At 60.2% G+C, this 114,317-nt stretch carries 106 protein-coding genes and 2 pseudogenes (1 of these 108 cut by a window edge); 42 read left to right on the top strand and 66 right to left on the bottom strand.

What is annotated here, in order from left to right; all coding sequences use genetic code 11:
- The 5 genes from CRX69_RS21070 to CRX69_RS21090 all read right to left on the bottom strand — a co-directional run.
- Positions 1–173, bottom strand: a 173-nt coding sequence (locus CRX69_RS21070; RefSeq protein ID WP_157952146.1) for a transposase, incomplete at its 3' end; no start/stop codon positions are given.
- Between the two features lie 158 nt (positions 174–331).
- A complete protein-coding gene (locus tag CRX69_RS21075; protein ID WP_107322777.1) occupies positions 332–1,687 on the bottom strand; it encodes an MBL fold metallo-hydrolase RNA specificity domain-containing protein in 1,356 nt (451 codons plus the stop codon).
- Between the two features lie 101 nt (positions 1,688–1,788).
- Positions 1,789–2,679: a universal stress protein gene (locus CRX69_RS21080; RefSeq protein WP_047225679.1), complete on the bottom strand. Its 891-nt coding sequence runs from the start codon at positions 2,677–2,679 to the stop codon at positions 1,789–1,791.
- Positions 2,680–2,740: 61 nt separating this feature from the next.
- On the bottom strand, positions 2,741–5,113 hold the full coding sequence (locus CRX69_RS21085) for a phosphoketolase family protein (protein WP_107322778.1): 2,373 nt from the start codon (positions 5,111–5,113) through the stop codon (positions 2,741–2,743).
- A gap of 136 nt (positions 5,114–5,249) precedes the next feature.
- Positions 5,250–6,143 (bottom strand): universal stress protein, encoded by an 894-nt coding sequence (locus CRX69_RS21090; protein ID WP_076384336.1) that lies wholly within the window; start codon positions 6,141–6,143, stop codon positions 5,250–5,252.
- 306 nt (positions 6,144–6,449) lie between these two features.
- On the opposite strand from CRX69_RS21090, the gene CRX69_RS21100 reads away from it, so the two are divergent.
- Complete coding sequence (locus tag CRX69_RS21100; protein WP_047225870.1) at positions 6,450–7,013, top strand: GNAT family N-acetyltransferase; 564 nt, start codon at positions 6,450–6,452, stop codon at positions 7,011–7,013.
- 55 nt (positions 7,014–7,068) lie between these two features.
- Here CRX69_RS21100 and CRX69_RS21105 read toward each other — a convergent pair whose 3' ends face one another.
- Positions 7,069–7,980 carry a universal stress protein gene (locus CRX69_RS21105; protein ID WP_047225675.1) on the bottom strand — a complete coding sequence of 304 codons (912 nt, stop codon included), beginning with the start codon at positions 7,978–7,980 and terminating at the stop codon, positions 7,069–7,071.
- Positions 7,981–8,086: 106 nt separating this feature from the next.
- The gene (locus CRX69_RS21110) at positions 8,087–9,331 is read right to left on the bottom strand and encodes an MgtC/SapB family protein (RefSeq protein WP_107322779.1); all 1,245 of its coding nucleotides are present in this window, start codon (positions 9,329–9,331) and stop codon (positions 8,087–8,089) included.
- 236 nt (positions 9,332–9,567) lie between these two features.
- Between CRX69_RS21110 and CRX69_RS21115 the strand changes: the two genes are divergently transcribed.
- The 5 genes and pseudogenes from CRX69_RS21115 to CRX69_RS21135 all read left to right on the top strand — a co-directional run bounded on the left by CRX69_RS21115 (position 9,568) and on the right by CRX69_RS21135 (position 15,440).
- Positions 9,568–10,491: a universal stress protein gene (locus CRX69_RS21115; protein ID WP_076384330.1), complete on the top strand. Its 924-nt coding sequence runs from the start codon at positions 9,568–9,570 to the stop codon at positions 10,489–10,491.
- A 45-nt stretch (positions 10,492–10,536) separates the two neighbouring features.
- On the top strand, positions 10,537–13,314 hold the full coding sequence (locus tag CRX69_RS21120) for a cation-transporting P-type ATPase (RefSeq protein ID WP_107322780.1): 2,778 nt from the start codon (positions 10,537–10,539) through the stop codon (positions 13,312–13,314).
- A gap of 60 nt (positions 13,315–13,374) precedes the next feature.
- Positions 13,375–13,809 carry a universal stress protein gene (locus tag CRX69_RS21125; RefSeq protein ID WP_076384326.1) on the top strand — a complete coding sequence of 145 codons (435 nt, stop codon included), beginning with the start codon at positions 13,375–13,377 and terminating at the stop codon, positions 13,807–13,809.
- A gap of 68 nt (positions 13,810–13,877) precedes the next feature.
- On the top strand, positions 13,878–14,513 hold the full coding sequence (locus tag CRX69_RS21130; protein WP_107322781.1) for a c-type cytochrome: 636 nt from the start codon (positions 13,878–13,880) through the stop codon (positions 14,511–14,513).
- A 10-nt stretch (positions 14,514–14,523) separates the two neighbouring features.
- A pseudogene (locus CRX69_RS21135) lies at positions 14,524–15,440 on the top strand (c-type cytochrome).
- A 61-nt stretch (positions 15,441–15,501) separates the two neighbouring features.
- On the opposite strand, the gene CRX69_RS21140 reads toward CRX69_RS21135, so the two are convergent.
- From CRX69_RS21140 to CRX69_RS21165, 6 genes are all read right to left on the bottom strand, one after another.
- The gene (locus tag CRX69_RS21140) at positions 15,502–15,789 is read right to left on the bottom strand and encodes a cyd operon YbgE family protein (protein ID WP_107322782.1); all 288 of its coding nucleotides are present in this window, start codon (positions 15,787–15,789) and stop codon (positions 15,502–15,504) included.
- On the bottom strand, positions 15,786–15,908 hold the full coding sequence (cydX, locus tag CRX69_RS21145; protein ID WP_047225667.1) for a cytochrome bd-I oxidase subunit CydX: 123 nt from the start codon (positions 15,906–15,908) through the stop codon (positions 15,786–15,788). The genes CRX69_RS21140 and cydX overlap by 4 nt, the downstream gene beginning before the upstream one ends.
- A 22-nt stretch (positions 15,909–15,930) precedes the next feature.
- Complete coding sequence (gene cydB / locus CRX69_RS21150) at positions 15,931–17,067, bottom strand: cytochrome d ubiquinol oxidase subunit II (protein ID WP_107322783.1); 1,137 nt, start codon at positions 17,065–17,067, stop codon at positions 15,931–15,933.
- Positions 17,060–18,631 (bottom strand): cytochrome ubiquinol oxidase subunit I, encoded by a 1,572-nt coding sequence (locus CRX69_RS21155; RefSeq protein WP_107322784.1) that lies wholly within the window; start codon positions 18,629–18,631, stop codon positions 17,060–17,062. The genes cydB and CRX69_RS21155 overlap by 8 nt, the downstream gene beginning before the upstream one ends.
- Positions 18,628–18,828, bottom strand: coding sequence for a cytochrome oxidase putative small subunit CydP (gene cydP, locus CRX69_RS21160; RefSeq protein WP_052915280.1), 201 nt, complete (start codon positions 18,826–18,828; stop codon positions 18,628–18,630). The genes CRX69_RS21155 and cydP overlap by 4 nt, the downstream gene beginning before the upstream one ends.
- 144 nt (positions 18,829–18,972) lie before the next feature.
- Positions 18,973–20,298: a sigma-54 interaction domain-containing protein gene (locus CRX69_RS21165; RefSeq protein WP_047225664.1), complete on the bottom strand. Its 1,326-nt coding sequence runs from the start codon at positions 20,296–20,298 to the stop codon at positions 18,973–18,975.
- A gap of 226 nt (positions 20,299–20,524) precedes the next feature.
- Between CRX69_RS21165 and CRX69_RS21170 the strand changes: the two genes are divergently transcribed.
- The 7 genes from CRX69_RS21170 to CRX69_RS21200 all read left to right on the top strand — a co-directional run bounded on the left by CRX69_RS21170 (position 20,525) and on the right by CRX69_RS21200 (position 26,249).
- On the top strand, positions 20,525–21,403 hold the full coding sequence (locus tag CRX69_RS21170) for an MBL fold metallo-hydrolase (protein WP_047225663.1): 879 nt from the start codon (positions 20,525–20,527) through the stop codon (positions 21,401–21,403).
- A gap of 41 nt (positions 21,404–21,444) precedes the next feature.
- Entirely contained in the window at positions 21,445–23,115 is a 1,671-nt protein-coding gene (locus tag CRX69_RS21175; RefSeq protein WP_107322785.1) for a bifunctional protein tyrosine phosphatase family protein/NAD(P)/FAD-dependent oxidoreductase, read from the top strand.
- 28 nt (positions 23,116–23,143) lie between these two features.
- Positions 23,144–23,947, top strand: a complete 804-nt coding sequence (locus CRX69_RS21180; RefSeq protein ID WP_107322786.1) for a sulfite exporter TauE/SafE family protein — start codon at positions 23,144–23,146, stop codon at positions 23,945–23,947.
- Between the two features lie 43 nt (positions 23,948–23,990).
- Positions 23,991–24,425 carry a YeeE/YedE family protein gene (locus CRX69_RS21185; protein ID WP_107322787.1) on the top strand — a complete coding sequence of 145 codons (435 nt, stop codon included), beginning with the start codon at positions 23,991–23,993 and terminating at the stop codon, positions 24,423–24,425.
- Positions 24,426–24,427: 2 nt separating this feature from the next.
- The gene (locus tag CRX69_RS21190; RefSeq protein ID WP_107322788.1) at positions 24,428–24,847 is read left to right on the top strand and encodes a DUF6691 family protein; all 420 of its coding nucleotides are present in this window, start codon (positions 24,428–24,430) and stop codon (positions 24,845–24,847) included.
- Between the two features lie 13 nt (positions 24,848–24,860).
- The gene (locus CRX69_RS21195; protein WP_047225658.1) at positions 24,861–25,049 is read left to right on the top strand and encodes a YgaP family membrane protein; all 189 of its coding nucleotides are present in this window, start codon (positions 24,861–24,863) and stop codon (positions 25,047–25,049) included.
- Between the two features lie 84 nt (positions 25,050–25,133).
- Positions 25,134–26,249, top strand: a complete 1,116-nt coding sequence (locus CRX69_RS21200) for an ArsO family NAD(P)H-dependent flavin-containing monooxygenase (RefSeq protein WP_107322789.1) — start codon at positions 25,134–25,136, stop codon at positions 26,247–26,249.
- Here CRX69_RS21200 and CRX69_RS21205 read toward each other — a convergent pair.
- The 12 genes from CRX69_RS21205 to CRX69_RS21260 all read right to left on the bottom strand — a co-directional run bounded on the left by CRX69_RS21205 (position 26,246) and on the right by CRX69_RS21260 (position 36,497).
- The gene (locus CRX69_RS21205; protein WP_047225656.1) at positions 26,246–27,613 is read right to left on the bottom strand and encodes a sensor histidine kinase; all 1,368 of its coding nucleotides are present in this window, start codon (positions 27,611–27,613) and stop codon (positions 26,246–26,248) included. The genes CRX69_RS21200 and CRX69_RS21205 overlap by 4 nt on opposite strands.
- Positions 27,610–28,272 (bottom strand): response regulator, encoded by a 663-nt coding sequence (locus tag CRX69_RS21210; RefSeq protein ID WP_047225655.1) that lies wholly within the window; start codon positions 28,270–28,272, stop codon positions 27,610–27,612. Before CRX69_RS21210 ends, CRX69_RS21205 begins: the two co-directional genes overlap by 4 nt.
- An 11-nt stretch (positions 28,273–28,283) precedes the next feature.
- Positions 28,284–28,928, bottom strand: coding sequence for a tetratricopeptide repeat protein (locus CRX69_RS21215; protein ID WP_076384310.1), 645 nt, complete (start codon positions 28,926–28,928; stop codon positions 28,284–28,286).
- The gene (locus CRX69_RS21220) at positions 28,925–29,734 is read right to left on the bottom strand and encodes an SDR family oxidoreductase (RefSeq protein WP_047225653.1); all 810 of its coding nucleotides are present in this window, start codon (positions 29,732–29,734) and stop codon (positions 28,925–28,927) included. Before CRX69_RS21220 ends, CRX69_RS21215 begins: the two co-directional genes overlap by 4 nt.
- Complete coding sequence (locus CRX69_RS21225) at positions 29,721–30,395, bottom strand: iron-containing redox enzyme family protein (RefSeq protein ID WP_107322790.1); 675 nt, start codon at positions 30,393–30,395, stop codon at positions 29,721–29,723. Before CRX69_RS21225 ends, CRX69_RS21220 begins: the two co-directional genes overlap by 14 nt.
- Entirely contained in the window at positions 30,392–31,873 is a 1,482-nt protein-coding gene (locus tag CRX69_RS21230; RefSeq protein ID WP_107322791.1) for an AMP-binding protein, read from the bottom strand. The genes CRX69_RS21225 and CRX69_RS21230 overlap by 4 nt, the downstream gene beginning before the upstream one ends.
- A complete protein-coding gene (locus CRX69_RS21235; protein ID WP_047225650.1) occupies positions 31,863–32,540 on the bottom strand; it encodes a thermostable hemolysin in 678 nt (225 codons plus the stop codon). Before CRX69_RS21235 ends, CRX69_RS21230 begins: the two co-directional genes overlap by 11 nt.
- Before the next feature lie 69 nt (positions 32,541–32,609).
- The gene (gene arsJ / locus CRX69_RS21240) at positions 32,610–33,839 is read right to left on the bottom strand and encodes an organoarsenical effux MFS transporter ArsJ (RefSeq protein WP_107322792.1); all 1,230 of its coding nucleotides are present in this window, start codon (positions 33,837–33,839) and stop codon (positions 32,610–32,612) included.
- Positions 33,840–33,848: 9 nt separating this feature from the next.
- Positions 33,849–34,853, bottom strand: a complete 1,005-nt coding sequence (locus CRX69_RS21245) for an ArsJ-associated glyceraldehyde-3-phosphate dehydrogenase (RefSeq protein ID WP_076384302.1) — start codon at positions 34,851–34,853, stop codon at positions 33,849–33,851.
- A 68-nt stretch (positions 34,854–34,921) separates the two neighbouring features.
- Complete coding sequence (gene arsH / locus CRX69_RS21250; protein ID WP_047225647.1) at positions 34,922–35,638, bottom strand: arsenical resistance protein ArsH; 717 nt, start codon at positions 35,636–35,638, stop codon at positions 34,922–34,924.
- 65 nt (positions 35,639–35,703) lie between these two features.
- Positions 35,704–36,075: a metalloregulator ArsR/SmtB family transcription factor gene (locus CRX69_RS21255; protein ID WP_107322793.1), complete on the bottom strand. Its 372-nt coding sequence runs from the start codon at positions 36,073–36,075 to the stop codon at positions 35,704–35,706.
- An 8-nt stretch (positions 36,076–36,083) separates the two neighbouring features.
- The gene (locus CRX69_RS21260) at positions 36,084–36,497 is read right to left on the bottom strand and encodes an arsenate reductase ArsC (protein WP_047225645.1); all 414 of its coding nucleotides are present in this window, start codon (positions 36,495–36,497) and stop codon (positions 36,084–36,086) included.
- 234 nt (positions 36,498–36,731) lie between these two features.
- On the opposite strand from CRX69_RS21260, the gene arsB reads away from it, so the two are divergent.
- Positions 36,732–37,817, top strand: a complete 1,086-nt coding sequence (gene arsB / locus CRX69_RS21265) for an ACR3 family arsenite efflux transporter (RefSeq protein WP_107322794.1) — start codon at positions 36,732–36,734, stop codon at positions 37,815–37,817.
- Positions 37,818–37,911: 94 nt separating this feature from the next.
- Here arsB and nhaA read toward each other — a convergent pair whose 3' ends face one another.
- A complete protein-coding gene (gene nhaA, locus CRX69_RS21270) occupies positions 37,912–39,105 on the bottom strand; it encodes a Na+/H+ antiporter NhaA (protein ID WP_047225643.1) in 1,194 nt (397 codons plus the stop codon).
- 266 nt (positions 39,106–39,371) lie between these two features.
- Here nhaA and CRX69_RS21275 point away from each other — a divergent pair, with 266 nt between their 5' ends.
- On the top strand, positions 39,372–41,087 hold the full coding sequence (locus tag CRX69_RS21275; RefSeq protein ID WP_107323295.1) for an amidase: 1,716 nt from the start codon (positions 39,372–39,374) through the stop codon (positions 41,085–41,087).
- 33 nt (positions 41,088–41,120) lie between these two features.
- On the opposite strand, the gene CRX69_RS21280 is transcribed toward CRX69_RS21275, so the two are convergent.
- On the bottom strand, positions 41,121–41,975 hold the full coding sequence (locus tag CRX69_RS21280; RefSeq protein WP_107322795.1) for a LysR family transcriptional regulator: 855 nt from the start codon (positions 41,973–41,975) through the stop codon (positions 41,121–41,123).
- A 74-nt stretch (positions 41,976–42,049) separates the two neighbouring features.
- On the opposite strand from CRX69_RS21280, the gene CRX69_RS21285 reads away from it, so the two are divergent.
- Positions 42,050–42,997 carry a DMT family transporter gene (locus CRX69_RS21285; protein ID WP_107322796.1) on the top strand — a complete coding sequence of 316 codons (948 nt, stop codon included), beginning with the start codon at positions 42,050–42,052 and terminating at the stop codon, positions 42,995–42,997.
- Between the two features lie 6 nt (positions 42,998–43,003).
- On the opposite strand, the gene CRX69_RS21290 is transcribed toward CRX69_RS21285, so the two are convergent.
- Positions 43,004–43,540 (bottom strand): DUF488 domain-containing protein, encoded by a 537-nt coding sequence (locus CRX69_RS21290; protein WP_107322797.1) that lies wholly within the window; start codon positions 43,538–43,540, stop codon positions 43,004–43,006.
- A 92-nt stretch (positions 43,541–43,632) separates the two neighbouring features.
- Positions 43,633–44,541, bottom strand: a complete 909-nt coding sequence (locus CRX69_RS21295; protein WP_107322798.1) for a LysR substrate-binding domain-containing protein — start codon at positions 44,539–44,541, stop codon at positions 43,633–43,635.
- Positions 44,542–44,632: 91 nt separating this feature from the next.
- Between CRX69_RS21295 and CRX69_RS21300 the strand changes: the two genes are divergently transcribed.
- Positions 44,633–45,625: a DMT family transporter gene (locus CRX69_RS21300; protein WP_047225638.1), complete on the top strand. Its 993-nt coding sequence runs from the start codon at positions 44,633–44,635 to the stop codon at positions 45,623–45,625.
- A 67-nt stretch (positions 45,626–45,692) separates the two neighbouring features.
- Positions 45,693–46,088, top strand: coding sequence for a VOC family protein (locus CRX69_RS21305; protein ID WP_076384292.1), 396 nt, complete (start codon positions 45,693–45,695; stop codon positions 46,086–46,088).
- Here the strand turns inward: CRX69_RS21305 and CRX69_RS21310 are convergent.
- Positions 46,085–47,029 carry a LysR family transcriptional regulator gene (locus CRX69_RS21310; protein WP_107322799.1) on the bottom strand — a complete coding sequence of 315 codons (945 nt, stop codon included), beginning with the start codon at positions 47,027–47,029 and terminating at the stop codon, positions 46,085–46,087. The two genes, CRX69_RS21305 and CRX69_RS21310, sit on opposite strands and share 4 nt — an antisense overlap.
- Before the next feature lie 145 nt (positions 47,030–47,174).
- Here CRX69_RS21310 and CRX69_RS21315 point away from each other — a divergent pair, with 145 nt between their 5' ends.
- Complete coding sequence (locus tag CRX69_RS21315; protein ID WP_107322800.1) at positions 47,175–48,377, top strand: MFS transporter; 1,203 nt, start codon at positions 47,175–47,177, stop codon at positions 48,375–48,377.
- A 71-nt stretch (positions 48,378–48,448) separates the two neighbouring features.
- On the opposite strand, the gene CRX69_RS21320 is transcribed toward CRX69_RS21315, so the two are convergent.
- Together CRX69_RS21320 and CRX69_RS21325 are read right to left on the bottom strand one after the other, a co-directional pair.
- A complete protein-coding gene (locus CRX69_RS21320; protein WP_047225635.1) occupies positions 48,449–49,228 on the bottom strand; it encodes an EAL domain-containing protein in 780 nt (259 codons plus the stop codon).
- A 136-nt stretch (positions 49,229–49,364) separates the two neighbouring features.
- Positions 49,365–50,687, bottom strand: a complete 1,323-nt coding sequence (locus CRX69_RS21325; RefSeq protein WP_047225867.1) for an APC family permease — start codon at positions 50,685–50,687, stop codon at positions 49,365–49,367.
- 254 nt (positions 50,688–50,941) lie between these two features.
- Between CRX69_RS21325 and napE the strand changes: the two genes are divergently transcribed.
- The 5 genes from napE to CRX69_RS21350 are packed head-to-tail and all read left to right on the top strand — an operon-like array spanning position 50,942 to position 55,010.
- Positions 50,942–51,109: a periplasmic nitrate reductase, NapE protein gene (napE, locus tag CRX69_RS21330; RefSeq protein ID WP_047225634.1), complete on the top strand. Its 168-nt coding sequence runs from the start codon at positions 50,942–50,944 to the stop codon at positions 51,107–51,109.
- A gap of 36 nt (positions 51,110–51,145) precedes the next feature.
- Positions 51,146–51,406, top strand: coding sequence for a chaperone NapD (locus CRX69_RS21335; protein ID WP_047225633.1), 261 nt, complete (start codon positions 51,146–51,148; stop codon positions 51,404–51,406).
- On the top strand, positions 51,403–53,907 hold the full coding sequence (gene napA / locus CRX69_RS21340) for a nitrate reductase catalytic subunit NapA (protein ID WP_076384280.1): 2,505 nt from the start codon (positions 51,403–51,405) through the stop codon (positions 53,905–53,907). The genes CRX69_RS21335 and napA overlap by 4 nt, the downstream gene beginning before the upstream one ends.
- 11 nt (positions 53,908–53,918) lie before the next feature.
- On the top strand, positions 53,919–54,404 hold the full coding sequence (locus CRX69_RS21345) for a nitrate reductase cytochrome c-type subunit (protein WP_047225631.1): 486 nt from the start codon (positions 53,919–53,921) through the stop codon (positions 54,402–54,404).
- 9 nt (positions 54,405–54,413) lie between these two features.
- Positions 54,414–55,010, top strand: coding sequence for a cytochrome c3 family protein (locus CRX69_RS21350; RefSeq protein ID WP_013692861.1), 597 nt, complete (start codon positions 54,414–54,416; stop codon positions 55,008–55,010).
- A 24-nt stretch (positions 55,011–55,034) separates the two neighbouring features.
- On the opposite strand, the gene CRX69_RS28305 is transcribed toward CRX69_RS21350, so the two are convergent.
- From CRX69_RS28305 to CRX69_RS21380, 7 genes and pseudogenes are all read right to left on the bottom strand, one after another.
- Positions 55,035–55,529 carry a methyl-accepting chemotaxis protein gene (locus CRX69_RS28305; protein WP_370695198.1) on the bottom strand — a complete coding sequence of 165 codons (495 nt, stop codon included), beginning with the start codon at positions 55,527–55,529 and terminating at the stop codon, positions 55,035–55,037.
- Between the two features lie 93 nt (positions 55,530–55,622).
- A pseudogene (locus CRX69_RS28310) lies at positions 55,623–56,390 on the bottom strand (PAS domain-containing protein); the annotation flags it as partial.
- A 218-nt stretch (positions 56,391–56,608) separates the two neighbouring features.
- Positions 56,609–58,966, bottom strand: coding sequence for an efflux RND transporter permease subunit (locus CRX69_RS21360; RefSeq protein WP_240539610.1), 2,358 nt, complete (start codon positions 58,964–58,966; stop codon positions 56,609–56,611).
- A gap of 120 nt (positions 58,967–59,086) precedes the next feature.
- Positions 59,087–60,166, bottom strand: coding sequence for a WD40/YVTN/BNR-like repeat-containing protein (locus CRX69_RS21365; RefSeq protein WP_076384274.1), 1,080 nt, complete (start codon positions 60,164–60,166; stop codon positions 59,087–59,089).
- A gap of 86 nt (positions 60,167–60,252) precedes the next feature.
- Positions 60,253–61,614 carry a DUF1329 domain-containing protein gene (locus tag CRX69_RS21370; RefSeq protein ID WP_107322802.1) on the bottom strand — a complete coding sequence of 454 codons (1,362 nt, stop codon included), beginning with the start codon at positions 61,612–61,614 and terminating at the stop codon, positions 60,253–60,255.
- Positions 61,615–61,632: 18 nt separating this feature from the next.
- On the bottom strand, positions 61,633–63,279 hold the full coding sequence (locus tag CRX69_RS21375; protein WP_076384270.1) for a DUF1302 domain-containing protein: 1,647 nt from the start codon (positions 63,277–63,279) through the stop codon (positions 61,633–61,635).
- A 94-nt stretch (positions 63,280–63,373) separates the two neighbouring features.
- On the bottom strand, positions 63,374–64,141 hold the full coding sequence (locus CRX69_RS21380; protein ID WP_107322803.1) for a coniferyl-alcohol dehydrogenase: 768 nt from the start codon (positions 64,139–64,141) through the stop codon (positions 63,374–63,376).
- A 277-nt stretch (positions 64,142–64,418) separates the two neighbouring features.
- Between CRX69_RS21380 and CRX69_RS21385 the strand changes: the two genes are divergently transcribed.
- Complete coding sequence (locus CRX69_RS21385) at positions 64,419–66,248, top strand: sigma-54-dependent Fis family transcriptional regulator (protein ID WP_047225625.1); 1,830 nt, start codon at positions 64,419–64,421, stop codon at positions 66,246–66,248.
- A gap of 7 nt (positions 66,249–66,255) precedes the next feature.
- Here CRX69_RS21385 and CRX69_RS21390 read toward each other — a convergent pair whose 3' ends face one another.
- From CRX69_RS21390 to CRX69_RS21405, 4 genes are all read right to left on the bottom strand, one after another.
- On the bottom strand, positions 66,256–66,930 hold the full coding sequence (locus tag CRX69_RS21390; protein WP_047225624.1) for a TetR/AcrR family transcriptional regulator: 675 nt from the start codon (positions 66,928–66,930) through the stop codon (positions 66,256–66,258).
- A 63-nt stretch (positions 66,931–66,993) separates the two neighbouring features.
- On the bottom strand, positions 66,994–67,899 hold the full coding sequence (locus CRX69_RS21395; protein ID WP_107322804.1) for an alpha/beta hydrolase: 906 nt from the start codon (positions 67,897–67,899) through the stop codon (positions 66,994–66,996).
- Positions 67,900–67,917: 18 nt separating this feature from the next.
- On the bottom strand, positions 67,918–69,360 hold the full coding sequence (locus CRX69_RS21400) for a coniferyl aldehyde dehydrogenase (RefSeq protein ID WP_107322805.1): 1,443 nt from the start codon (positions 69,358–69,360) through the stop codon (positions 67,918–67,920).
- Positions 69,361–69,648: 288 nt separating this feature from the next.
- Positions 69,649–69,891: a hypothetical protein gene (locus CRX69_RS21405; RefSeq protein WP_107322806.1), complete on the bottom strand. Its 243-nt coding sequence runs from the start codon at positions 69,889–69,891 to the stop codon at positions 69,649–69,651.
- 115 nt (positions 69,892–70,006) lie between these two features.
- On the opposite strand from CRX69_RS21405, the gene CRX69_RS21410 reads away from it, so the two are divergent.
- The 3 genes from CRX69_RS21410 to CRX69_RS21420 all read left to right on the top strand — a co-directional run bounded on the left by CRX69_RS21410 (position 70,007) and on the right by CRX69_RS21420 (position 73,297).
- The gene (locus CRX69_RS21410) at positions 70,007–71,017 is read left to right on the top strand and encodes a response regulator (protein WP_107323296.1); all 1,011 of its coding nucleotides are present in this window, start codon (positions 70,007–70,009) and stop codon (positions 71,015–71,017) included.
- Between the two features lie 3 nt (positions 71,018–71,020).
- A complete protein-coding gene (locus tag CRX69_RS21415) occupies positions 71,021–71,974 on the top strand; it encodes a sensor domain-containing diguanylate cyclase (protein ID WP_107322807.1) in 954 nt (317 codons plus the stop codon).
- 99 nt (positions 71,975–72,073) lie between these two features.
- Positions 72,074–73,297 (top strand): zinc-dependent alcohol dehydrogenase, encoded by a 1,224-nt coding sequence (locus CRX69_RS21420; protein ID WP_107322808.1) that lies wholly within the window; start codon positions 72,074–72,076, stop codon positions 73,295–73,297.
- Between the two features lie 85 nt (positions 73,298–73,382).
- Here CRX69_RS21420 and otnI read toward each other — a convergent pair whose 3' ends face one another.
- From otnI to CRX69_RS21445, 5 genes are read right to left on the bottom strand one after another with little or no spacing between them, the layout of a single operon-like run.
- Positions 73,383–74,159 carry a 2-oxo-tetronate isomerase gene (gene otnI, locus CRX69_RS21425; protein WP_107322809.1) on the bottom strand — a complete coding sequence of 259 codons (777 nt, stop codon included), beginning with the start codon at positions 74,157–74,159 and terminating at the stop codon, positions 73,383–73,385.
- A 5-nt stretch (positions 74,160–74,164) separates the two neighbouring features.
- Positions 74,165–74,803 (bottom strand): 3-oxo-tetronate 4-phosphate decarboxylase, encoded by a 639-nt coding sequence (gene otnC, locus CRX69_RS21430; RefSeq protein ID WP_047225618.1) that lies wholly within the window; start codon positions 74,801–74,803, stop codon positions 74,165–74,167.
- Positions 74,800–76,071 (bottom strand): 3-oxo-tetronate kinase, encoded by a 1,272-nt coding sequence (gene otnK / locus CRX69_RS21435; RefSeq protein ID WP_107322810.1) that lies wholly within the window; start codon positions 76,069–76,071, stop codon positions 74,800–74,802. Before otnK ends, otnC begins: the two co-directional genes overlap by 4 nt.
- 2 nt (positions 76,072–76,073) lie before the next feature.
- Positions 76,074–76,982, bottom strand: a complete 909-nt coding sequence (gene ltnD / locus CRX69_RS21440; RefSeq protein WP_107322811.1) for an L-threonate dehydrogenase — start codon at positions 76,980–76,982, stop codon at positions 76,074–76,076.
- Positions 76,983–77,003: 21 nt separating this feature from the next.
- A complete protein-coding gene (locus CRX69_RS21445; RefSeq protein WP_230682588.1) occupies positions 77,004–77,720 on the bottom strand; it encodes a FadR/GntR family transcriptional regulator in 717 nt (238 codons plus the stop codon).
- A 191-nt stretch (positions 77,721–77,911) separates the two neighbouring features.
- Here CRX69_RS21445 and denD point away from each other — a divergent pair, with 191 nt between their 5' ends.
- Positions 77,912–78,868 (top strand): D-erythronate dehydrogenase, encoded by a 957-nt coding sequence (gene denD / locus CRX69_RS21450; RefSeq protein ID WP_107322812.1) that lies wholly within the window; start codon positions 77,912–77,914, stop codon positions 78,866–78,868.
- A gap of 59 nt (positions 78,869–78,927) precedes the next feature.
- Positions 78,928–80,334 (top strand): GntP family permease, encoded by a 1,407-nt coding sequence (locus CRX69_RS21455; protein ID WP_076384241.1) that lies wholly within the window; start codon positions 78,928–78,930, stop codon positions 80,332–80,334.
- Between the two features lie 68 nt (positions 80,335–80,402).
- Here CRX69_RS21455 and treA read toward each other — a convergent pair whose 3' ends face one another.
- Entirely contained in the window at positions 80,403–82,034 is a 1,632-nt protein-coding gene (gene treA, locus CRX69_RS21460) for an alpha,alpha-trehalase TreA (protein WP_107323297.1), read from the bottom strand.
- A 262-nt stretch (positions 82,035–82,296) separates the two neighbouring features.
- Between treA and CRX69_RS21465 the strand changes: the two genes are divergently transcribed.
- The 6 genes from CRX69_RS21465 (at position 82,297) to leuD (ending at position 88,402) form a co-directional block, all read left to right on the top strand.
- Complete coding sequence (locus CRX69_RS21465) at positions 82,297–83,067, top strand: substrate-binding periplasmic protein (protein WP_107322813.1); 771 nt, start codon at positions 82,297–82,299, stop codon at positions 83,065–83,067.
- Between the two features lies 1 nt (position 83,068).
- The gene (locus CRX69_RS21470) at positions 83,069–84,412 is read left to right on the top strand and encodes a diguanylate cyclase (protein WP_047225613.1); all 1,344 of its coding nucleotides are present in this window, start codon (positions 83,069–83,071) and stop codon (positions 84,410–84,412) included.
- Between the two features lie 25 nt (positions 84,413–84,437).
- On the top strand, positions 84,438–85,172 hold the full coding sequence (locus CRX69_RS21475) for a substrate-binding periplasmic protein (RefSeq protein WP_107322814.1): 735 nt from the start codon (positions 84,438–84,440) through the stop codon (positions 85,170–85,172).
- 129 nt (positions 85,173–85,301) lie between these two features.
- Complete coding sequence (yghU, locus tag CRX69_RS21480; RefSeq protein WP_107322815.1) at positions 85,302–86,141, top strand: glutathione-dependent disulfide-bond oxidoreductase; 840 nt, start codon at positions 85,302–85,304, stop codon at positions 86,139–86,141.
- Between the two features lie 229 nt (positions 86,142–86,370).
- Positions 86,371–87,792, top strand: a complete 1,422-nt coding sequence (leuC, locus tag CRX69_RS21485; protein WP_076384237.1) for a 3-isopropylmalate dehydratase large subunit — start codon at positions 86,371–86,373, stop codon at positions 87,790–87,792.
- A gap of 1 nt (position 87,793) precedes the next feature.
- Positions 87,794–88,402, top strand: coding sequence for a 3-isopropylmalate dehydratase small subunit (gene leuD, locus CRX69_RS21490; protein ID WP_076384235.1), 609 nt, complete (start codon positions 87,794–87,796; stop codon positions 88,400–88,402).
- A 58-nt stretch (positions 88,403–88,460) separates the two neighbouring features.
- Here leuD and CRX69_RS21495 read toward each other — a convergent pair whose 3' ends face one another.
- The 3 genes from CRX69_RS21495 to CRX69_RS21505 form a co-directional block, all read right to left on the bottom strand.
- Entirely contained in the window at positions 88,461–89,402 is a 942-nt protein-coding gene (locus CRX69_RS21495) for a LysR substrate-binding domain-containing protein (RefSeq protein WP_047225608.1), read from the bottom strand.
- A gap of 194 nt (positions 89,403–89,596) precedes the next feature.
- The gene (locus tag CRX69_RS21500; protein WP_047225607.1) at positions 89,597–90,604 is read right to left on the bottom strand and encodes a TRAP transporter substrate-binding protein; all 1,008 of its coding nucleotides are present in this window, start codon (positions 90,602–90,604) and stop codon (positions 89,597–89,599) included.
- A 119-nt stretch (positions 90,605–90,723) separates the two neighbouring features.
- Positions 90,724–91,644 (bottom strand): LysR family transcriptional regulator, encoded by a 921-nt coding sequence (locus tag CRX69_RS21505; RefSeq protein ID WP_047225606.1) that lies wholly within the window; start codon positions 91,642–91,644, stop codon positions 90,724–90,726.
- Positions 91,645–91,826: 182 nt separating this feature from the next.
- Here CRX69_RS21505 and CRX69_RS21510 point away from each other — a divergent pair, with 182 nt between their 5' ends.
- From CRX69_RS21510 to CRX69_RS21525, 4 genes are all read left to right on the top strand, one after another.
- Entirely contained in the window at positions 91,827–93,029 is a 1,203-nt protein-coding gene (locus tag CRX69_RS21510) for a CaiB/BaiF CoA transferase family protein (protein ID WP_076384233.1), read from the top strand.
- A gap of 58 nt (positions 93,030–93,087) precedes the next feature.
- Positions 93,088–94,002, top strand: a complete 915-nt coding sequence (locus CRX69_RS21515; RefSeq protein ID WP_076384231.1) for a hydroxymethylglutaryl-CoA lyase — start codon at positions 93,088–93,090, stop codon at positions 94,000–94,002.
- Positions 94,003–94,288: 286 nt separating this feature from the next.
- Positions 94,289–94,744: a (2Fe-2S)-binding protein gene (locus CRX69_RS21520; RefSeq protein WP_047225603.1), complete on the top strand. Its 456-nt coding sequence runs from the start codon at positions 94,289–94,291 to the stop codon at positions 94,742–94,744.
- A gap of 42 nt (positions 94,745–94,786) precedes the next feature.
- Positions 94,787–96,922: a xanthine dehydrogenase family protein molybdopterin-binding subunit gene (locus CRX69_RS21525; protein ID WP_107322816.1), complete on the top strand. Its 2,136-nt coding sequence runs from the start codon at positions 94,787–94,789 to the stop codon at positions 96,920–96,922.
- Positions 96,923–96,933: 11 nt separating this feature from the next.
- On the opposite strand, the gene CRX69_RS21530 is transcribed toward CRX69_RS21525, so the two are convergent.
- Positions 96,934–97,842: a LysR family transcriptional regulator gene (locus CRX69_RS21530; RefSeq protein WP_107322817.1), complete on the bottom strand. Its 909-nt coding sequence runs from the start codon at positions 97,840–97,842 to the stop codon at positions 96,934–96,936.
- A 231-nt stretch (positions 97,843–98,073) separates the two neighbouring features.
- Here CRX69_RS21530 and CRX69_RS21535 point away from each other — a divergent pair, with 231 nt between their 5' ends.
- Positions 98,074–98,568, top strand: a complete 495-nt coding sequence (locus CRX69_RS21535; protein WP_047225600.1) for a DoxX family protein — start codon at positions 98,074–98,076, stop codon at positions 98,566–98,568.
- 81 nt (positions 98,569–98,649) lie between these two features.
- On the opposite strand, the gene CRX69_RS21540 is transcribed toward CRX69_RS21535, so the two are convergent.
- The 7 genes from CRX69_RS21540 to CRX69_RS21570 form a co-directional block, all read right to left on the bottom strand.
- Positions 98,650–99,867, bottom strand: a complete 1,218-nt coding sequence (locus CRX69_RS21540) for an alpha/beta fold hydrolase (protein ID WP_240539563.1) — start codon at positions 99,865–99,867, stop codon at positions 98,650–98,652.
- Between the two features lie 156 nt (positions 99,868–100,023).
- The gene (locus tag CRX69_RS21545) at positions 100,024–101,028 is read right to left on the bottom strand and encodes an alpha/beta hydrolase fold domain-containing protein (protein ID WP_047225599.1); all 1,005 of its coding nucleotides are present in this window, start codon (positions 101,026–101,028) and stop codon (positions 100,024–100,026) included.
- 84 nt (positions 101,029–101,112) lie between these two features.
- Entirely contained in the window at positions 101,113–101,430 is a 318-nt protein-coding gene (locus CRX69_RS21550; protein ID WP_047225598.1) for a DUF4387 family protein, read from the bottom strand.
- A 1-nt stretch (position 101,431) separates the two neighbouring features.
- Positions 101,432–102,799 (bottom strand): acyclic terpene utilization AtuA family protein, encoded by a 1,368-nt coding sequence (locus CRX69_RS21555; protein ID WP_047225597.1) that lies wholly within the window; start codon positions 102,797–102,799, stop codon positions 101,432–101,434.
- Positions 102,796–103,824 carry a phosphoglycerate dehydrogenase gene (locus tag CRX69_RS21560; protein ID WP_047225596.1) on the bottom strand — a complete coding sequence of 343 codons (1,029 nt, stop codon included), beginning with the start codon at positions 103,822–103,824 and terminating at the stop codon, positions 102,796–102,798. Before CRX69_RS21560 ends, CRX69_RS21555 begins: the two co-directional genes overlap by 4 nt.
- A gap of 53 nt (positions 103,825–103,877) precedes the next feature.
- A complete protein-coding gene (locus CRX69_RS21565) occupies positions 103,878–105,275 on the bottom strand; it encodes an OprD family outer membrane porin (RefSeq protein ID WP_240539564.1) in 1,398 nt (465 codons plus the stop codon).
- Between the two features lie 90 nt (positions 105,276–105,365).
- Positions 105,366–106,655: a CitMHS family transporter gene (locus CRX69_RS21570; protein WP_076384219.1), complete on the bottom strand. Its 1,290-nt coding sequence runs from the start codon at positions 106,653–106,655 to the stop codon at positions 105,366–105,368.
- Between the two features lie 336 nt (positions 106,656–106,991).
- Here CRX69_RS21570 and CRX69_RS21575 point away from each other — a divergent pair, with 336 nt between their 5' ends.
- Positions 106,992–108,191: a citrate synthase gene (locus tag CRX69_RS21575; protein ID WP_076384217.1), complete on the top strand. Its 1,200-nt coding sequence runs from the start codon at positions 106,992–106,994 to the stop codon at positions 108,189–108,191.
- Here the strand turns inward: CRX69_RS21575 and CRX69_RS21580 are convergent.
- The 6 genes from CRX69_RS21580 to CRX69_RS21605 form a co-directional block, all read right to left on the bottom strand.
- Positions 108,188–109,564, bottom strand: a complete 1,377-nt coding sequence (locus CRX69_RS21580) for an MmgE/PrpD family protein (RefSeq protein ID WP_172833793.1) — start codon at positions 109,562–109,564, stop codon at positions 108,188–108,190. The genes CRX69_RS21575 and CRX69_RS21580 overlap by 4 nt on opposite strands.
- Before the next feature lie 83 nt (positions 109,565–109,647).
- Complete coding sequence (locus CRX69_RS21585; RefSeq protein ID WP_047225592.1) at positions 109,648–109,956, bottom strand: DUF4387 domain-containing protein; 309 nt, start codon at positions 109,954–109,956, stop codon at positions 109,648–109,650.
- On the bottom strand, positions 109,956–111,368 hold the full coding sequence (locus CRX69_RS21590) for an acyclic terpene utilization AtuA family protein (RefSeq protein WP_107322819.1): 1,413 nt from the start codon (positions 111,366–111,368) through the stop codon (positions 109,956–109,958). Before CRX69_RS21590 ends, CRX69_RS21585 begins: the two co-directional genes overlap by 1 nt.
- Before the next feature lie 322 nt (positions 111,369–111,690).
- Positions 111,691–113,016 carry an NTP/NDP exchange transporter gene (locus tag CRX69_RS21595; protein WP_107322820.1) on the bottom strand — a complete coding sequence of 442 codons (1,326 nt, stop codon included), beginning with the start codon at positions 113,014–113,016 and terminating at the stop codon, positions 111,691–111,693.
- A 69-nt stretch (positions 113,017–113,085) separates the two neighbouring features.
- Positions 113,086–114,141, bottom strand: coding sequence for an oxidoreductase (locus tag CRX69_RS21600; protein WP_047225589.1), 1,056 nt, complete (start codon positions 114,139–114,141; stop codon positions 113,086–113,088).
- Between the two features lie 44 nt (positions 114,142–114,185).
- On the bottom strand, positions 114,186–114,317 hold the 3' portion of the coding sequence (locus tag CRX69_RS21605; RefSeq protein WP_083714399.1) for a DUF2790 domain-containing protein. 129 nt of this gene lie beyond the right edge of the window; 132 of the gene's 261 nt are visible here — the last part of the coding sequence; its start codon lies beyond the right edge, outside the window — the gene reads right to left on this strand; the stop codon is at positions 114,186–114,188.

The raw sequence follows: 114,317 nt of genomic DNA on the forward strand, positions 1-114,317 counted from the left end.
TTAGCCCCCTCGGGGGTCGAACCCAAGCGCTCTTTGCGAACCTGGTCGACCCAACGGCGCAAGGCGGTAGGGCCAATATCCAGGCTGGCACAGACTTCGGGAACGGACTGGCCCTCGTCCAGCACCATGCTGGCAGCCTTGAGCTTGAACTCACTGGAATAAGATTTGCGCATATCCAAACACCTCAGATTTGGGCGCCATCATAGCGCCCGATTGAAGTGTCCAAAATCATTAGGCCAGTTCAGGCTCGCTCCCACAGGGGCCGGCGGTGAACACAAATACCGCGTACCTCAGGACCTTTGTGGGAGCGAGCCTGCTCGCGAAGGAGGCCTCAGAACTCCACGCTGTCGCGATACTCCGGCACCGATACTGACCAGCCCAACTCATCGCGAATGCGATGGCGCAGGACATCGGACGCGTTGGGTTCGCCATGCACGACATAGGTATGCCGGGGCGGTGTCTTGAAGCCGCGCAACCATTGCATGATTTCATCGGCATCGGCATGGGCGGACAATGTTTGCATCGGCACCACTTCGGCGTTGATTGGCACGTCCTTGCCATGGATGCGCACCGCAGGCTCACCCGCCACGATCCTTGCGCCACGCGTCCCCCCGGCCTGGAACCCTGGCATCAGCAAGGTATTGATCGGGTTGGGCGCCAGGCTCTTGAGGTGAAACAACACCCGCCCTCCGGTAGCCATACCACTGGCGGCGATGATCACCGCCGGGGTGCGTTGCAGGTCCAGGTTCATGGAATCCCTGGCCGAGCGCACCGGGTGCGCGATGTGGCACATGCCCTCACACTCCTCCCTGGACAAACGATGCTCATCGCCAAAGCGTTGATACAAGCGGGTTACATCAATGGCCATGGGGCTGTTCAGGTAGATGGGGATGTCCGGGATCGCCATCCGCTGTTTCAGGCGATACAGGTGATACATCAGCAGTTGTGCCCGACCGACCGTGAACGAGGGCACCAAGGTGATGCCGCCGCGCAATGCGGTGCGGGTGATGACTTCAGCCAGTTGATCTTCGGGCGATTGGCTTGGGTGCCTCCGGTCGCCGTAGGTGGACTCAACCAATAGGTAATCCGCCTGCTCGATGGTTTGCGGGGCAAACATCACCGGGTCCTCGGGGCGCCCCAGGTCGCCGGAGCACACCAACGTAACGCCAGCGGCCTGCACCTGCACCGTGGCTGCGCCCAGGATGTGTCCCGCACGGCGCAGCACAATCCCCACCCCACGGGCGATATCCACCGGATGATCGAACGCTATCGGGCGTAACAGTTTCAGTGCCCGCTCGGCATGCTCCCGGGTGTACAACGGCATGGCAGGATCATGCTTGGAAAACCCCTTGCGGTTGGCGTATTCGGCCTCTTCCTCCTGCAAGCGGGCGCTGTCGAGCAAGAGGATCTTGACCAGTTCACAGGTGGCCGACGTGGCATAGACCGGACCGCGATAACCGTTTCGCACCAGCACTGGCAGGTAACCGCTGTGGTCCAGGTGTGCGTGAGTCAGCACGATCGCGTCCAGGTCACGCATTGGCAGTTCGAAGGGGTCCCAGTTGTGCAAGCGCAATTGTTTGTAGCCCTGAAACAGCCCGCAGTCGATCAGGATGCGTTGATCGTCATGCTCCAGCAGGTACTTGCTGCCGGTGACTGTGCCGGCCGCCCCTAGAAACGTCATGCGCATGAGCGTGCTCCTGAACAATCGATTGGCGTTCCATTGGTCGCACTATTCGCCCAGCGGGCCATTGATTTTCATCAAGGACACAGCCATGAGCACCGGTTTCTTCACACAGCCAGTACGCTGCACGACACCTGATACAAAATATGCTCCGTGGTGCTACCCAACAGCCCGTGCGAACCACCCTTCTGCGAGCGCCCCATGACCACGACATCGACCTCATGCTCCAGGGCAAACTCACTCAAGGCTGAAACCGGATGGCCCAGCACGAAGTGCCTGCGCTCGGCCGGCACGCCGAACAGGTTGGCCAGCTCCAGGAATGTTTTTTCCAGGCTCCTGCGCAGTTCATTGCTGAGCTGTTTAAGCGTCAGGCCACCTCCGCCGACATCGCCGAGATAGACCGACGAAACCTCATAGGCGTGAACCAGATGCAACTCGGCGTCGCACTGCAAGGCCAAGCCGATTGCCTCGCGAATGATCCGGTCGTTGAGCCCACTGTTTTGCGCAAAGTCGCTGGAAGGGTCCACCGCAGCAACCACTTTGCGCGGCAAGGCGTGGCCGGTGGCGCCCACCAGGTACATGGGAACCGGGCACTGGCGCAACAGACGCCAGTCCAGCGGAGTAAGGAAGGCCCGTTTGAGCAGGGGCTCGTGTTGCACCTGCTTGATCAGCAGATCAGGCTGGATTTGCGTAACGTGCTGCAGAATCTGCTCGTCCATGCCGTCGACCCAATCCACCTGCGTGGTGACCCTCAGGCCTCGGCGCCGCATCTTGTCGGCCTCCTCCTCCAGCCAGTGACGGTGGTCCTGCAGGTAATTCTGACGCGCTTCATCACGGGGCTCCTGCTCCAACAGCTTGAGAATGTCCAGTGACGGCACCAACGCAGAAACATGCAAGTGCGCCCCGCTGGCCGCCGTCAGGGCCGCTGCGTGATGAAGGGCCGGAGAGTGTCGCTGTGCCGGGTTGAGGATCAGCAGTAAGCGCTGGTACTGGCTCATGATGGATCTCCAAAAAGTCAGGGCGAACGGCGCGATGTCGAAGTCGTGACAGGGCGTACAGTCAACCCGGCGCCGGCGTCCAGCGCCAGTTCAGGACCTCGGGCATGTCCTGCCCATGTTCGATCAGGTAAAGCTGGTGCTTCTCCATGGTGGCCCAGTAGCGGTCCCGGGCGCCCTCCACCAACGGTTGCAAGCGCGGTACCCGCTGGATGACATCGAAGGCCAGTTGGTAGCGATCCAAGTGATTGATGACCGCCATGTCGAACGGGGTGGTTGTGGCCCCCTCCTCCATGAAACCGCGCACATGGAAATTGTCATGGTTATGGCGCTTGTAGACCAGACGATGGATCAATGAAGGATAGCCGTGGAACGCGAAAATCACCGGTTTGTCCACGGTGAACAACTCATCGAACCCGGCATCCGGCAGACCATGGCAATGCTGTTGCGGCGGTTGCAGGGCCATCAAGTCCACCACGTTCACCACCCGCACGCGCAGATCCGGCACGTATTGGCGCAACAGTGTCACGGCGGCCAGGGTTTCCAGGGTTGGCACATCACCGGCGCAGGCCATCACCACATCCGGGTCGTCATCGTTCTGGCAGGCGAAGGCCCAGCGACCGATGCCAATGGAGCAGTGCCTGATGGCCGAATCGATATCCAGCCATTGCCACTCTGGTTGCTTGCCGGCCACGATCACGTTGATGTAATCGCGGCTCTTGAGACAGTGATCGGCCACCGACAACAGGCAATTGGCGTCCGGCGGCAAGTAGATACGCACCACATCGGCACTTTTGTTCGCCACATGATCGATAAATCCCGGATCCTGATGGGAGAAACCATTGTGGTCCTGGCGCCAGACGTGGGATGTGAGCAGGTAGTTGAGCGAAGCGATCGACGCGCGCCAGGGAATCTGCGCAGCGGTCTTGAGCCACTTGGCGTGCTGGTTGAACATCGAATCGACGATATGGATGAACGCCTCATAGCAGGAGAACAGGCCATGGCGGCCCGTCAGTAAATAGCCCTCAAGCCAGCCTTCACACACCTGCTCGCTGAGAATTTCCATCACCCGGCCTTCGCAGGCCAGGTTGGTATCCCCCGCTTCAAGTGCCGCCATCCAGGTCTTGCCACTGACCTCGTACACCGCATCAAGGCGATTGGAGGCGGTTTCGTCGGGGCCGAACAGGCGAAAATTGCCAGCCTTGAGGTTGTACTTCATCACGTCCCGGACAAAACCACCCAACACCCGGGTGGACTCCGCCTGCACACTGCCGGGCGCGGAGAACGGCACGGCGTAATCGGTAAACCGAGGCAGCTCAAGTGACTGGAGGAGCAAGCCGCCATTGGCGTGGGGATTGGCGCCCAGACGCCGATGCCCTGTGGGCGCCAGCGCCGCAATCTCCGGCAGCAACGCACCACTGGCGTCGAACAGTTCCTGTGGCCGGTAACTCTCGAGCCATTGTTGCAGTTGCGTCAGATGCATGGGCTGCTCGAAATGACTCAGTGGCACCTGATGGGCGCGCCAGGTGCCCTCGACCTGCTGACCGTCGACGAATCTCGGACCGGTCCAGCCCTTGGGCGTGCGCAGCACCAACATCGGCCACAGTGGCCGCTCCAGTTCATGTGCCGACGAGTCTGCACGGGCCGTACGCTGGATTTCGCGGATCTTGAGCAGCATGGCGTCCAGGACCATCGCCAGTTGCTGGTGAACGCTGTGGGGGTCGTCGCCTTCGACAAAATAAGGATCGTAGCCATACCCGTACATCAGGGCTGACAGCTCGTCTTCACTGATACGCGAAAGCAGCGTGGGGTTGGCGATCTTGAAGCCGTTGAGGTGAAGGATGGGCAGAACCGCACCGTCACGCCGGGGGTTGAGGAACTTGTTGGAATGCCAGCTCGCCGCCAGCGTACCGGTTTCGGCTTCACCATCGCCGATAACGCAGGTCACGATCAGGTCAGGGTTGTCGAACGCCGCACCGTAGGCGTGGGCCAGGCAATACCCCAGTTCCCCGCCTTCATGAATGGACCCTGGGATCTGCGCCGAGACATGACTGGACAACCCGTAGGGCCAGGAAAACTGCCGGAACAGGCGCAGCATCCCGTTCTCGTTCTGTTCCACCGAGGGATAACACTGGGTGAAGCTGCCCTCCAGATAGCTCTGGGCGACGATGGCCGGGCCGCCGTGTCCGGGGCCGGTGACCAGGATCATGTTCAGGTCGTGGGTCTTGATCAGGTGATTGAGGTGAACGTAAATCAGGTTCAATCCCGGCGTGGTGCCCCAGTGACCCAACAGGCGCGGCTTGACGTGGCCCAGTAGCAGCGGTTTGCGCAACAATGGGTTGTCTTTGAGGTAAATCTGCCCCACAGCCAGATAATTGGAAGCACGCCAATAGGCGTCAATGCCTTCCAGTTGGTCGGGGCTAAGAAAATCACTCATCACATTCTCCCAAAGAGGCTGGATTACCCGCGAACTGCCCTGGTCGCTTGAACCGATATCGAACGGTCTGCCACGACTGATTCTGGAGCGCTTGAACAAACCCGACTTGATTTACATCAGAGTCAACGCGCCCTGCTCATACCCTGACTGCCAACAAGCTGCCCGACACCGAATACAGGGCCCGTTCCGTCGTGCTACCGATCAGACGGTCCAGCCCAGCGCGTTGCTCGGTGCCCATCACCACCACATCAGCCTCGAACTCATCGAGGAACTCATGGATCACCGGCACCGGCAGGCCAATGACGAAATGACGGCGCTCGGGTGGAATGCTCCACCGCTCGGCCAAATTGATGAACGCCGCATGCAGCGACTCTCGCAAGGCCTCGGCAAAATCTTCATCCCAGGCCCCAGCCACCAACGAAGCCTCCCCGTTGAAGGCCGGAGACAGATCGCAGGCGTGCAGCAGATGCAGCGGGGCATTGCATTGCAGGGCCATTGCCCCGGCGGCCTCGATAATGCGCTGGTTCAAGGCGTTGGCCTGCGGATTGGCGGGGTCCACCGCCGCCACGACCCGGCGCGGCAAGCTGTGGGTGGCGCGATTGACCAGATGCACCGGCACCGGGCAATCGCGCAGCAGATGACAGTCCAGGGGCGTCACGAAAACACGTTTGAGCAGCGGCTCGAGGGTCACATCCTTGATCAGCAAATCGGGCTGAAACTGCTCGACGTAGCGCAGGATGTCCAGTAATGGATGAGTGGTCCAGACCACATGGGTCGTCACATCCAGTCCTTGCTCCTTGAGCAGCGCCGCCTCCTCCACCATCCAGCGACGGTAGTGGTGCATATAGCGCTGAGCTGTCGCTTCATCGTTCTTTTCGCCCCACAAATGCGTGTGAGGCGGTGGTTGAACGAATGCGCACAGGTGCAAGGCCGCGCCACTGACCCTGGCCAGGGCACAGGCGCGACGCAGCGCGGCAGACGGATGCAGGTCGGCTTCAACGATCAATAGCAAACGTTGGTACTGTCCCATTACACACCTCCACTGGTCTGTTGGCCATCAGGTCCCCAGCGGTCCCTCTCTGGCATGTGCAACAGCCTGCGCTTGTCACCCCGGGGCGGCTTGATCTTTATCAACTGCATGCACATACCTGTGGGAGCAAAGCTTGCCCCCCACAGGTTTGGCTCCCACTGAAATTGCTCCCCGGCATTGATCATCGACGAGCGGATTCGCGAGCACTGATCCAGATCAGAATCGATCTGCCACGCCGGCGTAGAACAGTAGCGAATGCACGGCCTTTGCCGCGCCGAAGGTTCACACCCGATGGAGGAACGCATCATGCTCAACGTCAAAGACCACAATGAACGCGCCGCTGCCCTGTATGCCAGCATCAGCGGCAAGCACTGGATCCAGGCCCTCAGAGATGGCCGGCACGTTTTGATCAGGCCACTGAAGGAAGAAGATCGCCAGCGTGAGTATGACTTCATCAAGCGTCTGTCACCGGAGTCCCGGCACATGCGTTTCCTGGCGCAAATCAATGAGCCCGGCGCGGCCATGCTCGACCAGTTGATGGATGTCGACTGCAAGACGCGCATGGCTTACATCGCCCTGGTCCACGACAACGGCCAACTGATCGAAATCGGTGTCAGCCGCTATTGCGCTACCAGTGAACACGAATGCGAGTGCGCCGTGACCGTGGCCGATCAATGGCAGCATCTGGGGCTGGGGACGTTGTTGATGGAGCATTTGATAGAGGCGGCCCGCAAGAACGGCTATCGCCAGCTGTATTCCATCGACGCCGCCGATAACGCCCCTATGCGGGATCTGGCTCATAGCCTTGGGTTTGATACCCGCACCGACCCCGATGATGCCCGGCAGGTCATCCACCGGCTCTATCTTTAACCACAGTGCATTGCGCGGGACCCGGGGCCAGGCCCCGCGCAAGGTCACCCTGCCGTCACTCGCCCGGCTTGATTGCCCATATACTGCAAGGTGCCCGTTGCAGCACCTGCTCGGCAGTACTGCCCAAGTGCTTGTCCAGACCTCGATGCTGTGTCGTGCCCATGACAATGACGTCGCACTGATGATCGGTGGCGAACGTGCAGATGCTGCTCAGCGGCGCACCTTCGATGAAGTGACGCTGCTGCGGTGGCACGCCGTGACGCTCTGCCAGGGATTCAAACACTTCGTGCTGCGCCTGCCCCAATGCTTCATAGAGCCCGGTGGCGAGCGGGAGCGCACCCACGCCCATGTCGGCGGCGTACACCGCCGTCCAGTCGAAGGCGTGCAACAACTCAACCTGGGCGTTGCATTGATCGGCCAGTTTCACGGCGGCATCGACGATCCGGTCGTTGAACACCAGGTCCTGCTCCTCGCTGCGCAGCACATCGACGATCGCCAGGACCTGCCGGGGCCGCGGATGACGCGCGTCGGTGACCAGGTGCACCGGCACCGGACAGTCGCGCAGCAGGCGCCAGTCCATGGGTGTGAAGAAAATCCGCTTCATCGCCGGTTCGGGCTCGGCGTCCTTGATGATCAGCGCCAGGGGCATCTCTTTGACGTACTGCTGCAAGGCCTGATAAGCGTCTTTGCCCCAGACCACCTCGCTCGTCGCCTCCACTCCATGGCGGCGCGCCAGCTCAGCCTGTTGCCACAACCAGTGCCGGTGCGTTTCCAGATACCCGTCACGGGCCTTCTTGACTTGTTCTGGCGCAAAAAGACCGGCCACCGAGAGCACCTCCAGATAATCGATGGCGACGATGTGCAGGGGCAGATCCAGCGCCAGGGCCAGTTCGGTGGCGCGGTCGAACGCAGGCGAACGGGTCATGGCATCGGGTGCCAATAACAACAAACGTTGGGTCTGGGACATGGAACACCTCGGCACGTGGCGGCAGCCACCTAAAGGATTGAGGGTTCCAGAATGAACGTATGCCACGGGCAGGACTTGATCTTCATCAAACTGCCACCACACAGGCTCACAGATTCGGGAGCAGAACGCCGGCCCACATTCCCAGCGTCACCACCACCTGGCCGGGGATGAAATACCCGGCGAAACGCCGTCCACCACTGAGCCAAGCCACCACGCATTTACTCAGGGAGTTGCTGCTCATCGCCATCAAGACCGGTATGGCGATACCATCCAGGGGTAACAATCCGGCCTTCGCCAGGGAAGCAACGGAGGCAATCGAAGCATGAGCATCAACCAGCCCGCTGAAAACCGCCGTTACGGTTACCCCGGTCTGGCCGAACTCGGCAAGCATCGCCGACGACAGGAGCGTGATACCGGCCATCGCCAGGACTACCGTCAAGGCCAGTTTGAGGTTGAAGGCCCCGCCGCGCTTGATCGGTTCATCCGCCCGAGCCCTGGGTCGGGGAAACATCAGCATTCCGGCGTAGATCAATGTTGTCAGCAGGCCACAGAGTAGCGGGCCCCACATCCAAAGCAACAGGGCCGGTTCTACGGCACCGAGGATCAGCCCTATTTGTGCCACTGTCGCCAAATTGGACAACACGGCAGCGGCGCTCAGCACCTTGAGATTGGCCGGTTCTTTCGCGGCGATGTTACCCATGGTGGCGACGGTCAGCGTGGCCGAGGCGAACCCCGAGGCAACCGCGCTGAGGGCGTAACCGTAGTGAGTGCCGAGGGTCCGCACCGCAACATGCCCCAGCGCACCCACAGCCATCAACATGACCGTCAACATACAGATGGTGCGCAGGTTGATCGCATCGTAAGGCCCGAGGAAGCGATCCGGCACCAGAGGCAACACCACCAGCGCGGCGATCAACAGCACCAGCCCGTCACGCATTTCCGCGGCGGTCAATTGGTTACGGGCAAAATGGTGCAGCGCCTGGCGGCTGGCGAGCAGACCGGCCATCACCACGCCGATCGCGATCGCCAGGGCCGGGGCGGTCATGCAGAGCGCTCCCAACGCCAGCGCCGCGAATAACGCCACTTCGCTGGTGATACCGGGGTCCTGGTCGAGGTTTCGCCAATACGCCGCCGTGACCAGTGCCCCCAGCGCAAGCGCCACGAACCCGAGCAGCAAGACTCCGCCAGCCTGGACCGTGACATAACCCAGCAACGAGGTAATGGCAAAGGTACGCAGGCCGGCGAAGTCGCGCCGGGCGCCCTCGCCCTTGCGTCGCTCGCGTTCAAGCCCGATCAACAAGCCGATTCCGAGCGCAGCGGCGGCATTGGCAAAGCCCAGGGTTTCGCTCATGGCCTCGGTTCTATACTGAGTGTTCCGGTTGTACCTGAGTCCAGGGTAGTCCCTGGGAGGATTTCATGATCAAACATAACGCTATTGCCAGGCGCCGTGTGCATTGATGCCACGCTTCTGGCATGAGCTTGATGCAAATCAAGTGACCGATGCCCGATACGATCATGATCAAACCCTGGCTCCACGCGGCGCGAAGGCCGTCGGGTACCCATACGTCCATGCTCGGGAGGTTTGTCATGTCCACGCAATCACGTTTGATGTTGGTCGTCTCGCCGCTGATGGAACACAGTCCGGCCTTCGACCGGGCAGCGGCGCTGGCCAAGGCCGAAGGCGCCGCGCTGCACATCGTTGCCTTCGACTACCTCGAAGGCCTGGCCACCGCCAGCCTGGTCAATGAGCAGGCCCTGGAACAGATGCGCCTGGGTTACGTTGAACGCCATCGCCACTGGCTGGAAGACCAGGCCCGGCCACTGCGCAAGCTGGGCATTGAAGTCACGACCGAAGTGGCGTGGGTCGAGCGACCGCTGCAGGAGATTCTGGTCCACCTCAAGGAGCAGCCGATGGATGCCCTGATCAAGACGGTGGAGCATGAATCCTGGTTCTCGCGCCTGATGTTCACCCCGCTGGATGTGCACCTGCTGCGCGAAAGCGAAGTACCTTTGCATTTCGTCAACAAAGTCACCCACGCCCGTCCGCGCAAGATTCTGGCGGCCATTGACCCCTTTCATCTCGACGGCCGCTACGAAGGCCTCAACGACCGGATCCTGAGCGAAGCCAACAAACTGGCCACCTCCTGCGACGCGAGCCTGGAAGTCATCTACGCCTATGACCTGTCGTCCATCACCGCCTCCGAATATGGTTTCGGCAGCGGCTCGATGTTCTTTTCTTCCACCCTGGCCCGGCAGCTCTATGAATCCCAGGGCGAGGCGTTTGACGCGTTGGCCGAGCGCAACGGCATCGCGCCGGAACAACGACGCATGGTCATGGGCGACCCGGCCAAGGTATTGGCCAGCTACGCGGCATCCCATGACATTGATGTCATTGTCATGGGGCGCGTGCGCTACAAAGGTTTGGACAAGTTGATCGGCAGCACCGTGGAAGGCCTGCTGTACAAGATGCCGTGCAGCTTGTGGGTGATTGCACCGCAGCAGTTCGATTGAACGCATGAATACCAACAGCATAATGAGCGCAGGGATAGCGACCTGATGAACCGAGCGAGCAACGCACCGACCGAGCGGGATCCGATTCCCATAGATGTCGAGGCTTGGTACACGCTGCCTGCGCAGCAGGTGCTCGAACGGCTGGAGGTCAATGAGCACACCGGGCTGAACGATGCAGAAGTTCAAGCCCGGCTTGCGCGCACAGGCTTCAATCGCCTGCCGGAGTCGGCGCGGCGACCGGCGTGGCTGCGTTTTCTGTTGCAGTTTCACAATATCCTGATTTACGTGCTGCTGGGCTCTGCGGTGATCACCGCGCTGCTGCAACACCTCTGGGATACGGTGGTCATTCTGGCGGTGGTGGTGGCCAACGCCATCATTGGCTACGTCCAGGAGGGCAAAGCGGAAAAAGCCATGGACGCGATCCGGCAGATGCTGGCGCCCCGCGCCGCCGTGATTCGTGCCGGTGAACGTTTGAGCATCGCGGGTGAAACGCTGGTACCCGGCGATATCGTCTTGTTGGAGGCCGGCGATAAAGTCCCGGCAGACCTTCGCTTGCTGCACGCCAACAGGCTGCAGATCCAGGAAGCCATCCTGACCGGTGAATCCGCCGCCGTGGAAAAGCACACTGAACCTGTGCGCCTTGGAGCGCCCCTGGGTGATCGTGCCTGCATGGCCTTCAGTGGAACCCTGGTGACCTGCGGACAGGCCACCGGGGTCGTCGTTGCAACCGCGACCGCCGCCGAGATCGGGCGCATCAGCAATCTGTTGTCGGAAGTCGAGACACTGACCACGCCATTGGTCCAGCAAATGAACGTCTTCGCGCGCTGGCTGACGATCCTGATTCTGCTCGTCGCCGGGCTGCTACTGGTTTACGGTCATTTTGTCGGCCATTACGCATTCAACGAAATCTTCATGGTGGTGGTGGGCATGTCGGTCGCTGCCATCCCCGAAGGACTGCCCGCCGTTCTCACCATTACCCTGGCGGTCGGGGTTCGCGCGATGGCCCGTCGCAACGCCATCGTACGCCGCTTGCCCGCCATCGAAACCCTGGGATCGGTTTCGGTCATCTGCACGGACAAGACCGGCACCCTCACCCGCAACGAAATGATGGTCGCATCAGTGGTCACCCGTGATCTGACGTTCACGGTCGACGGTGCCGGTTATCAGCCGTCGGGAAACATGAACCTGGCTGACCAGTTGATCGACACCTCCAATCACCCCACGTTAGCCGAACTGGGACGCGCCGCCGCGCTTTGCAATGACGCGGTGTTGAGACTGCACGATGCCACATGGAAGGTCGAGGGCGATCCCATGGAGGGCGCACTGCTGGCGTTTTCCGTGAAAGCCGGAATCGATGGCGAAGAAGAGCGACGCACCTGGCCCCGCACCGACGCGATTCCGTTTGACGCCAAACACCGCTTCATGGCGACGTTGCACCACAACCATGAGCGACAGGCGTCAATCTATGTAAAAGGCGCGCCGGAACAGATCCTGGCCATGTGCGCGCAGCAGCGTGGCAGTACCGGCGCCACGGAGCCGCTCAATGCTGACTACTGGCACCAACAGGCAAACACCATTGCCGGCAAAGGTCAGCGCGTGCTGGCGTTTGCCAGCCGCCCCGTGCCGTCCGAGCACACCGTTCTGGAGTTTGGCGACGTGCAGGGTTCGCTGACCCTGCTTGGCATGACAGGCATGATTGACCCGCCTCGCCCCGAGACGATCCAGGCGGTCCAGCAATGCCAGGCTGCCGGTATCGCAGTCAAGATGATCACCGGCGATCACTCCGGCACCGCCGCCGCGATCGGCGCGCAAATCGGCCTGCAAAATCCCGACAAGGTGCTGACGGGCGTCGACCTGGACGCGATGAACGACGGCACGCTCAAAGAAGCGCTCAAGGACGTGAATATCTTCGCCCGCACCAGCCCTGAACATAAGCTACGGCTGGTGATGTTGCTGCAATCGAACGGCATGACCGTGGCCATGACCGGCGACGGGGTCAACGACGCGCCCGCGCTCAAACGCGCTGACGCCGGCATCGCCATGGGTGACAAAGGCAGTGAGGCGGCAAAAGAGGCGGCGGACCTGGTGCTGGCCGATGACAACTTCGCCTCCATCGTGGCCGCCGTACGTGAAGGCCGGACGGTCTACGACAACATCAAGAAAGTGCTGAGCTGGACGTTGCCCACCAACGCGGGCGAAACCATGACCATCATTGTCGCGCTGCTGTTTGGCCTCACCCTGCCGGTGACACCGATTCAAATCTTGTGGATCAACCTGATTACCGCCATAACGCTGGGTATCGCCCTGGCGTTCGAGCCGACCGAAGAAAACACCATGCGCAGGCCGCCGCGCTCAAGGCACGAGCCGTTGATAAGCGGCGCCTTGATCTGGCACATGGTGCTGGTTTCGATCCTGTTTCTTTGCGGCGTCTACGGCATATTTACCTACGCGCTCGACCGGGGCTACCCGGTGGAGTTGGCCCGCACCATCGCCGTCAACACGCTGGTGGTGATGGAAATATTCCACCTGTTCTTCATTCGCAATCTTTATGGCACGTCACTGACTTGGGAGGCTGTCAGAGGTACAAAGGTCGTGTGGCTGACCGTTGCAGTGGTAACCTTCGCTCAGTTCGCCATCACCTACGCGCCGCCCCTGCAAAGGGTGTTTGCCACTCAAGCGATCCCCTTTATGGATGGGCTATTGATTATCGCAGTGGGCATCGCGCTCTTTGCGATCATCGAAACTGAAAAACAGATTCGGCTACGGTTAACCGACCCCAAGGGCGCTACGCTCATAGTGGGACAGACCCCGAAGTCACCCTGACGCTGCGGCTGGCATGGTGTTCGACCAGCCGCTGGATGTTACTGAAAGAGGATTCGGAAAATGCACAAAGTATTGGTCGCTGTCGATGGTTCAGAGCACTCCGAACGTGTGGTGCATTACCTCATTGGACTGATCCAGGACGGCGGATTGCTGGGAGGCAGCGTGGAGGTGCACCTGGTCAATGTGCAGTCATTTTTACCCACTCGCATCGCGCAAACCATGAGCAAGGATGAACTTGACCGTTACTACGACGGCAAAAGTGCCGAAGATGCGAATAAGGCAATCACTCTTCTGAAACAGCAAGGCATCGCCTTTACTTTCCATACACTGCACGGCGACGCGGCCAGCAGAATCGTGGCGTGCGCCAAATCCTTGGGGTGCGACAGCATCATCCTGGGTTCGCACGGCAGTGGTTTTCTCGAAGGCATCTTCCTGGGCTCTGTCGCGGCCAAAGTGATCCAGCTGTCCAGTATCCCGATTACCTTGGTCAAATAACCGAGGGTGAGTTGCAGTTGATGGCGCACCAGGGGGCCTGTCCCCCATAACGTCTGCGAGGCAGAACGATGGGTATGTCGCGATGGGGATCAGTCCTTGCTTTATCCGGTGCGCTGGCAACATCCGCTTATGCAGCTGACGCGCAAAAGACCTTCACCCAGGGCGGGACCAACCCCGCCGCCATTGCCTGTTCAACCTGTCATGGTGCGGACGGTACAGGGATGCCCGCGGCTGGCTTCCCAAGGCTTGCAGGGTTACCTGCTGAGTACTTCGCAAAACAAATCGCGGATTTTCGCTCAGGCTCCAGGGCCAACCCAATCATGCTTCCTATCGCCCAGGCATTGAGCGAGGACGAGGTACAAGCCCTCGCCAGCATGCTCGCCAACATGCCAGGCCCACCCGTCAAACCCATCAATCGTGCGCAGGCGGCCAAGGGCCTGGGGCAGACCCTGGCATTGAGAGGCGCATGGGATCGAAACATACCCGAGTGCGTCTCCTGTCATGGCCCCGGCGGAATCGGGGTCGGTGCCTCTTTTCCACCGCTGGCGGGCCAATCGGCTCAGTACCTGGTCTCGCAACTGAATGCCTGGCGGCAGAAGACCCGAAAAAATGATCCAGACGATCTCATGGGCCACATCGCGAGGTCCCTCACTGAAGCCGAGGTCGAGGCTGTTTCCCGGTATTTCGCTGAGCTCAGTCAATAGAGGTCTGGCCATGAAATCATTCATCGCGGCACTCATCAGTTTGAATATGGTATCGATGGCTGGCGCTGCTGATGTGGCAGATGCATCGCCCCCTTCGCCCGGCCCAGACGCCCCACAACAGCGGACGGCGACATTTACTCCGCCAGCAGAGGACACGCTGCCTGATAACGCCTTTGGCCGTTTGGTCCGCCAAGGGCATGCGATCTTTGTCGATACCAAAGCCAACGCCCCCGAGTTCGTGGGAAACGGGATGAACTGCACCAATTGTCATTTGGACCAAGGCAGAAAAGCCGACTCGGCGCCCCTTTGGGCGGCTTACACGATGTACCCGGCTTATCGAAAAAAGAACGACAAGGTCAATACCTACGCCGAGCGCCTACAAGGCTGCTTTGAGTTCAGCATGAACGGAAAACCGCCTCCGGCCGACGGGCAGGTCATCGCCGCCCTGACTGCCTTTTCCTACTGGTTGGCAACAGGAGCACCGCTAGGCCAGGAACTGCCCGGGCGAGCTTATCCTGAGGTGCCACAACCGGCGGGAGGCTTCGATGTGGCCAAGGGCAAGGTCATCTATGCCAGCAATGCGCGGTGTGTCATGGCAACGAGGGCGAAGGCCAAAAGGCCGGGAGCGATTACGTATTCCCACCGTTATGGGGCAAAGACTCATTCAATTGGGGCGCGGGGATGCATCGTATCAATACCGCAGCCGGGTTCATAAAGTCGAATATGCCATTAGGTAAAGGCGCCACCCTGTCCGCCGATGAGGCCTGGCACGTTGCTGCCTACATGAACAGCCACGAACGGCCGAAAGACCCCAGGATGATTGCCGGTTCTATCGAGCAGACCCGGTTGAAATTCCATGCCAATGACGGGATCAATCTTTATGGCAAAGAAGTGAACGGCGTGATACTTGGCCAGGGAACTGAATGAACGGCGCAGCCAATACTACTGTCGCCGTTCTCGTGCAGCGTTATTGAACGTAAGCCCGCCTTCACCGCACGAACATCAGCCATCCGGCCAGCACCAATGCCGCAGTGCAGGTCCAACCTGAAAACAGCCAGCGCCAGAGCCACCGGCGCGGGATAAAACCCACGCCCCTGACGAAAGCCACACTCATCGCCGCAAACAAAGCACCCGCCAGTGCGTGATCAGCTTTTCCCTCCGAGGTTGCCATCATCGGCGGGTACAGTGTGCAGGCAAGCATGATGGTGATGGCGATCATCAGACTCGCCAGATGAATGCGTGAAGACGGCTGGGTATCTGAGCGTTGCTGAATCATCGCTGCTGCTCGTCATTGTCACTCAAGGCCCGGTTCGCTTCGTTCTCCCCCCACATTGCATTCAATATCGCCAGCAACAGCGCAAAGCCGACTCCCAACATCCAGGCGAAATACCACATATTCTTTGCTCCTTTGCCGGCACTAGTAGGCCGAATGCTCGTTGGCTTTGATCTGGGCAACGGTGACTTTTCCGCTCATGACGCGATACGCCCAAGAGGTATAAATCACGATCAGAGGCATGAAGATCAACGTGGCCCAGAACATGATCGCCAAGCTCAGGTGGCTGGAGACGCTGTCCCACACCGTCAGGCTTGCCGCAGGCATGGTTGAGGAAGGCATGATGAACGGAAACATTGAGACGCCCGCCGTGCTGATCACGCCAATCACCGCAAGCGATGAGGCGACAAACGCCGACAGCGTGCGGCGCACCATCAACAAGAACACGGCAGCTACAGCCCCGCCCAATCCAAGGACGGGCAGCAGCCAAAGCAATGGATAGCGTTCGTAGTTGGCCATCCAGGCGCCAGGTTCACGTACCACAGTCTTGCTGAGGATGTCCGGCAGCGCCGCGGTATCAACGAGCGAGGTGATGCGGTAGCCGTCAATCCATTGCAGCCAGATGCCGGCCACGATGAATGAGCACACCAGCACAATCGCCGCCGCCACTGCACCTTTTACTGCCCGGGACTGGATAATCCCCTCAGTGCGATGGGCCAGATAAGTGCCGCCCTGCAGGGTGATCATTGCACTGCTCACAACACCGGACAGCAGCGCGAAAGGATTGAGCAGTTGCCAGAAACTGCCGGTGTAGGTAGACACCAGATAGTCATTGAAGTGAAACGGCACGCCCAGCAGCAAGTTGCCAAACGCAATCCCGAACACCAGCGGAGGCACCGCCCCTCCGATAAAGAGCCCCCAATCCCAGGTGCTGCGCCAAGTGGCGTTGTGGATCTTGCTACGGTAGTCAAACCCCACCGGGCGGAAGAACAACGCCCAGAGCACCAGAATCATCGCCCAGTAGAAACCACTGAAGGCAGTGGCGTAGACCACAGGCCAGGCCGCGAACAAGGCGCCGCCAGCGGTGATGAACCAGACCTGATTACCATCCCAATGCGGCCCGACGGTATTGATGACAACGCGCCGCTCCAGGTCATTGCGGCCAACGAATGGCAGCAGCGTGCCGACGCCCATGTCATGACCATCCATGATCGCAAAACCGATCAGCAGGACGCCGACCAACGCCCACCAGATTATTTTCAGGGTGAAGTAATCAAGCATGGTGAAGCTCCTTCAGATGAGCGTCGTGAACATAACGGCCTGTACCGAGGCTGCCAGGCCCTTGGCGGGCGAACTTGACCATCAGGAACATTTCCACCACCAGCAACACGGTGTAGAAAACGATGAACCCGGCCAGCGAGCCATACAGGTTGTTGACGCTGAGCGTGGACACGCTCATGTGGGTCGGTAATACGCCGTAGATCGTCCAGGGCTGACGGCCGTATTCGGCGACAAACCAGCCCAGTTCACAGGCGATCCAGGGCGCCGGCAGCATGTAGAGTGCCCAACGCAACAACCCTCGGTGGCGGGTGCGGTTCGACTTCAGCGTGCTCCAGAATGCCAGTGCAAAGAGCATCAGCATCGCAAAACCCAGGCCGACCATGATCCGGAACGCCCAAAACATAGGCGTCACGCGCGGAACCGTATCGTTCACCGCGGTTTCGATCATGGCCGGTGTGGCTTGGTTGACGTCCTCGACATAGCGCTTGAGCAGCAACCCGAAGCCCAGATCAGCTTTGTATTCTTCGAACGTCTTGAACGCCGCCGGATCGCTGCGATTGGCTCTCAGTGCTTCCAGCGCATTGACTGCGCTAATACCGCGGATGATTCGGGCGCGGTTCTTTTCCTTGATCTCATGAATGCCGGGAATCTGCTGGCTGACCGAGCGGGTCCCGATCAGGCCCATCAACCATGGCACCTCGACCTCCCAATTATTTCGGGATTGAGCTTCATCGATGCTCGCGATCAGCGTCAGGCCAGCCGGCGCGGGCTTTGTTTCCCACATGGCCTCCATGGCCGCCAGCTTGGTCTGCTGCGCCTCCCCCACCGTGTAACCGGACTCATCGCCCAGTACGATGACGCTCAGCACAGAGGCCAGGCCGAACGCTGCGGCGACCCGAAAGCTACGTTTGGCAAACTCGACATCACGATTTTTGAGTAAATACCAACTGGAGATCGACAGCACAAACATCGAACCGGTGACATACCCGGCCGAAACCGTATGGACAAACTTGGCCTGGGCCACCGGATTGAACACCACCGTCCAGAAATCGACCATTTCCATGCGCATGGTGATGTAGCTGAACTCTGAGCCCACCGGGTTCTGCATCCAGCCATTGGCGATCAGGATCCACAGCGCCGACAGGTTTGTGCCGATTGCCATCAACAGCGTGACCAGCAAGTGATGCTGTCTCTTGAGACGGTCCCAACCAAAAAAGAACAGCCCGATCATGGTCGATTCGAGGAAGAACGCCATCAAGCCTTCGATTGCCAGCGGTGCACCGAAGATGTCACCGACATAGTGCGAGTAGTAGGCCCAGTTGGTGCCGAACTGAAATTCCAGGGTGATCCCGGTGGTCACCCCCAGCGCGAAGTTGATGCCAAATAGCTTGCCCCAGAAGCGCGTCATGTCTTTCCAGATGACCTTACCGGTCATCACATAGACGCTTTCCATGATGACCAGCAGCCACACCATGCCAACGGTGAGCGGTACGAAAAGGAAGTGATAAAGCGCCGTGGCTGCGAACTGCAGCCGCGACAAATCCACCAGTTGTTCTGAGATCACTTGCTTGCCCCTTGAGCCGAGGTGGGTACACCGAAACGGTTGCCGACCGCGTTGGAATCGACGCTGACGTGGAAATCCTGGATGAATAGCCACCACAGCACTGCCAGCACGAGCAGCTTGATAAGCACTGCTGTGAGCAGATGACGGCGCAGTCGTTTGTCGGAAATAGTCATGTCGGTGCAGTTAGCACGCGCCATGCCAAGGCTCAGGGTCAGGTTTTTATCGTTAAATAACAGCCGATTAGGAACGTAACCTGGGAGAAGGGGGATTTTGCGCCAACCTCAGAGCCTGCCAATCTGCCATGACGGCAGTGATTGGCAGTCAGGTGTCATAGCGGCTGATCAGGCCAAACCCTGCTCTTTCAAGCGCCGGTACAAAGTCCGTTCGCTGATACCCAAGTGCCGGGCCAGCTCACTGCGGGTCCCTTTGAACGCAGACAGGATCTGGGCCAACGAGTGGCCATCAGCAACAGCCGGGTTAGCCAGTCGTTGGGCTGTCGCATCGGGGACCTGGGGTAAATGCACGGAATGAATGACCCCGTCATCGGCAAACAGGCTGGCTCTTTCCAGCACATTACGAAGCTCGCGGATATTGCCCGGCCAGGAGTATCGCTGCAGTTGCATCAAGGCATCGGCGTCGATGGTCAGCCGGCGCTTGCCCGTACCGGAACGTTGCAATAACGAATTGACCAGCAGCGCGATGTCCTCCATGCGATTGCGCAGAGGCGGTAAATGAATGGGAAATACGCTGATGCGGTAGTACAGGTCTTGCCTGAACTCACCCTGGGCCATCATCTGTTCCAAGGGCTTATGGGTGGCGGCAACCAATCGGAAATCGGCATGCAAGGTTTCCACGCCGCCAACACGGCGATAGGTTCCCGACTCAATCAGCCTGAGCAGTTTCACCTGCATGGCCAGGGGAACGTCGCCGATTTCATCAAGAAACAGCGTACCGCCCTGGGCTGTTTCGACCAGGCCCTGCTTGCGCAGGGTGGCCCCGGTGAACGCGCCTTTCTCGTGGCCGAACAGTTCGCTTTCAAACAGCGTTTCAGTCAACCCGGAACAATCCACTACCACAAAGGGCCCGTTGGCCCGCTCGCTGGTTTCATGGACCGCACGGGCAAACAGTTCCTTACCCGTCCCCGACTCTCCCAGCAGCAGCACCGGCAACATGGACGGCGCGACCCGCTGCAGTTCCGACAGTGCACGGTTGAACGCCGGAGAGCTGCCCACCAGGCCCTCGTTGCTGGGCCGTGCTGAGGCGCTGCGTACCAGGGTAAGGCGCTCCACATACGCGGTTATGTCGCCATGGTCATTGAGGATCGGCCGCAGTTCCACGTCGACATGTTCAGGCCCGCGGGGGGTGTGGTGAATGTGCAGGACCCGATCCGGGCCGCGCATTTCCCTGGCCTTCTTCATCGGGCAGTTCTCCCCCGCCTGATCGCAAGGCACATCGTAATGGTGGGAAATCCGATAGCACTTATGACCAATAAACGGTTGATCGGCACTGCCGAACTGGCGCCGATAGGCGGTGTTCGCCGCCAGAATGTTGTAGTCCGGGTCCAGCACGATCATCGGCTGCGGCTCGTGCTCGAGAAACGAAACCAGAGACTGCACCTGGTCCGGCGGGGGGATCGAATTGTTCGGGGTAGGCAGGATAGTGCTCATCGGGGTTCCTGTGGATTCATCCGGACGCAAGCGACACTGCCACTATGCCAACAAACACTGCCAATGGCAGTTGTTTATTCGTGTGCGTGAAAATGCCGCATCCCACCTACAAAAATAAACACAACAAATTCAGATAGATAGTTTTGATTTTTCGCTCACTCGGTGCATGGCAGACTTATTGCTATGTCAGGTTAAACCAGTCGGCAACAAGACCAGGAGACCGATCATGACCGCTACACTGCACGTCGAAGGATTTTTCGATCCCGATACTCATACTGTCAGTTATATCGTGCTTGATCAGGCGACCCGCCACTGCGCACTCGTGGACAGCGTACTGGATTACGATCCCAAGTCCGGCCATACCACGACGACGTCTGCCGACACGTTGATCGCCAGGGTGGCCGAGCTGGACGCCAAGGTTCAATGGATTCTTGAAACCCATGTCCACGCCGACCACCTCACGGCAGCGCCTTACCTCAAAGAAAAGCTGGGAGGCAAGATCGGCATCGGCAGTCGCATCACCACCGTGCAGCAAGCCTTTGGCACGCTGTTCAATACCGGTGATGACATGGCCCAGGATGGAAGTCAGTTCGATCATCTGTTCGTCAATGACTACACGTTCTCCATCGGTTCGCTGCAATGCCGCGCACTGCATACGCCGGGCCATACACCCGCCTGCATGACGTACGTCGTCAGCGACGCCAGGCAAACGGTGGCATTCGTCGGCGACACCCTGTTCATGCCCGACTACGGTACGGCGCGCTGTGATTTTCCTGGTGGCGATGCCCGCACCTTGTTCCGGTCCATCAACAAGGTACTGAGCCTGCCGGCCGATACGGTGCTGTACATGTGCCACGACTACCAGCCCGACGGCCGCGAGGTACTGTTCGCCAGTACCGTTGCCGAGCAGCGCGCCGACAATATCCATGTGCGCAACGGCATCAGTGAAGAAGAGTTCGTGGCCATGCGCACCAAGCGTGACAGCACGTTGGAAATGCCGACGCTGATCCTGCCATCGGTTCAGGTGAACATGCGCGCCGGACACTTTCCTGAGCCGGAATCGAACGGCACACGCTATCTGAAGATCCCGCTCAACGTGCTCTGACGTCCCCTCCCCTATAAGAAAATCCCATCACGGAGACCACCATGGACATCCGCCACCTTGCGCCAGGCTTAGCGGTATCAGAGCAGATTTTCCCCGATCAATTGACGGAACTGAAAAACACCGGCTTTCGCGCCATCGTGTGTAATCGCCCGGATGGCGAAGGCAGCGATCAACCCTTGTTTGCCGAAATCAAGCGCGCGGCTGAAGCGATGGGCATTGAAGCTCACTATCTGCCCGCGGAATCGGGCAAGGTCACCGACGAGCAAGGCGTTGCCTTCGGCCGGCTATTTGAATCGCTGCCAAAACCGGTGTTGGCGTATTGCCGCTCCGGCATGCGCTCGACAACCATGTGGGCGCTGTCACAAGCGAACCTGCTTCCTCTGCCGCAGATCGTCGAAACAGCCAAAGATGCCGGGTTTGACATGAAAGGCGTTATCCGCCGGATTGCAAACAAGGGGCAGACCCCGATCGAAGTGGCCGAGGCCGAACATGCGGTGGTCATTATCGGGGGCGGCGCAGCGGGCATTGCGGCGGCATCCAGCTTATTGGCCAGGGAACCGGGGCTCGACATCGCCATCATTGACCCGGCAGATGTGCATTATTACCAGCCCGGCTGGACGCTGGTCGGTTGCGGTGTCTTCGATGCCCCCCGGACCGCCCATACGATGGGCTCGACCATTCCTCGCGGCGTCCACTGGATCAAAGCCGCCGTGGCCGCTTTTGAACCCGAGAAAAATGCGCTCATTCTCGATGGGTGCAGAGTCGTCAAGTATCAACAACTGATCGTGTGCCCTGGCCTGAAACTCAACTGGAATGCCATTGAAGGTCTGCCGCAGACATTGGGTCGCAACGGCGTTACATCCAACTACCTGTATCACCTCGCCCCCTATACCTGGGAGTGCGTGCAGCAACTACGCGGTGGCCGGGCCATCTTCACGCAACCGCCGATGCCGATCAAATGTGCCGGGGCGCCGCAAAAAGCCATGTATCTCTCTGCCGACCACTGGCGGCGTGAAGGGGTACTCGGCAACATCAAGATCGATTTCTGTAGTGCCGCAGCAGTGCTGTTCGGCGTGCCCGATTACGTGCCGGCCCTGATGGAGTACATCCGCGCCTATGGCATCGACCTGAACTTCGGCAGCACGCTGACGAGCGTTGACGGTCCCGCGCGAACCGCCACCTTCAGTTGCGCCCAGCCCGATGGCACACGCCAGCTTGTCACGCGCGACTTCGACCTGCTGCATGTGGTGCCCCCACAGATTGCGCCAGACTTTATCCGCGTCAGCCCCCTCGCCGATGCCGCTGGCTGGATTGATGTCGACCCCGACACGCTGCGCCATAAAACCTGGGCGAATATTCACGCACTGGGCGACGCCACCAACTCCAGCAATGCCAAGACCGCCGCGGCCGCTCGCAAGCAGGCGCCCGTGGTCGCCCATAACGTGCTGGCAGCCATGGGCAAAGCCAAGGGCAACGCTCATTACGACGGTTACGGCTCCTGTCCGCTGACAGTCGAACGGGGCAAGATCGTCCTGGCGGAGTTCACCTATGGCGGCACCGTCGCCCCCAGCTTCCCGTCCTGGCTGATTGACGGTACCCGGCCATCGCGGCTGGCCTGGCTACTCAAGGAGCGGATTCTCCCTCCGTTGTATTGGAAGGGCATGCTCAAGGGACATGAGTGGCTGGCTAAACCGGAGTTGGCGGATCTATGAAACCAGACCTCAAGGCAAGGAGAGAGGGATGATCATCATCTTGCTGCTCGGCCTGACCGTGGGTGTGATTCTGGCGCTGACCGGCGCTGGCGGAGGAATCCTGGCGGTTCCCCTGCTGGTCTTCGGCGCGGGCCTGAGCATGGCCGAAGCCGGGCCCATTGGCTTGATGGCGGTGGGTTTGGCCGCGTCCCTGGGTGCGGTGATGGGCCTTAGAAACGGCACCGTACGCTATAAGGCTGCGCTGCTGACCGCAGGCGCGGGCATCATCTGCTCTCCACTGGGGATCTGGCTGGCTCAGCGCACGCCCAACCGTCCCTTGACGCTCCTGTTTGCCCTTCTATTGATGTACGTGGCCTTCCGGGCCTTTCAAAAGTCACTGCCCTCGCGCGCCGATTGCAAAGCCACGTCGAAGCGCAAACCCCCGCCTTGTGTACTGGACGAAAACCGCGGCAAGCTCCATTGGACCGCACCCTGTGCCTGGGCGCTGACGGTCTCCGGCATGGTCGCCGGCGCGCTGTCCGGCCTGCTGGGTGTGGGCGGCGGTTTTGTCATGGTCCCGGCACTCCAGCGCTACACCAATCTGACCACCCAATCGGTGCTCGCCACGTCGCTGACGGTCATTGCCCTGGTTTCAATTTCCGGCGTGGTGGCGAGCTCGGCGGCGGGTCATTTGCAATGGGCGATTGCCGTACCTTTTACCCTTGGCGCATTGTTGGGAATGACCGGCGGCCGCTTGCTCGCCGCCCGGCTGCCGGAGCCCTATCTGCAAAAAGGCTTCGCCATTCTGGCTGCGCTGGTGGCCCTGGCATTGGTTGTAAAAGCCTTGGGTTAATCGCCTGGTGGAGTCTCAACATGGTTTGTATCGGAGAAATCTCATGAACATTGACTGGCTCAACTTCACGCCCTGGTCAGCCCTTGCCGGCGGTGCGTTGATTGGTGTGGCTGCCAGCCTTTTCGTTGTCGCCAATGGACGTATCGCCGGCATCAGCGGTTTGCTCGGCAGCCTGCTGCAGCGTGGTGGCGAGGGGATCAGCGAGAAAGCGCTGTTTCTGCTGGGGCTGCTCGTTGCGCCGCTGGTATGGGGCCTGTTCACCGCGTTGCCGCAGATTGAGTTTCAGAGCGGCTGGCTCGGCCTCAGCGTCGCCGGCCTGCTGGTGGGCATCGGCACCCGCTACGGGTCGGGCTGTACCAGCGGCCACGGCGTATGTGGCCTGTCGCGCCTTTCACCGCGTTCGATGATCGCCACGGCATGTTTCATGTTCAGCGGTTTCGCCACGGTCTTTGTCCTGCGTCATGTGCTGGAGGGTTGAACATGCTCAAACTGACTGCATTCATGGCCGGTCTGGTGTTCGGTTTCGGTCTGCTCCTGGCGGGCATGGCCAATCCGAGCAAAGTCTTGGCGTTCCTGGATGTGACCGGCACTTGGGACCCCTCCCTGGCCCTGGTCATGCTCGCAGCGATTGGTGTTGCGATCGGCCCACTGACCTGGGCCCGCCGCCAGACCCGTTCGGTGCTGGGAAACACGATGCAATTGCCGGTCAAGCGTGAGCTGGACCCACGCTTGATCGGCGGCAGCCTGCTGTTTGGCATCGGTTGGGGGATAGCCGGTATCTGTCCGGGGCCCGCCGTGGCGATCCTGCTGACCGGGCACTGGCAAATCATCGTATTCATGGCGGCCATGCTGGCTGGCATGTTGTTGTTCACCGCGCTGGAGAACCGGCGCACTCACTGATCGGGAGATCGTCATGAAAGCCAATATCGGAACCATCGACCGTAGCTTGCGTATTGCCGCGGGACTTGTCCTCATTGCCCTCAGCCTGAGCGGCGTGATCGGCTTGTGGGGCTGGATCGGCCTGGTGCCGCTGGCGACGGGGATCTTCCGTTTCTGCCCGGTCTATACATTACTGGGCATCAGGACCTGCAAACGCTGCTGAGGCGGGTGCTGCCGCGCCTGCAAATGACGGTACTGTCAGCCATTACACCGGCTTGTTTTCCCACCTCAATCGGAGACCACCGTCATGACTCATTCGCCTGCCACTGCCAGTCAATATGACGTGGTGATTGTCGGTGGAGGCCAATCCGCCTTGGCAGTGGCGTATTTCCTGCGGCGCACCCGACTTTCGTTCGTCATTCTCGATGCCGAGCAAGGGCCAGGAGGTGCCTGGCGCCATGGCTGGAATTCATTGCGTCTATTCTCCCCCGCCACCTGGAGCTCGATCCCAGGCTGGATGATGCCGCCCACGCAGGATGGCTACCCATCACGCGACCATGTGATCGACTACCTCAAGCAGTACGAACAGCGCTATCAATTGCCCATCGTGCGTCCCGTGCGCGTCACTTCTGTAGAGCGTACAGAAACCGGGTTGCGGATTAAGACGCACGATAGACATTGGGACGCCAAGGTTGTGGTCAGCGCCACCGGCACCTGGAGTACCCCGTTCATCCCCCACTACCCCGGCGCGGGATTATTCGCCGGTCAACAGCTGCACTCGGCAAACTACCTCCAAGCGCAGCCGTTCACCGGAAAAAAAGTCCTGGTCATCGGTGGCGGCAATTCAGGGGCGCAGATTCTGGCCGAGGTTTCCAGGGTTGCCGAAACCACATGGGTAACACCTGTTGAACCCCTGTTCCTGCCTGATGAAGTGGATGGGCAGGTGTTGTTCGAGCGCGCCACGCAGCGCTGGAAAGCGCAACAGGAAGGTCGCGTCATCGAACAGCCCGTGGGTGGGCTGGGTGACATCGTCATGGTACCGCCCGTTGTCGAGGCCCGGTCGCGCAACGCGCTCAAATCAGTCCGACCTTTCGAACGCTTCACCCGCAACGGCGTAATCTGGGCCGACGGGAGCGAGTCTGCGGTGGACGTGGTGATCTGGTGCACCGGCTTCCGCCCCGCCCTGCAGCATCTGGAGCCACTGGGTGTGCTCAACGCTGAAGGACGCGTGGACGTTGACGGGACTCATTCGATTCAAGAGCCCAGGCTATGGCTGGTCGGCTATGGCGAATGGACCGGTGCGGCCTCCGCTACGCTGATCGGCGTAACACGCACGGCCCGCAGCACGGTCAACGAAATTGCCGCTTTCCTCGTCGGTCCATCCGATGCCCAAACACTACCGGCACGCGACGAGCAAGGTTAAAGACGGCCCATCTGCAACGTGGCGCGCAGACCTCCCTCGGGGCGATTCTCCAACCGGACCTGCCCGCCAAGCCGATTGGCGATGGTCCGCACGATCGTCAAGCCCAACCCAGCACCCTGGTCGTTGCCGCGGCTGTAGAAGCGTTCAAAAAGCCGGTCCCGTTCGGCCTCGTCTATGCCTGGCCCCTGATCCTCGACCGCCAGCTCGTAATGATCTCCCTGTCGGGCCAGTCGCACCGTGATCAAGCCGTTGGGGGGAGAAAAGTTGGCCGCATTGGTCACCAGGTTGTTCAAGGCAATATCGATGGACACCGGATCAATCCTCACCGGGTCGATGTCATCACTGACGTCCAGAACCAGCTCCAGCCCCTTGCTGAGCAACCAGGGAGTCATCTGAACCAGACTTTCACGCACCGTGGCGGGCAGATCGATCACAGCGGGTGCAGGCACGCCGGCTTGCGGTTCAAGGCGTGCCATGGTGAGCAACTGATTGACCAGGCGCGTGGTGCGATCCACTCCGACGATCAGGTGTTGCAGGGACTCACGCCGGCTCTGCTCATTCCCCGCCTCCATCAGGTTCTGCGCATGAACCCTGAGCACCGCCAGGGGGGTTCGCATCTCATGGGCTGCGTCGGCAATAAAACGCCTTTCACGGCCCATCAACTCCTGAATCTGCGCCAGCACCCGATTGAGCGCCGCTTGCATGGGCTCCAGTTCGCTGGGCAGCGGCACCAATTGCAGAGGCTCCAGTGAGCCCGGATGCCGCGCACGCAACTTGGCTGCCATGTCGACCAGAGGCTTGAGCCCCCAGCCGATGGCCAACCAGATCACGGCGGCAAGAATCAGGCTGCCGATCAGATTAGGCACCACCGTGTGACGGACAATACGATCGACCAGATCGGACCGCACATCATCACGCTCCCCTACCCAGATTTTCAGGCCGTACTGTGTATCATCCAGTACGAACGCCCGCCACATACGGTCCTTTTGGTCTATCACGTCGCTGAAACCAGGAGCAATCGGCGGTGAGGTGAATGTCGGTGCACTGGAGGTGTGAACCAGCAACGCACCTTTTGAATCCCAGACCTGAAAGGCGATTTTGCTCTCATAGGGATGTCCATCGACTTTGGGAACCGCCGACGCCAAGGCCGAATTGAATGCCTGATACAACTGCGCATGTTCCTTGCTGGCCATGGGCATGCGCATGACACCCTGCAACAGCCGGGCGTTCTGGGCCAATTGAGCATCGTAGACTTCAGCGATCTCGTGGTTGCTGTCATGCAGATTGAATACGGTGATGATCAACAGGCCAACGAACAAAAGCCCCAGGATCAGCGTGAGGGTGCGCCGCCGGATTGAAGTCATCGGCGCTCCTCCACCAGATACCCGACGCCACGAATGGTACGGATCAGGTCGGTGGAAAATTTCTTGCGCAGGTGGTGAATATGCACTTCCAGGGTGTTGCTCTCGGCCTCCTCGTTCCAGCCGTAAAGCAATTGCATCAGATGATCGCGCGTCATGACCCGGCCCGGCGGCGACAGCAATTCATGGAGCAACTGATACTCCTTGGGCGTCAACGCCACCGGGTTGCCCTGATAGCTGACCTGCTGGGTCCCCGGATTGAGGCTGATGCCGGCATGCTCGATCAGCGCCTGGGCACGACCGGCGCTGCGGCGCAACAAGGCCCGCAACCGGGCCTTGAGTTCCGCCAGATCGAAGGGTTTGATCAAGTAGTCGTCGGCCCCGGCATCGAGCCCGGCAATGCGATCTTCGGTGGCGTCCCGGGCGGTGAGGATCAGCACCGGCAGGTTGGAACCGCTGTCACGCAAGCGACGCAACACCTGCAGGCCGTCCATCCGTGGCAGGCCCAGGTCAAGCACAGCCAGGTCAAAGGTTTCGCTGAGCAGTGCGTGCAAGGCGCTGCTCCCGTCCTTCAACCAGTCTACGGTATAGCCTTCGCGGCTCAGGGCCTGATGGATGCCTTCGCCCAGGGCCACGTCATCCTCGATCAGTAATAAGCGCACGCACACTCCTCTCAGCCAAGTTTTTTGTTCACATCCACCAGCAACGCTTCGATTTCCTTGCGGCGCCCCGCGTCAGCGGTTTCCCGGCCGGGCCGTGGCGCTGCCTGCAAGGCTTTTTGCAGGGCAACCCGGGCTTCAGCGTAGCGTTTCTGACGGTAGAGGTGATCGCCCCAGAAGTACAGACTGTCAATGCCGTTTGGGTTCAGTTGCAGCGCCTGCTGGAGCAGTTGCTCGGCCTTGTCCGAGTCGCCAAACCCCAAGGGCCAGCCGGGAACCCGATCATAGAGTGCGCCGAGGCTGGTGTAGGCCGAGCCTTGCAAGGCTTTGGGATCCAGGGCCAGGGCCTGTTCCAGATCAGCCTTGGCGTCCTTGACCTTGCCCAGCGCACCGATCCCGCCTGCGGCCCCTGCCCAACTGCTTTTGACAATGCCCGACCAGATCCAGGCCTCGGCCACTGACTGGCGTTGCTGCTTGAACGCCGAAGCCTGGGCGGCGAGTTTTTCAAAGGCATCGGCACGCTGCCCCTCAGGCAACTCATATTGGATATGCGCCCAGCTTTGCTGGATGCCTGTGAGACGCTGCTGGTCGGCGTCATCCAAGGCCCAGGCGCTTTGAGCCAGGGCGCCGAACAGTAAACAGATCAGAATTTTTTTCATGGTTTGAGGTGCTCGTTCTCAGGTTTATGGCTCAGACGGCGAACCAGTGGCAGTTGCTTGCGCAGGCCACGGTCCACCAGGTTTGGCAGCAGGCTGTTGAGGCCGACGAAAAAACGCTCGGGCCAGCCCAGATACAGCTCGCGACGGTCGCCGGTAATGGCATGTATGACCGCCGAGGCCACCGCGTGCGGATCATCGACGTTGGCCTTGAGTGCCTGGTTGAGGGCTTGGGCCGCCGGGCTGTTCATCGACGTACGCGTAGCCCGGGGCGCCACGTAGAGCACGCCGACCCGGGTGTCCGCCAACTCCCGGCGCAGTGCTTCGGAGAACCCGCGCAGGGCGAACTTGCTGGCGCAGTAACTGGCGTAGCCTGGGTAGCCGATCGAGCCGTAGGTCGAGCCGACATTGACCACCATGGCGCTGGCGGCCTGTTTAAGCAGTGGCAGCAACAGTTTGCTCAAACAGATCGGCGCGCTGATGTTCAACGCCAGCATGGCGTCGATCTCACTGTCCTCGAGTTGTTCGAGCATGGCAAAGTGGTTAACACCGGCGGCATTGATCAGCAGGTTGATGCCGCCCAAGGCCTCGGCGGCGGCCAGCACCTTGCGCCGATCACCTGGCACAGTCAGGTCTGCGCCAACCCAGTACAACTGCTGCGGGTAGCGTTCGATCAAGGGTTCCAGCGCTTCGCGATGCCTGGCTACGGCCAACACCCGAGCGCCACTGGCGCATAGGGCCTGGGCGATGGCCAGGCCAATTCCGCCACTGGCACCGGTCAAGACGATCCGGGCGTCACACAGGCGCATGCTGGTCCCCCTCGTCACGGGGCAGGCCCCGGAACATCTCGGTGTAGAGCGTGTACACCACTTTGGAGGCGTGGATCACCGCCGCCTGGTCGGCCGGATCCTCCAGCTTGTTCATCAGGCCGCGATAGGTCTGCATGTGCTCGATATCCAGCGAGCCGTGGGAGCTGAGATAGCTGAAAGCGGTGGGCGGCAGTTCCAGGTGTTCACGAATGGCGTCGGCGGCGTGGGTCGCCAGAGCGATGCTGGTGCCCTCGAGCACATTGACCATGCCGAACAGCCCCACCGGATTGCCCCGGGCGATCAAGTCATACAGGTAACTGACCATCAACTCGATAGGCAGCGACGGCTGACCATCACGCACCGCATCCTTGTCGCCTCCACACACGGCGATGTCATCCAGCACCCATTGCTCATGACCGTATTCCTCGTCGATGTACTCGCACACGGCCTTGCGCAGCCATTCCAGGTGCGCTGGCAGGCGTGCACCGCAAGCCATCATCAACGGTACGGTGTGGCGCACGTGGTAGTAGGCCTGGATCAGAAACGCCCGGTAACTGGCCAAGCTGACGTGGCCGTCGAGGGCGTCACGGATAATCGGCAGATTAAACAGCGTCTGACGTTCCTGATGGGTGGCTTCTTGCAACGTGTCGAAAAAACTCATGACGGATATTCCTCGGACAGAATGGATTCGCTGAACAACCCGCGGTAATGCTCGACAATCGCTTCACGGCGCGGTCGGCCGTTGGCGGTGAGCAGGCCGTTGGCTGCGGTGAAGGGGTGCGCCAGTCGCGTCCAGTGATGGACCTGCGCGTAATTGGGCAACGCCTCGTTGGCCTTGCTCACCGCCAGCTCCAGCGCTTGATCAGAGCAGTCAGCGCGGGTGGGCCACAGCAATGCATGGTTGTGCGGCAAGGCTTCGCCATAGACGAAGGCCTGACTGATGGTGCCGCCTTGGGTAAGTTCGGCTTCGACCCATTCAGGGTTAACGTTGCGACCGAAGCTGGTGACGAATTGGTGCTTCTTGCGCCCGCGCAGGTACAGGAACCCGTCGGCGTCGAACTCCCCCAAGTCGCCGCTGGGCCACCAGTCGTCGGGCGGCGGAGGCTCCCCCAGGTATCCGAGCAAGGTCGAGCCCTTGATCATGACCTCGCCGTCTTCGGCCAGACGAACCTGCACATGGGGCAACGGCTGACCGACACTGCCGGCGCGGTTGGCCTGTGGGCGGTTGAGGCACACCACCGAAGCGCATTCCGACAGCCCGTAGCCTTCGAATACCGGCACGCCAGCACGCTGGGCTCGTTGCAGAAGATCATGGGATACCCGCGCACCGCCCACGGCGGCGAACCGCAAAGCGTGTGGGTAGAACGCTTTCTGCTCGGCGGCCGTGACCAGCATAAGCAGCAATTGTGGAACCAGGATCAGACTCTGCGCCCGGCGCTCGGTCAGGCACGCCAACAGGCGCGCCGGGTCGACGCCACTGGCGCCCTGGATGCCAAGGGTTTTCTGGCCAGGCAGGCTGAGCATCGCCCCGGCATACAGCGCCGCGTAGCACCCGAGGTTTTCCAGTAGCACCGCCAGGGGTAGCAGCGCCAGGTGATGCCTTGGGTTGACTGGCCGGCTGGCCTGTTCCAGCTCACGGGCGACCCGCAGCAGACTGTCGGCACTCAGGCAGACACCTTTTGGCGTGCCGGTGGTGCCCGAGGTAAAGGTCAGCTTGGCGGTGCCCGCCGGCAGGCGGCTCGGTCCGGCGTAATCTTTTTGCCAGAACTCGCCGCTGTAGTGGTAACCGGCGGCCTGGAGTTCGGCGGCCAGTCCCGGCTCGGCAATCACCCGCTGCGCCTGGCTCTGCTCCAGGCAGTGCAAGCGTTGAGCCGGACTGAAAAAACCCGGCAGGATGACGCAGGCCAGACCTTCGAACAAAGCCGCCAGGTCCCAAAGCATGGCTTCGACACCGTTATCCAGGGCCAGGGCAACAACCTTTATGTGTTCATCGCGCAGGCGTTGCTGGCGGTACACCACTTCGGAATAAAGCGTGGCGTAGTCCAGCCGCAAGTTATCGCCCCACAGCGCCACGGCGTAGCCCTTGCGTTGGGCATGCTCACGCAGGGTGAGTTTGAAACGCTCCACTTCAGGCAACATGGCACGCCTCCCCGTAAGTCTGTGAGAACCCCAGGCGATCGAACAGACCGGCGTCGCGCAGATGAACGAAGCCCGCACGGATGTTGCCGACATGAACCCATGGCTGACTCTCGTAGTAGCGGCCCCAGAGGTGACGGTCTTCCCCCAGGCGCTGCGGGTCGGCCGGACACAGGGTCACGGGCTTGAGGCCAAGGCGATGGAAACTGTTGACCAGGCCGATATTGCCGGTGAACGCCACCCACTCCAGCCCGCCCATCGCCAACAGATAGGTGATCGCGATAATGCTCAGGCGAGCGCTGCCGGTGTCGCTGGCGGCCAGATTGCCAACTTCGACAATGCCGGCGCGATCCACTGCGCAGTCTGCATCGGCCTTGATCAAAGGCTCGATGGGATCGTCCAGATAATGCTCGAGAAACAGCGGTCCCTGGGCGGCCAGACGCACGCCTGCCACGGCGCAAAGCCTGCCGTCGGCATCATCGAGCCCGAACAGTTCGGGCATGAAGTGACGAATCTCGGCGCCGTGCGCCTGGTGGAAACGCCGGTGGATGAAGGCTTCGAACTCATCCCGGCGGGGCTCTCCCGGCATAGCCCGGTGCAAGTGGCGAACCGGCTGGCCGGCATTGCCGAAAGCCAGCGGTAGATGGATGTTCCAGTCAGAATCGGGCATGGGTCAACGTTCTCCCTTGGGTATGGGGAGAAAGTATCGAGGCCGTTTCTTAACGAAGTCTGAAGGTGGTTAAAGATCGACCGCCGGAGTGGCGTGACGAGGCAAGCCAATGGAAATCAAAGCGGCGAGCAGCACGAAGGCGCTGGATATCCATAAGCACGCCTGCAGCCCGTACACTTGATAAACCCAGCCAGAAAGCACCGTTCCGATCAGCCGTCCCATGGCGTTGGACATGTAGTAAAAACCCACATCCAGCGACACGCCGTCTTCCTTGGCGTAAGACACGATCAAGTAGCTGTGCAACGAAGAGTTCACCGCGAACAGCGCTCCAAAGACCATGAGCCCACCCAGCAGCACCGTCTGTGGTGCTAACCCGCTGTCGAGTCCTAGCGCAATGGCCACGGGCAGACCCGCCAATGCCATTGCCCACAGACACGCCGCGCGACCATCCGGCACGTGCCCACGTTTCTTGCCAGTGATGTTGGGCGCAAAAGACTGCACGATGCCGTAGCCGATCACCCAGGCCGCGAGGAAACCGCCGACCTTCCAGAAGTCCCAACCGAAAACGCTGCTCAGGTAAACCGGCAGGGCCACCACAAACCAGACGTCGCGGGCACCGAACAAGAACATCCGTGCCGCCGACAAAATGTTGATCGCGCGGCTCTTGGAGAGGATGTCGCGAAACCTGGGCTTGGCTTTCGCTTTACCCAAGTCTTTCTTCAACAGGATCAGGCTGGCGATCCAGATCAACGCCAGTACGCCGGCCATCGCCAGCAGCGCACCTTTGAAGCCGATGAGGGCCAGCAAGGCGCCCCCCAGGAAGAAACCAACGCCCTTGAGGGCATTCTTGGAGCCGGTGAGAATCGCCACCCACTTGTACAGTTGCCCCTGTTGACCATCGGGAACCAGCAGCTTGATCGAGCTTTTCGCGCTCATCTTGTTCAGGTCTTTGGCGATCCCGGACAGCGCCTGAGCCCCCATCACCCAGGGGATGGTCAACCAGGCCAAGGGAACTGTCAGCATCAACAGCGCCACGACCTGCATCCCCAGGCCGATATTCATGGTTCGGTTCAGGCCAAGCCGGGCACCGAGGTAGCCGCCCACCAGGTTGGTGATCACGCCGAAGATTTCGTAGAACAAAAACAGCGCGGCGATTTGCAGCGGGCTGTAGCCCAACGCATGGAAATGCAGCACCACCAACATGCGCAAGGCGCCATCGGTGAGGGTGAAGGCCCAGTAATTGCCGGTGACGAGCAGGTACTGCCGCACTTGCGGAGCGAGGGCTGACAACGCTTTCATGACCGTTCCTCAGACTGTCCGACCGACCATCCGGGCCAGTTCCACGGTGCGGTTGGCATAGCCCCATTCATTGTCGTACCAGGCGTAGAGTTTGACCTGGGTGCCATTGATGACCATGGTCGACAGCGCATCAATGATCGACGAGCGCGGGTCGGTTCGGTAATCGATGGACACCAATGGGCGCTCCTCAAAACCGAGGATGTCCTTGAGTTCGTTCTCGGAAGCGTCCTTGAGGAACTGATTCACTTCTTCGACGGTGGTGGCTCGCTCGACCTCGAAGACACAATCGGTCAGCGAAGCGTTGGCCAGTGGCACGCGCACGGCATGACCATTGAGGCGCCCGCGCAGCTCCGGGAAGATTTCCGCGATGGCGGTGGCCGAGCCGGTGCTGGTGGGAATCAGACTCATGCCCGAAGCCCGCGCACGGCGCAGGTCCTTGTGGGGTTGATCGAGGATGCTCTGGGTGTTGGTCAGGTCGTGAATGGTGGTGATCGAACCGTGGCGTATGCCAAGCTTCTCGTGGATGACTTTCACCACTGGCGCCAGACAGTTGGTGGTGCATGAAGCGGCGGTGACGATGGCATGGTCGTCGGGTTTGAACAGCTGATGATTGACGCCCATGACGACGTTCAGTGCACCTTTTTCCTTCACCGGGGCGCTGACCACCACGCGCTTCACACCCTGGTCGAGATAACCCTGAAGCACGGCAACCGTCTTCATTTTTCCGCTGGCTTCGATCACCAGATCGCAGCCCGACCAATCGGTGTCGGCAATCGCTTTATTGGCTGTGACCTTGATCCGCTTGCCATCGATGACGATGTTGTCGCCCTCGGAGCCAGCCTCTGCATTCCAGCGACCATGCACCGAATCGAAGTTCAACAGATGCGCATGGGTCGCGGCGTCACCCGCCGGGTCGTTGATCTGCACGAAGTCGAACTCCGGCCAATGCCAGGCGGCCCGCAATGCCAGGCGACCAATACGTCCAAAACCGTTGATACCCACTTTGATCGTCATGTTGTTGTGCTCCTGTGGCTGGTGTCTATGGAGTTCGACTGCCGGTCGAACCAGGCGTTGGGCTTGACTCAGATGGAGCGCTGATTGACTCGATTCATCAATTCTTGCGCCGACTCCTTGCGCTCGGAATAACGGTCGACCAGGTAATCCTGGCGGTCGCGAAGCAGCAGCGTGAACTTCACCAATTCCTCCATCACATCCACCACGCGGTCATAGAACGGCGAAGGCTTCATCCGGCCGCTGTCGTCAAACTCCATATAGGCCTTCGGCACGGAAGATTGGTTGGGAATGGTGAACATGCGCATCCAGCGTCCCAGCACCCGCAGCTGATTGACCACGTTGAATGACTGCGAGCCACCGCATACCTGCATGACAGCGAGGGTTTTGCCCTGGGTCGGGCGTACCGCGCCCATGGCCAGCGGCACCCAATCAATCTGCGCCTTGAACACCGCGCTCATGGACCCGTGGCGTTCCGGCGAGCACCAGACCTGGCCTTCGGACCACTGCATCAGCTCGCGCAGTTCCTGGACCCGGGGATGATCGACCGGCGCGTCATCCGGCAGCGGCAGCCCCGACGGATTGAAAATCCGCGCCTCGGCGCCGAAGTGCTCCAACAACCGAGCGGCCTCCTCTACCAGCAGGCGACTGAAGGAACGCTCGCGCGTCGATCCGTACAGCAGCAAAATGCGTGGCTTGTGGCTGGATGTCGTTTCGATACCGAGTTTGTCTGTCGACGGAAGATCGGCCAGTTCGGTTTCGAGTTGGGGAATAGAGTCATCAAACATAGTCTTTTCCTGCGCGACGGCGCTTTGGGAATCATCGAACCAGCGGCATTGCCTACCGGGGCTCGTCAGGCAATTTTGCTCTCACAACAAATGGCGACCCGTTCAGGACGGTCCCCCATTGCTTGCAGACGCTTGGCATCGGGGCTTAACCAGTGCTTGTTGGTTTCGAGTACCACGGTCAGTACCTGCAGCACCCAGTCAGGAAGATTGGGGTGCAGTCGGTAGTAAACCCATTGACCTTGCCGACGGTCCGAGAGCAAACCGCAGGTGCGCAACTGCGCTAAGTGCCTGGAGACTTTGGGCTGACTCTCGTTCAACGCACAGGTCAGCTCGCAGACGCACAACTCCCCCTCTCGGGTGATCAGCAGCATCATGCGCACCCGATTGTCGTCGGCCAGGCATTTGAAGACAGTGGTCGGGGTCAGATGGTCAGCCATTTCAGTTCTCAGTGTTTGGTTTTCACCAAGACAAACATCTTGATGCGCTCATGAATTTCGTGAAGCGTGTGACGGAACGCGTCGGGCTTGGTGCTGGTGACCGGATCTTCAAAGCTCCAGGTCAAGGCCTCGCCAGCATCGGGGAGCGACTGGCACTGCGCAGTTGCTTTATCGCACAGGGTAATCACGTAATCGAAACGCTCTCCCTGAAACTCATCAATCGACTTGCTGCGTAACCCGTCAGTACTGATTCCAAGGTGCGACAAGACCTCGAAGGTGCGCGGGTCGACCGCGGTCGGAACCGTGCCGGCGCTGAACGCCTCGAAATGTTCCGAATCCGTGTGCCTGAGCAGCGCTTGGGCTAACTGGGAACGAGCAGCGTTGGCGGTGCAGACGAAGAGAACGCGGGCTTTTCCAGTCATGATGAAGCCTCATCCAATATACGGAAAGCCGAATATATGATTATCCGAATATAAGGTAAAGCCCCCGCCGTTTATTTTCCCTGCCACGCAACGTCTACAATCAGAACGAGATAGAATCCTTTTGGGGGTATTCTCTGAACAGGAGCGCGCTCAGTTCAGAAATATATGTTTTTTTCCATATACGCTCTGCATCCGGAACCTGTGCGCGCAGACCTACAAAGAAGAGGTTTGAGTATGAGCACCCGCCAGCCCATCGGCTTTTTCGAACGCTACCTGTCAGTGTGGGTCGCCCTCTGTATCGCCGCCGGCATTGGTCTGGGCAGTCTGTTCCCACGGCTGTTCCAGACCATGGCCGATTATGAATACGGCTCGGTCAATTTCATTGTCGCGGTACTGATCTGGCTGATGGTCTATCCGATGATGGTGTCGGTGGACTTCTCCAGCCTCAAGCGCATTCACGAACGGCCCAAGGGGCTGATCATCACCCTGGTGGTCAACTGGTTGATCAAACCGTTCACCATGGCCGGGCTGGGGGTGTTGTTCTTTCATTATTTCTTTATCGACCTGATCGATCCTCGCGATGCCGGCCAGTACATCGCCGGTCTGATCCTGCTCGGTGCCGCGCCGTGTACTGCCATGGTGTTCGTCTGGTCGCAGCTGACACGCGGCGACGCCACCTACACCCTGGCGCAGGTGGCGCTGAATGACGTGATCATGATCTTCGCCTTCGCGCCGCTGGTGGCGCTGTTGCTCGGCGTGACTGACATTGAGGTGCCTTGGGCAACCCTGATCCTTTCGGTCGGGCTGTATGTGTTGATCCCGCTGATTGCCGGGGTACTCACCCGGCTGAAGCTCAGTGCCTCGGCGCAAAACGCCGGCGAGGCCGAGTATGCGGTCACGCGCTTCAACGCTCGGGTCAAACCCCTGTCGATACTCGGCCTGCTCGGCACCGTGGTGCTGCTTTTCGGGTTTCAGGGGCAAATCATTCTGGATAAACCACTGCTGATTGCTTTGATTGCCGTGCCCTTGCTGATCCAGTCCTACGGCATTTTTGCCATTGCTTACGCGGCGGCGCAGCTATGGAAAGTACCCTTTAACGTGGCGGCACCCTGCGCCCTGATCGGCACCTCGAATTTCTTCGAGCTGGCGGTGGCGGTGGCAATTGGTTTGTTCGGCCTTAACTCCGGGGCGGCCCTGGTCACCGTGGTCGGGGTGCTGGTGGAAGTGCCGGTGATGCTGTCGCTGGTGGCTTTTGCCAACCGGACCCAGGCCTGGTTCCCGAAAGAAAGCGTAGGGATGACGCCAACCGCCTCGCCATGACCACAGCATCGCTGCGAACGAGAAATACTGTGGTTAACCCAGGCGAGATGAACTGGATAACGCGGCATGGACAATGCCCCTGCCGCGTCTCACATCAGTTTTTCTTGGGACCTACTTTCATCAGCAACATGACGCCGATGATGGCCGACAGGGTCGAGCCCAGCAGCACACCGACTTTGACCTCATCGACCAGATGCGGCGCATTGGGAAATGCCAGCGCACCGATGAACAGGCTCATGGTGAATCCGATCCCGCACAACAGCGCCACGCCGTACATCTGCGACCATCTGGCCCCCTCAGGCAGTTTGGCCAAGCCGAAACGAATGGCCAGCGCCGCCAACCCGAACACCCCAAGCTGTTTGCCCAGCAACAGCCCCATCGCCACGCCCATCGGTACCGGATCAAGCAGATTATTCGGCGAAATACCGGCCAGGGACACGCCGGCATTGGCGAAGCCGAAGATGGGCACGACCGCAAAAGCCACCCATGGATGCATCTTTTCTTCGAGGTAGAGCAGTGGCGACCACCCGCCTTCGTTGGAGTCTCCAAGGGGGATACAGAGGGCAAGAATGACCCCGGCCAAGGTCGCATGGATGCCCGATTGCAGCATGAAGTACCAGAGCAGTGCACCGGCTATCACATAGGGAAACAGCCGCTTGACGCCGCAACGGTTGAGTACCACCAGCAGTGCCGTAACGCCCAGGGACGCCAGCAGCATGTTCGTCGACAAGTCGCTGGTGTAGAAGATCGCGATGATGAGGACGGCCCCAAGGTCATCCAGAATCGCCAGCGCGGAGAGAAAGATTTTCAAGGAAATGGGCACACGCTTGCCCAGCAGCGACAACACCCCCAAAGCAAACGCGATGTCAGTTGCGGTGGGAATCGCCCAGCCGCTCAAAGTCTGTGCATTACCCCAGTTGATCGCCACGTAGATCAAGCCCGGCAGCAGCATACCGCCCAGCGCCGCAAATCCCGGAAGGGCTCGTTGGCCCCAACTCGACAACTGGCCTTCAAGCATTTCACGCTTGATCTCAAGGCCGACCAGTAAAAAGAACAGAGCCATCAGGCCATCATTGATCCAGTGCCCCACCGAAAGCCCCAGGGCTTTGATGTGCAGCGTGGAGAAGTACACTTCTGACCAGGGCGAATTGGCTACGATCAGCGCGGCCAGGGCGGAAGCCATCAGGATCAGGCCGCCAGCGGATTCAGCGGCGAAAAAACGGGAGAGGAAAGCCATGGCGGAAGGTGACTCACTTTTATTATTCAGGCGCAACGGTTCCGGGCTCATAGGCACAGCGACTCCGCGCTGGCGGCCCGACCTGCGCTTGATTAAACCTGCCCTGCCGCGTTTTGCGGTGACACCCTTGGGCCGTATTCTATACAAAAGGTACTGCCCGAGTGTGGGCGGTTTTCTAATTAGGCCCTCTGGCGGTTATCCCGTAGTAAAGTGCATGCAACCAACATGAGAACCCACTTTGAGATGTCTGAAGTGCCCAAGACCCAGTTTGAATGGCCCCGCGCGTCACACCCCCAGTCAGCCGCAACGGTAACAGCATGATCGAAATTACCGAAGTCTCCATCGCACAACTGCGCGCAGCGCTCCAGTCCGGTCAGACGACCGCGGTCGAACTCGTCCAGGCCTACCTTGCCAGGATCGATGCCTATGACGGCGCCGACACGTCCACCGCCCTCAACGCTGTGGTCGTGCGAAACCCCGATGCCCTGGAAGAAGCACAGGCGTCCGATGCCCGTCGGGCCAAGGGACAAACCCTCGGTCCGCTCGATGGCATTCCCTATACCGCCAAGGACAGTTATCTGGTGAAGGGGCTCACGGCGGCTTCTGGCAGTCCGGCGTTCGCGAACCTGATCGCTTATCGCGATGCGTTCACCATCGAACGGCTTCGCGCCGCCGGGGCGATCTGCCTGGGCAAGACCAACATGCCGCCCATGGCCAATGGCGGCATGCAGCGCGGTGTCTATGGCCGGGCTGAAAGCCCCTATAACGCGGACTACCTCACCGCCCCTTTCGCATCGGGCTCCTCGAACGGTGCAGGCACTGCAACGGCAGCCAGTTTCGCCGCATTCGGCCTTGCCGAAGAAACCTGGTCGAGCGGCCGGGGCCCGGCCTCGAACAACGGATTGTGTGCCTATACACCTTCGCGCGGGGTGATTTCGGTACGCGGGAACTGGCCGTTGACGCCAACAATGGACGTCGTCGTGCCCTATGCCAGGACGATGGCGGATCTTCTCGAAGTGCTCGACGTCGTGGTGGCGGACGATCCTGATACCCGGGGCGATCTGTGGCGCATGCAACCCTGGGTGCCCCTCCCGCCTGTCGACTCGGTTCGCCCCGCCTCATACCCGGGCCTTGCCGCCCATAAGGAAGCACTCGCTGGGGTCCGCTTCGGGGTTCCGCGCATGTACATCAACGCCGATCCCGAAGCGGGCACGGCTGAGGCTCCCGGCATTGGCGGGCCGACGGGGCAGCGAATCAACACCCGTGCCTCGGTCATGGCCCTGTGGGAAGACGCCCGCAAGGCGCTCCAAGCCTGTGGCGCGCAAGTGATTGAGGTCGATTTCCCGCTGGTGTCCAACTGCGAAGGTGATCGTCCGGGCGCGCCGACCGTATTCACTCGGGGCCTGGTGTCCAAGGAGTTCCTGCACCATGAGTTGTGGGACCTGTCGGCCTGGGCGTTCGATGACTTTCTGCGGGCCAACGGTGATCCGAAACTCAATCGCCTGGCCGATGTTGACGGACCGCTGATATTCCCCCATGACCCGGGCACCCTGCCCAACCGTGAGGACGACCTGGCCGCTGGCATGGATGAATACGTCAGGATGGCCGAGCGCGGCATTACGCCGTGGGACCAGATCCCCACCCTGGCGGACGGACTGCGGGGCCTTGAACAGACACGTCGAATCGATCTTGAAGACTGGATGGACCGGCTTGGGCTCGATGCGGTGATATTCCCGACAGTCGCCGACGTTGGCCCCGCAGATGCAGATATCAACCCGGCGTCCGCCGATATCGCCTGGAGCAACGGGGTCTGGGTCGCCAATGGCAACCTGGCCATCCGGCACCTGGGCGTGCCCACCGTTACTGTGCCGATGGGCGTGATGGCGGACATTGGCATGCCTGTAGGGCTGACGTTTGCCGGACGTGCCTATGACGATTCGACCCTGTTGCGCCTGGCTTCGGCGTTTGAGTCGCTGGGCTCCAAACGGGTGATCCCGCCGCGGACGCCGCCGTTGTCGGGCAGTAAAAAATAAACCTGGTGGGCGGGGTTGCCCCCGCCCCTTTCATCAAAGCCGAAAATATTGCTGCATGGCCCGGGAGAGCAGGTTCACCGCCTCATCGGCATGGGACGCCTGCGCTCGAATGAACACCACCTCGTGCTCCGGCACCCGGGGCAGATCATCGAGGATCTGCATCTTGTCCGTCACCCGGGCCCGGTCTATCAGACTGATCGCCAAGCCGGCCTCCACACACGCCTTGACGGCCTGGGTGGAGGGGCTTTCCAGGACAATGCGCGACTTGCGAGCGCATTGCTTCAGCGCTTCCACCATGGCTTGTCGATAAGGGCACTGCGCCGCATGCACGGCCAGTGGCAGCGGCTGCGTCGAGGCAATCACGCTATTGATCGGGCCGACCCAAACAGGCGTCGTGGAGGTTAACCGCAGCGACTCTGTGTCCGGCAGCTCCTTCGGCCGGGCAATCACCGCAGCCTGGAGTTTTTCACGTTGAACCTGATCACGTAGCGCGTAGCTTGGCGCCGTCCTGAGCTCCAGTACCACGTTCGGCCAGGCGGCTGCGAATGTCGGAAGGATGTCGCGGATGACATGGTCCGCATATTCATCCGGCACGCCCAAGGTGATACGCCCCGCCAGACGGGTGCCATGCAGGTCGGCCAAGACCCGGTCGTGGGTACTGAGCAACTCGGTGGTAGACAGGAGCAAACGCTTGCCCAGTGCGGTCAGGGAAACCGCCTGATTGTCACGGTTGAGCAATCGTCCACCGGCGACCGCTTCCAGCCGCTGGATGTGCACGCTCACCGCTGCCGGGCTTTTGTGCAGTTGCTCCGCCGCCGCACTGAATTTGCCGATGCGCGCCACCGCATGAAAAGTCCGTATCAGTTCGATATCGAGTATGGCCGGCATAATTCAACCTTTGTGAATGACTGCTGCACTATATTTTGATTTATTAGATTAGCCTGCTTTCGTAGCCTGTGGGCATGAATGCATACCGATCGATCTCATGCCCTGCTCTCTCCAAACCTCAATGGCACCAGGCGATACCTCTGTTCTTACTCGAGGCGGCGCTGGTGTTGAGCTGGAGTTCAGGCTTCATCGGCGCGCGCTTCTCGCTTGATTACGCGCCGCCGTTACTGGTCGTGTTCTGGCGCTGCGTGCTGGTCACGCTCGTTCTGTTCCCGTTTGTCGCCAGGAACTTGAGGCGAACCTCGGCTGCCGTGCTGCTGAAAAACGCCGGCATCGGTTTGCTGGCCATGGCGGGGTATCTGGCGGGTATTACCCAAGGCATTGCCTTGGGCGTACCGGCCGGGCTCGCTGCCCTGTTCGCCGACCTTCTGCCCATGGGCCTGGCTTTATTGGCCGCGGGCGTCCTGGGACAGCGACTGGCCTGGCCGGTTTGGGCCGGCCTGGTCATCGGTCTGGTCGGGGCCGCGCTGGTGACACATGGCGCGCTGGCCTGGGGCGATGCGCCCTTATGGGCTTATGCGCTGCCGCTGCTTGGCATGCTTTCACTCGCCGTCGCGACATTGTGGCAAAAGCACCTCCCGCCATCGCAGTCCTTGGGCCTACTCCCCAACCTATGGCTGCAATGCTGTGTTTCGGGCTTTGCCTTCGCTTTGGTCGAGGGCTTACAGGGCAGCCTCGCACCGATACCCAGCACAGGTTTTATCTTGAGTGTCCTGTGGACCGCGGGCTTGTCTACGATTGGCGGATATGGGCTCTACTGGCTGTGTCTGCGCCGCGCGTCAGCCACCCGGGTCGCCAGCGTCCTGTACCTCAGCCCCCCCGTTACGATGCTGTGGGCCTGGGCGATGTTCAACGAACCTCTTTCCTGGCAAATGGTGTCGGGCATGGCGGTGTCCGGGATCGGCATCTGGATGGTGGTGCGCACCGAAACTCGGCAGCCAGTGGCCGACACAGCTCAGTAGCCCTGTTCACTCTCCAGCGGGATAAGTCAATTTCAGCCCGTGAACCTTCGCAGCCGGACTCAACACCGCTGTATTGGCTTTATCTTTGTCCATGATATGGATGACTTCTACACCGCGAAGCAACAGATAGTCGGCGACGATCCTGCGATGGCAACGCCACCAAACAGCCTCCGCACACATGATGGCGCAGTGGTGAGTCTTGCTGAGCGCGAGGAGGCGATTCAGACCGACCTCAAATTCTTGCGAAAGGGCGTAGTCCGCGTAGTTATGGAAACTTCGATTGACCCAGAATGCGTTGACCTCATCGGCAACGGTCTTTGATTTTTTTCGTAATCCGCCAAGCTCCGGAATCTGTTGATGCCCGATATCGAATTCGGCCAATCGGTGTGCAAGCGTATCCAGATTGTATTGAGGATTTCTCCGTGATCGCGGGACGGTCCTGATATCGACAATGGTATCGACACCAAAACCGCTGACGATCTCCACGAACTGTTCGAGGGTTCGGGTCGAATGACCCACTGTGTAAACACGGACACTTTGCATAAATACTAATCCACACCTGATTCCTTTCAGATGACCTGTGCAAGCAAGCCAGGTTCTAGTGGATTCACGCAAATCCGCCAGGGTGACAGCCGTCAGCCTTCACTTGCCAACTCCTCCTCAAGCCACTCGATCAGTGCGCTCACTTCAGCGCGATCTGCTGCGTGCGAACTTCTGAAAACAGAAATCGCCTCAGGCAACGGAACACTTTGCGCGCAAGGCCTCACCAAAGCTCCGCGTTCAATCAGCCTTGCGGCGGTGCGGCGCCATCCCAGTGCAATTCCGTGCCCCTCCACCGCCGCCTGAAGCATCAAGGGGTAGCTGTCAAATACTGTGCCTTGAAGATCAACAGCCGGTATCTGTCCAAACGCTTTCAGCCAACCCTCCCACTGCATCCAGTGAGGCGGCGTAGTGCGATAGTGCAAAAGCGTGTGGCGAGCAAGCTCACTGACCTGCATGGGCGCTTGGACATTGAGGTATTGCGGACTGCACACCGGAAACACCTCATCGCTAGCGGTAAAGACCAGAACATGCGCACCACTGGGGCGACCGGTGCTCTGTAAGGCCACGTCAAAATGCTCATTGAATTCAGTCAGTGGCCGGGTTGAAGTGGCCACCTGGATTTCGATCTCCGGGTATTGCTGGTGGAATGACGAAAGGCGCGGCATCAGCCAGTAGAACGCCTCGCACAATTGGCACAGCAGAACGACACGGTTCTTGCCAGGCGCCTGGCGAAGGGTCTCGGCGACATCGCTGATACTGCGCAAGGCGCTGCTCACCACACGCCCTAGCTCGCGTCCTTCCTGGGTGAGAAACACTGCGCGGTTGCGCCGACTGAAGAGCTTTAGCCCAAGATTCTCTTCAAGTCCCCGTATCTGCCGACTGATCGCCGCTTGGGTAATGTGCAGCTCCTCGGCGGCCTTCGAAAAACTCTCCAGCCGCGCCGCCGCTTCAAAAGGCAATAAACTGGCGAGCGGCGGTAAAGACTTTCCAAGCGTATTCATAATCACCGGTAATGCATCCGTGGCCGAGAACTCGTTTGTAGCATAGCCCTGACGCTGCGCAACATGAGCTGAATATCTCATGGATAGACCGATGCTCAGGAATGACTCAAACACCACCGCAGGCGTGGCCCTCGCCGTCGTCGCCACTCTGAGTTGGGCCTTGAATTTCGTAGCGCCCTACGTCACCGGTGCCTATTCGATCTACGACTTGATGATCGTTCGGTTTCTGATCGCCGGGACGCTGGGTATGGGCGTCATGGTGTTCTATCGAGCTCGACTTCGACGCCTGAGCCGCGAACAGCAGCTTCTTGGCGCAAGCCTGGGAATTATCGGGTACCTCGGCTATAGCACTTGCATTGCCGCCGGAGTGATTTACGGAGGGCCGGTACTGACCCCTGCACTTATTGGCATGGTGCCGCTTCTGCAGGCCGTGCTCGGCAACGCCACGAGCAGAACCCTCGAATGGCGCAAGCTCGTGATACCACTGGCGTTGATGACAGGCGGGCTGTTGCTGTTGAACGTCGGCAGTCTCAATCACCTCCCAACTGGCGACAGTGCCTGGCGCAAGGGGCTGTTCTTTTCAATCAGCGCAGTGATCCTCTGGCTCGTATTCGCCGCGTTGAATCAAAGGGGCCTGGAAAAACTTGCCGTCAACGCATCAGGGGCCTGGACCGGCTTGATGATGGCAGGCGCCGGGCTGGGCACCTTGATCGCCTTACCCGCCGTACTGGTGCTTGATCTTCTGAAACTGCCAAGTCTGGGCTTCAGTGTTTCCGTGGCTGGGCCGTTGTATGCCTGGGGGCTCTTTATCGCGCTGATGTCATCGGTCGTCGGGGCCTGGGCGTGGAATGCCGCGTCCCGTCGCCTGCCCATGGTGCTTAGCGGGCAACTGATATCCCTGGAGTCGCTCTTCGCGACGATACTGGGCCTGATGTTTCATCAGCGGCTGCCCACACTTTGGGAAACCTCAGGGCTAGCCGGTGTTCTTGTCGGCGTGGTTGTGGCCGTTCGTATCATCCTGACATCCAGTGAATCGACCGACCGCGCCCGACACGAGGAGAACATCGCCAGGCGCACCCGGTGATGCATCTTTCACTGATCATCGTTTCGCGCCAGACTCATTCGATTCCCTGACCGCAAGGATAGCCAGCATGATCTCTCACGTTTTCCTAGGCATAGGCGATTTCGACCGCGCGTTCGCTTTCCATTCAAAGATAATGGCCGGGCTGGGCCTTACGTTGAAGTTCTGCGACGCCACTAAAGGCTGGGCCGGTTGGGTTTGCGAGGGCTCGCCTCGGCCGATCTTCGTGATTGGAAAACCATTTGACGGCAACCCAAGCGCGCCCGGTAACGGTCAGATGGTGGCGCTGCTGGCACCCAGCCGGGAGCTTGTCGCACGCAGCCACGCAATGGCGCTGGCCCTGGGAGGAACGTGTGAGGGAGCGCCTGGATTGAGGCCCCATTACCACCCCGACTATTACGGCGCCTATTTTCGAGACCTCGACGGCAACAAGCTGTGTGTCTGCTGCCATGATCCGCTGGGTTAGACGTCCACGGCTTTGCGAGGATTGCCTTCTACCGGCTGACACAAATTGGCCGCAAGTGCTTCCAGCAAGGCACTGACCTTGGGAAGCTTCTCACGGCTTTTCTGCCAGGCAAGGTTGATCACCATTCCGTCGGTTGCCAGATGGGCAAGCACCTCAATCAACGTGCCCTCCTCAAGCTGCCGCTGGATCAACCATGAAGGTAACTGTGCAATCCCGCACCCGGCCGATACCGCAGCAACCAGCCCTTCACCGTCCCCCACGACCAACGCTGGCGACACCTGCTTTCTTACCGTCTCGCCGGGACGCTCACCGGCAAAATTCCACGGACTGAGCTTGCCGTCCGGCCAGCCGTAGGCGATGCACTGGTGATGTTCCAGATCGCGATCGGTCATGGGGATGCCATGCTTGGCCAAGTACACGGGTGAAGCACAGAAGACATGCCACTCACGACCCAGGTAACGATGCCCCAGCGCGTCTGGCCAAACCTGTGAGCCGCCAATGGTGACGACGATATCCACGCCTTCCTGGAGAGGGTCGATGAAACGATCCGTGAACGAGATGTGCGGCACCAGCCGCGGATAGTCCTGGATACACCGCAAGATGATGGGCATCACTTGCGAACGACCAAAGGCTGCCGGAAGGTCAAGCCGGACCCTACCCTGTGGCTCGGCGTCTTCAGCACGCAGCGACAGCTCGGCCTCTTCAAGGTCTGCAAGCACCCCCGTGCAGGTGCGATAGAACGCCGTCCCAGCGTCCGTCAGCGATACCCGCCGGGTGGTGCGATCGAACAATCGAGCGCCAAGGCGGCTCTCCAGACGGGCGACGCTTTTGCTGATGGCCGAGCCCGTGAGGCTCATCCGCTCTGCGGCGGCCTTGAAGCTGCCGGATTCGGCGACGCAGACAAAGACATCGATCCCCTTCAATCGCTCGGAGGAAAACATTAGGCGTCCTGTTATTGATGAATTGAGTTCAACCTGCAATGGAAAATCCATCATAAATCAGAACTGGATTCCTCAGTAAACTTGCCGCGAGCGTATTGCGCCACGCTGCGCCCCTGGCAATGATCGATTGAACAAAGAGGCAAGGATGCTCGCTACCCTTAGAAACTACCCCACGACCGTCAACTTGCTGCTTTGCGCATCTTCGATACTGACGTTGGGCCGAGCGATCACGCTGCCCTATCTGGTTATCTATCTGTCCGAAAACTTCGCCATGGGTGTGGCGGATATCGGAGTGGTCATCGGCAGCACACTGATCATTGGATCGCTATTGAGCCTCTATGGCGGTTTCCTGGTGGACAGGCTCTCCAGCTACCGACTCATTCTTGGGTTCAGTGGGTTGTTCAGCCTGGGGTTCCTTGGGGCAGTCGTGACCCGCGAACTCTGGCTTTTTTTCATCTGCCTGGTGCTGATCAATCTGGCATATGCCGTCATCGATATTGCGGTCAAGGCGGGATTTGGCAGCTTGCTCCCCGCCGCCGAACGCAGCGAAGTGTTCTCGATCAAATATACGCTGACCAACATCGGCTATGCCGTCGGACCGTTTCTCGGGGCGGGAATTGCCAAGCTAGGGATCAGCTTGCCCTTTCTATTGTCTGCCGGGCTCGGTGCCGGCTTCTTTCTCATTTACTTCGTTTGGGGCGACAGACATTCCGCCCCCGTCGACGCAGGCCAGGCGCCTGTGCCTTTCCTGGCGGTGGGCAAGGTTCTGCTTCACGACTACCGGCTGGTATGTTTCACCCTTGGCGGCCTGCTCAGCGCCGTGGTCTTCGGCCAGTTCACCGCCTATCTCTCGCAGTATCTGGTGGTGACCACCACGCCGGAGAACACCTACCGAATCATCAGCGCTATCGTCACGACCAATGCGCTGATGGTGATCAGCTTGCAATATTCCATCGGCAAGAAAATATCCCATCGGCATCTGAATCTTTGGCTGCTGGCCGGGCTGGGAATGTTCCTCATGGGTCTGGCCGGTTTCGCCCTGTCCAACTCGGTGATGTTCTGGGTGATGTCCATGGCTATATTCACTGTCGGGGAAATAATCGTATTCCCCGCGGAATACATGTTCATCGACAACATCGCGCCCAACCATCTGCGCGGCATGTACTACGCCGCGCAGAACCTCGGCAACCTGGGGGCCGCAGCCGGGCCGTTGCTCTGCGGCGTGGTCCTGGCCACGCAACCGTCCCACAGCATTTTCTACATGCTCGCGCTCTTTATTATCGCGGGAGGAGCCTTTTATATATTGGGCGCTTCCCGCTGGCTCAACCACGGCCGACAAAAATCGTGAAAAGCCTCTGCCATCTCACCCAGCGAACAAAAAAGCTGTCTTTGGAAAACGCCTTGAACGGCCCGTACGCCTCAGTCAAAACTGCCAGGCGGGAGGCGACCGACCTCAGGTCTTGCGAACAGGTATCCCTGCATCAGATCGATACCCAGCTCCAGAAGCGCGGCGCTTTCCCCTCGCGTCTCAATGCCCTCGGCTATGACGGTAATGCCCAGGCGTTTGGCGACCAGGACGATACCCTCGACAATCGCTTGCTTGACGGTGTCTTGATCAATCGTGCGGGTCAACGCCATATCAATCTTCAGCACTTGCGGCTGAAACATGGCCAGCAGATTGAGCCCTGAGTAACCGGAGCCGAAATCGTCAATGGCGGTGGTGAAACCCTGGCGCTCGTACTCCACGAAAATCGACTTGAGGTGCTCAGGATCTACCACCTTCTCGCCTTCCGTTACTTCGAACATGAGCCGGTTTGGCGGGAAGTTTGTATTACGTGCGGCTTCCAGGGTTGCCCGGATACAGGTCTCGGGCCTGTACACGGCATTGGGCAGGAAATTGATGCTGAGCAGGCAATCGGCAATGTCCAGAATGCCCAGCCGGGCGGCTTCCTCGATCGCCTTCACGCGACACGCCTGGTCGAACCGGTAGCGGTTACCGTCATTGACCAGTCCAAGAATGTAGCCTGCCGATTCGCCATTGACGCCCCGCACCAACGCCTCATAAGCGAACGCGGTGCGCGTTCGTACATTGAAGATGGGTTGAAAGGCCATTGTGAAGTCGAACCCCAGCGCCTCATGGTTGCGGCATTCGGCGCAACCGAGGGATTTGAAGGCTGGATCGGAGGAGTCTTGGGTCATGATCAATATTCCGTTGCTTAACGGGGCATCCCCTGCACATGCAAGGAACTGTAGTCGACACCGTTTGAATCGGCACAGTCCGAGCTTTCTGGAGGACGTTTGAGTCCATGATTACCGACGGGACTCCTCCAGCCCGCTAGCCAGGCTTTATCGCCACGGGCATCGCGATACGCGTGCAGGCGTAAAGCAATATTCCGACAACCATCAAGGCTGCACCGCGAAGCCAGGTTTCCAGGCTTTGCTGACTGAGCAATATCAAACACGAAACGATAGCCAGAACGGGCACCCAGGTAGGCACCCGAAAATGCGCTTCCTCAACCGTGTCACGCCTTAACACCAATACCGCCAGATTTGTGCTGAGGAATACGAAAAGCAACAGCAGAACAACTGTCTGGGCCAATGCAGCAAGGGTGCCGGTCAGTGTCAACGCAATAGATACAAGGGTCGTGGCGATGATAGCGACCCAAGGCGTACGTCTGTTGGGCAGTACCTGCGCCAAGGCCTCCGGCAACAGCCCCAGACACGCCATTCCATAGGCGAGTCGACTGGCCATGATCAGAGTCAGCAACGCTCCGTTGGCCACGGCGATGAGCGCGATAAAGGCAAACACGCGAGGTGGAATGTTCAATCCCGATGCCCGGACGACTTCCAGCAACGGGGCCGACGTTGCGACCAGTTGCTCCATCGGCAGCACTGAAGAGGCTGCGACACCAACGGCCATGTAGACGACCCCGGCGGTCAACAATGCCGCAAATAAGGCGCGCGGATAGACCTTTCGAACATCACGTATTTCCTCAGCCAGATTGGCGGATGTTTCAAAGCCGACAAACGAATAGAAGGCCAGCAATGCCGCCCCCAACACCGCCAGCATCGGACTGACCCCCGGCTTGAATTGCAACGCGGCTTCCAGGTGAGCATCACCGGAACGGAAAAACCAGGCGGCAGCCACAACGACCAGAATCAGGCCTGACAGTTCTATGAGCGTCATCACCAGATTCGCCCCCAGAGACTCTTTTATTCCCCTGGCATTCAAGAGCGCTATGACCACCAGAAACACCAGGGCCGCGACGTGCGGTGAGACCTGAACAAATGCGCCCAGATAATCACCCGCGAAAGCCAGCGAAAGACCGGCAGCGCTTGTGACAGCCGCAGCCAGCATGCAGAACCCGACCAAAAACGAAATAAGCGGTGACTTGAATGCCTTCTCGGCATACACCGACGCCGCTCCCGCATGGGGGTATTTGGTGACCAGCTCCGCATACGAACCGGCCGTCAGCATTGCGAAGAATAATGCTACCAGCAACGGCATCCAGATCGCGCCGCCCACCTCCCCCGCGATCGTGCCGGCGAGCGCATAAACACCGGCGCCGAGTACATCGCCAAGAATGAAAAGAAACAGCATCGGTCCTGTCACCGCCCGGCGCAAGGAGGTCCGGGATTTAGGGGGCGTTACTTTCATATTCTGGCTCTGCTTCAAACATGCACGTGTTGGGTACCTCGCGTTGCGCCAGGCAGTGGTATGACTCTCTGAGTAGTGGAAGTATTTGCCCAGTGAAAGTTCAGAAATGTTCCCCATCATCGCGCCGTCCGGGTCAATCGTCAGAGTCATTTACTGGCCCTTGGTGGGACCGTTGGTCGAAAGCAAATCGGGCACACAGGCCAGTCCAGCAATCGTGATCTAGTATCAACGCAGGTTCGGCTGGAGAAGCCCCAATGTCGTTGGCTGAAGAACGCAAACCTGAACGCCGCAAGGAAACCCGGCTGTTCCTCTTCCTTGTCGTGTTCCTCTTTCCGCTGCTGTCGGTCGCCATCGTCGGCGGCTACGGTTTCCTCGTCTGGTTTTTCCAGATGCTGTATGGCCCTCCTGGCCCACCCCACTGACCGGTGGCTTTTTCTTGAGGCTATTGGAGCCCGTTCATGGACGAAACCCTGCATATCGCCAGTCTTGTCGTACTTGCCCGACCGGAGATGTTCGACGCGGTCAAGGCCAACCTGCGCCTGCTCGATGGCCTGGAGCTGCATCAGGAAAGTGCCGCCGGAAAACTGGTGGTAGTGCTTGAAGCCGTGCATGAAGACCAGATCCTGCAACGCATCGACCAGATCAACAACCTGCCCGGCGTACTCAACGCGGCGTTGATCTATCACGAACTCCTCGAGCCCGAAGGAGACATCGAATGAGCATGACCCGCCGTGCATTCGTCAAGACCCAGGCCGCCGCCATTGCAGCCGCCGCTGCGGGCCTGCCGATCGTAACCTCTGCCAGCAACCTGGTGACCGAAGCGGACATGGTCACCCTGGACTGGAACAAGGCGCCTTGCCGGTTCTGTGGCACCGGGTGCAGCGTGATGGTCGCGACCCGGGATAACCGGGTGGTCGCCACCCATGGCGACGTGAAGGCCGAAGTCAATCGTGGGCTCAACTGCGTGAAAGGCTATTTTCTTTCAAAGATCATGTATGGCGTCGATCGCCTGACCCAGCCGCTGTTGCGCATGAAGAACGGTCAGTACGACAAGCAGGGCGAATTCCAGCCGGTCAGTTGGGAGCAAGCCTTCGACATCATGGAGCTGAAGTTCAAGCAGGCCCTGAAAAGCAAGGGGCCGGAATCGGTCGGTATGTTCGGCTCCGGACAGTGGACGGTCTGGGAAGGCTACGCCGCCAACAAACTGATGAAGGCCGGCTTTCGCACCAACAACATCGACCCCAACGCCCGCCATTGCATGGCCTCGGCGGTGATGGGTTTCATGCGCACCTTTGGCGCCGATGAACCCATGGGTTGTTATGACGACATCGAAGCCACCGATGCCTTCGTGCTCTGGGGCTCGAACATGGCCGAGATGCACCCGGTGCTCTGGAGCCGGGTCACCGATCGCCGCCTGAGCCAGCCCCATGTGAAAGTGGCGGTGCTGTCCACCTTCGAACATCGCAGTTTCGAGTTGGCCGACATCCCCATGGTGTTCAAGCCGCAAACCGACCTGCTGATTCTTAACTACATCGCCAACCACATCATTGAAAGCGGCGCGGTGAACCAGGATTTCATCAGCAAGCACACTCGCTTTGCCCGGGGTGCCGACGACATCGGCTACGGCCTGCGTCCTGACGACCCACGGGAAACCAGCGCGAAGAATGCCGGCAAGGCCAACACCTGGACGGATATTGACTTCGAGGCGTACGCCGCCTTCGTCAAGCCTTACACGCTGGAGCGAACCGCCAGGGAGACGGGGGTTGCCCCTGAGCGACTGAAAAGCCTGGCACAGTTGTATGCCGACCCCAAGCGTAAGGTCGTGTCGTTCTGGACCATGGGGTTCAACCAGCACACGCGTGGCGTCTGGGCCAACAACCTGATCTACAACATCCACCTGCTTACCGGCAAGATCAGTGAGCCGGGCAATAGCCCGTTCTCGTTGACCGGTCAACCGTCGGCCTGTGGCACGGCACGTGAAGTGGGGACTTTTTCCCACCGACTACCGGCCGACCTGGTGGTCACCAATCCCAAGCATCGCGTCACCGCCGAGAAAATCTGGAAGCTGCCCGCCGGCACCATCCAGGAAAAGCCCGGCTTCCACGCGGTGGAACAGAGCCGCATGCTCAAGGACGGTGTGCTCAACGTGTGCTGGACCCAGGCCAGCAACAACATGCAGGCCGGACCGAACATCATGCAGGAAGTCCTGCCGGGTTGGCGCAACCCGGACAATTTCATGATTGTCTCCGACGTCTACCCCACCGTTTCCGCCCAGGCCGCCGACCTGATTCTGCCCAGCGCCATGTGGGTGGAGAAGGAAGGCGCCTTCGGTAACGCTGAACGACGCACGCAATTCTGGCATCAGTTGGTGACGGCACCGGGAGACGCCCGGTCGGACCTGTGGCAGTTGATGGAATTTTCCAAGCGCTTCACCACCGATGAAACCTGGCCCGCCGAATTGCTCGCCAAGGCACCTGAGCTCAAGGGCAAGACCCTCTTCGAGGTGCTGTTCAAAAATGGCCAGGTGGACCAGTTCCCCGTCGAGCAGTTGGAAGCCGGCTACAAAAACGATGAAGCCAAGGCCTTTGGGTTTTACCCGCAGAAGGGGCTGTTCGAGGAGTACGCCCAATTCGGTCGCGGCCATGGACATGACCTTGCCGCATTTGACCGTTACCACAGTGAACGGGGCCTGCGCTGGCCGGTGGTGGATGGCAAGGAAACCCGCTGGCGTTATCGCGAGGGGCTGGACCCCTATGTGGAGAAAGGCAGCGAGGTGCAGTTCTATGGCTATCCGGACAAGAAGGCGATCATTTTCGCCCTCCCCTACGAACCGCCGGCCGAGGCACCGGATGCGGACTACCCGTTCTGGCTGAGCACCGGGCGCGTTCTTGAACACTGGCACACGGGCAGCATGACCCAGCGAGTCGAAGAACTCTACAAAGCCGTGCCGGATGCGCTGGTGTACATGCATCCCGAGGATGCCAAGGCCTTGAAAGCACGGCGCGGCAGTGAAGTGAAGCTGATCAGCCGACGCGGTGAGATCCGTGCGCGCATCGAAACCCGCGGGCGCAACAAGCCGCCTCAAGGATTGGTATTCGTGCCGTTTTTCGACGCCAACAAGCTGATCAACAAGGTCACGCTCGATGCCACCGACCCGATCTCCAAGCAAACCGACTACAAAAAGTGCGCGATACGCATCGAGTTGGTCAGCGTGGCCTGAGGAGAACCCTGATGCTTTTTCGAATGCTGCCCTTGTTTCTGCTTGCCGCGATTGGCGTGGTGATCGCGGCTGAAATCAACTACCCGCTCGACGCGCCAGCTCCGGATGGGCGTCGCCCCGGCGGCACTCTATCCCAGAACATGCCCGCCCCGCCCATTACCGATGAAGAAAACAAAGACCTCAAACGCGAGCGTAATTACCCGGATCAGCCGCCGACCATTCCCCACACCATCCGTGGCTATCAGGTCGACGCGAACGGCAACAAGTGCCTGTCCTGTCACAGCCGTGCCAACAGCGCACGGACCCAGGCAACGATGATCAGCATCACCCACTACATGGACCGCGATGGCCAAGCGCTGGCGGCCGTCTCACCACGTCGGTACTTCTGCAACCAGTGCCATGTACCGCAGGCGGACGTGAAGCCTTTGGTGGGAAACAATTTCGAGACAATCGACAAACTGCTGCAAGACAACGCCAACGCCACGAAGAAACCTTGAGGAGGCAACATGAAAGCACTGTTCGCCTTGCTCAAGGACTACTGGGGCGTCCTGCGTCGTCCGAGCCTGTATTACAGCCTGGGTTTCCTGACGCTTGGGGGCTTTATCGCCGGTATCGTTTTCTGGGGCGGCTTCAACACTGCACTGGAGGCGACCAATACCGAGACGTTCTGCGTGTCCTGCCATGAAATGCGTGACAACGTGTTTGTCGAGCTCAAGGACACGATCCACTACACCAACCGCTCCGGCGTACGCGCCAGTTGTCCGGACTGTCACGTGCCACACGAGTGGACCCATAAGATCGCGCGCAAGATGCAGGCCTCCAAGGAGGTCTGGGGCAAGATTTTCGGTACCATCGACACCCGCGACAAATTCCTCGCCCTGCGACGTGAACTGGCCGAGCACGAATGGGCCCGACTCAAGGCCAACGACTCGCGAGAATGCCGCAATTGTCACAACTTCGAATTCATGGACTTCACCCGGCAAAGCAAGCGCGCCTCGAGCATGCACTCGACCTCACTGGCCAATGGCGAGGCAACCTGCATCGATTGCCACAAGGGCATCGCTCACAAGTTGCCTGATATGAGCGGCGTCAAAGGCTGGTGAGGAGGTTCGGGCCGCCCATGCGCATCAACCTACCCAGCCGATGGCCGTTTTCGGGATGACCTCGGACTCATCGAGTTTGGAGGCAAACATGCTCACCGCTTCGAGTGCGTCACTGGTACCGGTTCTGATCTGCAGAATAACCGATCCGGCCTGATCGGCCAGGGTTACGCCACGCAGGGCGCCCTCCTGGGTCACCGTCATGCTGGCGACGGCGTCACGGGTTTCAGACAGAATCAGGCCGATCATCTCGGCAATCTCGGCCGTCGAACGGCTGGTGCGCCCGGCCAGTTGCCGGACTTCATCGGCGACCACCGCAAACCCTCTCCCTTGATCGCCGGCCCGCGCCGCTTCGATGGCCGCGTTAAGGGCAAGCAGGTTGGTCTGGTCGGCGATGCCGCGAATGGTATTGACGATGGCCGTGATCTCTTCAGAACGCGCGCCCAACTGGCCGACCAATCGTGCAGAGGCCCCGATATTGTCAGCGATCTGGCGCATTTCCTTGGCCGTCTGCTGAATCACTTGCGAGCCCTGTTCAGCGACTTTCTCGGTCTCGGCAGAGATGTGGTAGGCACGGGAAGCGCCGCGCGAATCCTCTTCGAATTTCTCGACTCGTTCGCTGATGTCACTGGCGAACTTGATGATTTTGCTCAGCTTGCCTTCGGCATCGTAGACCGGGTTGTAACTGGCCTCCAACCAGACAACCTTGCCGTGCTTGCCCAGACGTTTGAATTGACCACTGAAAAATTCACCGCTATTGAGGCGACGCCAGAAATCGCTGTATTCGGAGCTGCTCACCAGCTCCTGCTCGCAGAACAGCCGGTGGTGCTTGCCTTTGAGTTCCGCCAGCGAGTAATTCATGACACTGAGGAAGTTGTCGTTAGCGGTCAGGATGTTGCCGTTCAGATCGAATTCGATCACCGCCATAGCGCGATCGAGTGCGGCCAGCTTGCCTTGGGTTTGCGCCTCGTTTGCTACCCGCGCGGTGACGTCGAGTGCATATTTGACCACTTTTACAACGCGGCCTTGTTCGTCCACTACCGGGTTATAGCTGGCCTCCAGCCAGACATTCCCACCCTTGCCATTGACTCGCTGAAAAGTGCCGGACACGAATTGACCGGACCGCAGGCGGTCCCAGAACTGACGATACTCGGCGCTGCTGACCAGCGCGGGCGTGCAGAAATCCCGATGAGACATACCGGCCAGTTGATCTGCCCGATGCCCCATCGTATGCAAGAAATTCTCATTGGTGCGCAGTACCTTGCCATCTGGGCTGAACTCCACAACGGCCATCGACCGCTCCAGAGCACCCACCAATCCTTTGTACGTTGCCAATTCGGCTGTCCTAGCCATCAATTCACTTTTCAGCGTTGAATTAAACATGACGTACCCTCGGCGAACCCACAAATCGATCGGACCTTATTGAGGGTATCGGCGAGTTGGCTGAAGGCTAAATACGGCGTGAAAGATTATGTTTTGACGCCAGATAAACGGCAGAAAAACCGTTTTGACTTGTCTCCATCGGATCGTGGAAATGGCCAGACCAGGCAAGCCGCATTGGCCTGCCTGGTCTGGCCCTTCGGTTGCCAGCGGACCGTCAGTCAGCCCTCCCCGACCGGCTGCAACACGCCGGCGGCCTCAGGCTTTTTTGCGAACAGCCTTTGTGGCAACAGGAAGTACGCCAGTGCAGGCAACAGGATCAGCGCGCCGAGCATGTTCACCAGGAACATGAAGGCCAGCAGGATGCCCATGTCGGCCTGGAACTTGATCGGCGAGAAAGCCCAGGTCGCCACGGCGATAGCCAGGGTGATGCCGGTCAGCAGAACCACCTTGCCGGTGAACAGTAGTGCGCGGTAGTAGGCCTCGGACAGCGAGGCGCCGGCGCGCATGTGGGTCAGGATCACGCTCAGCACGTAAAGCGCGTAATCGACGCCGATGCCCACCCCGAGGGCGATCACCGGCAAGGTCGCCACCTTCACGCCCATGCCCAGGCCCACCATCAGCGCCTCGCAGAGGATCGAGGTGAGCATCAGCGGCAGCACCGCGGCGAGCACCGCACGCCAGGAACGGAAGGTCACCCAGCAGAGCAGGATCACGGCCCCGTAGACCCAGAACAGCATCTCGCGCATGGCCTTCTTCACCACAATGTTGGTGGCTGCCTCAATGCCGGCGCTCCCCGCAGCGAGCATGAACTTCACGTCCGGCAGTTGCTGCTGGGCGATAAAGGCTTCGCTGGTCTGCACCACCCGCTCCAGAGTGTCAGCCTTGTGGTCGGCCAGGTAGACGTAAAGCGAGAGCAGCGAACAGCCCTGGTTGAACAGCTCACGCGGCGCACGGGTCTGTACCGCGCCGAGGGCCCCGTCATTGGGAATCAACTCGTACCATTTGAAGTTGCCCTCGTTATACCCGGCGGCGGCGATCTTGCTCAGGGCCGCCATGGAGTTGGTCGACTCGACGCCCGGCAATTGCTCCAGTTGCCAGGCCAAAGCATCCACCGCCGCCAGGGTCGGATAGCGGGTGCACTGGTCTTCCGGGGTTTTGACCATGACCACGAAAATGTCCGAACTGGCCGCGTAGTTCTGCGTCATGAAAGCCGCATCGCGGTTGTAGCGCGAGTCTGGACGCAGCTCCGGAGCGCCTGGGTCCAGATCGCCGATTTTCAGGTGCAGGCTGACGGCGAAACCGCCGACCGCCAGCGCCAGGCCCACCAGGCAAGCGCCGTAAGCCCAGGAGCGCCGGGTGAACAGGTCGAGGAAACTCCAGAGCGGATGCTTGACGTTTGCTTTCAACTCAGCGGTTTCGGCCCGCAAGCTGCGCTCGGCCGCCTTGGCGCCGACACCGATATAGCTGAGCAGAATCGGCAGCAGGATCAGGTTGGTGAAGATCAGCACCGCCACTCCGATGCTGGCGGTAATCGCCAGGTCCTGGATCACGCGGATCTTGATCACCATCAGCACCGCGAACCCCACCGCATCACAAAGCAACGCGGTCATGCCGGCGGCAAACAAGCGGCGGAAGGTATAACGCGCGGCGACCACCCGGTGCGTGCCACGACCGATGTCCTGCATGATGCCGTTCATCTTCTGCGCGCCGTGGCTCATGCCGATGGCGAACACCAGAAAAGGCACCAACGCCGAATAGGGATCCAGGTCGTAACCAAGGCTGGCGAGCAGCCCGACCTGCCAGAGCACCGCCACCAGGGAGCAGAGCACCACCAGCGCGGTGCTGCGGGCACAACGGGTGTACCAGTAGAGCACCACGACCGTCACGAGCACGGCAACCACGAAAAACAGCATGACCTGGACCAGTCCGGCAATCAGGTCGCCGATGATCTTGGTGAACCCAGTGATGTGGATCTGGATTCGATCGCTCTGGTATTTGTCGCGCAAAGCTTCCAGCTGCCGGGAAAATTCGCCGGCATCCAGCGCCTTGCCGGTCACAGGATTGATTTCCAGCAGCGGCACGAATATCACGCTGGACTGAAAGTTGCCCGCCACCAGTTGGCCGATCTCGCCGGAGCGGGCAACGTTGGTGCGCACCTGCTCCAGACTGGCGGCGGAACCGTCATAGGTGTCCGGGATCACCGTGCCGCCATCAAGGCCCTCCTCTGTCACGGCCGTCCAGCGCGTGGTCGGCGTCCAGAGCGACTTCATATAAGGCTTGTCGACACCCGGCAGCAAATAGATCTCGTCGTTGAGCCTGGCGAGAACGTCGAGGTAATCCTTGTCGAAGATGTTGCCGTCCTTGACCGCCACGGCAATGCGCACTGAGTTACCCAGGCCGCTCAATTCGCTGCGTCGCTCAAGGAAATTGGCGACGTAAGGGTGCGACGTCGGAATGGTTTTTTCGAAACTGGCATTGAGACCGATCTTGCTGGCCTGGTAACCCAGCACCAGGGTGGTCAGCAGGCAGAGCAGAATCACCCAGGGGCGATGATTGAAAATCGCCCGCTCGCCCATGTTTCCGGAACGCGGATCGAAATCCTCCAGACGGGCGATTACCACTTGCTGTTCGAGGGCGGGATTATGGTCGTTCACATCGGACTCCGAATACGGCCGCATAGGGCTCTGGCAAGTGTTTCAACGTTGCGCCGAGTAAAGGTCATGCTTGAGGCGGGTCACGCCACTGAGGCCGACACCAATCAAGCTGCCGTCCGGGGCGGCCACCAGCCCGGCGAGCGAGGTGCCGGTCGGTCCTTTCAAGTGCCGCAAGCTGCGGCCTCGATCGAGGCTGAGCAGCAGATCGCCGGCCTGGCTGGCCAGGATCAACGCGCCATCAGGCGAGCGAGTGCCGGCCGACAAGGCCACTTCCAGCCCCGTCTCGATCCGCCGCCAACTGACACCCTGGTCGCCCGACCAATAAGCATTGCCGCGCAGACCGAAGGCCAGCAACTCCCCGGCCGAACTGCCCTGCACACCGAAAAAACTGCCGTCATAGGGTGAATCGAGGGCCTCGAAGCGGCTCCCGTTGTCAGTTGAACGCAGCAGCAGACCGCGTTCGCCGACGATGAACAGCGCACTGCCCGCCGGGCGAATGCCGTACAGGTTGAGGCCCTCGGGGTTATCCACCTGCTGCATCCACGGCTGCCAACTGTCGCCACCGTCAGCGGTACGCAGAATCAGGCCATAGGCGCCGACCACATAGCCGTTGCGACGGTCGCTGAAATACAGGTCGAGAAACGGCTTGTCCGGGCCATCGGCGACCAGCCACTCGGCATCCTTGAGCCGCTTGGCGTCGTTGCCTTGTTGAGCCGAAACCAGCGCCAGGTGCGCCGCTGCGACACCATCGAGTTGCTTGACCCAGGTTTCGCCACCGTCGGTGCTGTGAAGAATCACGCCCAGATGACCGACAGCCCAGCCCCGTTCGGCATCCACGAACTGCACCGCCGTCAGGCTGACGCTGACCGGCACGCGGGCCTGGCGCCAACTCTGGCCCGAGTCATCAGAGAGCAGCACGATGCCGCGTTCGCCGACCGCCACCAGCCGATCGCCCGCCCGGGTTACCGCCAGCAGTACCGCACGGGGTGCCTTGGCACTTTGCAAGGCCGGCTGGTTGAGTAGTGCTATGCCCGGGCTGGCCGTCGCCCAGCCTGACACTGATAACGCAGCCAGCAGCAAGGCCACCGGTAGCGCCCGCATGAGTGAAAAATTACCGATCATGTCCGCTCCAACCGCCGCATAAGAATTATCCAACCGCTGATCGCACAACGCGCCGATGCCTGGGCTCCGGCGCCTTGCACAATCGCTTAGCGCATACTGTCGCTGGCCATGGCGTCAGGGGTGAAGAACGCGGACGGCGGACGCGGATAGCTCTGGTACTGCACATCCAGGTCGTTGGCCGAGGAGTTCAGGAAGTAGGCGCCGGTCTCCAGGTTGTAGCTGCCCCACATCATCTGAGCGGTCAGCGCGGGCATTTCAGGCGCCAGCAACGTCAGCGAATAGTTATGCCGCCCCAACTTGCCTTGGGCGTCATAGCCGTCGAGCAGCAGCACTTGCCAGGAGTCCTCGTCCACGTAATAGGTGCGCTTGGGCACCACATGACGTTTGCCATCCTTGAGTGTCGCGCTCACGACCCACACCCGATGCTTCTCCCACCGCACCAGATCCGGGTTGAGGAAGCCTGGCTTGAGCAACTCGTCGCTGCTCGCTGCTGCCGCGCGGTTGTTGTTGTAGGGCACCAGCAACTCTTTCTTGCCAACCAGCTTGAGGTCGTGGCGGTCGGTCGGACCGAAGATCATGAAGGCCTCGTCGAAGAAACCGACGCCCGAGGTGACGAAGTCCGGCGTATCGTAGGCAACGTTCGGCGCACGACGCACCCGGCGCTGGCCGACCAGGTACTGCCAGGCGGCACGTTTGCCGGGGTCCATGTCCCAGTGGGTCATCAGACCCTCGCCGGCCTTGGAGGACGGTTGCTCCGTGGCCAGTTTGCCAATCAGAAACTTGCCTGCGAAGGTTTCCAGGCTGCCGTCTTTGAAGTAGTAGGGTTGCTGGTACCAGAAGCGCGCGCGGGTGGCCTGGATTTTCTTGCCGCCTGCGGTCATCAGCCAGGTATCAAAAGGCGAATAGAAGGTGTCTCCCCCCTGCCAGGACAGGCGGTAGTTCCACAGCACCTCGGCGCCGTTTTGCGGCAATGGAAATGGGATCCCGCCATAGGCGCCGCTGACCTTTTCGGTGGCCACCTCAAGGTTCGCGCGGGTAGCGTTTTTCAGGGTGTTGTCATACACCCACTGAGGCGCTGCGGCACTGCGCCGGGTGGGATAGACGTCCAGACGGTAAGCGGGATACTTCTGCAACAGGGCTTTGGTGCCTTCGGCCAATTGGTCGGCGTACTGCGCCATGTTGGACGCGCTGACCGAGTACAGCGGCTTGTCGGCGGCGAACGGATCAGCGCGTTTATCGCCATTCTTGTAGCCGGCCGGTGCTGTGGTGTAGCCACCTGTCCATTCCGGAATGCTGCCGTCTTTGTTGCCGGCGCGCTCGGCGCCAAGGGGGGTGAGGTCCGAGTTCAGGCGTGCGGCCTGCTCCGGGGAAACGGCCGCGTGCACCAGGCCGGCACTGAGCAAGGCAATGGCCAAGGCCGAAATACGCAAGGAAAGGTTACTGTGCATAACGAATGAAACCTCTTATTAGAATGTGGTTTTCACGTACATGGAGACAAAGTCACGGTCGGCCAGCGATTGCCCGTAGCTGAAGTTGCCGTCCTCGCGCAGCCCCGCCTCTTTCTTGCCGAAGAAGTTCACGTAGTTGATGCCGAAGTCCCAGCGTTGCAGGTAAGTGGCTTTGACACCGACACTCCAGTCGCCTGCGTGGGTATTGCCGAACCCGGCCTTGCTGACCGCTGAGGAGCGCCCATCGAGGACCACGCCAAAACCCATCGGTACGCTCAGGTCGAGACCATCGGCCACCTGGAAATAAGCCGGTTCGGCCAGCACGCGCAGCGCCGTGGCGTCCCGGGTGGTGTTGGCGTCCAATGCCGCGCGGTTGTCGGTGACGCTGAGGGTGCGGTTCCAGGCCAGTTCGGCGAGCACCGAACCCCCATCCCACAGCGGGCCGGGCGACAGCAGATAGATGGTCGAGAGGTTGACGTGGGCGGTCTTGCCCTTGGCGTAGAGCGCATCGCCGTTGTTGTCCGCCGCCATGGCAGGTGTCACCACCTGCAGGTTACTCACCAGCGGTGCGTCCCAGCGCACCGAGGTTTCGCCGGCGAAATTGAACGGGCCATAAGCCGTGGAGAAGCTGGCGCCGAGGGTTTTGATGTCTTCGGCGTAAACCTGGCGATAGGACCCCAGGATCGGCAGCCCGGTGGCCGCGGCCGCTGCACCGTCCAGATAGGCATAGAGCGCGCTCGGCGCCTTGTCGTGATACTTGGCAGCGTAGAAGCCCAGTTCCAGTTCGGTGCCTTCGGGCTTGTAGCGCAGTTGCATGCCGCCTTGGCCGGAGTTCCTGGCCTCGATATCGGAGGCATGCACGGTGGTGTTGCCAAACACCTGGGTCCAGTCGCCGGAACCTTCGCCGATACCATCGTTGTCACTCAGGTAGCTGCCCGCCCCCGGCAGGTTAGAACGCTCCCATTCGAACTGATAGTAGGCACCCACAGACAACTGCGGGTTGATCTGCAACTGCCCGGACACCTGATTGACCGGACGCAGGATTTCCTTGAACTGGGTGCCGGGTACGCTGAGCAGCTTGACGATATCGCTCGGCCCCTGGGCATTGGCAATGCCGTTGCCCCCGTAGAACAGGCTTTCGCCATAAATCAGGCTATGCCGGCCCAGCCGCACGGTGCCCTGGCTCGACTCGCCGACATCACCCCGCACAAACACGAAGGCATCAAGCAATTCGGCGTCGCGCCCGTGCAGTTCGCGGGTATCGTCGAGAAAGTGCCGTTGCTCGCTGCTGTCGGTGTTCTTGTTGTAGATATCGTCGTACCAGGCCGCGCCGCTGAGGCGCAGGCCATAGTTTTCCCGGCTCAGGTCCATCTCACTGAACAGGTCCAGGCGGTTGGAGACCAGGCCGCTGCTGAAATTCTTGTCGCCCTGACTCTGGATCGAGGGGTACAGGCCCCCCGCCGTCGGCGCGTTGACCAGATTGTCGTCGGCCCCTTGCAGACGCCACGCCTGGCTGTATTTGAGGGTGTTATCCCAGCGCAGGCGCCATTGACTGTCGCCCAAGTCTATTTGCGCAGCCTGGGGCTGGGAGGCCCAGCCGGCCAGGCAGACCGAGAGTGCCAGGGCTGAACGCTTGAAGCCTGGATAGCATCGAGAGTTGTGCATGGTGTTCCTCATTGTTCTTGTTGTTGGAAGCATGTTTTTTGAACTGGCCGTTCGCTCGTAGTCGGCCGGTGGTCACTCGCCCAGGGCTCCTCGTTCAGATGTAGGTGGACGCCAGGCCACCATCGACCGGCAGATTGACGCCATTGATCCAGCGCGATTCGTCGGCACACAGAAAGGCGATGGCAGCCGCCACTTCATCGGCGTAGGCCGGGCGCTTCATACGATGAGCGTCAGCCTCGACGCGCTCTTGACCGAGCATGCTGACGAAATCACCCAGGATGGGCGTGAACACCGGGCCCGGCGCCACGCAGTTCATGCGCACAGAGGTCTGCAGGAACCAGGGTTGGGACTGCTGGTAATTCCAGACGATCAAGGCCTCTTTGAAATACTGGTAGCAGCTCTGCCGAGGCACCGGATGCTCGGCCAGCCAGGCCTGGCCATGGGCAAAGCTTTGGGTATCGGCCAGGGCCTTGTGCAGGTCCAGGCGCTGCGGCCATTGCGCACCCAGAATCGAGGCGACGTTGACGATGCTGCCTCCGGCAACAATGCGCGGTAGCACTGCCCCACAGAGATGGCGCACCCCCAGGTAATTGACTTGGGCAACCGCTTGCGGATCGGCGGTACCGGGGACTCCTGCAATGTTGCACAGGCCGTCGAGCGCCTGCGGCAACTGCTGCACGGCCGCATCGATGACATCCGGGTGGCTGAGATCAGCCTGGATGAAATCGTCCAGGCTCAGGTTGGGCTCATTGCGATCCATGCCGATGACGATGGCCCCGTGGGCACGCAGGATCCTCGCGGTTTCGGCGCCGATGCCCGAGGAAACCCCGGTCACGACTATCCTCTTGTTGGTCAACTTCATACGGGCTTCCCGATTCTTGCTTGTACTGCCTGCTCGAAGGCGGCGACAGCCAAGCCATATTGTTATTGCCGAATTAGTTAATCTCGGTAACTAGTTGTAGCAAGCGATATGCCATCTCTGAGTAATCGCAAGGCAACCGCTCAAGCACGCGGCATCCAGCGCAAACAGAGGCATGTGGGTATCTGGAGGGGGGATTCAGGCGTGTGAAAAAAGTGATGATTTCAGCAATTTCATGCTGCACTATGCGGATTATGATTATCCCGTTTAAGGATTTGTGATGGCGAACAAGCTGATTTCCCTGGCCGAACTCTCTCGCGCAACGCCAAACAAACCCGTGCGGGGTGCCAGCGAGCAGTTGCCACCAGGGGCGCCGCCTACCCTGCAGGACCTGACTGAATGCCTGATGTTCAGTCCGGGCGACGGCCGCATCTGGTTGAACGGCGCGCGCATGCTGCTGATCCACAACAGCGGCATCGGCGCGCTACGCCGAGAACTGATTGAAAGCATGGGCCTGGCCCGCGCCCGAGGCATCATGTTGCGCACCGGCTACCATTGCGGCGCCCGGGACGCCGCCCTGATCAAGGAGCGCTTCCCCGAGGCCGACATCCTGGCGCTGTTCGCCGCCGGTCCGATCATTCATGCGATCGAAGGCGCGGTGAAGGTCGAGCCGGTGCATTTCGAATTCGACATGAACCTGGGCACCTATTACGGCGAATTCCTCTGGCATCACTCCAGCGAGGACGACGAGCACATCGCCCAATACGGCATCGGCACCGAACCGGCCTGCTGGATGCAGACCGGCTATGCCACCGGGTACACCTCGGCGATGGTCGGCCGGCTGATTCTCTACCGCGAGGTCGAATGCCGTTCCACCGGTTCCAGCATTTGCCGGCTGATTGGAAAACCCGCGGAGGAATGGGACGACGCCGAAGCGGACCTGGCCGACCTGAACGCCGAACCTTTCGTCAGCACCGGCGGACGCAGCGTGACAGCCCATAGCCGCAGCGATAAAGGCGCCCTGCCGACCAGTTTGCTGGTTGATCCGACTCCCGCACAAGACAGCGACATGGTGGGGATTTCCTCGGCCTTCAACGCCGCCTGCCACATGTTGCGACGGGTCGCGCCGACCCAGGCAACGGTGCTGTTCACTGGCGAGTCCGGCGTTGGCAAGGAAATGTTTGCGCGGATGCTGCACCGCATCAGCCCGCGCCACGATGAACCCTTCGTCGCCATAAACTGCGCTGCCATCCCGGAAAACCTGATGGAGTCGGAGCTGTTCGGCGTCGAGCGCGGTGCCTACACCGGTGCCACTCAATCGCGCGCCGGGCGCTTCGAGCGTGCCGATGGCGGCACCCTGTTCCTTGACGAGATCGCCACCCTCAGCCTGGTGGCCCAGGGCAAGCTGCTGCGCGCCTTGCAGGAGGGCGAAGTCGAGCGAGTCGGTGGCAGCCGCACGTTGAAAGTCGATGTACGGGTGGTCGCCGCGACCAACGTCGACCTTCGCGCCGCCGCGCAACGGGGCGAGTTCCGTGAAGACCTGTTCTTTCGCTTGAATGTATTTCCGATCCACCTGCCGCCGCTGCGCGAACGCAAGGAAGACATCCCGCTGCTGATGACCCACTTCCTGCATCGCTTCACCCAGCGCCATGGTCGGCAGATCAGCGGCTTCACGCCGCGCACGGCCGATACGCTGCTGGCCTATGACTTCCCGGGCAATATCCGCGAGTTACAGAACCTGGTGGAGCGCGGCGTGATCAGCGCCCCGGACGGCGGCGCCATCGACCTGGCGCACTTGTTTACCAGCGGTGAACGCCTGGCCCAGCCCATGTTCTCCATCGGCACCCGTGGCCAACTGGCTGCGAGCCCCAACGACCCGCCGCCGGCCCGCCATGCAACGAGCGCCGCAGCCAGTACCGGCAGTGGTGCGAGTCTGGAGCTGTTCGGCGGCAAGGACCCGAGCCGGCTGTCGTTGCAAGAGATCGAGGACACCATCATTGACCACTGCCTGGGCGAAGTGAAAGGCAACGTCTCTGAAGCGGCCCGCCGTCTGGGTCTGACCCGTGCTCAGTTGTCCTATCGCCTGTCGCGACGCTCGGCCAGCGAATAGGCGCGCCTTATGGCGTAGATGATCGATGGATAAAGCAGCGGCCGAACAGGCCCAAGGTCACCTCGACCCGCTGCTCGATCTGCTCGTCGGACCAGGCCTGTTGGACCCCCAGGGTGAACAGCTTGAGCGGCTGGGAAATCAACAGCGAGTCGATCAGCTCCACCGCTGACTCGACATCTTCGTGTGCCAACAATCCCTTGCCGGCGGCCTTGCCCAGCCAGCCGCGCAACAAGCTCAGGCAGCGCGCGGCACCTTCCTGATACCAGATCCTGGCAAGACCCGGTGCCGTTTCGCGTCCCTGGGCAGCCAACAGGTAGAGCCCCAGCGCCAACGGCGACAGGGTCAGGCGCGCCCATAACGTCAGGTACATGCGCAACTCGCTGAGCAGGTCCTCGGCGCAGTCGATGCCGCTTTCCAACAGCAGTTCAAGGGTGGACAAGTCCCTGGCCACCAGTTGCGAGAGCAACGCTTCCTTGCTCGGCACCAACAGGTACAGGGTCTTCTTGGAGATCCCGGCGGCGCGGGCGATGGCATCCATGGTGACGTTGGCAAAATTGCCGCTGCCAAGCGCCTGCGCCGCCGCATCCAACAGCGAGGCCATCTGCTCCTGACGGCTGCGCACCGGCGGACGACCGCGCCGGGTGGGCAGCGCAGTGGTTTCAGGCATTACGGTTTCAGGCATTACGGGTCCTGTTGAACGGCATGGTGCGCGTGTCCTGATGGTGGTTTCACAAAGGTGCCCAGCTTAGTGCAGCCTGCTCGAAAACGCCTCGCGCAGGGAGTCTTCGATGAGCTGCCACGCCTGCTGTGCCGAAGCAGCCGGTCCCAGGTGAGTGAACATATGGTCGCACCCGGTAAACATTCTCTCGGTCACCGCCACACCGGTCTGACGCAGTTTCTGCGCGTAGGCCTGCCCCTCGGCGAGCAGGATATCGTACTCGGCAGTGATCACCGTCGCGGGGGGCATGCCCTGCAATTGTTCGACCGTCGCCAGTAACGGTGATGCCAGAGGGTCGCGGGCATGCGCCGGATCGCTCAGGTAACAGCGATTGAAGAAGCGCATCAGGCCCGGGCCGAGCAAGGGTTTGTCAGAGGTCGAGCGCTTGAGTTCCGGATCCGCGGCTAAGTCCACGGCCGCATAGTCGATGACCTGATGCACCACCCGCAGCCGTTGGTGCTCCCGCGCCAGATTGGCCACGCCGGTGGCCAGGTTACCGCCCGCACTGTGCCCACCGACTGCGATGCGTTGTGGGTCGATGCCCAGGGTCGCGGCCTGTTCGGCCAGCCACTCAAGCACCGCGAAGCTCTGTCGCAAGCCGGCGGGAAAGGGAAACTCGGGGGCCAGGACATAATCCAGATTGACCACCAGGCAACCCAGGTTGTGGGCCAACCGCCGGCAATAGCTGTCGTCATGCTCCGGCACCCCGGCCACAAAACCGCCGCCATGCAGGTTCAGGTACACGGGCAAAGGTTCGCTGGACGGCGCCTGGGGCCAATAGAACAAGGCCCGTGCCGGGCCCCACGCCGTGGGGATGAGCTTCTCCTCGAACAGGCGCAACGGATACTGCGCCGCGTCATAGGTGAACTTGGCTTTCATGCGCTTGGCAAAGGCACGCAGCAGCTTGGCCTTGAGAGTCGACAACACGTTCATGATCAAACTCCTGAAGACTCAGTGGGCAGTCAGCAATTGATCCAGCAGACCGTGGATCATTGCGCCGTAAGGCGCGCGCATTGCCAGGTTGGACTCACCAACCGGGCTCTGCACCACCACCGCCTTGGCATGGCTGAACGTACGGAAACCGTAGACACCGTGATACGCCCCCATCCCCGAGTGACCGACCCCGCCAAACGGCAGCGCCTCGAACACCACATGACTCATGACATCATTGATCACCACACCGCCCGAAGTCGTGCGCTCCAGCACCTGCTGGCGCTCACCGGCGTCCTCGCCGAAGTAATAAGCGGCAAGGGGCCGAGGTTGACCGTTGACGTAGTCAATCGCCGTGGCGAAATCGCGATAGGTCTTGATCGGCAACAGCGGGCCGAAGATTTCCTCGCGCAGCACCTGCATCTGCTCAGTGGCATTCAGCACCAGCGTCGGAGCGATCTTGCGGGTCTGGCGATCGCCCAGGTCTTCCTGCGCCGGGTTGATCTCGATCAGCCGCGCCCCTTTGGCGCTAGCATCGACCAGATAACCCTGCAGGCGGTCAAAATTGCGTGGGTTGATGATGGAGGTGTAGTCCGGGTTGCTGTGCAAGGAGGGGTACATGGCACCGACGAAGCGCACCGCCTCGGCGACGAAGTCTTCCAGGCATTCTTCCGGCAGCAGCACGTAGTCCGGGGCCAGGCAGATTTGCCCGGCGTTGAAGGTCTTCACGGTCATGACCCGCTGCACCACCGTCGCCAGATCGGCGCTACGGGACACCAGCACGGGCGACTTGCCGCCCAGTTCCAGGGTCACCGGCACCAGATTGTCCGAGGCTGCACGCATGATGTGCCGAGCCACCGCCGTACCACCGGTAAAGATCAGGTGATCGAACGGCTGGGCACTGAACAGCGCGCCGACTTCGGCATCGCCCAGCACCGTGGTGAGTTCATTCTCGTCAAAATATCGGGCGATCAATTCGCCCATCAATGCCGAGGTGCGTGGGGTCAGTTCCGAGGGTTTGAGCATGGCCCGGTTACCGGCGGCGAAGATGCTCGCCAGAGGCCCGAACGCCAGTACGATGGGAAAATTCCAGGGGCTGATCACGCCCACCACGCCCAACGGCTGGTACTCGACCCGCGCCTCGCTGCCGGGGAAGGGTGACGGATGCGATTGCGCTTGCATCCACTCGGCCAGATGCTCACGGCAATGCTTGAGGCTTGCCACCGAACCGCCGATATCGGAAAGCAGCGTCTGCTCGCGGCTACGATTGCCGAAGTCCGCCGACACCGCTGCGACGATGGCGTCACGATTGTCCAGCAGTAGCGCAATGGCCCGATCGAGGCGGTCGCGGCGCAGCTCCAGGCTGGCCGGTCCGTCAACCAAGTGGGCCTGTTTCATCCGTGCGAGGGTGGCAGTGAGTTGTTCGGCGCCGACTGGCGTAGCGTGGTGATCGGGACTGTGCATGGCGTGGGTTCCTGCTGGTTATATTGTTATTAGACAGCACTAAATACCATTTCGAGCAGACATCTGGTGTCGACTCGCTGGGTGAGTATGCCAAAAAACAACAGAAAGGAAACCACTAGGTTTCTTAATTTACAAACATCCCGACGCGAGGCCAAGAGCCCATAAACAGCCGGAAATACCGATAATATCCGGTTCGGACCACCAAAGGCGGAACCCCGGCGCGGATGTTTTTCATGGACGGTGCAACACAGATCACGAGCAAAAAACTAAAAGAACTGATTATTTTGATTAATCAATTATGTGTTGATCGACAACCCTGATTTGCGTCAGCCCTACCCGCTCGGCCTGCTCCAGGATCTGCGCAGGCGTCGCATCCGCGGTGGGCATGATCAGGCCGTTCTCTGCATCTCCAAAATGCAGCTGGAGCAGGTGCATCGCGGCTTCATGGACGGGCAGTTGAAGCTGCTTGAGCTCGAACGCGTGAGTGCGAGGCGCGTCGTTGAACAGGTAATTCACCGTGTAGTTGCGCATTGGACAGACTCCCGAAATGGATGAAGTGCATTTGACTAGCCTGACTTATTGGTCCAGTTTTTAGTTCAATGCAATGCGTGGCCTGCCTGAAGGCCTCGGCTGCCGTTCAATTCAAATGGGCGCCCCAGTGTCAGTGATTCCCTTAGTGGTATGTGACGACTCCAACATGGCCCGTAAGCAGGTGCTACGGGCGCTGCCGGCGGACTGGCCGGTCTCGGTCACCGAGGCCAGCAATGGTCGCCAGGCCATGGACGCCATACGCCAGGGGCTGGGCCAGGTGGTGCTGCTGGACCTGACCATGCCGGAGATGGATGGTTACCAGGTGTTGAGCGCCTTGCGCACCGAAGGCTTGAAGACGCAAGTCATCGTGATCTCCGGTGACGTACAGGAACAGGCGGTACGCCGCGTGCTTGAGCTGGGCGCATTGGCATTCCTGAAAAAACCTTTCGACGAAAACGAACTGCGCCAGACGCTCAGCCAGTTGGGCCTTCTGACGAAACCCGGCCAGACGCCGCCGCAAAATCGTCCGGCAACGAACACGGCCATCAGTTTTCACGATGCGTTTCGCGAGACGGTCAACGTTGCCATCGGCCAGGCCGCCGCCCTGATCGCCAAGGTGCTGGGTGTGTTTGTGCAGTTACCGGTACCGAACGTGAACATCCTTGAGGTGGGTGAGCTGCACATGGCGCTGAACGATGCCGGTAGCTCTGAACAACTCACCGCCATCTGCCAGGGCTTTATTGGCAGCGGTATTGCCGGCGAAGCCCTGCTGATATTTCACGAGTCGGAAATTGCTGACATAGCGCAACTGATGCAACGCCAAAGCAGCGACTATTCGGACCTGGAAATGCTGCTGGACCTCTCCAGTGTTCTGATCGGCGCTTGCCTGAGCAGCATTGCCGAACAGATCGACGTGGTGTTTTCTCAGGGGCATCCGCAGATTCTCGGCCAGCACGCGGCCATCGAGGAGCTGATTCAAGTCAACCGCAAGCACTGGAAAAAGACCCTGGCGGTGGAAATCAGCTACAGCCTGGAAGGGCACGATATTCGTTTCGATCTATTGTTACTGTTCACGGAAGACTCGATCGAGCGGCTGACCCAAAAACTCACCTACCTGATGACCTGAGCCATGCCTGATTCCATTGATCTGAACGAGTTTCACTGGTTGCTGGCCATTGTTCAGAGCATCGATGTCGGTGTGGTGGTGCTGGACCGCGACTACCGCGTGCAGGTCTGGAACACGTTCATGGAGAACCGCTCCGGGGTGCAGCCAAAGGACGCCCACGACCAGCATTTTTTCAGCCTGTTCCCGGAAATCGATCGCCAGTGGTTCAGCCGCAAGGTAGAAAGCGTCGCTGCCCTGGGCACCCCAGCGTTCACTGTCTGGGAGCAGCGTCCCTATCTGGTGCGGTTCAAGAGCTACCAGCCGATCACCGGCCAGGAAGAGTTCATGTACCAGAACACCACGCTGTTACCGCTGCGCTCGCCCGACAACACGATCAGTCACATCTGCCTGGTGATCTATGACGTCACCGACGTCGCCACCAACCGGCATCAACTACAGGCCGCCAATGCGCAATTGCAGCAGCTCTCCAGTACCGATCGACTGACCGGGCTGTACAACCGCGGTCATTGGGAGGCGAACCTGAAAGCTGCCTATGCGCGGCATCAGCGCTATGGCAATGCCTTGAGCCTGGTGATGCTCGATATCGACCACTTCAAACGGGTCAACGACACCTATGGCCACCAGGCCGGGGACAAGGTCATCGAGCAGGTCGCCAGGCTTCTGCACGAACACGTACGCGACTCCGACGTGGCCGGGCGTTATGGCGGCGAGGAGTTTGGCGTGGTGCTGTCGGACACCGACCAGACCGGTGCCCGGATGTTCGCCGAGCGCCTGCGCAAGGCCGTCGAAGAACTGCAGGTGCTGTACAACGACCAGAGCATCCGTTTCACCATCAGCCTTGGAGTGGCAGACCTGAGCCAGCCCTCGACCGGCCACGCCGAACTGATCGCCCGGGCCGACCAGGCGTTGTATACGTCCAAAAAAACCGGGCGCAATCGGGTGACGGTGCATGAGTAGATGATGACCGCCAGTCACGTGCCCGCGCTAATGCTCTGAACTTCCATCCAGCCTCCCGCCTCTGCCCTATATCACCACGCGACCCAGAGGCAGGAAGTCATGAGAGCACTCACTTACCACGGTGCACACAGTGTGAAAGTCGACACGGTCCCCGACCCGGTCCTGGAGGACAGTGACGACATCATTCTGCGTGTCACGGCAACGGCGATTTGTGGTTCCGATCTGCACCTTTATCGCGGAAAAATTCCCGCTGTCGAACATGGCGACATCTTCGGCCATGAGTTCATGGGAATCGTTGAAGAAGCCGGTTCAGCGGTGACCGCCGTTCAACCCGGCGATCGAGTGGTGGTGCCTTTCGTTATCGCCTGCGGTAGCTGTTTCTTCTGTCAGATGGATTTGTTCGCCGCTTGCGAAACGACCAACACGGGCCGTGGCGCGATTCTGAACAAGAAGGCAATCCCGCCCGGGGCAGCTCTGTTCGGTTTCAGTCATTTGTACGGCGGTATCCCTGGCGGACAAGCTGAGTATGTAAGGGTACCAAAGGCCAACACCGGGCCTTTCAAAGTGCCGGGAACCCTCTCGGACGAGAAGGTGCTGTTCCTCTCGGACATCTTGCCAACCGCCTTTCAAGCGGTGACCAACGCCGGGATCGGCAGCGGCTCGAGTATCGCCATCTATGGCGCCGGGCCGGTCGGCTTGTTGAGCGCCGCCTGCGCGCGGATGTTGGGCGCCGACCAGATCTTCATGGTCGATCATCACCCCTATCGTCTGGCCTATGCACAGAAAACCTATGGCGTTATTCCCATCAATTTTGATGAAGACGACGACCCGGCGGACACGATCATTCGCCAGACCAAGGGCATGCGGGGCGTGGACGGCGTGGTGGATGCCGTGGGTTTTGAAGCCAAAGGCAGCACCACCGAAACAGTGCTGGCTACGCTTAAACTCGAAGGCAGCAGCGGCAAGGCGTTACGCCAATGCATTGCGGCGGTCAGGCGCGGTGGGGTCGTAAGCGTACCGGGCGTGTATGCCGGTTTCATCCACGGCTTCCTGTTCGGCGACGCATTCGACAAAGGCCTGACCTTCAAAATGGGCCAGACCCACGTGCAGCGATACCTTCCCGAGCTGCTTGGCCATATCGAGACCGGTCGCCTTAGCCCTGAAGTCATCATCAGCCATCGCCTGTCCCTGGAACAGGCCGCCGAGGGCTACAAGCTATTCGACAAAAAACAGGAAGATTGCCGCAAAGTCATCCTGACACCCGGCGAGCCCGATATTGCCTTACCGGTCAATGATGACCAGGCCGTTCTGCTAAGTACGTAGGGGACTTATCCGGCGTCTGGGGCGAGAGGGTTTGTATTCATCGCATGCCCTCACGCCCTTCCTGGGCGCCCTACTCCATCTCAGCTCAACGCCAAGGCGCAAACCAGCCCAGGCCATCCTCGGTCAGGCCGCGGGGGTTGTACTCGCAGCCGATCCAGCCATCGTAGCCGGCCTCGTCGAGCAGTTTGAACAGGTACGGGTAGTTCACTTCTCCCAGGTCCGGTTCGTGCCGATCCGGCACGCCGGCAATCTGGATATGCCCGACACCGGCCTGGAAGCGCTGGAAACCGGCAATCAGATCGCCTTCCATGATTTGTGCATGGAACAGGTCCAGTTGCACACGCAGATTCGGCTCGCCCAGTTCGGCCAGAATTGCATGGCCCTCGGTCTGGCGATTGATGAAGTAACCCGGAATCGAGCGGGTGTTGATCGGCTCGATCAACAGTGTCAGTTGGTGCTCGGCCAAACGTCGTGCGGCGTAACGCAGGTTCTCCAGATAGACCTCGCGCATGCGCGGACGCTGGCTCTCGTCACTCACCAGTCCGGCCATTGCGTGCAGTTTGGGGCAGCCCAGGGCGTGGGCGTATTCGATGGCCCGGTCGACACTTTCACGAAATTCCGCCTCGCGCCCCGGTATCGCTGCGATGCCGCGCTCGCCTGCGGCAAAATCCCCCGGTGGCAGGTTGAACAGCACTTGGCTAAGCCCGTGCTCGGCCAAACGCCCGGCCAGTTCGGCCGGTGCGAACTCATAAGGGAACAGGTATTCCACGCCCTTGAAGCCGGCCTTGGCGGCACGGCCGAAGCGATCCAGGAAAGGTGCGTCGTTGAACATCATGCTGAGGTTGGCAGCGAAACGTGGCATTGCAGTCACCATTGGGCGCCGAAGGTCTGGCGCAGTTCTTCGATTTGTTCGTCGTCCAGGGCCCGTACCGGCTGCTGGCGCAGCAACAGGTAGAGCTTGGCGGTTTCTTCGAGTTCTTCGATGGCATAGGTGGCCGCCTCCAGGCTCTTGCCCGAAACGACCGGCCCGTGATTGGCCAGCAACACCGAACTGTGCTGTCCGACCAGCCCGCGAATCGCCTCACCCAGCCGCGGATCACCGGGCCGGTGGTACGGAATCAGCGGCAAGCGCCCCACACGCATGACGAAATAGGGTGTCAGCGGTGGCAGGCAAGACGTCGCGTCCAGGCAATCCAGGCACGAGACCGCCGCCGAGTGCGTGCAATGCAAGTGCACGATGGCACCCGAATCTTCACGGCCTTCATAGACGGCACGGTGCAGGAATGCTTCCTTGGAGGCGGGTTTGCCAGCTAGGTGGTTACCTTGCCAGTCGAGCTTGGCGATGTCGGCCGGGTCCAGGCGACCGAGACAGGCGTTGGTCGGTGTCAGCAGCCAGCCATCGTCCAGACGCACGCTGATATTCCCGGAGGAGCCAGGGCTGAGCCCACGCAGGTAGAGGGAACGGCCGATCTCGACGATCTCTTCGCGCAATTGGCTTTCTGTCATGCCAGCATCTCCCAGGCCTTGATCATGAAATCGGCGCTACCGAAGTTACCGGACTTGAGCGCCAGCGTCAGCGGCCGACCGGATTGGCCGAGCGTCTGGGTCCAGGGCACGCCGGGGTCGATGCTCGGCCCGATACGTAAACCTTCGATGCCCAGCGCGCCGACCACTGCGCCGGAGGTTTCGCCACCGGCCACCAGCAATTGGCCCACGCCCTGCTGTTCGACCAGCGCACGGGCAATCGCCGCCAGGGCCGATTCAATGCGTTCACCGACCTGCTGCGCGCCGAACTGCTGTTGCACCCGGCGTACCTCGTCGGCTGGACTGCTGGCATAGATCAGCACCGGGCCCGGGTGGCCGGCAGCCCAGGCCAAGGCCTCGGCCACCAGTGCGTCACCGCGGGCCATCAGTTCGGCGGCCTCAAGACGGAAAGCAGGATAGACCGCTGCCGCCTGCTCGATCTGACCGAGGGTCGCTCGCGAACAGCTACCGCTGAGAATCGCCTGGCGCCCCCACCCCGCCTCCAGCCGGCTGGCTTCGCCGTTGGCCTGCAACAGCCCTCTGGCCTGCCAATCCCGGGCCATGCCCAGCGCCAGCCCCGAGCCGGCCGTGACCAACGGCAGATCGGCACAGGCCGCGCCGAGCACCTGCAAATCTTCATTATCAATGGCGTCGCTGATGGCGATGCCCACGCCCTCGGCGCGCAACGCGGCGATCCGCTGACGGGTCGCCTCGACGCCGGCGCGCAGGGTCCGGTAGTCGATCAGGCCGACCGGGTGGCGTGTCTGCGGCTGCAACACGCGAAGCAGGTTGGCATCGCGCATGGGCGTGAGTGGATGGTCCTGCATCCCGCTTTCGTTGAGCAGCACGTCATTGGCGAACAGGTAGCCGTTGAACACGCTGCGGCGGTTTTCCGGAAAAGCCGGACAGGCCACGGTGAAGTCGCTGCCCAGGGCTTGAAGCAGTGCATCGCTGACCGGGCCGATGTTGCCCTCAGCGGTGGAGTCGAACGTCGAGCAATACTTGAAGTAGAACTGTCGGCAGCCTTGCTGGCGCAACCACTCCAGCGCCTGCAGCGACTGTGCGACGGCCTCCTCGGGCGCCAGGTTGCGCGATTTGAGCGCCACCACCAGGGCGTCGGCGTCGCCCACCGCCAAGGGCCCGTGTGGGACACTAATGGTCTGCACAGTGCGAGCACCGCCGCGCACGAGCATGCTGGCAAGGTCGGTCGCTCCGGTGAAGTCATCGGCGATGCATCCGATCAGGGGCATGGTCAAATCTCCTCGTTGGCGGCGGCAGGCAAGTTGATGCCGGGGAATATCTTCACCACGGCGATATCATCCTCGCGCCCCAGCCCGGAAGCCGACGCTTGCTTGAACATCTGGTGGGCGCTGGCGGTCAGCGGCAGCGGGAAGACCGCCTCCTGGGCGCTGTCGAGCACCAGGCCCAGATCCTTGACGAAAATATCCACCGCCGAGCGCGGTCGATAATCACCCGCCAGCAGATGCGGCACGCGGTTTTCGAACATCCAGGAATTGCCAGCGCTGTGACTGATCACCTCGTAGAGCGCCTCGGGATCGCAGCCCTGGCGAATGCCATAGGCCATGGCTTCGGCCGCCGCGGCAATGTGGACCCCGGCGAGCAACTGGTTGACCAGCTTGATCTGCGAGCCTTGCCCGGCCTCTTCACCCAGCCGGTAGACCTTGGCGGCGACGGCGGCAAGTGCCGTTTGCGCCCGTTCGAAGGCGGCCTCCGGCCCCGAGGCCATGATGGTCAACTCGCCCCCTTCGGCGCGCACCGCCCCGCCTGAAATCGGCGCATCGAGCATCAGCACTTGATGCTCGGCCAAACGCCCACTGATGCGCCGCGCAGCCGCCGCCGAGATGGTTGCACAGGCAATGACCACGGAACCCGGACGCAACCGCGCGGCAATACCCTGCTCGCCGAACAGCAGTTGCTCGGTTTGCGCGGCGTTGACCACCACGATGAAGAGCAGGTCGCTGAGCGCGGCGCTGTCACTCAGGGCACTGACCGGCTGGCCACCTTCGGCGATGAAGGCCTGACGCACATCCTCGCGGATGTCGTAGCCCCATACGGGCAGACCAGCGCGCAAAAGTGCGCGCGCCATGCCCAAGCCCATGGAGCCCAGGCCGACCACACCAATACTGGATATTGCTGTCACGGGTGAATCCTCTTGTGGTTGTTATCCGGACGCGTCGGCCTCGCTTCGCGCTTCGCGCAGGCGGACTTCGGCGTTGCGCAGATGCGAGGAGGCCGCGGTACGTGCCGCCTCACTGTCACCTGCGGCGATAGCGGCGAGCAGCGCGTGGTGCTCCTGATCGACCTGACACATGTACTGGGCGTTACGCGCCTCGTTGCGACGGGTCACTCTGATCGCCTGTTGCAGCAGCTGGTGCAGAAAATCGATGGTTTCGAGAAAGTGCTGGTTACCGGTGGCGGCCACCACCGAACGGTGGAAGGCGAGGTCTTCGCGCACGCCGTCTTCACCCCGCTCGACCGCTTCGTCAAGCTCGGCCAAGGCGTTTTGCATCGCCCGCAGTTGCGCATTGGTGCGCCGTGCCGCGGCCAGCTCGGCGGCCTTGATCTCCAGCGCGCTGCGCAATTCGAGGATTTCCACCACCGCCTCGAAGTTGCCCTGGGGCGGAGACAGGCGCAGCGCGACACTGGGATTGGGCACGACGAAGGTGCCGCTGCCCTGACGCGAAGTGAGCATGCCTTCGCGCTTGAGCATCGAAATCGCTTCGCGCACCACCGTGCGGCTGACACCGTACTGCTCGCACAATGCCTGCTCGGTGGGCAGGCGGTTCCCGGCGGCCAACTGGCCGTCATGGACCGCTGCACTCAGGCGTTTGGCCAGCCGTTCGGCCAGCTTGGGGGTAACGTCGTTCAGACTGTCCACTCAAATTCTCCCGGCAATCGTCGCGCTGCCTTGCCACCCGCTGTGGGCAAGAAGAAAACACGCAACGGTTGCGTCCACGTTAAATTCATCATACAACATGACAACTGCTTGTCACCTGGTTCGTCAAATAACAAGAATACGGGGCGTTCGGCACCCTGCCCCGAATATTCTCCTTAAGCGGAGTGCAATACATGAAGATCCTGGTAACTGGCGGCGCTGGCTTTCTCGGCGCCCGCCTGATCGAAGCGCTGCTGGCGCCCTCCGCGAGTGACTTGCTGCCCCCCGGCGCCAGCCTCGTCTCGGTCGACCTGGCGCCCTGCCCCATCGATGACCCTCGAGTGGTGTCGCACACCGGCGACATCTGCGACCCGGCCTTTATCAAATCGCTGATCGGCCCAGAGACCTGCCTGGTCTATCACCTGGCCGCGATCGTCAGTGGCCAGGCCGAAGCCGATTTCGACCTTGGCATGCGGGTCAATTTCGATGCGACCCGCGCCCTGCTCGAAGCCTGCCGCCAACAGGCCCAGGCACCGCGTTTCGTGTTCGCCAGCTCACTGGCGGTATTCGGTGGGCCGATGCCCGAGCAGGTGCCCGAAGAACTCGCACCGCTGCCGCAATCGTCCTATGGCGCGCAGAAGGCCATGGCCGAACTGCTGATCAATGACTACTCGCGCAAGGGCTTCATCGATGGCCGGGTGTGTCGCCTGCCGACCATTTCCGTTCGCCCCGGCAAACCCAACGCAGCGGCCTCGTCATTTGCCAGCGGCATCCTGCGCGAGCCCCTGGCCGGCGAGATGAGCAACTGTCCGGTACCACTGGATACCCGCATGTGGCTGTCTTCGCCGCAGACCGTGGTCGACAACCTAGTCCATGCCGCGCGCCTGGACGGCCAGGCGCTTGGCCTGCGGCGGACCCTCAACCTGCCCGGCATCAGCGTGCGGGTCAGCGAAATGCTCGACAGTCTCGCCCGTGTCGGTGGCGATGCGGCGCGCGCGCGGGTCAGCTTTGAGCCGGACGAGCGGATCCAGCGCATCGTCTGCAGCTGGCCCGGCAACTTCGACATCCAGCGGCCGCTGCAATTGGGCTTTCGCGGTGATGCCGACTTCGACAGCGTGGTAAGGGCACACCAGCTCAGCATGAATCACTGACCCAGGCGGCGCCGTGCGGTGCCGTCGTTCCATCCAATAACAACAAGAGTGATTACCCAATGGACGCAACTTCTATCGCCGGCCCACAGCTGATGGTGAGCCTGGTCCTGGCCATCGTCATACTCATCGTGCTGGTTCTCAAGACCCGCATCCACGCCCTGCTGGCGCTGATCATCGCCGCCTCGATCGCCGGCCTGGGTGGCGGCATGGCGCCCGACGCGCTGGTCAAATCCATCACCACCGGCTTCGGTGCCACGCTGTCGACCATCGGCCTGGTCATCGGTTTCGGTGTGATGATGGGCCGCCTGCTGGAAGTCTCCGGCGCCGCCGAACGAATGGCCTATACCTTCGTGCGCTGGCTGGGCAACAAACGCGAAGAGTGGGCGATGATGGTGACCGGCTACATCGTCTCGGTGCCGATCTTCTGCGACTCGGCGTTCGTCATCCTCAACCCGTTGGTCCGGGCGCTGGCGCGCAACAGCGGCAAATCGATGCTGACCCTGGGTATTGCCCTGGCCAGCGGCCTGATGCTGACCCACCATGCGGTTCCACCGACGCCAGGGCCACTGGGGATTGCCGGGATTTTCAATATCGACGTGGGGTTGATGATTTTCTGGGGCGTGGTATTCACCATTCCCGGCACCTTCGTGCTGGTGGCCTACGCCCGCTTCATGGGCCCACGCATCGAGGCGATGATCGCGCAAAGCGGCCAGACACCGGTCGAACCCGCCACCGCCTATCGTGAAGTGCTCGAACGCGCCGATGCCCGCGAGGCCGAACTGCCACCGCTGTGGCTGTCGATGCTGCCGATCGTGCTGCCCATCCTGCTGATCTTCGCCAACACCCTGGTCGTCGCCCTCGGCAAACTCAACGGTGACAGCACCCTGACGCAGAGCCTGTTCGGTCAGACCATCGCTTTCGTCGGCAACCCGGTCATCGCAGTCGGCCTCGGGGTGGTGGCGGCACTGTATGGCCTGGTGCCGCGGCGCCCGCGTGAGGAAGTCATCGCGCACATGGAGAAAGGCGTGGAAAGCGCCGGCATCATCCTGCTGGTCACCGGTGCCGGTGGTGCATTGGGTGCCGTGTTGCGCGACAGCGGTGCGGGTCAGTACATGGGCGAATGGGTCGCCACCTTGCCGCTGCCGGCGGTGTTGATCCCCTTCGTGATCGCGTCCCTGGTGCGCCTGATCCAGGGCAGCGGCACCGTGGCAATGATCACTGGCGCCTCGATTTCGGCGCCGATCCTGGCCTCGATTCCCGACGTTAACATGGTCTTCGCCGCCCAGGCGGCGGCCATTGGCTCGATGGTCTTTGGCTACTTCAACGACAGCTATTTCTGGGTAGTCAACCGCATGCTCGGGGTCACCAACGCCAAGCATCAGATGCTGACCTGGTCGATTCCGACCACGATCGGCTGGTTCACCTCCCTGCTCACCCTGTTGCTCTTCAACGCCATTCTCGGATAACAGCGCCGGGCACCTGGGCAGGAACTGATAAGTCCTGCCCAGGTTTGCCCCTTGCTCTTAGCGCCAGCTCATTCACCCACAGTCGTTGCGGAGGAACGTGCGCCATATTTGCTCAACAGTTTCAGCGTCACGCCATTCGTCCAGCCAAAACCGTCCTGCAACTCATATTCGCCACCTCCCCCGCCATCTCCCCGCCCGGACACGTCGTACTTCTCTACCAGCTTGTCTTCCTTGCGGTAAAGATTGTGTACCTGTTGCAGGAAGCGAGTGCCAATCTGCTGCGCCAGCGCGGTGTGCCCATAGCGATCCAGCCCCTCAACCGCCACCCACTGCAGCGGTGCCCAACCGTTGGGTTCGTCCCACTGCTGGCCATTGCTGACCTGCGTGGTGGCAATGCCGCCAGGGCGCAGCAGACCATCACGGACTGCCTCGGCCGTGCGATTGGCGTGGTCCGCGGAGGCAAGGCCGGTGTAAAGAGGAAACAGCGTGGCGGCCGTCAGTTGCGGGCGTTGACGGTGCTGCTGCCAGTCGTAGTCCACGTAGAACCCTGCATCGGCATTCCACAAATGCTGCTCAATGGCACGCTGCCGCCGGTCCGCGCGCTGACCATAGGCCTGGACGCATGGCGTGTTTTGCACGGTTTCACACGCCTTGGCGATGGTGCGCTCCAGGTGATAGAGCAGGCTGTTCAGGTCCACGGGCACAATGGACGTGGTGCGTATGCTCGCCAGGTTCTGGCCGTCGCCAAGCCAGCGCGAACTGAAGTCCCAACCACTCTCCGCCCCGGCACGCAGATCACGCCAGACCTCTTGCCTGGGTCTGTTCGAGGCCTGTTCGGCGGTTTTGACATCTTGCAGCCAGGATTCCTGTCGCGGCGTCGAACGGGCATCCCAATAGCGATTGAGCACGCTGCCATCGGCGAGCTTGACCACATGTTGCGCGGCGGCACCCGGCTTGAGCCCCTCAGCGCCCTGCATCCAATAGGCGTATTCCTTCTGCAGTTGTGGAAGGTAACGCCCAAACGCCTGGTCACCTTCGATGTGCGCCTGCAACTGCACCATGTAAGCGAAGAATGGCGGTTGTGAGCGGCTCAGGTAGTAGGTGCGATTGCCATTGGGAATGTACCCGTACGTGTCGATCATATAGGCAAAGTTATCGGTCATCTGGCGCACCTGGGCCTGATCCCCGCTTTGTTCAAGCCCGAGCATGGTGAAGTAGGAGTCCCAGTAGTACATCTCGCGAAAGCGTCCGCCTGGAACGACATAGGGTTGTGGCAAGGGCAACAGGCTGCTGTAGGGCGGCACTTGGCGATAGGTACGGCTTAACACGGGCCAAAGGCTGTCGATGTGCTCTTGAATGGGCGCGCCCGGTTTCGGTGCCGGGCTTTGCGCTGCGCCGGACTCGATGAAGTTGTCCTTCACGAAGGTTTCGAGATCGAAGTCGCTGTTGTCGCGACGAGCCAGGTATTCGGCACGGATTTTCGAGGGGTCGCGGGTGGGCAGTGCGTCGACGAAATGCTTCTGGTCGGTGAACAGTTGGTTGTTCTGCACGGCTTCGAACAACTCGGGATATGCCTGGTCGGGCGGCAGATTGGCCCGTTCCTTGGCATCCATGTAGCCCCAGGTCGCGGGCGGTTGGCTTGAGCAAGCCGCGCACAGCAACGCGGCGAAGGACAGGCTGGTGAAATACAGTGGTCGCATCAGCGGCTCCATCATTTGTCGTTCCTGACAAACGACTGACACGGCCGAACAAACCCGGGTTCATTAAATGTCGCCGAATCGACAGCTGGAACAAGAGAGGCCACACTCAAGTTTTTCACAGGGTCTGGCCCGACCGCCCCAGGTTCAATGCCCCCCGGTTTCGACGGATGACACTCAAGCGCGTATAGGCCCAGCCGATAACACATTAAGTCAACGGCCCCCAGGCCGCGCCGGCACTGCTGGTTGCATAGGGTAACTCTCGATGATTTTGCCGTTTAACCGTCTGCTGATGAGCTGCGTCCTGGTGTTCCTGGCTGCAAGCTCAGCCGTGCCAAACGCTGCCGCAGAGACTGCGCTGCGCATCGTTACGGAAGAACTGCCGCCCTATAACATGACGCAGAACGGGCGAGTGACCGGTATGAGCACCGAGGTGGTCCAGGCGGTGCTCAAGGAGGTCGGCGTAGAGGCGTCCATCCAGCCCATGCCTTGGGCGCGGGCCTACGAACTGGCGCTCAATGAAAGTAACGTGTTGATCTATTCAATCGTTCGAACGCCTGCGCGTGAATCACTTTTCCAGTGGGTCGGGGCCATCGCCCCAACCCAGTGGTACATGTATTCGCTGGCTGAGCGCCCGGTAAAACTCAACTCGCTGGACGATGCGCACGGTCACCAGATTGCCACCGTCAATCAGGACGTGGGTGAGCAATACCTGGTGTCGAAGGGTTTCCGCATTGGTAAAGACCTGCAGTCGAGCAACAAGTACGAACACAACTACCGCAAGCTCAAGGTCGATCACGTGGAGCTATGGATTTCCAACGAGCTCAACGCGCTGTACCTGACCCGCCAGAATGGTGAAGACCCGGATAAAGTGTTGATCCGCTCGCTGCCGCTTCCCGAATTGAGCAGTCAGGATGGCTTGAGCATGGCGTTCAGTCGCAAGACGCCGGCCGCGACGGTCGAGAAATTCCGCTCAGGCCTGGAGACCATCCGCCGTAATGGCGTTTACGACGCCATCATGCGCAAGTGGTTATGACATGGCCGACGATTTTCGGACTGTCCCCATCCATCCGCCAAAAACCAGGACGTTCAGCTCGCTGGGACGGCGTCTGGTGTTGGCCACGCTGGTGTTCTGCCTGTGCTTTACCTTGGCGATGGTCACGCTGCGTACCTGGCAGGCCTGGGAAAACAATCTGGCGCAGATGAATTCCGAGCTGGTCCTGATCGACCAGGTGTTCCAGAACACCCTGGCCCATGCCATTTGGGAAATGGACCGTGAATCGTTGGACAAGCAGATCACCAGCGTTGCGAATGCGGCGCCGGTGGGACGCGTGGCACTCAATATCCTGCGACCCGGACAGGCGCCAGAAATCATCGAGTTCAATCGATATGCCAGCAATGCATCCAGCGTGGCGCCGGTGCTGCATCGCCAGCTCGTCGCGCAGCCCTACATCGGCGCCAACGAAAAGGTCGGTGAACTGACCATCGAGGGCGATAACAACCTGCTTTGGGAACGCCTCTGGGACGAAGCCCGCAGCATCGTCATCACGCAGGTGATCCAGTCGTTGCTGCTGGCCGGCCTGGTCATGACCATGTTCAACCGCCTGGTGACCGTGCACGTTGTCCATATCGCCCGGCATCTGGGGAAACTCTCACCACAAACACTCAACTCCCACCTCAAGCTGCAACGTTCGGTCCGGCGCCAGGACGAGTTGAGCCTGCTCGAATCCAAAGTCAATGCACTGCAAGACAACCTCCACGCCCATCTGGAGCGCCAGCACTCGGACGAACTGGCCCTTGCAGCCAGTCGCGACCAGTTGGCCGAACTGGTCGAGGCGCGCACTTCGGAACTCAAGGCCGCCAACCAGGCCCTCGAAGCGCTGTCGCGTCACGATGCCTTGACGGGCTTGGCCAACCGTCGTTACTTCGATGAACTGAAGGATGTCGAATTCCGCCGTGCGATCCGCCACAACACCCCGCTGGCCGTGCTGATGTGCGATGTGGATTTCTTCAAGATCTACAACGACACCTACGGCCATATCAAAGGGGACGAGTGCTTGAAACAGATCGCCGGGACCCTGCGCAGTGTCTTCGGCCGCTCCGGCGAACTGACTGCTCGCCTGGGGGGTGAGGAGTTTGTCGTGGTATTGCCCAATATCAACGCCAGCCAGGCATGCGAGGCAGCCCAGCGGTTTCGTGAAAGCCTGGCTGAACTTGCACTGCCCCATGGCGGCTCAGCGGTTTCCCCTTTTGTCACCCTGAGCATCGGCGTCGCCGAGCTGGACACCAAAACCATGGATCACTTCGATCAACTGCTGCAACGCGCCGACCAGGCGTTGTACCGGGCCAAACGCCAGGGGCGCAATTGCGTCGCTTTATAAAACCACCGTGTGCTGCGAGGTCTGTATGCACTACCGTCTGAAGCTCTGCTCCTGCTTGCTCCTGGCCCTGATCAGCGTGAAAAGTCACGCCGAGGCGATCGAAGTCGTGACCGAAGACTCGTTATACGCCTACCTGCGTGAAGGCGCGCTCGTCGGCCCGGGCACTCGAATAGCCGACGAAACCTTGAGAGGCGCAGGAATCAGCGATTACCGCATGTTGTTGTACCCATGGGCACGCGCTTACGAAAAAGCGCTGCATGAACCCAATGTGATGATCTTCCCGCTCGATCGCACCCCGGCCCGTGAGCAGATGTTCAAGTGGGTGGGTGAAATCCATCGGGCGACGACCAAGCTCTACAAGCTGCGTGGGCGTGACGGCATCGCCGTTGACAACCTTGAAGACGCCAAGCAGTACACCATAGGCGTGGTACGCAATGACGCCAAGCAGGTTTACCTGCAGCAGAAAGGCTTTACCCGGCTGGTGGTATCGGCGGACAACCACGATAACTTTCAGAAACTGTTGAATCAGCAGATTCAGTTGCTGCCGATGCCCGAGAACACTGCGCGCCTGATGAGCAAAGATGCCCAAGTGGATTTCACCACTCTGGAGGAGGTCTTTTCCCTGGATGAACAGCCCCACCGAGTTCACATGGCGTTTAGCCTGAGCACCCCAGACGAAATCGTCACCCGGGCTCAACAAGCTTTCGCGAAGCTCAAGGCTTCAGGCGAAGTGGATCGGATCATGACTGAAGAGCGTTAGCGGGTAAGCCTAATGCAGTACGTGCAGGCGGGGTGATTTGCTGACGCTGACCCTCCTATGGCAGGCTTGGGTCAGAGCTTTTTTTCGCGGTTCACGCGGTCACTGCAAGTCGGCAATGAGGCCCCTCCCATGAGCAAAGCGCCCTATGTACCGCCCAGAGTCTGGAAATACAACGCCCCGTCTGGCGGCCAGTTCGCCAACATCAACCGCCCTACCGCCGGGCCGACCCATGAAAAAGTATTGCCAGTGGGCGAACATCCGCTGCAGCTCTATTCACTGGCCACGCCCAATGGCGTGAAGGTGACCATCCTGCTGGAAGAGCTGTTGGCGCTGGGGCACACCGGCGCCGAATATGACGCCTGGCTGATTCGCATCAACGAGGGCGACCAGTTCTCCAGTGGCTTTGTCCAGATCAACCCGAACTCCAAGATCCCGGCGTTGCTCGATCGCAGCGTGGAGCCGGCGATCCGGGTTTTCGAGTCCGGTTCGATCCTGCTGTACCTGGCGGAAAAGTTCGGCGCCTTCCTGCCCACCGATCCGGCCGGGCGCACCGAAACCCTGAACTGGCTGTTCTGGCAAATGGGCGCAGCCCCCTATCTGGGCGGAGGCTTCGGGCATTTCTACGCTTACGCGCCCGATAAACTTGAGTACCCCATCAATCGTTTCACCATGGAAGCCAAACGCCAGCTCGACGTCCTGAATCGCCGTCTTGGCGAAAGCCAATACCTGGCCGCAGACAGCTACACCATCGCCGATATCGCGGTCTGGCCCTGGTATGGTCAATTGGTGCGCGACAACGTGTACTCGGCTGCCGAGTTCCTGGCTGCCCACGAATATACCCATGTGCAACGCTGGGCCGAGGAGATCGCCAATCGACCGGCAGTGATCCGGGGGCAACGAGTGAACCGCACGTGGGGTGATGAAGCGAGCCAAGTGCCGGAGCGGCATCGGGCTGAGGATCTGGATTGAAGGGGCCGGGCCGGTCTTTTCCTGTCAGCACCGGATAGCAACCGCGGTGGGCCGGGCGCTATCCGAATCGCTGACCGCTGCGCGGATTAAACACGAATCGTGAATCGATGATTGACTTTTCAGCCATTGAACCTGCAATCGCATTCCCTATGCTGGCATGACTGCTCATTGAGCGCGGCGCATCGTGAGGCCCTCCCGGCGCGCCTTCCGATCACTCGCGAGAACCGTCATGAAAGGCCCCAGAACGCTCTACCAGAAGCATATAGATGCCCACACCGTCTGTACGCTGGACGACCATGGCCATGTGTTGCTCTACATCGACCGCCAGGTCGCCAACGAATACACCAGCCCCCAGGCCTTCAGCGGCTTGAGAGAGGCGAACAGAACGGTATGGCGCCCGTCATCGACGTTGTGCGTGGTCGATCACGTCAACCCGACCGCGCCTGATCGCGTCGCGGCCATGCCGGATGCGGGTGGCGCGCTTCAGGTTTCTTACTTCGAGCAGAACTGTCGAGACTTCGGAATCGAGTTGTTCGATGTCCTGGACAAGCGACAAGGCATTGAGCACGTGGTTGCCCCTGAGCAAGGCTTCATTCTTCCCGGGATGGTCGTGGCCGCAGGTGATAGCCACACAACGACCTATGGCGCGCTGGGCGCCTTTGGTTTTGGTATCGGCACTTCGGAAATTGAACACCTGCTCGCCACACAGACGTTGGTCTATAAACGTCTGAAGACCCTGCGCGTGAATGTGCACGGGCGGATGGGCGCAGGCGTCACCTCCAAAGACATCATCATGGCCTTGATCCGCGACATCGGTGCGTCCGGTGCGACGGGCTACGCCATCGAATTCTCCGGCCCCACCATTGAGTCCCTCAGCGTCGAAGCGCGCATGACCATCTGCAACATGGCCGTAGAGGCCGGTGCCCGTGGGGCTTTCATGGCGCCGGACGAAAAGGTGTACGCCTACCTCAAAGACAAACCGCGAGCCCCGAAAGGGGCGCTATGGGAGCAGGCTGTCGAGAAATGGAAGACGCTTTATTCCGACCCTGGAGCGCATTTCGACAAGGAAGTCGAACTCGATGCCAGCGCGTTGGAGCCGATGGTGACTTGGGGAACCAGCCCTGACCAGGCCGCGCCGATTGGTGAGTGCGTACCGGATCCGCGCCTGGAGAGCGACCTGATCCGCAGGCAGGACCTGCAGCGTGCACTGCGCTACATGGGCCTTGAGCCGGGAACCCGACTGGCCGGGGTGCCGATCAGTCACGCCTTTATCGGCTCCTGTACCAACGCGCGCATCGAGGATCTGCGCGATGTCGCGCGCATCGTTCGGGGTCGCAAAGTAGCGGCGAGCGTGCGCGCGATGATCGTACCGGGTTCCACGCTGGTGCGTGATCAGGCACAAGCGGAGGGGCTGGCGCAGATCTTCAAGGATGCCGGCTTCGAATGGCGCCAGTCCGGCTGCTCGATGTGCCTGGCGATGAATGATGATGTGCTGTCGCCGGGAGATCGCTGTGCCTCCAGTACCAACCGAAATTTCGAGGGCCGTCAGGGCGCCGGAGCAAGAACTCACCTCATGAGCCCGGCGATGGTCGCCGCCGCAGCGATTTGCGGCCACCTCACCGACGTTCGTCAACTGTCCATGGAGAGCTGAAATGCAGCCATTCACCATCGTTCGCGGTATCGCCGCACCGCTGCCCGCCGCGAATGTGGACACCGACGTCATCATGCCCAAGCAGTTCCTCAAGGGCATCGATCGCAATGGGCTGGACCGCGGGGTCTTCTTTGACTTGCGTTTCCTGGCCGATGGCGTCCCCAATCCGGCGTTCATTCTCAATCAGGCCCCTTGGGATCACGCCAGTTTCCTGATCACCGGACCTAATTTCGGTTGTGGTTCCAGCCGCGAGCACGCGGTCTGGGGGCTGAAGCAATTGGGTATACGCGCACTGATCGGCACGAGTTTCGCTGGTATTTTCTCCGACAACTGCCAGCGCAATGGTGTTCTGCTCATTCAGTTGAAGGAGTCAGAACAGCAGGAGATCAGCCATCTCGTTGGGTCACCTGAAAACTCGCAGATCACGATCGATCTGCATGCCCAGCAGATTCACCTTCAGAGCGGAAAGATAATTGGGTTCGAGATGGACCCCTTACGTAAAAAAGCGCTGCTGGAAGGTCTCGATGCGATTGGTACAACGCTTGAGCACACGTCACGAATCCGCGACTTCGAGGCACTGCACCATCGTTTGAACCCCTGGCTTGCCTGAGCCTCGAGCGAACAAGGGCCTGCATCCTGCGGGCCTGCGGGGCCGGACAGAACTGCCGTCAGGCGCGGGCCGTCTCCGGTAGCCGCAGCCTTTTCAAATAGCTCTCCAGAAACTCCACGCACACGCGAAGTTTGGCCGAATCCGCCAGCCTGGTCGGATACACCGCCCAGACGTTCGCGCTTTGGGTGTAATCGGGCAGCACGCGGACCAGCTTGCCTTGATCCAACAGTGGCTGAACATCCCACAACGACCGCAGAAGCACCCCGCGCCCAGCCAAGGCCCATTGCAGTACGATTTCTCCGCTGTTGGATGACAATCTGCTGCTGACCCGTACAACCTCATCGCGGTTGGCCTGATTCAAATGCCACACACCGAATGGATTGTTCCGCTCCTTCAGGACCAGACAATCATGATGAGCAAGATCCTTGAGAGTGATCGGGACCCCTCGCCGCTCCAGGTAATCCGGTGTGGCACAGAGCACTCGGTGGTTACTGAGCAGCTTGCGGCTGATGTGATGGCCCGGCAAGTCGTCACCCACGCGGATCTCCAGATCAAAGCCTTCGGCAACGATGTCTACCACGCGGTCGAACACATCCAGCCGCACCTCCAGTTCCGGGTAGATCGATGACAACTCTGCAATCGCAGGGGCAACATGATTGCGCCCAAAACCGAAGCTGCTGCAAATGTGCAGCAGGCCACGAGGGGCTTGGCGAATCTCGGTGAGCTCACCAACGAAATCATCCATGTCGTCGAGAAAGCGAATCGCCCAGCGCTGGGTTTTTTCTCCCGCTTCAGTCAGCGCAATGCGTCGAGTGGTGCGATGCAAAAGCCGCGTGCGCAACGTCTGCTCGAGCACGCGAATCCGTTTGCTCACGAAGGCCGGCGAGAGCCCAAGCTCATCCGCGGCACCGGCAAAGCTGGATTTGCGAATGACGGTCAGGAAGACCCGAAGGTCCTCCGGCAGAGGCGTTTGAACACGAAATGTGTTTTCTGGTGTCATGACTGCCCGGCCTGCTCCACTTTTTTGCGAAGAATAGCATCTACTGATCCGCCCCCCGTCAGCTTATGCCCAACCCGTTCGGCAGCCCCAGGGAGATGGCCGGGATGTCAGTGATCACGATCAGAACCAGCAGCAAGGCAAACTTCGAGAGACGCCTTCGGCCACCCCGAACGGGCGACCGTGGCTGGGGAACTTCAGTTGGATTGGTTGGCCGCCTGGGCCGCTTCGATCAGTTCGGTACCGATCTGCGTTTCGAAGGCTTTCCAGGCAGGACGCACGGCGTTGCGCCAGGCATCACGTTGCTGTGGGGTCAGGCTGATGATCTCGCTCTTGCCCGAATCGATGATGCCCTGCTTGGCCTTCTGATTGAGCACCTCGGCCTGCTTGTTCACTTCGACAGTGACCTCATCGATGATCTGCTCCAGCTCATCGCGTACATCTGCCGGCAAACCATTCCAGAATTTGGTGTTGGCGATCAGCAGGTAGTTGCCGATGGCATGGTTGGACTCGGTCATGTACTTCTGCACTTCATAGTATTTCTGGGAATAGATGTTCGACCAGGGGTTGTCCTGAGCATTCACCACCCCCGTCTGCAGGCCCTGGTAGATCTCGGCGAACGCCATCTTGCGCGGCACTGCGCGCAATGCGCTGTATTGCGCGGCCTGCAGGTCAGAGGGCTGCACGCGGAACTTCTGCCCGCGGGCATCACTTGGCTTGACCAGCGGCTTGTTCGCGGTCAACTGGCGCATACCGTTGAGCCAGTAGGCCAGCCCGGTGATGCCCTTGCCTTCCATTGACCTGAGCAGCGCCTTGCCTTTGTCCGACTGTTGAAAGCGCTGCGCTGCCGCCACGTCGTCGAACAGGAACATCAAGTCGAACAACTGCAATTGCTTGGTGTACTGCTCCAGTTTCGAGGGTGCCGGCGCCAACATCTGCACCTCACCCAGCAGCAACGCTTCCATCTCCTTGCCATCGCCGTACAACGACGAATTGGAGTAGACCTGCACTTCGACTTTACCCGGCAGGCGCTCCTCCACCAACTTCTTGAACATCAGGGCGCCCTGCCCCTTGGGCGTGCTGTCGGCGGTGATGTGGGAGAACTTGATCAGAATCGGCTCGGCGGCCTGGACAGACAACGCACCGACCAGGGCAAAGCTGGCAAGCACCCCGGTCAGGCCACGACGCACGGATGGATACTTCATGGTGAGCTCCTATTGTTTTTGTTCGAGCGTTGGGGACGTATCCCCCTCAGTCCGTTTGGACTCTACCCCCCGTCCCTACGCCACTGAAATTCATATTTGAACAATGCTGCCTTCGGCTTTCACGAAGGCTCGACCATGGAAGCCTCCCGTTGTTCGCTGCTCATCAGGTGTTCGAGCATCTGGCGTGCCGTCATCGACAGCGCTTCCAGGCTGCGCACGGCAATCTTCAACTCGCGACGCGCCCAGGGATCGTCCAGCGCAATGACCTGCACATCGAGCGCCGGCAGATAGGTCCGCACGGCAAGCTCCGGCAGGATGCCGATCCCCATGCCGGTGTGGATCATCCGGCAAATGGCTTCGAAGCTGCGCACCTGGATACGCAGGCGCAGTGGCGTACCCAAATGACGCGCTGCCTGTTGCAGCAGGCCGTGCAACGAGGCGTCCTGCTGCAACCCGATGAAGTCGTAGCTGACCGCTTCGTGCAGGCTGATGCGGCTGCGCTCGGCCAGCGGATGCGCGCGTGGAGTGACCAGCACCAACCGATCGTGGCGGTAGTTGAACACCTGCAGTTCATCGGCGGGCACATGGCCGGCAAAAATGCCGATATCGGTAAGCCCTTCGCGCACCGCACGGATGGCTTCGCTGCTGACCCGCTCTTCCAGATCGATTTTGACCTGCGGGTGCAAACGGGTAAAAGCACTGAGGTCCTCGGGCAAGAATTCGATCACCGCCGAGGTGTTGGCGTGAATGCGCACATGCCCCTTGACCCCCTCGCTGAACTCGCTGAGGTCGGCATTCATCTGCGCAAGGTTGTCCATCATATTGCGCGCGTGATGCAGCAGCGCATGCCCGGCCGGCGTCAGTTCGACGCCCTTGGGCTGGCGGTAGAGCAAGGCGATTCCCAGCTGGTTTTCCAGGTCGCTGACCCGTTTGCTCACCGCCGCCAGGGCCAGGTGCTCGCGCTCGGCGGCCTTGGTCAGGCTGCGCTCATCGGCGATGGCGACAAACAGCTTGAGGGTGACGAAATCGATACGACGCATAGGCGCGGCCTCCTGTCAGTCGTGTATCACGACGTGCAGCACGATGAAGAACAGTTTCAAGGTTCTCACAGGTGGTACTTCGCAGGATACGAAGCCTGGCTTGGTCATTGATCAATTGTTCAGTCCATGGGCCTGAGCCATCCTGCCTGACAAAGAACAGCGCACGACCCAAAGGTGCAGACATGACAGAACAACACGCAAGCAGCATGGCGCTGCAGGGCCTGAAGGTCCTGGAGATGGGCCAACTGATCGCCGGCCCGTTCGCCAGCAAGATGCTCGGTGAGTTTGGTGCCCAGGTGATCAAGATCGAGCCGCCGGGTGTTGGCGACCCGCTGCGCAAGTGGCGCAAGCTCAAGGACGGCACCTCGCTCTGGTGGCATGTGCAGTCACGCAACAAGCAGTCGTTGACCCTCAACCTGAAAGCAGCGGAAGGTCAGGAGATTGTTCGCCGGCTGGTGGCCGAAGCCGATGTACTGGTCGAGAACTTTCGCCCCGGCACCCTGGAAAGTTGGGGACTGGGCTGGGACACGCTGTCGAAGATCAACCCGCGCCTGATCATGCTGCGCATCTCCGGCTACGGGCAGACCGGTCCCTATCGCGACCGCCCCGGCTTCGGTGTCATCGGCGAGGCCATGGGCGGCCTGCGTCACCTCACCGGTTATCCGGGTCAGGCACCGGTACGGGTCGGCATCAGCCTGGGCGATTCGTTGTCTTCCCTGTATGGGGTCATCGGCGTGCTTCTCGCTTTGCAGGAGCGCCAGAACAGCGGCATGGGCCAGTTCATTGACGTGGCGCTGTACGAATCGGTGTTTGCGATGATGGAAAGCCTGGTGCCGGAGTACGACGCCTGCGGATACATTCGCGAGCCCGCCGGCAGCGCTCTGCCGGGTATCACGCCGTCCAACTCCTACCCCTGCAACGACGGGCATTTCGTACTGATTGCCGGCAATGGCGACAGTATCTACAAACGATTGATGCACCTGATCGGCCGCCCGGATCTGGCCGAGGACCCGCGCCTGGCGCATAACGACGGACGCGGCGAACATGCCGAGCGCATCGATGCTGCCATCGCCGAGTGGACCCGGCAACGCGACCGGGACCAGGTCCTGGAAGCACTGAATCAGGCGTTGGTGCCGGCCGGTTTCCCCTACACCGCCGCCGATATCGTCAAGGACCCGCACTACCTCGCGCGCCAGATGATCGAGACCGTGCAGACCAGCGCCGGCGCGCTGAAAGTGCCGGGTGTACTGCCCAAACTCAGCCGCACCCCAGGGCGTCTCGGCGCCGGCGGCCCGCAATTGGGCGAGCACACCGACCACCTGCTGGCCGGTCTGGGCCTGAGCGGCGAACAGGTCCGCGGCCTGCGCGAGCGCGGCATCATCTGAACAAGGACGCGCCTGCAAAACAGCTTGCGCTCCTCACCGTTACCCGGAGAACCGCCCCATGAGCAAACGCCTGTACATCCAGGAAGTCGTCACCCGCGACGGCTTCCAGAGCGAAGCCCAGTTCATCCCCAGCGAAGACAAGATCGCCCTGATCGATCGCCTGGCACAAACCGGTCTGGCGAAGATCGAAGTCACCTCCTTCACCTCGCCCAAAGCGATTCCCAGCCTGCGCGATGCCGAAGCGGTGATGCGCGGCATCCGTCGCGTGCCAGGGGTGGAATACAGCGTGCTGGTGCCCAATGTGAAGGGCTGTGAGCGGGCATTGGCCTGCGAGGTTGACGAGATCAACCTGGTGATGTCGGCCAGCGACAGCCACGGCGTGGCCAACCTGCGCATGACTGCCGAACAATCGCTCGAGCAGTTCCGCCAGATCATTGCCGTCAGCCAGGGAAGCGGCGTGTTCATCAATGCCTCGTTGTCGACCGCCTTCGGCTGCCCGTTCGAAGGTCAGGTCGCCGAAGCGCGGGTCCACGGGCTGATCCAACGCTTGCTGGACATTGGCGTGCAGGGCGTGACCTTGTGTGACACCACTGGCATGGCCGATCCGGCGCAGGTCGCGCGCATCTGCCGTGAAGCCCTGGCGCGCTGGCCGCAGACCCCGTTTACCCTACACTTTCACAACACCCGAGGCATGGGACTGGCCAATGCCCTGGCGGCACTGGACGCCGGTATTGATCGTTTCGATGCCTCGCTCGGAGGGCTGGGCGGCTGCCCCTATGCACCTGGCGCCAGCGGTAATATTTGCAGCGAGGATCTGGTGCACATGTTCCAGCGCATGGGCCTGGACACCGGTGTCGACCTGGACAAACTGCTGGCGGCGGCGGCCACCCTGCCAACGCTGGTCGGTCACCCGGTGCCAGGGGCAATTCTCAAGGCCGGCAAGTCCGACCGACGCTATGCAAAAGCTCAATAGATACCAAGCCGGTAGCCTCGGGCCGAGGCTACCGCGCCGATAGTCGAGCGCCTCACCGCCCCCTCCAGAATCGGCCGATATTGTTATTGCGCCCTGCACAGACCATTCAAATCTGCTGGCTTTATAGCCGGAGCAGCTGCCTTGTAAGCTCCCTCTCGATCCCCATTGGCGACAAAGCCGGTGAGTGATTGCCGATCATCGATCCGGTTTGAGCGCGCCGGTATCCGTCGCCATCGGTGTCTTCAATGTCGCCACGGATCTTCTCTTCGCAGACTGGGAGTCAACGATGAAGCTACAGGTCAATGAACGCGAACTGGAGGTGGATGCGCCCGCCGATATGCCGCTGTTATGGGTCATTCGAGACCTCATGAACATGACCGGCACCAAGTTCGGTTGCGGTATGGGCCTATGTGGCGCCTGCACCGTGCATATCGACGGCTCGCCCCAGCGCAGTTGCATCACGCCGGTCGGTGCCCTGGCCGGTAAAAAAATCACCACTATCGAAGGGCTGTCAGCCGATATCAGCCATCCGGTTCAGCGTGCCTGGACCGAACTGGATGTGGTCCAGTGCGGCTATTGCCAGTCCGGTCAGATCATGGCCGCCGCTGCATTGCTGACCAGCAACCCTGCCCCCACCGACGCCGACATCGATCAGGCCATGGCCGGCAATCTATGTCGTTGCGGTACGTACCAGCGCATTCGTTTGGCAATCCACCGGGCCGCCGAACTGAGCAAAGCCTGACCCCATCCTCTCAGCCACCTTTCAGCCAGGGAGTGCTCTGCAATGAATGCCATGATTGTCTCTTCTCGTCGCAGTTTTCTTAAGTCCGGCACCGTGCTCGGCACTGGCCTGATTGTCGGTTTCACGGTGCCCGCTGGCAGACGCCTGATGGCGCAAGACCTGGAGTCCGCCGAATTCGCGCCCAATGCATTTCTGCGCATAGCCGCGGATGACAGCATCACCATTTTCCTGGCCAATTCCGAGATGGGTCAGGGGGTCTGGACCACCCTGACCCTGCTCATCGCCGAAGAACTGGACGCGGACTGGAGCACACTCAAGGTCGAGCATGCGCCGGCCGCCGCCGTCTATGCCAGTCTGCGGCGTGGGTTTCAGGGCACGGTCGGCTCTTCCAGCATTCGTGATGAGTTCGAGCGTTATCGCCGGGCGGGCGCAATGGCGCGGGCGCTGTTGATCCAGGCAGCGGCCATTCGTCTTGGCCAGGCCCCCAGCGCATTGCGCACAGAACATGGAGAGGTCATCGCCGGCAACACCCGTCTGCGCTATGGCGAACTGGCCGAACAGGCCGCCACGCTCCCGGTTCCAGATCCAGCGACGCTGCCCCTGAAAGATCCGGCAGCCTGGACGCTGATCGGCAAGGGCGCCTTGCGGCTGGACTCGCCAGAAAAGATCAGCGGTCGCGCGAAGTATGGCATCGACGTCCAGTTCGAAGGATTGCTCTGCGCCGTGGTTGCACGGGCGCCGATGCTTGGCGGCAGCGTCCGCGCCTTCGATGCGACCCAGGCCAAGGCCCTGCCCGGCGTACGCCATGTGGTTCAAGTCCCCAGCGGCATTGCAGTCGTCGCTGATCACTACTGGGCGGCCAAGCGCGGGCGCGATGCGCTGCAAGTGCAATGGGAAGCTGCAAGCGGCACCGTCATCCTCGACAGCGACCAGCAACGCCAGGATTTAACCGCCCTGACCCACACACCAGGTGAAGTCGTCACGCAACGCGGCGAGGTGGAGCAAGCCCTGAAGTCTGCCCGCAAGGTAGTCGAGATGGCGTACAGCGTGCCCTACCTCGCGCACGCCACAATGGAGCCACTCAACTGCACCGTGAAGCTCAGCGACGATGGCTGCGACATCTGGGTCGGCAGCCAGATGCAAACGTTCAATCAACGAACCGCGGCAAAGATCACCGGTCTTGCCCCTGAGCAAATCCGTATTCACACCACCTTCCTGGGCGGCGGTTTTGGCAGGCGTGCCCTGCAGGATTTCATCGCCGAAGCGGTGGAAGTCGCCAAGGCTGTGAATGTGCCGGTGAAAACCCTCTGGAGTCGCGAGGATGATATGCAGGGTGGTTACTACCGGGCAGCCTTCGCCCAACACCTGCGCGTTGCCTTGGGGGCGGACGGGCGACCGGTGGCCTGGTCGCAAACCACGGCGGGGCAATCGATATTTCCGGATGCGTCGGGCATTCACCCGACGTCTGTCGAAGGCATGAGCGACTCGCCCTACATCATGCGCAGCCCGGCCTATCGGGTCCAAGCGCACGCCCCTCGGTCAAACATTCCGGTGTGGTATTGGCGCTCCGTTGGGCACAGCCACAACGCGTTCGTCATGGAGAGCGCGGTGGATGAACTGGCACACGCCGCCGGACAGGACCCACTGGCGTATCGCCGCCTGCTGCTTGAATCGGACCCACGGCACCTGGGCGTGTTGAACCTTGCCGCCGAACGCTTCGGTTGGGGGCGCACGCCAGCACCGGGACGCGGCCACGGCCTCGCCGTGCATCAATCATTTGGCAGCTACTGTGCTCAAGCGGTGGAGGTTACCATCGAAGGTGGGAATATCCGCGTTCATCGCGTGGTGTGCGCGATCGACTGCGGCATCCCGGTCAACCCTGACAACATCAAGGCACAGATGGAAAGCGCTATTGTCTTCGGCCTCAGCGCAGCGCTGTTCGGGCAGATGAGCATCAAGGAGGGTCGTATCCAACAGTCCAACTTTCACGATTACCGGGTGCTGCGCATCAACGAAATGCCGCAGATCGAGGCGCATGTACTGCCCAGCACCGAGAGCCCTGGCGGTGTGGGCGAACCCGCGACGCCCCCCATCGCTGCGGCCGTGGCCAACGCGGTCTTCGCCCTGACGGGTCAACGCTTGCGCGAACTGCCGTTGCGTCCATCGAGCAGTACATGAAGCGAAGGCCTTCAGGTCAGCGGGCCAAAGCGTTCGGCATACAGGGCGCTCACCCACTCGACAAACACCTTGAGTCGTGGAGAGAGCTGGCGGTGATAGGGATACAACACCGAAATCGGGAGTCCGGGACTGGGCCAGCCACCGAGGACCTCGACCAACTCCCCTGACGCCAGGTATTGCTCCACGCGAAAGCGCGGCACCTGGATCAGTCCACAGCCGTTCAACGCACAGCAACAGTAAGACTCGGCGTCATTCACTGAAATCCAGCCCCCCGGCTCCAGCTCGACCACTTGGCCGTCAATGACAAAGGTGAACGGGTAACGTATGTCATGATTGCTGGCAAAGAAGCCCACGGCCTGATGTTCAGCAAGCTGCTGTGGAAACATAGGCGTGCCGTGTTCGGCCAGATAGCCGGGGCTGGCACAGACCACTTCAGGCATCAACGCCAGCCGCTTGGCCACCAGCGACGAATCACGCGGGTTACCGGCACGGACCACGCAATCGACGCCTTCGCTCACCAGATCCACCAGCCGGTCGCCGCAGCTGATGACCAGGTTGATTTGGGGATAGCGCCGATGAAAATCCTGGATGTTCGGCAGGATGATCCGAGTCGCATGGGTCCCGTGCAAATCCAGACGCAAAGTGCCGCGCGGATTCGCCACGACCGTGCTGAGTGAAGACTCGGCGTCCTCCAGATCTGCGAGCACAGCCTTGCATCGCTCATAGAAGGCCTGACCGTCGAGTGTCGGCCGCACCCGCCGGGTTGTACGCTCGAGCAGACGCGCACCGAGCTGCCGCTCCAGCTCCTTGATGGCCAGCGTAGCTGTGGCCCGCGGGATATTCAGACCGTTGGCGGCACGAGTAAAACTGCCTTGCTCGATGATGCGAATGAACAGTTGCAAGGCATCGAATTTATCCATCGTGTGACGCCCTTTTATTGGTGAGAGATGAACAGTCTTACCCGCGATGCCTGACTAATCCACCCCATCGAAGCAATCAGTATCACTTTCACGACGGTGCAAGGTCCAGCGTGGGCCGATTGTTTATGGGAGGTGAATGGTCATGGCAGCCCCGTCGATTTATCCATCGCCAGGAAGACACCACACTGTCCTCGTCAACCTTTTGATAAACGACTCCAGGACATCATTCAGATGAAACCGACATCTCACGCTCCCAATGCTGAACAGCCCTCGAAGCTGGTCGTCCCGGCCCTGGGTATTTTTTATCAATGGGGCGAGCCTCTCGCCTATGCAATGCTCCGGTTATGCCTGGGGATCATCATGGTGACCCATGGCTTGCCCAAGCTGTTGGGAACTTCACACGGCTCGATGGCGGATCCCATGGCGGGTTCGATTCACTTGATCGCAAACGTCCTGCACCTGCCATTCCCCGCGCTATTGGGCCTGTTCGTCGCCTGGCTTGAGGGTTTGGGTGGGTTGCTGCTGGCGCTAGGATTGGCCACCCGGCCGTTGGCGGTGGCGATGGCCATACAGATGGCGGCGATCGCTTACATCCTTGGCCCGAACTGGCCCTGGATAGACCGTGGCATCGAATACCCGGTGTTGATGGGCTTTCTGTTCACTTACATCGCCTTCAAGGGGGCCGGTCGTCACTCACTGGACCGCCTATGGGGGCGTGAATTCTGACGTCTGCGCGACGCTTATCGACCGGCATCGGCTGACAGTCGATAAGCACGGCGGTTAAATGAGCAACGGATTCACCCGTGTTCAATCATCGTTGAATGGAGCGCTCGGATTCCTTTCACCCGGCGCCCCAGGCCGCTGGATCGTGGCGCAGTTCGAATCATAGCCCTGCCCCTCGAGTTGGGCGCGTGCAAAAGCAAACGCTTCATTCAACGAGCCATGCATCACCCCATCATGCCCCAATCCTTCATAGGTTTGCCAGGTGACCTGGTTTCCAGCCGCGCACAGCGCCGCCGCCACCGCGTACTGTCGTACCGGGGTGATGGTCTCATCGGCCTGGCCGGTGGCAATCAGCAATGGAAAAGCGATCGTTGCCTGGGGCATATCGGTCGTGGGCGTGCGCAGTGCGCTCAACGCTCGCGCACTGATGGTCAGCAACTGCGAAAACGAACCGATTTTCAGCTCCCGCGACTTGAGGGCAATTTCCCGCGTACAGCTTTGCCGGGCAACGTCGAGAAGCTGCAGCCCTTCAGGCGTCAGTAGGTCGTCTATTCGGGGCGCGTTGTCGCGTAACCCGCCAGTGGCCAACGACAGGAAGATCGTATTGGAATGGCGCGCCTCAAGCGCGATGGGCCCGTCGGGGAATGTGCTATTGGGCGCTGTGATAACCGCACCGAGAATATTGAGTTCAGGCGCATAGCTGGCGGCGAGTATCGACGCGCCCAGAGCGGCGCCGCCCCCCTGGGACTGCCCCGCCAGGAACGTGCGGTTGGCAATCACACCGGGCTTGAGTGCGCGGGCGGCACGGACCGCATCCAGGACAGAGCTGCCTTCGGCCTGCCAGACCGTATAAGGGTGAGGCCCTGGCCCACCCAGGCCTTGATAATCAGTGGCCACGACGGCGAATCCGCGCTCCAGCCAACGATTGATGTACGCAGCGTCACGCGCTCTGAACCCGGTCCACGAGGGCGCGCATATGTCGGCGATCCCCAGCGTACCGTGGGCCCAGGCCAAGAGCGGCCAACCTTCAGACGGAGCAGGACCGCTCGGCAGGAACAGCGTGCCGCTGACAGGCACCTGGCCTGAGTGCCAACGCTGGTCCGTGGAACTGTAGAGCATGCGTATGGTTTGCGCCGCGGCTGGCACCCGCTCCTGCGGTTTGAGCGTTTCGCTCCTCAGCAAGACACCGGGAACAGTGGGCATTGGATCCTGCCAGCGATAAAACGCAGAAAGCTCCATATCACCTGCGGCACGCCCGACCGGAAGTTCACCGGCAGCCATTGCGTTGAACGCAAGGGTCATGATGCTCCCAAGACAGATCCGCGTCACAAGTGAAGAAGCAAGGGTTCGAAGAATCAGCATTTAGCGTTCGCCTCATGATGAAGAAGGCCCCAGCACAATGGTCTGGAGGCCACGAGAGTCAGTGTTCAGGATCAGGATGACTGGCCGGACGGCGCACTACGCCAGTGCCTGACGCAACGCAGTGGCTTGGGTGAAAATCACATCCCGTACGACAGGTGCAACTTCATTGAATCGCAGGAACCCGTGGGTCATGTTCGCAAGGACTTCCAGGTGCGTCGCCACACCGGCAGCGTGCAACTTATCCGCCAGCTCACAGTTTTCGTCGTACAACGGATCAAGTTTTCCGACGATCAAGCGCACAGGCGGGAGCCCAGCCAGATCAGCGGTGATCGGCTGCACCCGCCAGTCATCTTCATCCTCGGCCAGGTAGCTCGCCCAATAAGCGCTCATCGTTTTGGCAGACAAGTTTTGCCCGCCATACCCACCGAGTCTCTGCCACGAATCGGAAGAAACGCCTCGGGAATAGGAGCCGTAGTACAGCATCAGCTGTCGCACCGCATCCATTCCAGCGTCGCGCAGCGCAAGGGCGGCGCCCAGGGCCAGATTGGCGCCCGCCGAGTCCCCACCCAGGGCATACCCCCGCACAGGACAATGAGTGATTGTCCCCAGGTTGATGACCCTGCTGACTATCGACACCACCTCGTTAAACGCCACTGGAAAACGGTATTCCGGCGAGAGGGCATAGCCGATGGACAACACCGCCAAGCCGCTGTCACGCACCAACTGGCGCAGAGGAGCGTCCCAATCGGCGAGTGCTCCGTGTCGAAACCCGCCGCCGTGACAATAGAACAGCAGCAAGGGCGTCTCATCGTCTTCCGGCCAATACAGCTTGCACGGAACAACCCGACAATTGACCGAAAACTCCAACATGCGCTCGCAGGACAAAGGCACACTGGGTCGCGACGCCCATGCGCTGATTCGTTGCAACTGCGCGCGAACCTTCTGAATCTCTCCTTCGACGACAGGAAGCAGACCCAGCTCGCGTAACGTCGCCGCGACGCTGACCAGGTCTGGATGAACCTCGTTAGGATCGACGAGCACCACGTCTGTCCCCTCACCGCCCACTTTCGGGTTGTCGCACTTCTCACCGAGCCTGGACATCGCCACCTCTGATTATCGGTTGTCTGCCGCCACGTTGAACAACGGCGCCATTAAGAGCCTGCCTTGATGAATGGCTGGCGCTGGTCATTGTTCGGATTCCAGGATCGCGTCCCTCACCATGAAGGCCCATTGCGCGCCGTGCATATCACGATCCTGCAGAGCCCCCTGCACCACGGGACGCGGCAGGCTGATCTTGATCACATTCAATGCATCGATCCGAAACACGCTGATCGACTCGACGGTCCGGCGAAAGAGCTGAGCAATGGCCGGCGCTTGCAGTTTCGGTTCGCCCGCCAGCTGGGCAAAAACATCCGAGTCCTGACAAAACACATCAATGGTCAAAGAAAAGGGGCCGGCGTTCTTGGAGCGGATTTCGTAGCCGAGTGCTTCCATGGTATTCATCTCACGCCGCCTCAATGGTTTTCATGTCAAATCGAAAAGGTGCCAACGGATTCGCCACGACCATCACATGGCTGAGCACGAACTCATAAACCACTCCCCGGTCCATCGAGGCTGGAGAGAATGGAAACGCATGGGTGGGCAGGTCTTTGTCACCTGGCAACGGGAAGTGCAACAGGTAAGGATTGAGCAAAGCGACGATGTCTTTCGTGCGTTCGGCAGTTGCGGAAGTCGCCAGGGCCATGACGCCTATTTCCACTGGGGTGGCGGATCGCGATTCAAAATCCCCCAACGCCGCGTTCTTGCCAATCGCGCGAAACTGCAGGTCGTAGTCGCCCGATCCGATATTCAGATGTTTTTCTATTCGCTGGCGCATCACCGAATCGAGACAGGCGAGCCATTCATCGAAGCGCTCAAGGTACTCGGTGTCCCGGACAATACTCATGACAACCGATTGAAACCCGCAAGGCGCCGCACCTTCCAGCTTGACGGTGTAGTCTTCACTGGGTTTCCAGATCGAGCCTTCTACCCGCACCGTTCGCTCGTCGATCGCGGTGTACACAGCCCCCTCGACATCCAGCACACCACCCGGCTCGACGAGCACGTAGGGATTGCTGTTCTCATAGAGCATGTGAGCCATCACCGATCGTGGCGTAAGCCGGGCACCCTCACCAATCGCCTCGATGGTGAATCCCGTTTCGTCAATGGTTGCCATGACCACGGCCTGGGCGGGTGTGGTGGTACAGGATGCGCCACATTCTAGAATCTTCCCGGCGTGCCAGGCGGCCCCTGGATGCCCCCCTCGCATGATCGGGAGCGACGCCATGACGGCGGTGTCCGTGGAGCGACCGGCCAGGATGATGTCCGCGCCTTCCTGGAGCGCATGAATGAAGGGTTCCACGCCCATGAGCGCGACTATTCGAGAACAGCGATCCACCAAGGCATCATCAATAAAATCAAGCTGCAGCGGTTTGATCCGCTTCTCCAAAAGTGCTGTTTTCACAGAACTTGCTGGCTGCTCGCTGTAGATGCCCGCGATACGTACGGTCTGCCCCAGCTCTGCCGCGACCTCCTCACAGAGCCCGCGCATCAAATCGACACCCGCGTCGGAACCACAGGTTCCGCAGCTGCCAATGATGAGCGGGATCCCCAGCTTTTCCCGGGCCTGCATGAAGACCCGAAGCTCTGCGCGCAATATCGAAGCAGAAGACTTCGTCGTGCCAGTACCGAGATAGTGCGGACCCGAGTCGGTGGACCCCGCATCCATTGCAATCACATCGGGACATTCCAGAAGCGCCTTCTCAAACGCATCTCTCGGGAATCCGGTGCCGATTGCACCCGTTGGCGTAAGCACCTTGATCTTGACGTTCATGTATTTTCCTTTGCAACGGTATGTCGACGGCCGTCTGCGATGACACAGTGCCCAGGCGGGCTCCGCCCTTCCAGGACCGCCACCACACACTGGGCTGCAATTAAATTGGTGCGATTCAAGCCTTCCACCGTAGAGGCGCCGGCATGGGGGGTCACGACCACGTTGGGAAGTTTGATGAGCTGCTCTGTCACTGCCGACAGTGAAGGGTCGGACTCGCTTTCGAACACATCGAGTCCTGCCCCGGCGATGTCTTCCTGTTGCAGGGCTTTCAACAGATCCGCGTCGCGCACCAGGCCACCTCGGGCGGTATTGATCAGCACGGCGCCAGCTTTCATCGACTTTAAAGCGCGGCTGTCAATCATTCCCCGGGTCTGCGGGTTAAGGGGGGCATGAAGCGTAATGAAGTCACTTTCCTGAAACAGGGTCTCCAGATCTACGAAGCAGCTCTGCCCCCCGTTGGCTTTTTGTGAACTGTCTGGGCGAGGGGCATAAATCAGGGGTTTGACTTCGAACCCGGCGAGGCGCAGCAAGACGCCTTTGCCGATTCTGCCCAATCCGACGATTCCGACCGTTTTGCGATACAGGTCACCGCCCAAGGGAATGCTCCAGTCGTTGGCAGACAGCCCCGCCTGACATTGTTTTAGCTTGCGACACACCGCGAGCATCAGCGCAATCGTATGGTCAGCGACACTTGCATCATTTCCACCGACGGCGATCGTTGCGACCTTTCCGGCCGCTTCCACCGCCACCGTATCAATGCGCTCATACCCCACGCCACGGCGGGAGATCACCTTGAGCCGAGGGAGCGAACCGAGCAGGCTGGCCGTCACATTCGCGTGCCCTAAAATCCACCCGTCAGCGTCAATCAGGAGGTCGATCAATTGCCGCTCACTCAAACTTCCGTCGGCAACTCCCGGCGCAAGTTCTGCGATGATGACTTCACAACCGCAATGCTTGAGAAAATCAAGGGTCGCCGAATCAAAAAAACGTTGTGTGACGACAACCCGATGACGAGTTTTAGGCATCGCGCACCTCCCGACATAGTTTAAATAACCCGTATTCCATGAGCACACTCCACTCAAAACGCATAATCCAGGTACACCCGGGCTTCTGAGCCATTGACAACGTTATTGGGTTGGGCGGAAACAAGCGCAACAAAATCCTGGTCGATTCTGTAATCGAGATAAATCAAACCAACGGAAAGGCCGGCGTACTCTTTGTCATCGAATCGATAATAAATGCGGTATTCGTTTTGCCTTTCCCAAACATCCGTCTTCTGACCACTGAACGGGTTCACGGCGTCAAAGTTTCCCTGCTTATAGAGCGCCATGACTTTAAACCCGTCCAATGACGCCCCCAGCAGCGAAATACCGCCCAGGTCGTACTCCGCCCCTACCTGCCAGGTTCTTTCACCATGATTGTTGAAATCGTTGCCGGAACGGGTCCACGCATCCATTCTCCCGTCCACGTTGTCCGCGTGGTCGAAATAGGCATAGCCCAGGTTGCCATTGCTCAGCTCGGCGTGTGTCTCGGAGAAGGAAACACCCAGGCGCAACTTATCGAGCAATAAGCCAAGGTTGACGTTTAACCACGTGGCCTCTTTATCATAGGCCGCGTCACCGGCGGACCAATCTTGCTCCCACAGTCGTCCCGCTTTTTGGAACTGATAATACTGAGTGTCTAAAATGATCCCTGCCGTTTCACCGATAGGTGCCTGCAGGGTCAAGCCATAACGGGTATTTTCATTGAAGTCCTTTGACACACCACGGGCATAGCTCAACTCAACGGCCTTCAGATCGTAGTTGACCCCATAGGTGTAGACGTTGCTTATTTCCTCACCCGACTGGCTTAGCAGCTTTCCGAACGCCTGCCTGTCCCGCGGAGAGCTTCGATCGATATAAGCCGCTTCGAAAGCCATCGTTCCGGGCAGCGGCCCGATGCCCATGTCAGTCAAGTTGAAATGGGCACGCGCGCCCTGATAGGAACCCGGCACGAGTCGCGTGTCATTGCTGACCAGGGTGCCCGCGTCAAATCGACCTCGGCCTATTTGTGAGTCTGCGTTCCATCCCTCGCCGACGTGGCGCAACTTCAAGTAACTTTGCCCGACTTTTGCAAAGCCACCGTTAGAACCATCGTCATTATCAAACAGGTCGCGGCTGTCCTGCTCGGAATCGATCATTGCCACACCGTACAAGGATGCATCAAAGCCTACGACGCCGCCCCAGTAGTTAGAGTTGTAATCCAGGATCGCGCCGACCCCTACCCCACCTAATTCGGAGCCGGTCGAAAACCCGCCGAAGCTGTCCTCAATCAGGTCGTTGGATATTCGCGTATTGATGTACATGGATCGAAGATAAGCATTCAACTTGCCTTCATGCTGAAATCTATCCGGATAGCTGATACTCGCAGAAAAACAACTGCCCGATGCAAACAGCGTAGCGAGATATGTCATTGCGACGGCTTTAGTCGATTTCATGATCACCTCAATTATTATTTTTATTTTTTCAATGAGCAGGCGTGAGCTGGCACTGCTTTAAACAAGCAGTGCAGGGATACAGGTGGATCTTTAAATAATTGCTCTTGTAACGATGGCCGTTGCTATGAGCGTAAGGCTGCTGCCGATTGCCCACAACAAGCAGTATCTTTGCATCTCGCCCATGTCCCGCTGGATAATCCCGCTGATGAGATAAACAGCGGCAACGAGTGGACTTAATGCGTGAACCGGTTGCCCCAGCACCGAGGCGCGGGCGATATGCATCGGGTCGATGCCATATTCCGCGCCCGCCGCGCCAAGTACCGGCAAGATCCCAAAGAAGAACGCGTCATTGGAGAGCAGGAAATTAAGCGGCAGCGCGACAAGGGCGGTAATGATGCTGAAGTACTGCCCGCCGCCATCAGGAATCATCTGCACGATCCGCGCCGACATCCCATCGACCATTCCCGTGCCGGATAGAATGCCAGTGAAAACCCCTGAAGCGAATATCAGGGCAATGACCGTCAACACACTGTCGGAATGAGCGGCGATTCTCGCTTTCTGGTCCGCCAAACGTGGATAGTTGATCAGCAACGCCAGGGAAAACCCCACCATCATCACCAGGGGTAACGGTGCCAGTCCTGTACCCATGGCGTACATCAGCGCGGCCGTGAGTGCCAGGTTGACCCAGAACAGCCTGGGGTTTTGCGTGGCCGATTCGATAAGGGGTAGAGGCAGCTCTTCAGACACAGTGTCCTTTGCCATGGGCGTCCACCCCAAACGGCGTCGCTCTTTGCGGCCTATCCACACTGCCACGATGAACGCGTAGGCCAGACCTGCAAACATGGCGGGTACAAGGCCCAGGAATATCTCGCTGACATCCAGATGCAGCGCGCTGGCAGCCCGTGCTACCGGCCCACCCCAAGGGATGATGTTAACCACCGTATTGGTCAATAGAAGCATCAGTGCAAGGATGAGCGGGTTCATCCCAAGGCGAAGGTAAAGCGGCAAAAACGCCGTTGTCACGATCAGCACCGTCGTAGCCCCATCCCCATCGAAGGAGATGACCGACGACAGCAAAGCGGTGCCGAGCACCACACGAAGGGGGTCGTTTCCCACATAACGCAAAATCCGGCGAACCGCGGGTTCGAACAGCCCGGCGTCGAACATGATTGCGAAATACAGGATTGCAAACATCAACATCAATGCCGTTGGTGCCACTTGCTGGACGCCTTCCATCACCATGCCGCCCAACTCCGGTCCGGCGCCGCTGGCCAGCCCGAAAGCGATCGGGATGAGGATGAGCGCCGTCACAGCAGAAAGTCGCTTGCTGATGATCAACGCCATAAACGTGATGACCATTGCGAAACCTAACCAAGCCATGCCTATCACCTTTTCTTGTTTTTTTTATCAATGTCGTAGCAAATCAATGTGAACGACCGGCCACTCCCGAGGAATCTACATAGGGGAGAAAACCCTGTAAATCTTGATTTTTTTCGTCAACATCCCGCAAATACTGGGGCAAACGTGGTCGTTAAAAGATATCTCAGGGAAGTTGGTCGGATTTCGATGCCCGCGTCCGTCGGTCCCTCTGTGTAGACCGTCCATTGCTGACTCCCTTTGAAAACACGACGAAATGGATATCCTGGTAGACATTGACGCAAGGCAGGTATATTTAATGAATATGTACAACCCCCCATCAACCTGTTCGGATCCGTCATGCCTGATCAAGAAGACCTTTACCTTTCGGCAGAAGAAGCGGCTGGAATGCTGGGGGTCAGCCTTCCAACCCTTTATGCCTACGTCAGCCGGAAGAACATTCGGTCCGTCAAGATCGCCAATACGCCCAAGCGTCGCTATTGGGCCGAAGACATCCAGCGCTTGGTGAAAAGCCCCGCGGGGCACGCTGCAAAGCGCTCGTCGTCATCGGACAGCGCCATTACATTGATCACCGATGACGGCCTCTTCTACAGGGGGCACGACGTCGTCGAGCTCGCCGACCACGCCACGGTCGAGGAGGTCGCCGGATTGATGTGGCAGGTGCCATCGGCCTTCGGACCGTCGCTGCCGCGCGCGCCGAAGGATAGCGTCAAACTGCTGAAGATCTATGAGCACATGTCAGCGCCGGAGAAGGCAATTGCGCTTTTCCCGCTGGTTCAAAGGGAGAACCCCAAAGCCTTCGATCTTTCCATCGACAGCTATGCACGCACCGGCGCCGATGTCGTGAGATGGTTTGCCGCGTTGGTCGTGGGCGCGACCCAACCAAGCACACAACCCTTGCACGAATTCATTACCCAGGCCTGCGCAGCCCCGCCAGCCCACGCCGATCTGATCAGGCGTCTTCTGATCCTCAGCGTCGATCATGAACTGGACCACGCCACTCACAGCGTTCGCGTTGCCGCCACGACCGGCGCCACCCCCTACTACGCAGCGATCGCGGGACTCGCGGCCGCCAGGGGTCATAAGATCGCCTATGGCAGAAACGAAGCCGCCAGCAGGATGATCGAGGAAATCTGTACAGCTACCGATCCCACCCAACCGATATTGCAACGGTACAGTCAGGAGGGGCACATCATCGGGTTCGGACCTAATGTCCACTCAGTCAGTGACCCACGTGCTACCAATCTGATGAAAGCGTTGACCGCTGCCTTCGAGGGCGACCCCGAATTTGCCAAGCTGCAGAAAGCTTTTTCGGTCGCCTCGGAACTCGTCGCATACCCCCCGGAGTTCATTCTCCTGGTGAGTTTCATCGGTAGAAAGCTTGGGTTGCATCGGCAGGAAATCGCACTGGCGGGTGTCGGAAGATTGATCGGCTGGATAGCCCACGCCAGCGAGCAATACAACCAGCATCATGACGCTCGCCCCCGCGCTCGGTACACGGGGACTCTGCCAAGAGCGACCCACCTCGCCAGTGACTAGACAGAAGCAACCATGGCCGCAAACAGCGATGTGAATTCGGATTGGTGTTGAAGTTCAGCCACATACCCAAGCACCTTGGCCTGCGCCGACTCTTCAAGATGAGGTGAGGCCATCCTCCTGAATTTTCGTTCAAAATCGCTATCGGTCATCGGTGTTTCGACGGACCCCGGCCCGCTGATCATCTCGCTTACGACGATTTCGCCTGACACCAGCGTGGCGCTGACCCGGTTGGCAAGATGACGCGGAAACAACGCGGTGAGCGCGCCATCCTCCACCACGCTGATCTTGCCCATCAGGGCAACCACCATGGGATCAGCCATTTTTTCCGGCGAATAAGAGTCTATGGTGATGTCACCGTCGAGCAGCGCCCGGGCCACGTTGTAGGGCAAGCTGTGATCCGCCGTCTCTCGCGTTTTGGGCAACCATTTTTCAGGGGTGTCAGCCAACACTCGACGGTTGAACTCGGACGTTTGGATAACGATGCAAGCGATATCATCGAGATCGTCAATCCGGGCACGTATGTCCAGGGCTGCCCACACCGCGGTATGCAGCTCACCGTTGGTGGGAAAGGTCTTGGTCAGGGAGCGCCGTATAGCGTAATCACCATTCTCGGGCGTACCAAAACGATCCGTATCCAGGTCGAACGGGCCTGAGACCAATTTAAAGAACCCCATGTCCCCCTCGAACACCGGCGACGGGCCTGTCATGCCGTGACGCGATAGCTGGGCAGCGAAGATCGCATTACGTGCAGCGTTTGCGGCCGAGCAGCCCTTCCAGTCCGACAGGGATCCACTGCGAACCTGGCGCATGGCCAGATGAGCGCTCAACGCTATATTGATTGCCTGTGCGGTCTGCGCCACATCCAGCTTCATCAGACTGGAAGCCGCCGCGGCCATCGCCACATTTATGTAATTGACGTGGTCCCAGCCGCGCTTGTTCAGGCTGGCCGCGTCCTGCAGTCGCATCTGGATCTCATAGGCCAGCACAATGGCCGAAATGAGTTCTGCCCCGGTGGCCCCCTCGGCCTCTGCTAGCGCCAGGCAGGCCGGAATATTGTCACTCGGATGGCCCGGCTCCAGCCCCATATAGCCATCGTTGTAGTCCAGGAAACGGACCATCACGCCATTGGCAAACGCCGCTATCTCTGGCGTTGTTTGGATAGTTGTTCCGAACACGCTGGACGCCTGCGCGGGATTGGCAACCGCATAACACACAGCGGCATTCACAGGCGCCGCTCCGTAGGCCCCCAATATGCACGCCAGACTGTCAATGAAGCGCTGTCGCACCAACGCGATGATCTCTTCGGGCAGTCGCTGATGCCTGAATTTATGCGCGTACTCTGCAAGTTGCAGCGCAATAGTCGTATTGCTCATGGTTGCCTCTGTTCTGCACCAGGGTTGGGTCTGCGCCGATGGCGGCGACGGCATCACCTGTTGCCAGGTGACGCGTGCGGTTCTCAGTCCAGAATGACGTCGAGTAAACGTACGTATTGCTGGCCGGCATGCATGTCGCGCTCCACCATCCCGCCTTGCGGCGTAGCGCGAGGGTAGGAAATCTTGACCATTTCCAGGTCAGCAACGGGAATATGTTTCACCCGTGCCGGATCGGTGCCATAGAGCCTTGCGAATTGCGCCGATGAAAGTGCTGCACTTTGTGAGTAACGCTCAAAGTTTTCACGCCCGTCAAAAAATATATCGAAGGTAATCCAGAACGGCCCGGCTTGTTTGGATCGAACATGTCGGCATACATCACGCAACTTAACCATTAACTCAACTCCTTCACAGCCAACGTTGACTCGGAAAGATCGATCCATTGAATACGCACCAACTCAAATGGGTCCTCCAATTGCACTACGTGATTTAACTTGAACTCATAAATCTGACCGCGAGGTATATCAGCCGGGGTGAAAGCAAAGCCGTAAGAAGGCAATTCCTTGCCCATTACGCTGGGGTAGTGAAAAAAGTAGGGATTGCATGCTTGGGCAATCGTATTTGCCATTTCTTGAGTCGCTGCTGTGGCGACAAATAGCATGCCTATTTCCGGCGGAGGCAAAGTTCCAACGGGGGGGTTTACGCCGGTGACGCCGTTCCAGCCATACATTCGCAGCGAGATATGAAACTCTCCCAACTCCTGCGGCGGGATGGATTGACGGGTCCGGGTGTACAGGGCTTCCAGCAGGCGGTCATGAAACCCATCAATATCATTGAGTACATCAGGGTCCTGGATACCCACTAACATGATTGTCTGATAGAGCCCGGCCGCGGCGCCCTCCAGCTTCATTGTGTAGGGCATCGTCTCCCATTCAGACCCTACGACACGAACGGCTCGCTCGTTCAGCTTCTGGTAGCGCGCTTGTGCGACGTTCAGGATACCGCCGGGTTCCACCAATCGAAACGGGTCGCTATTTTCATAAAGCATGTGTGCAGAGACGCTATGGGGCGTGCACTGATTGTCTTTACTTAATGGCTCAACGTCGAAACCCTGCGCATCAACGCTGAGCAATATTCCCGAGCCCAATGTCGGGTTAACGGCGCACTGGACACCGCACTCCCCCGTTTTGCCGGCATGCCAGGACGGCCCCCAGGGCGCGCCCTTCCAGATCGGATAACAGGCAATGACCGCCGTGTCGGTCGAACGACCCGCCAAAATGATATCGGCGCCTGCTTCAAGCGCGGCAATGAACGGTTCTACACCCAGCGCCGCCACAATGTGTTCACAACTGTCCACTGTAGCGTCATCGAGCTCACCGTGAGGCGGCAGCGGTTTGATACGCCCCTGTGCGTTCAACTGCTTAACGGTGTCCCTGTCCTGTTCACAATATATGAGCGCAATCTTTGGTGTGACGCCCAACTCTCCTGCAACCTCCAGGACTATATCGCGCGTCCAGTCCAGGTTGAGATCGCCACCGGCCTGTCCTGCCGTGCCGACAATTATCGGCACCCCGGACCAGGCCTGCGCCTTCATTAATATCGTCAAGTCGCGTTTGACCGCCCCGCGGTTATTCTTCGATTTTCCAAGTGCGAGATACGCTGCTCCACTATCGGTAGAACCGGCGTCCGTGGCAATTGCTTGCGCACCGGCCACCAGTCCATAAATAATTTCTTCTTCACGAACGCCCGCCCCTAATGAACCACAAGGAACGATCACTTTGACGCAACCTTCAAATACCTGCCCCATAAAACCCTCTTCCGATTCACTCAGTCAGGCAATAATAAGGGCTGTAATCGTGTTGACAAGTGGACAAAAATTATCAATATAGGCCCGTTACCCAATGGGTTGCCGGGCATTCTTTCCGAGCATTCGCCTCCATTAATTCGCTGACCGAAATATACTTTTATCGATTAAGTTCAACACCGCTGAAAGTTCGTCTGAGCCTGCACACTTTTCAGAATAAAACTTTGATCTCCAGCGCATTCCGGGAACGCGATGACCGGCAGGACTCATGCGATGATGAACCACCCCGCGCACTCCCGCCGCGTGGCCTTTTGTGTACTCCGGGTTATGTTTCGACGGCGCTGGCGCTGGCGGCCACTCCCCGTGCCTGCTGCTGGTTATCGGCATGCTGTCCCAATTGCCATCCCAGATAGGCCCACAGCAGCGCGCAGCCCGCGCCGATCAGAGCCGCCAGGCCAGTGCCCTGCCCCAGCATGTCGAGCAGGCTCTTGGCCCAACCGCTCAGCGCATCACCGCCGCGATAAACCACGGTGTCGATGAAGTTCTTGGCCTTGTACTTGCTCTCGGCATCCAAGGGTGCGAAGAGCATTTCCCTGCCCGGCCGGACGAACGCGTATTCACCGATTCGCCGCACGATCATCAGGGCGGCAAGCAGTGCGAAGCCGGGGGCCAGCGCAAGACCCACGAACCCGATGCACATGAGCAGCGGCACGATCGCCAGTAACGCACGCACCCCCAGCTTCGGCGCAATGCGCCCGGTGATGAACAGCTGAGACACCAGAGCGCCAGCCTGCACGATGAAGTCAATGGTGCCGAAAACCCGGACCTGCGCCTCACGACTCGGAAAATGTTCGGCCACCAGGCGCGCCTGCTCGAAGTAGAGAAAGGTGGTGACCGTCGCCAGTAGCACGACGAACCCGGCGATCCCCAACAGGTAGGGTGACCTGAGCACCGCCGTCAAACCGCTGAACGGATTGCCCTGCAGTGGCTGCCCGGGGCTTTGCGTCGGTGCCGCACCAGGCCGCCCAGCCCCGCCCTTTTCGCGCCAGCCCATCAGCGCCCGCTTCAATACAAATGTGACACCCAGCAACAGCGCGGCCAGAAACATCAAGCCCGAGGCACCAATGGCCTCAATAAGCGCCGCGCTCAGGGCCGGCCCCAGCAGACCGCCGATGCTGGCGCCGGCAGCGATGAAGGCAAACAGCCGCTTGGCCTGTTCACTGTCGAATACATCCGCCATCAGGCTCCAGGCCACGGACACCACGAACAGGTTATAAACCGATATCCATACGTAGAAAGTACGGGCGAGCCAGACGCTGTCCGATTGAAACTCGAACAATTCAACGAACATCAGCAAGTTGATCCCGAAGAAGCCGTACACCCAATCAACGAGGCGCAGGCGCGGGACCCGGGAACTGACCCAGGCAAACAACGGAACGGCCGCCAGCATCACCAGGAACGTGGCAGTGAACAGCCATTGCAGATTCTCCACGCCCGCCGCGATGCCCATCGATTCACGTATCGGGCGCAGCATGAAGTAGCCGGTAAAGAGGCAGAGAAACAACAAGAACCCGCACAGCGCCGGACGCAGCTCATCGTCACGGGCGTTCACGGCAAGGCTCAGTCGATGCAAGTAGGAAGGCGCACTCATGGAGACTCCTGGAAGGCGACAACAGGCAAGAGAGTGGGCACGCAACGGATTGCCGTGCCCAAGGCATGATCAGCGGTAGGTGACGCCGGTCAGTCGCTCGGAGACGGTCCAGAGCCGTTCGGCATCCGCCTCATGGGTGGCGGCCGGCGGCATCCTGGCGAAGCCCAATGGGCCGCGTTTTTCCTCGTCGCCGGTGGGGCCGTAGTAGGCACCGCCAACCGCCTCAGGCGCGGTGGCGGCATACAGCGTGGGCAGCGCCCCCTGGGCAGCTGAATGGTATACGTCGCGATCCTTGGCCCATCGCTGGCCGAACTCGCTGTTCAGACCCGGACCACGCGCGACCAACTCGGTGACGGCGACGCCTGGATGCGCAGCGATGCTGCGAATGTTCCAACCTGCGGCCTCGCTGCGCTGCTGCAAGGCAAAGGTCCAGTGCAGGATGGCCAGCTTGGACTGCGCGTAGGCGGCCAAAGGTTGGTACTGCTGCTCAGCCTGCAGGTCGTTGAAGTTCATTGTTCCGCGAGCCGCGGCGATGCTCGAAAGGCTCACCACGCGAGCGTCCTGGCTTTGCCGTAACAACGGCACCAGCAGGCCGGTCAGTGCGAAGTGCCCCAGGTAGTTGGTCGCCAACTGGAGCTCGAAGCCATCCGCGGAGGTACCCCGCTCCGGAGGCGCCATGACGGCGGCATTGTTGATCAACACATCCAGGCGCGGCAGTCGCTGGTTCAGCCGCTGGGCCAGGCTGCGCACCGATGAAAGATTGGCCAGGTCCACGGCCTCGAACTGCACCTTGGCGTCGGGTACGGATGTTTTGATTTGCGCGATGGCCTGCGCGCCACGCTCCGGGTTGCGCGCAGCAATGATGACGTCGGCGCCGGCCCGGGCCAGTGCCAGTGCGTCCTCGTACCCCATGCCGCTCGTGCCGCCGGTGATCAGGACGATTCGACCTTCCTGGGAAGGCATGTCGCGGGTCGACCAGTCCGGTTTCGGCGCGACGCGACTGGACGCATCGATACTGACCGCGCTTAGCAGCACGGCGCCAACGGTCAGTGTTCGAGCCAGCTTCACCAGTCGGCTCAGGTTATTTGAAAGGCCCGTTTCGGTTGCTGCTGTTCTGATGCACATGGTTGAGCTCTCTATTTGGATGAAGAACCAGCACTGCCGAACGGTCACTGGAGCACGCACACCTCAGACTGCTTCAGAAAGCTGACGCGCTCTGTGACCCCTTGTGTATTCACGTAGGTCATCTTTGCGCGCACGACCTCGCACACCCGCGACTCCGGTTCTTCAATGCGGATGAC

The organism is Pseudomonas rhizophila (assembly GCF_003033885.1).
GTDB lineage: Bacteria > Pseudomonadota > Gammaproteobacteria > Pseudomonadales > Pseudomonadaceae > Aquipseudomonas > Aquipseudomonas rhizophila.

What these genes read in the sequence shown, in the direction of transcription:
- otnI (WP_107322809.1), bottom strand. Translation starts at nt 74,159, where the DNA reads ATGCCACGTTTCGCTGCCAACCTCAGCATGATGTTCAACGACGCACCT.
- CRX69_RS21350 (WP_013692861.1), top strand. Translation starts at nt 54,414, where the DNA reads ATGAAAGCACTGTTCGCCTTGCTCAAGGACTACTGGGGCGTCCTGCGT.
- CRX69_RS21165 (WP_047225664.1), bottom strand. Translation starts at nt 20,298, where the DNA reads ATGAGCACTATCCTGCCTACCCCGAACAATTCGATCCCCCCGCCGGAC.
- CRX69_RS21285 (WP_107322796.1), top strand. Translation starts at nt 42,050, where the DNA reads ATGAATGCATACCGATCGATCTCATGCCCTGCTCTCTCCAAACCTCAA.
- CRX69_RS21105 (WP_047225675.1), bottom strand. Translation starts at nt 7,980, where the DNA reads ATGTCCCAGACCCAACGTTTGTTGTTATTGGCACCCGATGCCATGACC.
- otnC (WP_047225618.1), bottom strand. Translation starts at nt 74,803, where the DNA reads ATGACAGAAAGCCAATTGCGCGAAGAGATCGTCGAGATCGGCCGTTCC.
- CRX69_RS21315 (WP_107322800.1), top strand. Translation starts at nt 47,175, where the DNA reads ATGCTCGCTACCCTTAGAAACTACCCCACGACCGTCAACTTGCTGCTT.
- cydX (WP_047225667.1), bottom strand. Translation starts at nt 15,908, where the DNA reads ATGTGGTATTTCGCCTGGATGTTGGGAGTCGGCTTTGCGCTGTTGCTG.
- CRX69_RS21260 (WP_047225645.1), bottom strand. Translation starts at nt 36,497, where the DNA reads ATGACTGGAAAAGCCCGCGTTCTCTTCGTCTGCACCGCCAACGCTGCT.
- CRX69_RS21495 (WP_047225608.1), bottom strand. Translation starts at nt 89,402, where the DNA reads ATGACACCAGAAAACACATTTCGTGTTCAAACGCCTCTGCCGGAGGAC.
- napE (WP_047225634.1), top strand. Translation starts at nt 50,942, where the DNA reads ATGTCGTTGGCTGAAGAACGCAAACCTGAACGCCGCAAGGAAACCCGG.
- CRX69_RS21125 (WP_076384326.1), top strand. Translation starts at nt 13,375, where the DNA reads ATGCACAAAGTATTGGTCGCTGTCGATGGTTCAGAGCACTCCGAACGT.
- CRX69_RS21420 (WP_107322808.1), top strand. Translation starts at nt 72,074, where the DNA reads ATGAGAGCACTCACTTACCACGGTGCACACAGTGTGAAAGTCGACACG.
- CRX69_RS21415 (WP_107322807.1), top strand. Translation starts at nt 71,021, where the DNA reads ATGCCTGATTCCATTGATCTGAACGAGTTTCACTGGTTGCTGGCCATT.
- CRX69_RS21385 (WP_047225625.1), top strand. Translation starts at nt 64,419, where the DNA reads ATGGCGAACAAGCTGATTTCCCTGGCCGAACTCTCTCGCGCAACGCCA.
- CRX69_RS21405 (WP_107322806.1), bottom strand. Translation starts at nt 69,891, where the DNA reads ATGCGCAACTACACGGTGAATTACCTGTTCAACGACGCGCCTCGCACT.
- treA (WP_107323297.1), bottom strand. Translation starts at nt 82,034, where the DNA reads ATGCGACCACTGTATTTCACCAGCCTGTCCTTCGCCGCGTTGCTGTGC.
- CRX69_RS21595 (WP_107322820.1), bottom strand. Translation starts at nt 113,016, where the DNA reads ATGAGTGCGCCTTCCTACTTGCATCGACTGAGCCTTGCCGTGAACGCC.
- CRX69_RS21530 (WP_107322817.1), bottom strand. Translation starts at nt 97,842, where the DNA reads ATGGATAAATTCGATGCCTTGCAACTGTTCATTCGCATCATCGAGCAA.
- CRX69_RS21295 (WP_107322798.1), bottom strand. Translation starts at nt 44,541, where the DNA reads ATGAATACGCTTGGAAAGTCTTTACCGCCGCTCGCCAGTTTATTGCCT.
- CRX69_RS21580 (WP_172833793.1), bottom strand. Translation starts at nt 109,564, where the DNA reads ATGAGCAATACGACTATTGCGCTGCAACTTGCAGAGTACGCGCATAAA.
- CRX69_RS21190 (WP_107322788.1), top strand. Translation starts at nt 24,428, where the DNA reads ATGCTCAAACTGACTGCATTCATGGCCGGTCTGGTGTTCGGTTTCGGT.
- cydP (WP_052915280.1), bottom strand. Translation starts at nt 18,828, where the DNA reads ATGGCGCGTGCTAACTGCACCGACATGACTATTTCCGACAAACGACTG.
- CRX69_RS21400 (WP_107322805.1), bottom strand. Translation starts at nt 69,360, where the DNA reads ATGCACAGTCCCGATCACCACGCTACGCCAGTCGGCGCCGAACAACTC.
- arsH (WP_047225647.1), bottom strand. Translation starts at nt 35,638, where the DNA reads ATGTTTGATGACTCTATTCCCCAACTCGAAACCGAACTGGCCGATCTT.
- CRX69_RS21280 (WP_107322795.1), bottom strand. Translation starts at nt 41,975, where the DNA reads ATGCCGGCCATACTCGATATCGAACTGATACGGACTTTTCATGCGGTG.
- CRX69_RS21590 (WP_107322819.1), bottom strand. Translation starts at nt 111,368, where the DNA reads ATGGGGCAGGTATTTGAAGGTTGCGTCAAAGTGATCGTTCCTTGTGGT.
- CRX69_RS21395 (WP_107322804.1), bottom strand. Translation starts at nt 67,899, where the DNA reads ATGAACGTGTTGTCGACTCTCAAGGCCAAGCTGCTGCGTGCCTTTGCC.
- CRX69_RS21110 (WP_107322779.1), bottom strand. Translation starts at nt 9,331, where the DNA reads ATGAGCGAAACCCTGGGCTTTGCCAATGCCGCCGCTGCGCTCGGAATC.
- CRX69_RS21545 (WP_047225599.1), bottom strand. Translation starts at nt 101,028, where the DNA reads ATGTCCAGGCTCGGTGAGAAGTGCGACAACCCGAAAGTGGGCGGTGAG.
- CRX69_RS21505 (WP_047225606.1), bottom strand. Translation starts at nt 91,644, where the DNA reads ATGCGTCGTATCGATTTCGTCACCCTCAAGCTGTTTGTCGCCATCGCC.
- CRX69_RS21520 (WP_047225603.1), top strand. Translation starts at nt 94,289, where the DNA reads ATGAAGCTACAGGTCAATGAACGCGAACTGGAGGTGGATGCGCCCGCC.
- CRX69_RS21465 (WP_107322813.1), top strand. Translation starts at nt 82,297, where the DNA reads ATGATTTTGCCGTTTAACCGTCTGCTGATGAGCTGCGTCCTGGTGTTC.
- CRX69_RS21575 (WP_076384217.1), top strand. Translation starts at nt 106,992, where the DNA reads ATGCCTGATCAAGAAGACCTTTACCTTTCGGCAGAAGAAGCGGCTGGA.
- CRX69_RS21565 (WP_240539564.1), bottom strand. Translation starts at nt 105,275, where the DNA reads ATGAAATCGACTAAAGCCGTCGCAATGACATATCTCGCTACGCTGTTT.
- CRX69_RS21470 (WP_047225613.1), top strand. Translation starts at nt 83,069, where the DNA reads ATGGCCGACGATTTTCGGACTGTCCCCATCCATCCGCCAAAAACCAGG.
- CRX69_RS21475 (WP_107322814.1), top strand. Translation starts at nt 84,438, where the DNA reads ATGCACTACCGTCTGAAGCTCTGCTCCTGCTTGCTCCTGGCCCTGATC.
- CRX69_RS21570 (WP_076384219.1), bottom strand. Translation starts at nt 106,655, where the DNA reads ATGGCTTGGTTAGGTTTCGCAATGGTCATCACGTTTATGGCGTTGATC.
- CRX69_RS21235 (WP_047225650.1), bottom strand. Translation starts at nt 32,540, where the DNA reads ATGCCCGATTCTGACTGGAACATCCATCTACCGCTGGCTTTCGGCAAT.
- denD (WP_107322812.1), top strand. Translation starts at nt 77,912, where the DNA reads ATGAAGATCCTGGTAACTGGCGGCGCTGGCTTTCTCGGCGCCCGCCTG.
- cydB (WP_107322783.1), bottom strand. Translation starts at nt 17,067, where the DNA reads ATGCTTGATTACTTCACCCTGAAAATAATCTGGTGGGCGTTGGTCGGC.
- CRX69_RS21245 (WP_076384302.1), bottom strand. Translation starts at nt 34,853, where the DNA reads ATGACGATCAAAGTGGGTATCAACGGTTTTGGACGTATTGGTCGCCTG.
- CRX69_RS21360 (WP_240539610.1), bottom strand. Translation starts at nt 58,966, where the DNA reads ATGGGCGAGCGGGCGATTTTCAATCATCGCCCCTGGGTGATTCTGCTC.
- CRX69_RS21515 (WP_076384231.1), top strand. Translation starts at nt 93,088, where the DNA reads ATGAGCAAACGCCTGTACATCCAGGAAGTCGTCACCCGCGACGGCTTC.
- CRX69_RS21080 (WP_047225679.1), bottom strand. Translation starts at nt 2,679, where the DNA reads ATGAGCCAGTACCAGCGCTTACTGCTGATCCTCAACCCGGCACAGCGA.
- CRX69_RS21310 (WP_107322799.1), bottom strand. Translation starts at nt 47,029, where the DNA reads ATGTTTTCCTCCGAGCGATTGAAGGGGATCGATGTCTTTGTCTGCGTC.
- napA (WP_076384280.1), top strand. Translation starts at nt 51,403, where the DNA reads ATGAGCATGACCCGCCGTGCATTCGTCAAGACCCAGGCCGCCGCCATT.
- CRX69_RS21540 (WP_240539563.1), bottom strand. Translation starts at nt 99,867, where the DNA reads ATGACCCTTGCGTTCAACGCAATGGCTGCCGGTGAACTTCCGGTCGGG.
- CRX69_RS21255 (WP_107322793.1), bottom strand. Translation starts at nt 36,075, where the DNA reads ATGGCTGACCATCTGACCCCGACCACTGTCTTCAAATGCCTGGCCGAC.
- CRX69_RS21585 (WP_047225592.1), bottom strand. Translation starts at nt 109,956, where the DNA reads ATGGTTAAGTTGCGTGATGTATGCCGACATGTTCGATCCAAACAAGCC.
- CRX69_RS21305 (WP_076384292.1), top strand. Translation starts at nt 45,693, where the DNA reads ATGATCTCTCACGTTTTCCTAGGCATAGGCGATTTCGACCGCGCGTTC.
- CRX69_RS21175 (WP_107322785.1), top strand. Translation starts at nt 21,445, where the DNA reads ATGGACATCCGCCACCTTGCGCCAGGCTTAGCGGTATCAGAGCAGATT.
- yghU (WP_107322815.1), top strand. Translation starts at nt 85,302, where the DNA reads ATGAGCAAAGCGCCCTATGTACCGCCCAGAGTCTGGAAATACAACGCC.
- CRX69_RS21230 (WP_107322791.1), bottom strand. Translation starts at nt 31,873, where the DNA reads ATGTTGCCTGAAGTGGAGCGTTTCAAACTCACCCTGCGTGAGCATGCC.
- CRX69_RS21380 (WP_107322803.1), bottom strand. Translation starts at nt 64,141, where the DNA reads ATGAAGTTGACCAACAAGAGGATAGTCGTGACCGGGGTTTCCTCGGGC.
- CRX69_RS21390 (WP_047225624.1), bottom strand. Translation starts at nt 66,930, where the DNA reads ATGCCTGAAACCGTAATGCCTGAAACCACTGCGCTGCCCACCCGGCGC.
- CRX69_RS21335 (WP_047225633.1), top strand. Translation starts at nt 51,146, where the DNA reads ATGGACGAAACCCTGCATATCGCCAGTCTTGTCGTACTTGCCCGACCG.
- CRX69_RS21560 (WP_047225596.1), bottom strand. Translation starts at nt 103,824, where the DNA reads ATGCCTAAAACTCGTCATCGGGTTGTCGTCACACAACGTTTTTTTGAT.
- CRX69_RS21090 (WP_076384336.1), bottom strand. Translation starts at nt 6,143, where the DNA reads ATGGGACAGTACCAACGTTTGCTATTGATCGTTGAAGCCGACCTGCAT.
- CRX69_RS21455 (WP_076384241.1), top strand. Translation starts at nt 78,928, where the DNA reads ATGGACGCAACTTCTATCGCCGGCCCACAGCTGATGGTGAGCCTGGTC.
- CRX69_RS21115 (WP_076384330.1), top strand. Translation starts at nt 9,568, where the DNA reads ATGTCCACGCAATCACGTTTGATGTTGGTCGTCTCGCCGCTGATGGAA.
- otnK (WP_107322810.1), bottom strand. Translation starts at nt 76,071, where the DNA reads ATGCCCCTGATCGGATGCATCGCCGATGACTTCACCGGAGCGACCGAC.
- CRX69_RS21205 (WP_047225656.1), bottom strand. Translation starts at nt 27,613, where the DNA reads ATGACTTCAATCCGGCGGCGCACCCTCACGCTGATCCTGGGGCTTTTG.
- CRX69_RS21225 (WP_107322790.1), bottom strand. Translation starts at nt 30,395, where the DNA reads ATGAGTTTTTTCGACACGTTGCAAGAAGCCACCCATCAGGAACGTCAG.
- arsJ (WP_107322792.1), bottom strand. Translation starts at nt 33,839, where the DNA reads ATGAAAGCGTTGTCAGCCCTCGCTCCGCAAGTGCGGCAGTACCTGCTC.
- nhaA (WP_047225643.1), bottom strand. Translation starts at nt 39,105, where the DNA reads ATGAGCCCGGAACCGTTGCGCCTGAATAATAAAAGTGAGTCACCTTCC.
- CRX69_RS21535 (WP_047225600.1), top strand. Translation starts at nt 98,074, where the DNA reads ATGAAACCGACATCTCACGCTCCCAATGCTGAACAGCCCTCGAAGCTG.
- CRX69_RS21290 (WP_107322797.1), bottom strand. Translation starts at nt 43,540, where the DNA reads ATGCAAAGTGTCCGTGTTTACACAGTGGGTCATTCGACCCGAACCCTC.
- CRX69_RS21325 (WP_047225867.1), bottom strand. Translation starts at nt 50,687, where the DNA reads ATGAAAGTAACGCCCCCTAAATCCCGGACCTCCTTGCGCCGGGCGGTG.
- CRX69_RS21075 (WP_107322777.1), bottom strand. Translation starts at nt 1,687, where the DNA reads ATGCGCATGACGTTTCTAGGGGCGGCCGGCACAGTCACCGGCAGCAAG.
- CRX69_RS21525 (WP_107322816.1), top strand. Translation starts at nt 94,787, where the DNA reads ATGAATGCCATGATTGTCTCTTCTCGTCGCAGTTTTCTTAAGTCCGGC.
- CRX69_RS21140 (WP_107322782.1), bottom strand. Translation starts at nt 15,789, where the DNA reads ATGATTCAGCAACGCTCAGATACCCAGCCGTCTTCACGCATTCATCTG.
- CRX69_RS21375 (WP_076384270.1), bottom strand. Translation starts at nt 63,279, where the DNA reads ATGCACAACTCTCGATGCTATCCAGGCTTCAAGCGTTCAGCCCTGGCA.
- CRX69_RS21550 (WP_047225598.1), bottom strand. Translation starts at nt 101,430, where the DNA reads ATGAATACCATGGAAGCACTCGGCTACGAAATCCGCTCCAAGAACGCC.
- CRX69_RS21130 (WP_107322781.1), top strand. Translation starts at nt 13,878, where the DNA reads ATGGGTATGTCGCGATGGGGATCAGTCCTTGCTTTATCCGGTGCGCTG.
- CRX69_RS21500 (WP_047225607.1), bottom strand. Translation starts at nt 90,604, where the DNA reads ATGAAGTATCCATCCGTGCGTCGTGGCCTGACCGGGGTGCTTGCCAGC.
- CRX69_RS21220 (WP_047225653.1), bottom strand. Translation starts at nt 29,734, where the DNA reads ATGCGCCTGTGTGACGCCCGGATCGTCTTGACCGGTGCCAGTGGCGGA.
- CRX69_RS21120 (WP_107322780.1), top strand. Translation starts at nt 10,537, where the DNA reads ATGAACCGAGCGAGCAACGCACCGACCGAGCGGGATCCGATTCCCATA.
- CRX69_RS21510 (WP_076384233.1), top strand. Translation starts at nt 91,827, where the DNA reads ATGACAGAACAACACGCAAGCAGCATGGCGCTGCAGGGCCTGAAGGTC.
- CRX69_RS21085 (WP_107322778.1), bottom strand. Translation starts at nt 5,113, where the DNA reads ATGAGTGATTTTCTTAGCCCCGACCAACTGGAAGGCATTGACGCCTAT.
- CRX69_RS21100 (WP_047225870.1), top strand. Translation starts at nt 6,450, where the DNA reads ATGCTCAACGTCAAAGACCACAATGAACGCGCCGCTGCCCTGTATGCC.
- CRX69_RS21180 (WP_107322786.1), top strand. Translation starts at nt 23,144, where the DNA reads ATGATCATCATCTTGCTGCTCGGCCTGACCGTGGGTGTGATTCTGGCG.
- CRX69_RS21185 (WP_107322787.1), top strand. Translation starts at nt 23,991, where the DNA reads ATGAACATTGACTGGCTCAACTTCACGCCCTGGTCAGCCCTTGCCGGC.
- CRX69_RS21410 (WP_107323296.1), top strand. Translation starts at nt 70,007, where the DNA reads ATGGGCGCCCCAGTGTCAGTGATTCCCTTAGTGGTATGTGACGACTCC.
- CRX69_RS21320 (WP_047225635.1), bottom strand. Translation starts at nt 49,228, where the DNA reads ATGACCCAAGACTCCTCCGATCCAGCCTTCAAATCCCTCGGTTGCGCC.
- CRX69_RS21275 (WP_107323295.1), top strand. Translation starts at nt 39,372, where the DNA reads ATGATCGAAATTACCGAAGTCTCCATCGCACAACTGCGCGCAGCGCTC.
- CRX69_RS21195 (WP_047225658.1), top strand. Translation starts at nt 24,861, where the DNA reads ATGAAAGCCAATATCGGAACCATCGACCGTAGCTTGCGTATTGCCGCG.
- CRX69_RS21170 (WP_047225663.1), top strand. Translation starts at nt 20,525, where the DNA reads ATGACCGCTACACTGCACGTCGAAGGATTTTTCGATCCCGATACTCAT.
- CRX69_RS21365 (WP_076384274.1), bottom strand. Translation starts at nt 60,166, where the DNA reads ATGATCGGTAATTTTTCACTCATGCGGGCGCTACCGGTGGCCTTGCTG.
- CRX69_RS21215 (WP_076384310.1), bottom strand. Translation starts at nt 28,928, where the DNA reads ATGAAAAAAATTCTGATCTGTTTACTGTTCGGCGCCCTGGCTCAAAGC.
- CRX69_RS21555 (WP_047225597.1), bottom strand. Translation starts at nt 102,799, where the DNA reads ATGAACGTCAAGATCAAGGTGCTTACGCCAACGGGTGCAATCGGCACC.
- CRX69_RS21300 (WP_047225638.1), top strand. Translation starts at nt 44,633, where the DNA reads ATGCTCAGGAATGACTCAAACACCACCGCAGGCGTGGCCCTCGCCGTC.
- CRX69_RS21200 (WP_107322789.1), top strand. Translation starts at nt 25,134, where the DNA reads ATGACTCATTCGCCTGCCACTGCCAGTCAATATGACGTGGTGATTGTC.
- CRX69_RS21345 (WP_047225631.1), top strand. Translation starts at nt 53,919, where the DNA reads ATGCTTTTTCGAATGCTGCCCTTGTTTCTGCTTGCCGCGATTGGCGTG.
- leuC (WP_076384237.1), top strand. Translation starts at nt 86,371, where the DNA reads ATGAAAGGCCCCAGAACGCTCTACCAGAAGCATATAGATGCCCACACC.
- arsB (WP_107322794.1), top strand. Translation starts at nt 36,732, where the DNA reads ATGAGCACCCGCCAGCCCATCGGCTTTTTCGAACGCTACCTGTCAGTG.
- leuD (WP_076384235.1), top strand. Translation starts at nt 87,794, where the DNA reads ATGCAGCCATTCACCATCGTTCGCGGTATCGCCGCACCGCTGCCCGCC.
- CRX69_RS21600 (WP_047225589.1), bottom strand. Translation starts at nt 114,141, where the DNA reads ATGTGCATCAGAACAGCAGCAACCGAAACGGGCCTTTCAAATAACCTG.
- CRX69_RS21370 (WP_107322802.1), bottom strand. Translation starts at nt 61,614, where the DNA reads ATGCACAGTAACCTTTCCTTGCGTATTTCGGCCTTGGCCATTGCCTTG.